The 115,343-nt window shown below is 39.0% G+C and carries 107 protein-coding genes (2 of these 107 running past the window's edge); 48 read left to right on the forward strand and 59 right to left on the reverse strand.

Annotated elements, in window-relative coordinates:
* From AC04Q1_RS08670 to AC04Q1_RS08690, 5 genes are all read right to left on the reverse strand, one after another.
* Positions 1-897: the 5' portion of a tetratricopeptide repeat protein gene (locus AC04Q1_RS08670; protein ID WP_478363721.1), read on the reverse strand. Its footprint begins 591 nt before the window's first position; only the first 897 of its 1,488 coding nucleotides appear in the window; the start codon lies at positions 895-897; its stop codon lies off the left edge, out of view.
* A gap of 172 nt (positions 898-1,069) precedes the next feature.
* Positions 1,070-1,813, reverse strand: coding sequence for a zinc ribbon domain-containing protein (locus AC04Q1_RS08675; RefSeq protein ID WP_478363723.1), 744 nt, complete (start codon positions 1,811-1,813; stop codon positions 1,070-1,072).
* On the reverse strand, positions 1,813-2,910 hold the full coding sequence (locus tag AC04Q1_RS08680; RefSeq protein WP_478363725.1) for a Nif3-like dinuclear metal center hexameric protein: 1,098 nt from the start codon (positions 2,908-2,910) through the stop codon (positions 1,813-1,815). The genes AC04Q1_RS08675 and AC04Q1_RS08680 overlap by 1 nt, the downstream gene beginning before the upstream one ends.
* A 346-nt stretch (positions 2,911-3,256) precedes the next feature.
* Positions 3,257-3,625: a TM2 domain-containing protein gene (locus AC04Q1_RS08685; protein WP_055914323.1), complete on the reverse strand. Its 369-nt coding sequence runs from the start codon at positions 3,623-3,625 to the stop codon at positions 3,257-3,259.
* 5 nt (positions 3,626-3,630) lie between these two features.
* Positions 3,631-3,933, reverse strand: coding sequence for a DUF2752 domain-containing protein (locus AC04Q1_RS08690; RefSeq protein WP_478363727.1), 303 nt, complete (start codon positions 3,931-3,933; stop codon positions 3,631-3,633).
* 230 nt (positions 3,934-4,163) lie between these two features.
* Here AC04Q1_RS08690 and mfd point away from each other — a divergent pair, with 230 nt between their 5' ends.
* Positions 4,164-7,502, forward strand: a complete 3,339-nt coding sequence (gene mfd, locus AC04Q1_RS08695; RefSeq protein WP_478363729.1) for a transcription-repair coupling factor — start codon at positions 4,164-4,166, stop codon at positions 7,500-7,502.
* Between the two features lie 71 nt (positions 7,503-7,573).
* Positions 7,574-7,792 (forward strand): DUF3820 family protein, encoded by a 219-nt coding sequence (locus AC04Q1_RS08700; protein WP_478363731.1) that lies wholly within the window; start codon positions 7,574-7,576, stop codon positions 7,790-7,792.
* A gap of 127 nt (positions 7,793-7,919) precedes the next feature.
* Here AC04Q1_RS08700 and AC04Q1_RS08705 read toward each other — a convergent pair whose 3' ends face one another.
* Together AC04Q1_RS08705 and AC04Q1_RS08710 are read right to left on the reverse strand one after the other, a co-directional pair.
* On the reverse strand, positions 7,920-8,636 hold the full coding sequence (locus AC04Q1_RS08705; RefSeq protein ID WP_478363733.1) for a DsbA family oxidoreductase: 717 nt from the start codon (positions 8,634-8,636) through the stop codon (positions 7,920-7,922).
* Between the two features lie 93 nt (positions 8,637-8,729).
* Positions 8,730-11,426, reverse strand: coding sequence for a M14 family metallopeptidase (locus AC04Q1_RS08710; RefSeq protein ID WP_478363735.1), 2,697 nt, complete (start codon positions 11,424-11,426; stop codon positions 8,730-8,732).
* A 163-nt stretch (positions 11,427-11,589) separates the two neighbouring features.
* On the opposite strand from AC04Q1_RS08710, the gene AC04Q1_RS08715 reads away from it, so the two are divergent.
* Together AC04Q1_RS08715 and AC04Q1_RS08720 are read left to right on the forward strand one after the other, a co-directional pair.
* Positions 11,590-11,976, forward strand: coding sequence for an acyl-CoA thioesterase (locus AC04Q1_RS08715; RefSeq protein ID WP_025141655.1), 387 nt, complete (start codon positions 11,590-11,592; stop codon positions 11,974-11,976).
* 61 nt (positions 11,977-12,037) lie between these two features.
* Positions 12,038-12,706, forward strand: coding sequence for a class I SAM-dependent methyltransferase (locus tag AC04Q1_RS08720; protein ID WP_478363737.1), 669 nt, complete (start codon positions 12,038-12,040; stop codon positions 12,704-12,706).
* Between the two features lie 92 nt (positions 12,707-12,798).
* Here the strand turns inward: AC04Q1_RS08720 and AC04Q1_RS08725 are convergent, their stop codons facing one another.
* Genes AC04Q1_RS08725 through AC04Q1_RS08735 form a run of 3 tightly spaced genes read right to left on the reverse strand, consistent with a single transcriptional unit; the run spans position 12,799 to position 14,769 of the window.
* Positions 12,799-13,608: a phosphatidate cytidylyltransferase gene (locus AC04Q1_RS08725; RefSeq protein ID WP_478363739.1), complete on the reverse strand. Its 810-nt coding sequence runs from the start codon at positions 13,606-13,608 to the stop codon at positions 12,799-12,801.
* A 47-nt stretch (positions 13,609-13,655) separates the two neighbouring features.
* Positions 13,656-13,862: a putative signal transducing protein gene (locus AC04Q1_RS08730; protein WP_316845330.1), complete on the reverse strand. Its 207-nt coding sequence runs from the start codon at positions 13,860-13,862 to the stop codon at positions 13,656-13,658.
* Positions 13,843-14,769, reverse strand: a complete 927-nt coding sequence (locus tag AC04Q1_RS08735; RefSeq protein WP_478363741.1) for a lysostaphin resistance A-like protein — start codon at positions 14,767-14,769, stop codon at positions 13,843-13,845. Before AC04Q1_RS08735 ends, AC04Q1_RS08730 begins: the two co-directional genes overlap by 20 nt.
* Before the next feature lie 43 nt (positions 14,770-14,812).
* On the opposite strand from AC04Q1_RS08735, the gene dusB reads away from it, so the two are divergent.
* Both dusB and apaG read left to right on the forward strand, forming a co-directional pair.
* Positions 14,813-15,820, forward strand: a complete 1,008-nt coding sequence (dusB, locus tag AC04Q1_RS08740) for a tRNA dihydrouridine synthase DusB (protein ID WP_478363743.1) — start codon at positions 14,813-14,815, stop codon at positions 15,818-15,820.
* Between the two features lie 36 nt (positions 15,821-15,856).
* Positions 15,857-16,243 carry a Co2+/Mg2+ efflux protein ApaG gene (gene apaG / locus AC04Q1_RS08745; protein WP_025141661.1) on the forward strand — a complete coding sequence of 129 codons (387 nt, stop codon included), beginning with the start codon at positions 15,857-15,859 and terminating at the stop codon, positions 16,241-16,243.
* A gap of 335 nt (positions 16,244-16,578) precedes the next feature.
* On the opposite strand, the gene AC04Q1_RS08750 is transcribed toward apaG, so the two are convergent.
* Positions 16,579-17,274 carry a zinc metallopeptidase gene (locus AC04Q1_RS08750; protein WP_478364093.1) on the reverse strand — a complete coding sequence of 232 codons (696 nt, stop codon included), beginning with the start codon at positions 17,272-17,274 and terminating at the stop codon, positions 16,579-16,581.
* 83 nt (positions 17,275-17,357) lie between these two features.
* On the opposite strand from AC04Q1_RS08750, the gene AC04Q1_RS08755 reads away from it, so the two are divergent.
* Positions 17,358-18,494 carry an NAD(P)/FAD-dependent oxidoreductase gene (locus AC04Q1_RS08755; protein WP_478363745.1) on the forward strand — a complete coding sequence of 379 codons (1,137 nt, stop codon included), beginning with the start codon at positions 17,358-17,360 and terminating at the stop codon, positions 18,492-18,494.
* Positions 18,495-18,512: 18 nt separating this feature from the next.
* Here the strand turns inward: AC04Q1_RS08755 and AC04Q1_RS08760 are convergent, their stop codons facing one another.
* Together AC04Q1_RS08760 and purU are read right to left on the reverse strand one after the other, a co-directional pair.
* The gene (locus AC04Q1_RS08760) at positions 18,513-19,322 is read right to left on the reverse strand and encodes a hypothetical protein (RefSeq protein ID WP_478363747.1); all 810 of its coding nucleotides are present in this window, start codon (positions 19,320-19,322) and stop codon (positions 18,513-18,515) included.
* Between the two features lie 166 nt (positions 19,323-19,488).
* Positions 19,489-20,328, reverse strand: a complete 840-nt coding sequence (purU, locus tag AC04Q1_RS08765; protein WP_478363749.1) for a formyltetrahydrofolate deformylase — start codon at positions 20,326-20,328, stop codon at positions 19,489-19,491.
* A 118-nt stretch (positions 20,329-20,446) separates the two neighbouring features.
* Here purU and AC04Q1_RS08770 point away from each other — a divergent pair, with 118 nt between their 5' ends.
* On the forward strand, positions 20,447-21,832 hold the full coding sequence (locus tag AC04Q1_RS08770; protein ID WP_478363750.1) for a DNA recombination protein RmuC: 1,386 nt from the start codon (positions 20,447-20,449) through the stop codon (positions 21,830-21,832).
* 303 nt (positions 21,833-22,135) lie between these two features.
* On the opposite strand, the gene AC04Q1_RS08775 is transcribed toward AC04Q1_RS08770, so the two are convergent.
* From AC04Q1_RS08775 to nadA, 4 genes are all read right to left on the reverse strand, one after another.
* Positions 22,136-22,588: a hypothetical protein gene (locus AC04Q1_RS08775; RefSeq protein ID WP_478363752.1), complete on the reverse strand. Its 453-nt coding sequence runs from the start codon at positions 22,586-22,588 to the stop codon at positions 22,136-22,138.
* Complete coding sequence (thiL, locus tag AC04Q1_RS08780; RefSeq protein ID WP_478363754.1) at positions 22,589-23,629, reverse strand: thiamine-phosphate kinase; 1,041 nt, start codon at positions 23,627-23,629, stop codon at positions 22,589-22,591.
* Between the two features lie 94 nt (positions 23,630-23,723).
* A complete protein-coding gene (locus tag AC04Q1_RS08785; RefSeq protein ID WP_478363756.1) occupies positions 23,724-24,950 on the reverse strand; it encodes a dicarboxylate/amino acid:cation symporter in 1,227 nt (408 codons plus the stop codon).
* A gap of 68 nt (positions 24,951-25,018) precedes the next feature.
* Entirely contained in the window at positions 25,019-26,071 is a 1,053-nt protein-coding gene (gene nadA, locus AC04Q1_RS08790; RefSeq protein ID WP_478363758.1) for a quinolinate synthase NadA, read from the reverse strand.
* Between the two features lie 395 nt (positions 26,072-26,466).
* Between nadA and nadB the strand changes: the two genes are divergently transcribed.
* Both nadB and AC04Q1_RS08800 read left to right on the forward strand, forming a co-directional pair.
* A complete protein-coding gene (gene nadB, locus AC04Q1_RS08795) occupies positions 26,467-28,053 on the forward strand; it encodes an L-aspartate oxidase (RefSeq protein ID WP_478363760.1) in 1,587 nt (528 codons plus the stop codon).
* Between the two features lie 68 nt (positions 28,054-28,121).
* Positions 28,122-28,634: a gamma carbonic anhydrase family protein gene (locus tag AC04Q1_RS08800; RefSeq protein ID WP_478363762.1), complete on the forward strand. Its 513-nt coding sequence runs from the start codon at positions 28,122-28,124 to the stop codon at positions 28,632-28,634.
* 30 nt (positions 28,635-28,664) lie between these two features.
* On the opposite strand, the gene AC04Q1_RS08805 is transcribed toward AC04Q1_RS08800, so the two are convergent.
* From AC04Q1_RS08805 to AC04Q1_RS08825, 5 genes are all read right to left on the reverse strand, one after another.
* Positions 28,665-30,311, reverse strand: coding sequence for an Ig-like domain-containing protein (locus tag AC04Q1_RS08805; RefSeq protein ID WP_478363764.1), 1,647 nt, complete (start codon positions 30,309-30,311; stop codon positions 28,665-28,667).
* Between the two features lie 121 nt (positions 30,312-30,432).
* Positions 30,433-32,295: a tRNA uridine-5-carboxymethylaminomethyl(34) synthesis enzyme MnmG gene (gene mnmG, locus AC04Q1_RS08810; protein WP_478363766.1), complete on the reverse strand. Its 1,863-nt coding sequence runs from the start codon at positions 32,293-32,295 to the stop codon at positions 30,433-30,435.
* Between the two features lie 214 nt (positions 32,296-32,509).
* Complete coding sequence (locus AC04Q1_RS08815) at positions 32,510-34,372, reverse strand: ABC-F family ATP-binding cassette domain-containing protein (protein ID WP_478363768.1); 1,863 nt, start codon at positions 34,370-34,372, stop codon at positions 32,510-32,512.
* A gap of 565 nt (positions 34,373-34,937) precedes the next feature.
* Positions 34,938-35,375, reverse strand: a complete 438-nt coding sequence (ybeY, locus tag AC04Q1_RS08820; RefSeq protein ID WP_478363770.1) for an rRNA maturation RNase YbeY — start codon at positions 35,373-35,375, stop codon at positions 34,938-34,940.
* Between the two features lie 150 nt (positions 35,376-35,525).
* On the reverse strand, positions 35,526-38,843 hold the full coding sequence (locus tag AC04Q1_RS08825; protein WP_478363772.1) for a DUF4175 family protein: 3,318 nt from the start codon (positions 38,841-38,843) through the stop codon (positions 35,526-35,528).
* A gap of 256 nt (positions 38,844-39,099) precedes the next feature.
* On the opposite strand from AC04Q1_RS08825, the gene AC04Q1_RS08830 reads away from it, so the two are divergent.
* The 7 genes from AC04Q1_RS08830 to AC04Q1_RS08860 all read left to right on the forward strand — a co-directional run bounded on the left by AC04Q1_RS08830 (position 39,100) and on the right by AC04Q1_RS08860 (position 48,828).
* Complete coding sequence (locus AC04Q1_RS08830) at positions 39,100-40,605, forward strand: glycerophosphodiester phosphodiesterase family protein (RefSeq protein ID WP_478363774.1); 1,506 nt, start codon at positions 39,100-39,102, stop codon at positions 40,603-40,605.
* 138 nt (positions 40,606-40,743) lie between these two features.
* On the forward strand, positions 40,744-43,113 hold the full coding sequence (locus AC04Q1_RS08835; RefSeq protein ID WP_478363776.1) for a phosphocholine-specific phospholipase C: 2,370 nt from the start codon (positions 40,744-40,746) through the stop codon (positions 43,111-43,113).
* Positions 43,114-43,171: 58 nt separating this feature from the next.
* Entirely contained in the window at positions 43,172-46,093 is a 2,922-nt protein-coding gene (locus tag AC04Q1_RS08840) for a ligand-binding sensor domain-containing protein (RefSeq protein WP_478363778.1), read from the forward strand.
* 34 nt (positions 46,094-46,127) lie between these two features.
* Positions 46,128-46,754, forward strand: a complete 627-nt coding sequence (locus tag AC04Q1_RS08845; protein ID WP_478363780.1) for a response regulator — start codon at positions 46,128-46,130, stop codon at positions 46,752-46,754.
* A 105-nt stretch (positions 46,755-46,859) separates the two neighbouring features.
* Entirely contained in the window at positions 46,860-47,225 is a 366-nt protein-coding gene (locus AC04Q1_RS08850; RefSeq protein WP_478363782.1) for a VOC family protein, read from the forward strand.
* A 4-nt stretch (positions 47,226-47,229) separates the two neighbouring features.
* A complete protein-coding gene (locus tag AC04Q1_RS08855; protein WP_478363784.1) occupies positions 47,230-48,096 on the forward strand; it encodes a helix-turn-helix domain-containing protein in 867 nt (288 codons plus the stop codon).
* A 261-nt stretch (positions 48,097-48,357) separates the two neighbouring features.
* Complete coding sequence (locus AC04Q1_RS08860) at positions 48,358-48,828, forward strand: Cif family virulence factor (RefSeq protein WP_478363785.1); 471 nt, start codon at positions 48,358-48,360, stop codon at positions 48,826-48,828.
* A 55-nt stretch (positions 48,829-48,883) separates the two neighbouring features.
* Here AC04Q1_RS08860 and AC04Q1_RS08865 read toward each other — a convergent pair whose 3' ends face one another.
* The 3 genes from AC04Q1_RS08865 to AC04Q1_RS08875 all read right to left on the reverse strand — a co-directional run bounded on the left by AC04Q1_RS08865 (position 48,884) and on the right by AC04Q1_RS08875 (position 52,343).
* Complete coding sequence (locus tag AC04Q1_RS08865) at positions 48,884-49,453, reverse strand: DUF2911 domain-containing protein (protein ID WP_478363787.1); 570 nt, start codon at positions 49,451-49,453, stop codon at positions 48,884-48,886.
* Between the two features lie 127 nt (positions 49,454-49,580).
* On the reverse strand, positions 49,581-49,766 hold the full coding sequence (locus AC04Q1_RS08870) for a hypothetical protein (protein WP_025141696.1): 186 nt from the start codon (positions 49,764-49,766) through the stop codon (positions 49,581-49,583).
* Between the two features lie 72 nt (positions 49,767-49,838).
* The gene (locus AC04Q1_RS08875; protein ID WP_478363789.1) at positions 49,839-52,343 is read right to left on the reverse strand and encodes a bifunctional glycoside hydrolase family 9 protein/polysaccharide deacetylase; all 2,505 of its coding nucleotides are present in this window, start codon (positions 52,341-52,343) and stop codon (positions 49,839-49,841) included.
* A 115-nt stretch (positions 52,344-52,458) separates the two neighbouring features.
* Between AC04Q1_RS08875 and AC04Q1_RS08880 the strand changes: the two genes are divergently transcribed.
* The 5 genes from AC04Q1_RS08880 to AC04Q1_RS08900 all read left to right on the forward strand — a co-directional run bounded on the left by AC04Q1_RS08880 (position 52,459) and on the right by AC04Q1_RS08900 (position 59,851).
* On the forward strand, positions 52,459-53,085 hold the full coding sequence (locus tag AC04Q1_RS08880) for a TetR/AcrR family transcriptional regulator (protein WP_478363790.1): 627 nt from the start codon (positions 52,459-52,461) through the stop codon (positions 53,083-53,085).
* Positions 53,082-54,401: a TolC family protein gene (locus AC04Q1_RS08885; RefSeq protein WP_478363792.1), complete on the forward strand. Its 1,320-nt coding sequence runs from the start codon at positions 53,082-53,084 to the stop codon at positions 54,399-54,401. The genes AC04Q1_RS08880 and AC04Q1_RS08885 overlap by 4 nt, the downstream gene beginning before the upstream one ends.
* An 8-nt stretch (positions 54,402-54,409) precedes the next feature.
* The gene (locus AC04Q1_RS08890) at positions 54,410-55,447 is read left to right on the forward strand and encodes an HlyD family secretion protein (protein WP_478363793.1); all 1,038 of its coding nucleotides are present in this window, start codon (positions 54,410-54,412) and stop codon (positions 55,445-55,447) included.
* A gap of 8 nt (positions 55,448-55,455) precedes the next feature.
* Positions 55,456-57,003, forward strand: coding sequence for a DHA2 family efflux MFS transporter permease subunit (locus AC04Q1_RS08895; RefSeq protein WP_478363795.1), 1,548 nt, complete (start codon positions 55,456-55,458; stop codon positions 57,001-57,003).
* 262 nt (positions 57,004-57,265) lie between these two features.
* On the forward strand, positions 57,266-59,851 hold the full coding sequence (locus AC04Q1_RS08900) for a phosphoenolpyruvate carboxylase (protein ID WP_478363797.1): 2,586 nt from the start codon (positions 57,266-57,268) through the stop codon (positions 59,849-59,851).
* A 569-nt stretch (positions 59,852-60,420) separates the two neighbouring features.
* Here the strand turns inward: AC04Q1_RS08900 and AC04Q1_RS08905 are convergent.
* The 5 genes from AC04Q1_RS08905 to AC04Q1_RS08925 form a co-directional block, all read right to left on the reverse strand.
* The gene (locus AC04Q1_RS08905) at positions 60,421-60,669 is read right to left on the reverse strand and encodes a DUF6952 family protein (RefSeq protein ID WP_010599336.1); all 249 of its coding nucleotides are present in this window, start codon (positions 60,667-60,669) and stop codon (positions 60,421-60,423) included.
* Complete coding sequence (locus AC04Q1_RS08910) at positions 60,669-60,977, reverse strand: thioredoxin family protein (protein WP_109925589.1); 309 nt, start codon at positions 60,975-60,977, stop codon at positions 60,669-60,671. Before AC04Q1_RS08910 ends, AC04Q1_RS08905 begins: the two co-directional genes overlap by 1 nt.
* 14 nt (positions 60,978-60,991) lie before the next feature.
* Positions 60,992-61,624, reverse strand: coding sequence for a peroxiredoxin (locus tag AC04Q1_RS08915; RefSeq protein WP_025141704.1), 633 nt, complete (start codon positions 61,622-61,624; stop codon positions 60,992-60,994).
* Between the two features lie 303 nt (positions 61,625-61,927).
* Entirely contained in the window at positions 61,928-64,312 is a 2,385-nt protein-coding gene (locus AC04Q1_RS08920) for a S9 family peptidase (RefSeq protein WP_478363799.1), read from the reverse strand.
* Between the two features lie 173 nt (positions 64,313-64,485).
* The gene (locus AC04Q1_RS08925; RefSeq protein WP_478363800.1) at positions 64,486-65,670 is read right to left on the reverse strand and encodes a hypothetical protein; all 1,185 of its coding nucleotides are present in this window, start codon (positions 65,668-65,670) and stop codon (positions 64,486-64,488) included.
* A 183-nt stretch (positions 65,671-65,853) separates the two neighbouring features.
* Here AC04Q1_RS08925 and AC04Q1_RS08930 point away from each other — a divergent pair, with 183 nt between their 5' ends.
* Genes AC04Q1_RS08930 through AC04Q1_RS08940 form a run of 3 tightly spaced genes read left to right on the forward strand, consistent with a single transcriptional unit; the run spans position 65,854 to position 68,299 of the window.
* Positions 65,854-67,254, forward strand: coding sequence for an aldehyde dehydrogenase family protein (locus AC04Q1_RS08930; RefSeq protein ID WP_478363802.1), 1,401 nt, complete (start codon positions 65,854-65,856; stop codon positions 67,252-67,254).
* 47 nt (positions 67,255-67,301) lie between these two features.
* A complete protein-coding gene (locus AC04Q1_RS08935; RefSeq protein ID WP_478363804.1) occupies positions 67,302-67,826 on the forward strand; it encodes a YfiT family bacillithiol transferase in 525 nt (174 codons plus the stop codon).
* Positions 67,823-68,299, forward strand: a complete 477-nt coding sequence (locus AC04Q1_RS08940; RefSeq protein ID WP_478363806.1) for a DUF6265 family protein — start codon at positions 67,823-67,825, stop codon at positions 68,297-68,299. The genes AC04Q1_RS08935 and AC04Q1_RS08940 overlap by 4 nt, the downstream gene beginning before the upstream one ends.
* A gap of 1 nt (position 68,300) precedes the next feature.
* Here the strand turns inward: AC04Q1_RS08940 and AC04Q1_RS08945 are convergent, their stop codons facing one another.
* The 8 genes from AC04Q1_RS08945 to AC04Q1_RS08980 all read right to left on the reverse strand — a co-directional run bounded on the left by AC04Q1_RS08945 (position 68,301) and on the right by AC04Q1_RS08980 (position 74,056).
* Entirely contained in the window at positions 68,301-69,020 is a 720-nt protein-coding gene (locus AC04Q1_RS08945; RefSeq protein WP_478363808.1) for a heavy-metal-associated domain-containing protein, read from the reverse strand.
* A 298-nt stretch (positions 69,021-69,318) separates the two neighbouring features.
* Positions 69,319-70,086 carry a 4,5-DOPA-extradiol-dioxygenase gene (ygiD, locus tag AC04Q1_RS08950; protein ID WP_478363810.1) on the reverse strand — a complete coding sequence of 256 codons (768 nt, stop codon included), beginning with the start codon at positions 70,084-70,086 and terminating at the stop codon, positions 69,319-69,321.
* A 162-nt stretch (positions 70,087-70,248) separates the two neighbouring features.
* Complete coding sequence (locus AC04Q1_RS08955) at positions 70,249-70,821, reverse strand: YceI family protein (RefSeq protein WP_478363812.1); 573 nt, start codon at positions 70,819-70,821, stop codon at positions 70,249-70,251.
* 240 nt (positions 70,822-71,061) lie between these two features.
* The gene (locus AC04Q1_RS08960) at positions 71,062-71,622 is read right to left on the reverse strand and encodes a helix-turn-helix domain-containing protein (RefSeq protein ID WP_478363814.1); all 561 of its coding nucleotides are present in this window, start codon (positions 71,620-71,622) and stop codon (positions 71,062-71,064) included.
* Positions 71,622-72,125: a DUF3347 domain-containing protein gene (locus AC04Q1_RS08965; protein ID WP_478363816.1), complete on the reverse strand. Its 504-nt coding sequence runs from the start codon at positions 72,123-72,125 to the stop codon at positions 71,622-71,624. Before AC04Q1_RS08965 ends, AC04Q1_RS08960 begins: the two co-directional genes overlap by 1 nt.
* Positions 72,126-72,217: 92 nt before the next feature.
* Positions 72,218-73,030, reverse strand: coding sequence for a transporter family protein (locus tag AC04Q1_RS08970; protein ID WP_478363818.1), 813 nt, complete (start codon positions 73,028-73,030; stop codon positions 72,218-72,220).
* Position 73,031: 1 nt separating this feature from the next.
* Positions 73,032-73,568, reverse strand: coding sequence for a heavy-metal-associated domain-containing protein (locus tag AC04Q1_RS08975; protein ID WP_478363819.1), 537 nt, complete (start codon positions 73,566-73,568; stop codon positions 73,032-73,034).
* An 86-nt stretch (positions 73,569-73,654) separates the two neighbouring features.
* Entirely contained in the window at positions 73,655-74,056 is a 402-nt protein-coding gene (locus AC04Q1_RS08980; protein WP_478363820.1) for an HYC_CC_PP family protein, read from the reverse strand.
* Between the two features lie 94 nt (positions 74,057-74,150).
* Between AC04Q1_RS08980 and AC04Q1_RS08985 the strand changes: the two genes are divergently transcribed.
* The 4 genes from AC04Q1_RS08985 (at position 74,151) to AC04Q1_RS09000 (ending at position 78,120) form a co-directional block, all read left to right on the forward strand.
* Positions 74,151-74,849, forward strand: a complete 699-nt coding sequence (locus AC04Q1_RS08985) for a peptidylprolyl isomerase (protein ID WP_478363822.1) — start codon at positions 74,151-74,153, stop codon at positions 74,847-74,849.
* Positions 74,850-75,062: 213 nt separating this feature from the next.
* The gene (locus AC04Q1_RS08990; RefSeq protein WP_478363824.1) at positions 75,063-75,830 is read left to right on the forward strand and encodes an exodeoxyribonuclease III; all 768 of its coding nucleotides are present in this window, start codon (positions 75,063-75,065) and stop codon (positions 75,828-75,830) included.
* Between the two features lie 99 nt (positions 75,831-75,929).
* Positions 75,930-77,168 (forward strand): imidazolonepropionase, encoded by a 1,239-nt coding sequence (hutI, locus tag AC04Q1_RS08995; RefSeq protein ID WP_478363825.1) that lies wholly within the window; start codon positions 75,930-75,932, stop codon positions 77,166-77,168.
* Complete coding sequence (locus AC04Q1_RS09000) at positions 77,161-78,120, forward strand: formimidoylglutamase (RefSeq protein ID WP_478363827.1); 960 nt, start codon at positions 77,161-77,163, stop codon at positions 78,118-78,120. The genes hutI and AC04Q1_RS09000 overlap by 8 nt, the downstream gene beginning before the upstream one ends.
* Positions 78,121-78,309: 189 nt before the next feature.
* Here the strand turns inward: AC04Q1_RS09000 and AC04Q1_RS09005 are convergent, their stop codons facing one another.
* The 4 genes from AC04Q1_RS09005 to efp (AC04Q1_RS09020) all read right to left on the reverse strand — a co-directional run bounded on the left by AC04Q1_RS09005 (position 78,310) and on the right by efp (AC04Q1_RS09020) (position 80,411).
* Positions 78,310-78,468 carry a hypothetical protein gene (locus tag AC04Q1_RS09005; protein ID WP_440790984.1) on the reverse strand — a complete coding sequence of 53 codons (159 nt, stop codon included), beginning with the start codon at positions 78,466-78,468 and terminating at the stop codon, positions 78,310-78,312.
* A 10-nt stretch (positions 78,469-78,478) separates the two neighbouring features.
* Complete coding sequence (locus AC04Q1_RS09010) at positions 78,479-79,039, reverse strand: 5-formyltetrahydrofolate cyclo-ligase (protein WP_478363829.1); 561 nt, start codon at positions 79,037-79,039, stop codon at positions 78,479-78,481.
* Positions 79,040-79,156: 117 nt separating this feature from the next.
* A complete protein-coding gene (gene efp, locus AC04Q1_RS09015; protein ID WP_478363831.1) occupies positions 79,157-79,717 on the reverse strand; it encodes an elongation factor P in 561 nt (186 codons plus the stop codon).
* A 133-nt stretch (positions 79,718-79,850) separates the two neighbouring features.
* Positions 79,851-80,411 carry an elongation factor P gene (gene efp, locus AC04Q1_RS09020; RefSeq protein WP_316843352.1) on the reverse strand — a complete coding sequence of 187 codons (561 nt, stop codon included), beginning with the start codon at positions 80,409-80,411 and terminating at the stop codon, positions 79,851-79,853.
* Positions 80,412-80,611: 200 nt separating this feature from the next.
* Here efp (AC04Q1_RS09020) and AC04Q1_RS09025 point away from each other — a divergent pair, with 200 nt between their 5' ends.
* A complete protein-coding gene (locus AC04Q1_RS09025) occupies positions 80,612-80,743 on the forward strand; it encodes a hypothetical protein (RefSeq protein WP_478363833.1) in 132 nt (43 codons plus the stop codon).
* A gap of 86 nt (positions 80,744-80,829) precedes the next feature.
* On the opposite strand, the gene AC04Q1_RS09030 is transcribed toward AC04Q1_RS09025, so the two are convergent.
* From AC04Q1_RS09030 to AC04Q1_RS09055, 6 genes are all read right to left on the reverse strand, one after another.
* The gene (locus tag AC04Q1_RS09030) at positions 80,830-81,444 is read right to left on the reverse strand and encodes an ABC transporter ATP-binding protein (RefSeq protein WP_478363834.1); all 615 of its coding nucleotides are present in this window, start codon (positions 81,442-81,444) and stop codon (positions 80,830-80,832) included.
* A gap of 25 nt (positions 81,445-81,469) precedes the next feature.
* On the reverse strand, positions 81,470-81,934 hold the full coding sequence (locus AC04Q1_RS09035) for a GNAT family N-acetyltransferase (protein WP_478363836.1): 465 nt from the start codon (positions 81,932-81,934) through the stop codon (positions 81,470-81,472).
* 72 nt (positions 81,935-82,006) lie between these two features.
* On the reverse strand, positions 82,007-82,792 hold the full coding sequence (gene lpxA, locus AC04Q1_RS09040; protein ID WP_029274294.1) for an acyl-ACP--UDP-N-acetylglucosamine O-acyltransferase: 786 nt from the start codon (positions 82,790-82,792) through the stop codon (positions 82,007-82,009).
* Positions 82,792-84,204, reverse strand: coding sequence for a bifunctional UDP-3-O-[3-hydroxymyristoyl] N-acetylglucosamine deacetylase/3-hydroxyacyl-ACP dehydratase (locus AC04Q1_RS09045; RefSeq protein WP_478363839.1), 1,413 nt, complete (start codon positions 84,202-84,204; stop codon positions 82,792-82,794). The genes lpxA and AC04Q1_RS09045 overlap by 1 nt, the downstream gene beginning before the upstream one ends.
* A complete protein-coding gene (gene lpxD / locus AC04Q1_RS09050; RefSeq protein WP_478363841.1) occupies positions 84,194-85,270 on the reverse strand; it encodes a UDP-3-O-(3-hydroxymyristoyl)glucosamine N-acyltransferase in 1,077 nt (358 codons plus the stop codon). Before lpxD ends, AC04Q1_RS09045 begins: the two co-directional genes overlap by 11 nt.
* 122 nt (positions 85,271-85,392) lie before the next feature.
* Positions 85,393-86,616: an HD domain-containing protein gene (locus AC04Q1_RS09055; RefSeq protein WP_478363843.1), complete on the reverse strand. Its 1,224-nt coding sequence runs from the start codon at positions 86,614-86,616 to the stop codon at positions 85,393-85,395.
* 111 nt (positions 86,617-86,727) lie between these two features.
* Between AC04Q1_RS09055 and porX the strand changes: the two genes are divergently transcribed.
* The 4 genes from porX (at position 86,728) to AC04Q1_RS09075 (ending at position 90,858) form a co-directional block, all read left to right on the forward strand.
* Positions 86,728-88,281, forward strand: coding sequence for a T9SS response regulator signal transducer PorX (gene porX / locus AC04Q1_RS09060; RefSeq protein ID WP_478363845.1), 1,554 nt, complete (start codon positions 86,728-86,730; stop codon positions 88,279-88,281).
* Positions 88,282-88,352: 71 nt separating this feature from the next.
* Positions 88,353-88,769 carry a tRNA (adenosine(37)-N6)-threonylcarbamoyltransferase complex ATPase subunit type 1 TsaE gene (gene tsaE / locus AC04Q1_RS09065; RefSeq protein WP_478363847.1) on the forward strand — a complete coding sequence of 139 codons (417 nt, stop codon included), beginning with the start codon at positions 88,353-88,355 and terminating at the stop codon, positions 88,767-88,769.
* 73 nt (positions 88,770-88,842) lie between these two features.
* Positions 88,843-90,072 carry an alanine dehydrogenase gene (locus AC04Q1_RS09070; protein ID WP_478363849.1) on the forward strand — a complete coding sequence of 410 codons (1,230 nt, stop codon included), beginning with the start codon at positions 88,843-88,845 and terminating at the stop codon, positions 90,070-90,072.
* Positions 90,073-90,174: 102 nt separating this feature from the next.
* Complete coding sequence (locus tag AC04Q1_RS09075) at positions 90,175-90,858, forward strand: M15 family metallopeptidase (RefSeq protein WP_478363851.1); 684 nt, start codon at positions 90,175-90,177, stop codon at positions 90,856-90,858.
* A 227-nt stretch (positions 90,859-91,085) separates the two neighbouring features.
* Here the strand turns inward: AC04Q1_RS09075 and AC04Q1_RS09080 are convergent, their stop codons facing one another.
* Genes AC04Q1_RS09080 through AC04Q1_RS09090 form a run of 3 tightly spaced genes read right to left on the reverse strand, consistent with a single transcriptional unit; the run spans position 91,086 to position 93,911 of the window.
* Positions 91,086-91,586, reverse strand: coding sequence for a phosphoglycerate mutase family protein (locus tag AC04Q1_RS09080; protein WP_478363853.1), 501 nt, complete (start codon positions 91,584-91,586; stop codon positions 91,086-91,088).
* Positions 91,587-91,623: 37 nt separating this feature from the next.
* The gene (locus AC04Q1_RS09085; protein ID WP_478363855.1) at positions 91,624-92,667 is read right to left on the reverse strand and encodes an aminotransferase class I/II-fold pyridoxal phosphate-dependent enzyme; all 1,044 of its coding nucleotides are present in this window, start codon (positions 92,665-92,667) and stop codon (positions 91,624-91,626) included.
* On the reverse strand, positions 92,667-93,911 hold the full coding sequence (locus AC04Q1_RS09090) for a D-alanyl-D-alanine carboxypeptidase (protein ID WP_478363857.1): 1,245 nt from the start codon (positions 93,909-93,911) through the stop codon (positions 92,667-92,669). Before AC04Q1_RS09090 ends, AC04Q1_RS09085 begins: the two co-directional genes overlap by 1 nt.
* Positions 93,912-94,046: 135 nt before the next feature.
* Between AC04Q1_RS09090 and AC04Q1_RS09095 the strand changes: the two genes are divergently transcribed.
* The 6 genes from AC04Q1_RS09095 to AC04Q1_RS09120 all read left to right on the forward strand — a co-directional run bounded on the left by AC04Q1_RS09095 (position 94,047) and on the right by AC04Q1_RS09120 (position 100,860).
* A complete protein-coding gene (locus AC04Q1_RS09095; protein ID WP_478363859.1) occupies positions 94,047-95,294 on the forward strand; it encodes an aspartyl protease family protein in 1,248 nt (415 codons plus the stop codon).
* Between the two features lie 88 nt (positions 95,295-95,382).
* A complete protein-coding gene (locus AC04Q1_RS09100) occupies positions 95,383-97,899 on the forward strand; it encodes a zinc-dependent metalloprotease (protein ID WP_478363861.1) in 2,517 nt (838 codons plus the stop codon).
* 188 nt (positions 97,900-98,087) lie between these two features.
* Positions 98,088-98,963 (forward strand): phosphodiester glycosidase family protein, encoded by an 876-nt coding sequence (locus AC04Q1_RS09105; protein ID WP_478363863.1) that lies wholly within the window; start codon positions 98,088-98,090, stop codon positions 98,961-98,963.
* Positions 98,964-99,031: 68 nt separating this feature from the next.
* On the forward strand, positions 99,032-99,958 hold the full coding sequence (locus AC04Q1_RS09110) for a hypothetical protein (protein WP_478363865.1): 927 nt from the start codon (positions 99,032-99,034) through the stop codon (positions 99,956-99,958).
* Between the two features lie 104 nt (positions 99,959-100,062).
* Positions 100,063-100,254 carry a cold-shock protein gene (locus tag AC04Q1_RS09115; RefSeq protein ID WP_025141747.1) on the forward strand — a complete coding sequence of 64 codons (192 nt, stop codon included), beginning with the start codon at positions 100,063-100,065 and terminating at the stop codon, positions 100,252-100,254.
* Between the two features lie 78 nt (positions 100,255-100,332).
* Positions 100,333-100,860 (forward strand): RBBP9/YdeN family alpha/beta hydrolase, encoded by a 528-nt coding sequence (locus AC04Q1_RS09120; RefSeq protein ID WP_478363867.1) that lies wholly within the window; start codon positions 100,333-100,335, stop codon positions 100,858-100,860.
* Positions 100,861-100,946: 86 nt separating this feature from the next.
* Here the strand turns inward: AC04Q1_RS09120 and AC04Q1_RS09125 are convergent, their stop codons facing one another.
* The 5 genes from AC04Q1_RS09125 to AC04Q1_RS09145 form a co-directional block, all read right to left on the reverse strand.
* Positions 100,947-101,438, reverse strand: coding sequence for an anti-sigma factor (locus AC04Q1_RS09125; RefSeq protein ID WP_478363869.1), 492 nt, complete (start codon positions 101,436-101,438; stop codon positions 100,947-100,949).
* Positions 101,435-102,016 carry an RNA polymerase sigma factor gene (locus tag AC04Q1_RS09130; RefSeq protein ID WP_478363871.1) on the reverse strand — a complete coding sequence of 194 codons (582 nt, stop codon included), beginning with the start codon at positions 102,014-102,016 and terminating at the stop codon, positions 101,435-101,437. The genes AC04Q1_RS09125 and AC04Q1_RS09130 overlap by 4 nt, the downstream gene beginning before the upstream one ends.
* Positions 102,017-102,030: 14 nt before the next feature.
* Complete coding sequence (locus AC04Q1_RS09135; protein ID WP_478363873.1) at positions 102,031-102,216, reverse strand: hypothetical protein; 186 nt, start codon at positions 102,214-102,216, stop codon at positions 102,031-102,033.
* 230 nt (positions 102,217-102,446) lie between these two features.
* On the reverse strand, positions 102,447-102,767 hold the full coding sequence (locus tag AC04Q1_RS09140) for a DMT family transporter (protein WP_478363875.1): 321 nt from the start codon (positions 102,765-102,767) through the stop codon (positions 102,447-102,449).
* A gap of 69 nt (positions 102,768-102,836) precedes the next feature.
* Complete coding sequence (locus AC04Q1_RS09145) at positions 102,837-103,328, reverse strand: Crp/Fnr family transcriptional regulator (protein ID WP_478363877.1); 492 nt, start codon at positions 103,326-103,328, stop codon at positions 102,837-102,839.
* Between the two features lie 288 nt (positions 103,329-103,616).
* On the opposite strand from AC04Q1_RS09145, the gene AC04Q1_RS09150 reads away from it, so the two are divergent.
* Positions 103,617-103,979: a DUF6249 domain-containing protein gene (locus AC04Q1_RS09150; protein ID WP_478363879.1), complete on the forward strand. Its 363-nt coding sequence runs from the start codon at positions 103,617-103,619 to the stop codon at positions 103,977-103,979.
* 222 nt (positions 103,980-104,201) lie between these two features.
* Here the strand turns inward: AC04Q1_RS09150 and AC04Q1_RS09155 are convergent, their stop codons facing one another.
* The 3 genes from AC04Q1_RS09155 to AC04Q1_RS09165 are packed head-to-tail and all read right to left on the reverse strand — an operon-like array spanning position 104,202 to position 106,312.
* A complete protein-coding gene (locus AC04Q1_RS09155; RefSeq protein WP_478363881.1) occupies positions 104,202-104,624 on the reverse strand; it encodes a hotdog fold thioesterase in 423 nt (140 codons plus the stop codon).
* Entirely contained in the window at positions 104,614-105,123 is a 510-nt protein-coding gene (locus AC04Q1_RS09160) for a DinB family protein (RefSeq protein ID WP_478363882.1), read from the reverse strand. Before AC04Q1_RS09160 ends, AC04Q1_RS09155 begins: the two co-directional genes overlap by 11 nt.
* Positions 105,104-106,312, reverse strand: a complete 1,209-nt coding sequence (locus tag AC04Q1_RS09165; RefSeq protein ID WP_478363884.1) for a sensor histidine kinase — start codon at positions 106,310-106,312, stop codon at positions 105,104-105,106. The genes AC04Q1_RS09160 and AC04Q1_RS09165 overlap by 20 nt, the downstream gene beginning before the upstream one ends.
* Before the next feature lie 222 nt (positions 106,313-106,534).
* On the opposite strand from AC04Q1_RS09165, the gene gltX reads away from it, so the two are divergent.
* From gltX to AC04Q1_RS09200, 7 genes are all read left to right on the forward strand, one after another.
* On the forward strand, positions 106,535-108,043 hold the full coding sequence (gltX, locus tag AC04Q1_RS09170; protein WP_478363886.1) for a glutamate--tRNA ligase: 1,509 nt from the start codon (positions 106,535-106,537) through the stop codon (positions 108,041-108,043).
* 172 nt (positions 108,044-108,215) lie between these two features.
* A complete protein-coding gene (ypfJ, locus tag AC04Q1_RS09175; protein ID WP_478363888.1) occupies positions 108,216-109,058 on the forward strand; it encodes a KPN_02809 family neutral zinc metallopeptidase in 843 nt (280 codons plus the stop codon).
* A 104-nt stretch (positions 109,059-109,162) separates the two neighbouring features.
* The gene (locus AC04Q1_RS09180) at positions 109,163-110,296 is read left to right on the forward strand and encodes a sensor histidine kinase (protein WP_478363890.1); all 1,134 of its coding nucleotides are present in this window, start codon (positions 109,163-109,165) and stop codon (positions 110,294-110,296) included.
* 18 nt (positions 110,297-110,314) lie between these two features.
* Positions 110,315-113,902: a response regulator gene (locus tag AC04Q1_RS09185; protein ID WP_478363892.1), complete on the forward strand. Its 3,588-nt coding sequence runs from the start codon at positions 110,315-110,317 to the stop codon at positions 113,900-113,902.
* A 17-nt stretch (positions 113,903-113,919) separates the two neighbouring features.
* Complete coding sequence (locus AC04Q1_RS09190) at positions 113,920-114,291, forward strand: response regulator (RefSeq protein WP_478363894.1); 372 nt, start codon at positions 113,920-113,922, stop codon at positions 114,289-114,291.
* 3 nt (positions 114,292-114,294) lie between these two features.
* The gene (locus AC04Q1_RS09195) at positions 114,295-115,113 is read left to right on the forward strand and encodes a CheR family methyltransferase (protein ID WP_478363896.1); all 819 of its coding nucleotides are present in this window, start codon (positions 114,295-114,297) and stop codon (positions 115,111-115,113) included.
* Positions 115,098-115,343, forward strand: the 5' portion of a protein-coding gene (locus tag AC04Q1_RS09200; protein WP_478363898.1) for a chemotaxis protein CheB. 339 nt of this gene lie beyond the right edge of the window; the window shows 246 of its 585 coding nt (coding positions 1-246); its start codon is at positions 115,098-115,100; its stop codon lies off the right edge, out of view. Before AC04Q1_RS09195 ends, AC04Q1_RS09200 begins: the two co-directional genes overlap by 16 nt.

Raw genomic sequence — 115,343 nt, forward strand, 5'->3', positions numbered from 1 at the left:
ATTGAGATCAAGCTTATTCAGGTGTGCAATACCCTCCAGGTAATCCAAATAGGGAAATGGTTGATAAACGCCACCTTCCGGTCGCCTGGCTAAAATTGCAATGGCTTCATCGCTGTGGCCATTTTTAATGCATACGTAACTTTGAAGGTAACTCTTTAACAAACTTGTATCGGCAATTCTTTCCGTATATTTTATCGTTTTGGCATAAGCCTGCGGACTATGCGCCACATCGGTTAACACATAGGCATAATAAAATACCACTTCTTCATAAAATGGCTCGTAAGATGATTTTGGCAGGTTATCGGCAAGTTTTTCGAACATATTCAACCCGTTTTGCAGATTGCCCTTAATGCCAAAGGTGGAAAGTGCCGTTTTTAGTGCTCCATCAGGAAGATTTCCCAAAACCGCATTGATCAAACCCAGGCCTTTCAGGTTAAGATGAAAGTTTGGAAATTTTTTATTGTTTTCCTGTAAAAGACTGTTTGCTTTTTTTACTTCCATTGCCGCATTAAAATACTCGCCGAAACGGCCACGGATCAATGCCCACTGCAGATTGATCTCTGCCTGCGCATACAGATAGTAAGGAGAGCTTTTATCGTCATCGCTGATCTGGTCCAAGCGGGCAGATTTATTTCCTTTTAACCGGTCGAAATCCGCTTTGCTCTCAGAAGTAAGCACCGTAAAATAATCTACATAATTTTCTAAAAGCGGAATGATGGAGTTATTGGGATGCTGTTTTTTTTCGGTAGAAATATATGCCTTTGCATTACCCAGTTTTAGTTCAAAGATACTTTTATAGGCATTTAGGCAATTATTATTAAAATCGAAGTTTGCAAATGAAAACAAAGGAGAAAGGAGCAGCGCATAGGTTATAAAAAAACGGAAGCTTTTATTCATTCGGTATTGTATTTCGGTTTGGTTCTGCGCCCGGAGCAACAGCGGTTCGTATTGATAACAAATATCTACATTAAACGCTAAAATCCTACTCTTGTTTTGTGTAAACAAAAAATGCGTATAAACAAAAAACGTCCCGAAAAATCGGGACGTTCTAATCATTTTAAGCAATTGGTTATGCTTCTGTTACTTCGTGAGTTAAAGCCTCATCAACCAAAATACGTCCACAGTGTTCGCAAACGATAATTTTTTTACGTTGACGGATATCCAACTGGCGTTGAGGCGGAATCTGGTTAAAACAACCTGAGCAAGAATCACGGTCGATCGTTACAACAGCCAAACCGTTGATTGCGTTTTTGCGTAAACGTTTGTAAGCAACCAATAAACGCTCATCAATTTGAGGTTCTGCTTTATCTGCCTTTTTTTGTAAATCCTGCTCTTCTTTTTCAGTTTCAGCAGTAATTACATCCAATTCACCTTTTTTCACTTCTAAATCCTTTTTTCTGCCATCCAATTCGCCTTTTGCAGCTTCATAGATTTCAGTTTTAGACGTGATTTCGAAACCGTGTTCTTTAATTTTCTTTTCAGAAACCTGGATATCTAAACCCTGAATCTCAATTTCTTTAGTTAAAGCATCGTATTCACGGTTGTTTTTAACTTCTTTTAATTGAGTATCGTATCTTTTGATGGCCGCTTGCGCATCCTTAATTGTATTTTTACGGGTTACGATTGAATCCTCAAGATCATCAAGTTCACCTTTGATTTTTGCAATTCTAGTTTCTAATCCTAAAACGTCATCCTCAAGATCGGCAACTTCCATTGGTAATTCGCCACGTACCTGACGGATCTTATCAATTTTTGTGTGGATATTTTGTAATTCGTATAAAGCCTTTAGCTTTTGTTCTACGGTTTGTTCCATTAAAACAAGTAATTTATGGGGTTTGTATTTTGCTCCGTTAAACGGATTGCAAAGTTAGTAAATTTTTTCTGAATAATTTCAAGCAATAAATTTGAGGTAAATTGTTCAGTTTCAAAGTGTCCGATGTCGGCAATGATCAGTTTTTCCTCTGCATCAAAAAACTCGTGGTATTTAAAATCTGCGGTTATAAAAGCATCTGCTCCGGCGGCTATCGCTTCTTTTAAAAGGAAGCTCCCTGAGCCTCCGCAAACGGCCACTTTTTTAATCCTTTTCCCAATTACCTCAGTATGCCTAACCACTTTAGCCTGCATCCTGTCTTTCACCAGATGTAAAAAATCATAGGCATCCATATCGTATTCCAGCCAGCCCACCATACCCGAGCCAACCAATTCGTGTTTATTTTCGAGTTTATAAATGTCATAGGCCACCTCCTCATAGGGATGATTTTCAAATAAGGCAACCAAAATTTTCCGTTCAGTCTGCGTTGGATAAACCATTTCAATGCGCACTTCTGCTTCGCGGTGACGAATACCTTTTTCGCCCACAAAAGGATCTGAATCTTCATTTCCTTTAAAGGTACCAAAACCGTCGGCATTGAAACTGCATTCGCTATAATTACCAATATTGCCCGCACCAGCATAAAATAATGCCGATCGCAATTGCTCGGCCTGCGCCTGTGGACAATATGTAACCAATTTTTTTAAAAGACCTGCTTTTGGCGAAAGTACTTTGGTTCCCGTTAAGCCCAGGCGCTCGCAAATCCTGGCATTCACACCAGTATGAATACTATCCAGGTTGGTATGAATGGCATATAGTGCAATATTATTCCGGATTGCCTTTAGCACCACGCGCTCCACATAATTTTTGCCATTAAGTTTTTTTAAGCCCTTGAAAACAATAGGGTGGTGGGTAATAATTAAATTGCAACCCGTCGAAATCGCTTCGTCCACAATTTTCTCTACGCAATCTAAAGCTACCAAAGCACCATGGATTTCCATATTCGGATCGCCCACTATCAAACCAGAATTATCATAATCTTCCTGATAATTTAACGGCGCTATGCTTTCTAGATAATTGGTAATTTCAGCTAATTTCATCCGATAAATATAAATAAAGCTCGCAGGTTTCGAAAATCTGCTCAGTTAAATTGATCCTAAACATTAATTATACTTCAACTTAGATGATCAATATATTTTGGAAAGCAGGTTTCTGTTCACTTCGGGGGCGACAGTCCTGCTACCGCTTCAAGTCCTCACTCGCTTCTCGCTCCAGGCTTTACGCTTTATCAGGTTTATTTGTCAAGAGCTGTAGTCCTTAACTAAAATAAAACAAAAAGCCCGTCCCAATATTAAATATGGACGGACTTTTAATATATAACTGGACGAACTTTAAAGATTGTTCTGTCCTGCTTTCCTAAAAAAGGATGCTATTAAGATGAAAGGTTTATTGGAACCCGCCCATTCTTACCATTTGCAAACTTTCAAAAACCATTTTCTGGTTGTGCTCAAAAGCAAGGGTTTTGTGGTTTACCACATCGATGATCGATCCGATAAAACATAAACCTGCGGTTACCAGGTATAAAATACCCATCCCGATCTGGCCGATGATGAACCTTTGTAAGCCAGGAACAGCAAATAAACCGATTAAACAGAAAATTAACATGTCTGATGGATTTTTCCTTTTGCTGCTGTAAACCATTAAGAAGTTACGCAACTGTTGCTCGGTTAATCCGGTTGTGGCCTGTTGTAAGTATGAAAATTCTTCTGGCGTTATGCCTGGTAACGACATTAGGGGTGATTGAAATATATCCATGGTTTCTATGTATTTGTGGTTGAAATTTTAAATCTTTTTTTATTTTTTATCAATGTGTAAATCCTATAAATTATAATCAAAAGCGCCGGAAACCCAAACCAATGTTCGGAAAAGCTTTCGGTAAACTCGCCATGTAAAATATGACTGATCGACCTGCCTATACCACATCCCGGACACCAGTCCTCAAAACCTAAATTGGCTAACGGACAAAGTGTGAAGTGATGCTCGTGGCTATTCGCTGTTGCCAGTAATACTAAAGCCGCTACCCAGAAAAAAAGTTCTAGTGGAAAGCTTTTAACGTACTTCATTGTTTCACTTTTTATATCATTTAGAGGCTACTGCGTTACCTTTGTTACATTGTTTTGCCCTTAATCGACGAATGGGGGATATATTTCGACCAAACGAGTAATGTAATCTAAGAATAAGATCTTATTTTCTTTCTTGTTTTGATTTTTACCTGCAACCTAGCCAAAAATAGTTAAAAAAACCTTTACACAAATTACGGGTTAATATTAAAAGATAAGCTTATTTTTGTGCCTTGAACATTCGCGATTTAATAAACAGATACAAAACCGACGATAGGGTAAGCCAGTTTACCAAAGCGTTGAACAGTACCAAAAACCCAAAGATACAATTAAAGGGATTGGTGGGTTCGGCCGATGCTATTGTTGCGCTTTCCTCTTATTTTCTATTACACAAACCCATCCTGTTCGTTTTGCCGGATCGGGAAGAGGCCGCTTATTTTCAATCCGATCTGGAAAGTGTGCTGGATAAACAGGTTTTATTGTTCCCCTCTTCGTACCGTAAATCTTTCGATTTCACACAGGTAGATACGGCCAATGTACTGGCCCGTGCTGAGGTTTTGAACGAGTTAAACCATGATTCGGAGTACGGTAAAATTGTGGTTTCCTACCCAGAAGCCATCGCCGAAAAGGTGATCGACCGGTCTGCCCTGGAAAAAAATACGCTGGAGATAAGCCTTGGGGTTAAACTAGGCATTGATTTTATTAATGAATTTTTAATTGATTACGATTTCGACAGAAGGGACTTTGTTTACGAACCGGGACAGTTTTCTATCCGCGGCGGTATTGTAGATATATTTTCGTTCTCTTCTGATCTTCCATACCGAATCGAATTCTTTGGCGATGAGGTAGAAAGCATACGCAGTTTTGAAATCGAAAGTCAGTTATCGGTTGAGGATGTTAAATCGTTAACCATTGTACCGAACGTTCAGGCGAAATTTTTAACCGAAAGCAATATCAGCATTCTCGATTATATCGATCAGGATACGCAGCTCTGGTTTAAGGATGTTGAGTTTACCCTCGATATCATTAAAGCAGGTTTTAAAAAAGCGGTTGAACTTTGGAAAGCTTTATCTGTGGCAGATAAAACACAAAACCCAGAATGGATCGACCCTAAGTTTGCCTTTACTGACGAAAAATTATTGGGCGACCATCTTCAGGATTTCCCGCTTATTGAGTTTGGCAAACAGTTTTTTTATAAAACGGATAACCGCTTCGAATTTGAGACCAAACCACAGCCTTCATTTAATAAAGATTTTAACCTCCTGATCCATAACTTAAAGGAGAATGAAAAAGCCGGAATCGTTAATTTTATTTTTACCGATTCGCCAAAGCAGATCGAACGCTTATATGCCATTTTAGAGGATATTGATAAAACGGCCAAATTTACACCGATCAACAGTATGCTGCGTGAGGGTTTTATAGACCCTCAGATCCAGACGGCATTTTATACCGATCACCAGATTTTCGACCGGTATTATAAATACAAACTGAAAAAAGGTTATCAGAAAAGCCAGGCCATTACCCTAAAAGATCTCAGGGAGCTAAAATCGGGCGATTATGTTACCCACATCGACCATGGGATCGGAAAATATGCCGGACTGGAAAAGGTAGAGGTAAATGGCAAGACCCAAGAGATGATCCGTTTAATTTACGCGGACAATGATCTTCTTTATGTAAACATCAACTCGTTAAACCGCATTGCGAAATATAGCGGCAAAGAAAGCGGTGTACCCAAGATGAATAAACTGGGTACTGATGCCTGGGACAAGCTCAAAAAAACGACCAAAAAAAAAGTTAAAGATATCGCCCGGGATTTGATCAAGCTCTATGCTTTACGCAAAACCCAGGCTGGAACCGCATTTTCGCCGGATAGCTATTTACAAACCGAATTAGAGGCTTCTTTTATTTACGAAGATACCCCCGATCAGTTAAAGGCTACCCAGGATGTGAAAAAGGATATGGAATCGCCACATCCAATGGACCGTTTGGTGTGCGGCGATGTAGGATTCGGAAAAACAGAGATCGCCGTACGTGCGGCATTTAAAGCGGTAGCTGAGGGCAAGCAGGCCGCCATATTGGTGCCTACTACCATTCTGGCCTTACAGCATTTTAAAACCTTCTCCTCGCGCTTAAAGGATTTTCCGGTTACGGTAGATTATATCAACCGTTTTAAAACCAGTAAACAGATTAAAGATACCCTGGCAGAAGCTGCAGCCGGTAAGGTTGATATTTTGATCGGTACACACCGTTTATTGAGCAAGGATGTAAAGTTTAAGGATCTGGGCATCATGATTATTGATGAAGAACAGAAATTTGGCGTTACTGCAAAAGAAAGGTTAAAAGCAGTACGTGTAAACGTTGATACTTTAACGCTTACCGCAACCCCAATCCCGAGAACGCTGCATTTTTCTTTAATGGGAGCACGGGATTTATCCATCATCAGCACACCTCCACCCAACCGGCAGCCGGTGAGTACAGAATTACATGTTTTTAATGATAAATTGATCCAGGAGGCCGTTCAGTTCGAATTAGACCGCGGCGGGCAGGTTTTCTTTATCCATAACCGTGTAAACGACCTGATGCAGCTGGGCGGCTTGATCCAGAAACTGGTTCCGAAAGCAAGGATTGGTATTGCTCACGGAAAATTAGACGGCGATCAACTGGAAGACGTCATGCTCGATTTCATCAATGGTGAAAAAGATGTTTTGGTTGCAACCACGATTATTGAGGCTGGTTTAGATATCCCCAATGCCAATACCATCATTATTAACCATGCACACATGTTTGGCTTGAGCGATCTGCACCAAATGCGTGGCCGGGTAGGCCGTAGCAATAAAAAGGCTTTCTGTTATCTGCTTTCACCTCCTTTATCTACCTTAACATCCGAAGCACGGAAACGCCTTAGCGCCATCGAAGAATTTTCTGACTTAGGCAGTGGTTTTAACGTGGCCATGCGCGATTTGGATATCCGTGGAAGTGGAAACTTATTGGGTGCCGAGCAGAGCGGTTTCATTGCCGAAATCGGTTTTGAGATGTATCACAAAATATTGGATGAAGCTATTCAGGAATTAAAAGAAGCGGAGTTTAAAGGATTATTCGAAAATGAACCGGCCCGTCCGTTTGTTGGCTTTACCCAGGTAGATACCGATCTCGAATTGTATATCCCTGATGCCTACATCACCAACATCACCGAGCGTTACAATTTATATACCGAGCTTTCTAAACTCGATAATGAAGCCGAGCTTGCTATTTTTGAAAAACATCTGGCTGACCGTTTCGGACCCGTTCCGCCACAGGTAAAAACCATGCTTAGCGTGGTACGTTTACAGTGGTTAGGTAAGAAATTGGGTTTTGAAAAAATAAGCTTCAAGAAAAACAGCTTGCGTGGGTATTTCTTAAGCGATAAACAATCTGCATATTTCGATTCAAATATCTTTACGAGAATTTTAACTTTTGCACAGAACCATCCACGTATGTGTAATTTAAAAGAGGTAAAAAACACATTAAGGATTGCTTTTGATAACGTAAGTACCGTTGAAGAAGCCATTCAAACTTTAGAACTTATCGACTAAAAAACATTAATTTGGTCAACGAACTGACTGAATTAACGTTTTTTATATTATCAGCACCTACCTAAAAACAAATGTTAGATCCCACCTTATTGCTCGATTTAGTCAAAATGCAAATGCCTTATGGAAAATATAAAGGTTATCTGATCTGCAATATCCCTGAAAGTTATTTGCTGTGGTATAAGGACAAAGGCTTTCCAAAGGGAAAACTAGGTGATTTGTTGGCGACTATGTTCGAAATACGGGTAAATGGCCTGGAGTATCTGTTAACGCCTTTGAAGAACCAGCGGTAATCCATCATTGCAGGAGATAACGTCATGTCGAGCGGAGGGAAACGAAGCCGAGAAATCTATGAAGGATTAGCTTCACAGATCTCTCCATTCCACTGAGTTGCAGTCGAGATGACGAAAAAGTACCAATCTATATCTCACAGCCGTTTTCATCACAAACCGCATCATTATTTTTATTTAATGGGGTCAGCGTTGTTTTGGGTTGCGTTTCTTTCCACTCGGTAAAACTTTGGGTAAGTGCATCAGTAAAGGCCTGAACAGGTTGAGCGCCAGAAACACCATATTTGCGGTCCATTACAAAATAAGGCACACCACGTATTCCCAAATTTTGACTTTCATAAATATCATAACGAACAGCCTCGGCAAATTCACTTCCATTTAAAACTCTTATGGCTTCCTCTTTATCCAAACCGATTTCTACAGCCAGATTAATCAAAACCTCGGTTTCGCCAATATTTTTACTGTTTACAAAATGGGCTTCAAATAATTTTTCTTCTGCCAAATCCTGAAGGTTATGTTTTGCAGCCAAATGGATCAAACGGTGTGCATTAAAGGTATTGGCGGGGATATTTGTATCAAAGTCTATGCTTAAACCTGCATTAGCAGCCATATCTACCACCTGTTTGGTCATTTGCTTGGCTTGCTCAACAGGCATTCCCTTGCTACGCGAAAGATAATCGTATATTGTTTCGTTATTCGTATTATGGTACTCTGGATTGAGCTGGTAGCTCTTCCAGTCTATTTCAATTTCATTTTTAAACGGCAATTTTTCTATCGCCTGTTCAAAATGTCTTTTTCCGATATAGCAAAACGGACACATTACGTCCGACCAGATTTCTACTTTCATAACACAAAATTAAGACGATTATAATTGGCTATAGTAAGCCCAAAGTAAAAAGCCACTATCGTTCAGGATAGTGGCTTCTCATTATAATGATCTTTATTGCTTATACAACTGATTAAATATCAGCTTAAAAGTACCATGGGTTTGTGCCCTGAAAGCGATTTCCGGTCCGAAAGCAAGCAACTTACCTTTACCCACCTTTGCCTCAAAAGCCGTAACGCCATCTTGTAAATAAGCCTGGCCCCAGGCCCAGCCACTACGCAATGGGGTCGCGTTTTCAAACCACATCAATGGTTTGATTTTGCCAGAGGCAATGGCGTCGCCGGTTAGTTTAAAAACAGGGCTATTGTCAAAATAGACATCAGCTTCTTTTTCCATCCCCCAGTTGGTTGGGAGCGTTGTATCTACACCCACATTTAAAACACTTCCCGGAACATAATATTTTTCGGCGGGTAATCTCTTTTCCTCTCCATTTACGATTTCGACCATCGCATTGCGAACCGGAAGGTTTAAGTGATAGGCCAGATTGGTACTGCTGCCAATGGTTACAATATTGCCACCTGCTTCTAAGAATTTTTTCAATTCAGGGATCGATTTGTCTGCAGTAATCCTGCCCAAACGATTTCTAAACTCTTGTGGAATTTCTTCTGCTTTTGGTCCGAAAGACCTGTTTCCAGCACCTCCCTGCACTGCCGGAATAGCCCCGCCTACAAAAACAATTACATCATACTTAGATTTTAAGTTGCCCGCATCGATATCCTGCGGATAAATTACAGTGGCATTATAATGGTATTGTTCCATTAAAAAACGCACCCATCCTGAGGCCATAGAACCTCCATAAGTATCCCATAGGGCAATTCTGGCTGTTGAGATTTTAATTTTACGCTTTGGAGCTGCTGCACTGTTTAATTTAATGTTGGCTTTTTCTAACACTGGTTTTCCCGCTGATGAAACATAAAAATCGCCATTCTCGGTGGAGCGGTAAACTTCTACTTTACTTTTCAACAGGTCGTTTACTGCAGTATAAGAATCATTTTGTGCTGCACTTAAAACATAAACCGAAGCACCTGGCAATTTATTTTCAACCTTCAATAAAGCACCATATGGGTTTTTCTCAAACGGACCCGAAAAATCGTCCAGAATCCGATCAAATTTAACATCCATCAAATAAGCGAGCGTCCATCCGGCGGCATCGTATGGCGGAATTGGAGCCCCTCCTTCGTATTTAAAATCGTTTGGGTGATCCTGAGGTTCGAACATATCTAAAACATGCGGCCGGAACGCCTGATCGGTTTTCACCACGTAACTTCCCTCCGGATAATTTTTACCTGCAACATTAAATGGCGCTGTCGCTTTTTGAACCACAATACCCGTTCTGATCAACGCATTTAAAAATTTAACGGCGGAATTAAAATCCGGCTGATCTGCCGATAAAATATACCCTCTTGGATCTCTGTTTAAGGGCGCTTTCATTACCGTATCAAAGGCTTTCATGCTAATCTGACGACGAGGCCCAAATTCGGCATCTCCACCTGCCATTGCGGTACTCTTTTCGCCTTGGGCGGCGTTATTAATGGCTTCTATTTTTTTAGGAGAGAAAGACCAGGTATCTTTTTTACCCCGCGCTATCGAATTTCGCCCCATCTGATAAATGTTATATAACAATTCATCACGATAACGTTGGGCATAACTTAAAACGGCATAATTTAAGGATACAGAATAGTCGATTGAGTTTTTAAAATACCATTTCCTTGGTGTAATCGGGTTTGGCGAATCTCCACTTGGCAGTAATCTCGCAGGAACAAGTGGGATTTCGGATGGCGTAGGGTTTCCGATAATTTCGGTCAAAAGGCCAATCATATTATGGAAATAGGTGGTGGTTCTTAAGCCTCCATTGTACCAGGTAGAATAAACGGATCCGCCACGCTGGGTATAACCAGGTTTATTTTCTACGTTCATTCTATTGTGCATAGCAGCACCAACTGCATCTAAACTGGTTAATATAGTCGGATCGAAAACATAATTAAATGGATCACGATAGGGAGGGCCTGCAACAACAGTTCCTGCAGGACCAGCCTGATGGTGGTTGTACATAATCTGGGGAATCCACTCTATAAAAAGCTGACGGCCAATATTCTGTGTTTCTTTGAGATTAAGCATAAAGAAATCTCGGTTATTATCATGTCCTGCATATTTTTCGTACAAAACAGGTAAACCAGATGTTGTTCTTTTTTTCTGATCTTTCTCACGCATATACCAATTGCTCACCAGCTCCTGTCCATCAGGATTGGCATGTGTAAACAAGATGATCACATTATCCAAAATGCGCAGGGTTTCAGGATCGGTTCTCGAGGCAAACTCATATATTGTTTGGATCAGCTGATGGGCACCAACAACTTCATTTGCATGCAAACCGCCATCTATCCATACCACCGCCTTACCTTCCTGCGCAAGCGCCTTCGCTTGCTCGGGGCTAATTTCGGCATGGGCCAGCTGTTGTGAAATTTCCTTATAACGTTCTAATTTCTTGAGGTTTTCGGGAGAAGAAACAATCAACATATATTGACTTCTGCCTTCTTCCGTTTTACCGATATCAACCAATTTAATCCGGTTAGAACTTGTGGCCAGTTTTTTAAAATAAGCTTCTGTTTGGGTATAATTGGCCAATTGATAGTCATCGCCGATATCAAAACCAAAATGAGATTTTGGAGAAGGCACCTCTTGTGCCCGCACAACAAAGCCATTTAATATTAAAAAAGCAAAGCAGAGCCCCTTAAAGTAGTTTTTTGTCATAAGAAGAAGTTTAGTTGGTAACCAAATATAATAGAGAATCGGTTTCAAAAACAGCCTGCTGTAAATTTGTTACAAGTGATTTAAGTTTGCATAGGAAAACGATGATATAATAATTCTTTAGTAGAAACTTGCCAAAGCTTTTTACAGCACCTATATTTAGCCCATGACCCTAGAAGAAAGAATAGAAAACTCTAAAACCAGCATTTTTAAAGCCGTTTTCCCAAATACAACTAACCATTACGATACCCTTTTTGGCGGAACCGCCATGCACTTAATGGATGAGGTTGCCTTTATTACCGCAACGCGCTTTAGCCGGCAGATTATGGTAACGGTAAGCAGCGACAGGATTGATTTTAAAAAACCGATCCCTGCAGGTACTATTGTTGAGCTGATTGGCAAAGTAAATCATGTGGGTAACACCAGTTTAAAGGTTAATGTAGAAATTTATATTGAGCAGATGTATGCTGAAGGGAGAGAACTGGCCGTTCATGGCGATTTTACCTTTGTAGCCATAGATGAAAATAAAAAGCCGGTACAAGTGATTAAATAATCTTGTAAACTTTGGCTAAAAAGTGATAAAAATCAACGATCCTAAATCTTTAAATTTGGTTATGGAACATCAGCACCCGGAAGAAGATTTAAAAAATATCGCTAGGCAATTAAGCTGCCCTGAAGGTGAACATGGCATTAAAACAGGCGAGATGATGCATGCCAATAATATTGGTATGACCAGTGCTGCTATTGATGCGCTAGATCTCCAAAATGACGAAATTATTTTAGAAATAGGCCATGGCAACGGCGGGCACATCGCTCAATTATTGGCAAAGGCTGAAAATATCAGCTACTTTGGTGCAGATATTTCAGAAACGATTATTGCTGAAGCGAAAAAGATCAATTCAGATTTCATTTCGAAAGGAAAAGTGCATTTTACACTGACAGACGGAAATCGTCTGCCTTTTGAAGATCAGCAATTCGATAAAATATTTACGGTTAACACCATTTATTTCTGGACCAATCCTGGTGAATACCTCAATGAGATTAAACGGACTTTGATACCAAACGGCATTCTGGCTTTATGTTTTGCCGACAAAAACTTTATGCAAAACCTTCCTTTTACCCCTTATGGCTTTACACTATACGAAGTAGAAAAAGTAATAGAATTATTGGAAGAAGCCGGTTTTACAATTAAAGATACCCTCAAAAAATTAGAGGTCGTTAAAAGTAAAACAGGAGAGCAGGTAGAGCGAGATTATTATGTTGTGATTGCGTCTGCCAATTAAATTTATAGTCCTCGTTTGTAACGAGGACTAGCGAGAATAGCGATTGTATCGCTTAACCACATTACGGATTTAAGGCTCGCACTAATCGCGAATTAATACAAAATCAGATATAAATAGGCATAAACCACAGGTGCGGCAAGCAAGAGCCCATCAAAACGGTCTAACAAACCCCCATGTCCGGGCAATAAACCCCCGCTGTCTTTGGTATCTAAACTGCGTTTAAGCATCGATTCTACTAAATCGCCCAGGGTACCAAAGCTTGCAATCAGCACGGCCATACCCGTCCAAACCCAGGCTGGATTTTCAGTGAATAGAAAAGATAAGCCAAAGGCAACCAAAACACTGGTGAACATGCCACCAAAAAACCCTTCCCAGCTTTTCTTTGGCGAATGGCGTTCAAACAATTTTCGCTTACCATATTTTACACCAAAAAGATAAGCTCCGGTATCGTTTGCCCAAAGCATTAACAAAAATGCCAACGGAAAATGAAAGTTATATTCACTCCAGTTTTTTAAGAAGCCAAGGGCATGAAAAAAACAAAAAGGGATAGTAACATATACAAAACCCACAAAGGTGTAGGAGATATTGGCAAATGGAATTTTATTCTTCTTATATAACTCAGTAATAAAAACCGAGAAAACCAGCGGGATACAGAGCAACAGGTATTTAACATCATATTTTAAATAATGTAACCCTGCGGCCATTAAAAAGATCAAAGATCCCGCTACCAAACCAATATTGCGGTGTGGCCTGATGCCAGAATTTTTGATTAGCTTGTAAAACTCGAATAAGGATAAAACACTTAAAACAAGATAGAAGATAGTAAAAGTATAGCTCCCCAAAAAGATAGAGCCAAGCATTATAATGGTAAAAAAGAAAGCGGTTATTGCCCTGGTTTTCATGTAAAAAATGTAAGATACGAGATATAAAATGGCTAAGGTTTAACTGCTTACTCAATTTCGTTTTCAACGATGTATTCTATGGCTTTATCGAAATCTACCTTATTTACCAAAACATTTATTTCACCAATATTATATGCGGAGAGCTGTTTATTCATCGTTACTGCCGGTATGCCGGCTTCTGTTAATCCCTGTTTTAATACCTCTGCCGCAAAGGCATCGCTGGTGGTATATACTTTAACCCAATTTTCGCTCACGTGTTGCGTTGTCTTTAAAAAATTTAAACAAAGCTATGGTAATTATTGCACTAATTAAATAGCCATACCAACGAAAACCGATAGGTTCATCAGCCTTGTCTAGTGGCATATGGTGCAATTGCATATAAAATGCCATGCAAACTGCGTAAGCGTTATTTAAAAAGTGTGCCAGCATGGCATACCAGATACTTCCACTATAATAATATAAATAACCAAAACCAGCTCCCAAAAGCATACGCGGAACAAAACCATAAAATTGAAAATGAATTGCGCTAAAAATAATTGCTGCGCTCCAAATGGCCACATGATGGTTACCCAGCATTTTTTGCAATGAACCCTGAAGCCCTGCTCTAAAAAACAATTCTTCACCAATGGCGGGCAATACCGCAATCATGATCAGATTAACTACAAAATCCCACTTGCTCCTTACAGTTATCAACTGAATGGTCATTTTCATCGCCTGCTGCTCCTTCGATTTCATCCAGCTTTCCAGGCCCTTTAAAAATTCGGGCAGTACCATTTTTTGATTAAACACAGCTGCCCACTCCATAATTGGCATACTCACAATCATGATCACAAAAACCAAAATAAAAGGAAGAAAGGTCGGTTTATTAAAACCATAAAAGGTATTAGGTTTTTGTCCTTCGGAGTAGGCTAAAACGATAGGAGGAAGAATAAACATCCCTATCGAACTAAAAATCTGGATGATCTTTAAGGCGGTTATAAACTTTGGATCCCCGCCCATAATTAGTCCAATCTCACCGAATATCGAAGTACCATATACAACCGCAATCACAATAAAGCCTAATAATGTGCAAATTACCGCTCCGGCAGCCCAGTAAACACAAAGTAAAAATATCTGTAAAAGTGGGTGGCTTTCTTTTCTGATGGGTGTTACAAAATTCATTATTTGTACCTTTGTATGTTTTATTAATCGTTGAAGATAGAAAATGTCTGTTAAGATAGGAAATATAGATTTAGGTGAGTTCCCGTTATTGCTGGCTCCAATGGAGGATGTAAGCGATCCGCCGTTCCGCTATGTGTGCAAAAAAAACGGGGCTGATATGATGTATACCGAATTTATTTCTTCGGAAGGTTTGATCCGCGATGCCGCAAAAAGTATCCAAAAACTCGATATTTTTGAATATGAAAGGCCAATTGGTATCCAGATTTTTGGTGGGGATATCGAACATATGCGCGAAGCTTCTGAAATTGCTTCTGCTGCCGGGCCAGATCTTGTCGATATTAATTATGGATGTCCGGTTAAAAACGTAGTCTGCAAAGGTGCAGGTTCAAGTTTGCTTCAAGACATTGATAAAATGGTAAAAATGACTGAAGCAGTTGTTAAAGCTTCGCATTTACCGGTTACTGTTAAAACACGCCTCGGTTGGGACGATAACACCAAGAACGTGTACGAAGTAGCAGAGCGCCTTCAGGATGTAGGTATCCAGGCCCTTACTATCCATGGCAGGACCAGGGCACAATTATATAAGGGCGTAGCCGATTGGTCGCTCATCCGCGAAATTAAACGCAATCCACGTATTAAAATTCCAATTTTTGGAAACGGCGATATCGATAGTCCCGAAAAAGCTGCAAACTGGCGCATGGAATATGAGGTAGACGGCATAATGATTGGACGTGCGGCTATTGGGTATCCATGGATTTTCCGTGAGGTAAAACATTTCTTTAACACCGGTGAACACCTTGCCGGACCAACTATTGAAGAGCGTATTGAAGTATGCCGTACGCATTTAGATAAATCGCTGGAATGGAAAGGCCCTAAAACCGGAATTTTCGAAATGCGCCGCCATTATGCAAACTATTTTAAAGGCTTACCCGATTTTAAACCATACCGCATGCGTTTAGTGGCAGAGCCAGATATCAACAACATTTACAGCATTTTAGAAGAAGTGGCAGAAAAATTTGCCGACTATGATGCCACCAGCGTAATGGCTTGATTTTTGAAAGGTTTTTTTATACATTCGTAAATCATCATGGTTACAGCTATTACAGACGGGGTTAAAGTTTCGGTAGAGACCGTTTACCAGCCGGAATACTCAAATCCGGCCAACGAACATTTTATGTTCGCTTATCGCGTAGAAATTTCTAACCTTTCTGATTATGCTGTACAGTTAATGCGCCGTCAATGGTTAATTTTCGATTCGAACAGCAGCCGCAGAGAGGTTGAAGGAGAAGGCGTAGTCGGCTTACAACCCATAATCCAGCCCGGCGAAACACATGTGTATGTTTCGGGATGTAACCTCAAAACCGATATGGGTAGCATGAAAGGCACCTATTTGATGAAACGTGATATTGACGGTTCAGAATTCGATGTCGATATTCCCGAATTTCAATTGGTAGCACCTTATAAATTGAATTAATTTTTAATTCATCTACAAATCGTCATTTCGACTGTAGCGCTCCAAAGGAGATCCTTTGGAGGAGAAATCTATTAAATTCCATTCGATTATTTACAATCCAAATCGTATAACTAACCCTGCCACCTAAAGCCGATCGAAGCGGTTCCGATTCTTTACCAATCAACCGGCACCGAAATAGCATCGGAAATAACAGAGAGCGGGGCTGGAGGTTGCCCGTTTACCACAAAAATTGCTTTCCAAAAACCTGTCAGTTATTATTTAAATTAAAGCCTTACATACCAAAAACGGCCAGGATTTAACTCCTGGCCGCCCTGTGTTTTCAAAATTAAATATCTTCAGTCTCTGCTTCTTCCAAAAAGCATCGACGCATAATAGAGTAAATTAGCTAAAGCACCTATAGCTGCAACTACATAAGTCATGGCTGCCCACCAAAGCGCATCCTTAGCCTGTGCATTTTCCTCTTGTGTTTGCATTACGCCATTATTATTCTTTAACCAGGCTAATGCGCGGTTACTGGCATCAAATTCAACAGGCAGGGTAATCACACTAAATATCGTTACCAATGCCAAACCTACCACACCTATGGCCAAAACAATCGGGTTACCGGTAAAACCGATTAACAATACGCCAATTAATAAAACCCACTGTAAAAGATTAGATGAAATACTCACTACCGGAACCATACTGCTTCTCAATTGCAGCCAGTTATAAGATTTGGCCTGTTGTACGGCGTGCCCACATTCGTGCGCTGCTACTGCCGCTGCAGCTACGCTCCGGCTGTAGTATACATCTGTACTTAAATTAACGGTTTTATCTGATGGATTGTAATGATCTGTTAATTGCCCTTCGGTACTCATCACCTTCACGTCGTATATCCCATTATCATGTAGCATTCTTTCTGCTACCTCTTTGCCCGATAAACCAGAGCTTAGCTGCATTTCGGCATACTTAGAAAACTTATTTCTAAATCGCCATTGTACAAACATGCTCAGCAATAATACCGGGATGATTAATATTAAATAAACTCCCATTTTCTTCTGTATGTTTTTCATGCAGTTTATATCAAAAAGCGTTCCCATATTATTTGAGTATTAAAAAACAGTACATTTATACTATGCCAAACGAGTTTTCATACTGGGAAAAAGAATCCTTTTTTAATTTCGATGTCATTATTATCGGTAGCGGCATTGTAGGTTTAAATGCCGCAATCCACCTCAAAAATTCTGCTCCATCTCTAAAAATAGCGATACTCGAAAGCGGCTTTTTACCAACAGGTGCAAGCACTAAAAACGCAGGTTTTGCATGTTTCGGTAGCATTTCAGAGCTTATCGAGCAAGAAGAAGCAGCCGGGTTAGACCGTCTGGTCCACATCATAGAAAGACGATGGAAAGGTTTGCTCAAACTGCGCAATTTATTGGGCGATAACACTATTGATTACCAATGTTTAGGCGGTTATGAATTATTTAAAAAGGATGACATATTTCTCGCAAGCACATGTGTATCCAAAATTGAACATTATAACTGTCTTGTTAACGATATTGTTGGTACGAAGGCTTTCAGACAGAACGATAAAAAAATCAATTCGTTTGGTTTAAAGGGTGTGTCAACCCTGATCGAAAACCGGTACGAAGCACAGATCGATAGTGGCAAAATGATGTTTGCCCTAATTCAATATGCACAACAACTGGGTATTTATATTTTTAATAGCGCTAAGGTAAATACAGTTCAGCAAGAAGCAGAAGATTTAGCGTTGACAACCGAACATGGAAATTTTAGGTGTAACCGTTTAATTGTAACCACCAATGCATTTATAAAGAATTTATTACCTGATGCCGACATTGTTCCCGGCCGTGGGCAGGTGTTGATTACCAAACCGATAAAAGACCTAAAAATTTCAGGCACTTTTCATTACGATAAAGGTTATTACTATTTCAGAAATATAAACAATAGAGTTTTATTGGGTGGGGGCCGGAATATCGATTTTAAAGCCGAAGAAACTACCGTTTTTGGTGAAACCGAAAAGGTTCAGACCGCACTCGAAAGCTTACTCAGCAATGTAATCCTACCTGAAGTGAATTATGAGATTGATTACCGCTGGAGTGGCATCATGGCCTTTGGAAAAATACTCGAACCACTTATTGAAGAAGTTAAGCCCAATATCTTCTGTGCTACAAGATGTAATGGGATGGGTATTGCAATCGGTTCGCAAACGGGTGAAGATGTGGCAAATCTTCTCCTAAATACATTATAAGTACAATTTAATGAATAATTACTTTTTAAGCATAGCCTGCATTTTTTCTATTTTCCCCATATAGTTATTATCCTTAACTATCCATCTTTTCACCTCATTGCTCCAAATGTTAAACTTTTTTATATCAGATCTGATGTAATATTGGTAAGCTATGTTATAAGCCATATCGGCTTTAGCGGGCTCATCCTCACAATACCTTATGGCATCAATATAGATAAGCTCAGCAGCCTTCATTTTATTGGCCTGTACCAGCCAAAAAATTTCCTGTTTATAACTATCGGTATAATTTCCATTAAAGGCTTTTATTCTGCGTATTTTTTGGGGGCTGGAGACCGTTTCAGTAATAAAATCTGATCCATCAAAACGAAAATGAGTATAAGTACCAGTTGCTAAGTCCTCATACTGTCCCGCCAATTTATTCATCTTCCATTTTTTATAAGTTTGTACCAGTTTAGTATAACGGTCTCTGCTATTCCTTTTTCCAATATATTCCAGTTCCTTTGGCGATTCTTCTACTTTAAGCTCAACCAATCTTTTAGCTGGAATAAGTGAAACTTTCATCTCAGTCGGTTCAATTCTACTTTTTACTTCAGTGATCAGTTTTGGTAGATAAACATCATTTTCGACCGTAAAAGAACCTTTCAAATTTAGGGTAAGTCCTGCAGAATTATCCAGGTATACATAACCAAAAGCGTATTGTTTACCATCATCGAGTGATATTGCGATCCATTTATTTTCACAATCAATAAAGCGTTTTTCGAAATTTAGCCCATTTTGGGCTTTAGCGATAAAGGCGCATAGCAATGGTAAGATGAGTAAATATTTCATTATCAATTCATTTGTGTGTATATAAATATAAAAATTTATTTAAATACAAAAAATACCTACGATAGAAAAGATGCCAAAAAAATCTGATCGTAATCAGATCAGCAGAACGTATAGCAACAATAAAATTTAGGGGTTTTTCGCCTAAGCCTACAAGCCTACCGCATATCTACTTAAACACAACCGTTTTATTCCCACTCACAAAAACGCGGTCTTCAAAAATAAGTTCCAGGGCTTCTAATAATACCTTTTTTTCAATTTCTTTCCCCGCCCGAACCATTTCCTTTACCCCAAAATTATGATCAACGTGATTGGTATGCTGGGTAATAATCGGACCTTCATCCAGGTTATCGGTTACAAAATGGGCAGTAGCCCCAATAATTTTTACGCCACGCTCAAAAGCTTGCCGATAAGGATTTGCACCGATAAAAGCAGGCAAAAAGGAGTGATGGATATTAATAATTTTCCCTCCATAATCTTTTACAAAATCAGCCGAAAGAATCCGCATAAATTTAGCCAGCACCAAATAATCTACCTCAAACCGATTGATAATCTCTTTTATCTCGGCTTCGAATTCGCTTTTATCTTTATTGCTATGATCGACATAAAAATAAGGAATACCCAATTTTTCGGTAAAATCCCTTAAAGTTTCATAATTGCCAATTACACATTTAACCTTGGCTCCTAAAGTTTTGAACTGGTTTTTGATCAGTATTTCTGCTAAACAATGATACTCTTTGGTGACCAGAACGGCAATCTGTTTCTCCTGTTCTGTAATTAAATTTACTTCTGCAGCATTTGGAAGGTTTTCTAAAAGTTTTTCCTTTAATTTTTCTGCATCCTCCAGGTTTCCCGTACAGGCAATCCGTGTAAAAAAGGCTCTATTGGCCTCGTCAACAAACTCGCGCATGGCAATAATATTAAGTTGATGTGCGGCAAGCACCCGCGTGATATTCGTCACTAAACCAACTTGATCGGTACAGGATATGAGGACTGTTAATGCGTTCATTTATAAAATGCTAATGACCAATTATAAAAAATATTTTCCGTTATACCTCCATTGAGTTTACTAAAATTTTTTGGTATATCTATTTTAATTTTCCATTTTTGCTAAAATTTTTATCATTATGGAGATTGCAGGCATAGCTTTACTAATTGTTATTTTAATTGTTTTGATCCTTTTATTTTTGAAGAAACCACAGGCTGCGCTTCCTATCATATCGGTAGAGGATTTCGAAAAAATAAAAAACGAAAATGAAACCTTGAAAATCAGTCTGGCCAAAGCTGATGAACGTGTTTCTAACCTCTCCATTGAAAAAGAACACATTACCGTCTTGCTAAAACAGGAACAACAACGTTTGATTGAAGAGCTACAGGCCGAACGCGACCGCCTTGCAGATGCAAACCGCGAATTGGAAAGCACCAGATCATTCTACATGGCCGAAAAAGAAAAACTGGCCGAACAAAAGTTAAGTTATGAGCAATCGCAACAAAAACTTAACAAAGATTTCGAATTGATCGCCAATAAAATCCTGGAAGAAAAATCCACTAAATTTATTGAGCAGAACCGGACTAACCTGGATATTATTTTAAATCCGCTGAAAGAAAATATCAAAGCTTTTGAAGAGAAGGTAGAAAAAGTTTATAAAGCAGAATCAGACGAAAGGAATATTTTAAAAGGGGTTATCTCAGAATTACAGATTCAAAGCAAACTCATTCAGGAGGATGCCAATAATTTAACCAAAGCTTTAAAGGGCGACAGTAAAAAACAGGGGAACTGGGGGGAGGTAATCCTGGAAAAAGTTTTGGAACGTTCAGGCCTCTTGCGCGATCAGGAATACCGCATTCAAGCCTCGCATACCTCCGCCGAAGGCGGTCGATACCAGCCCGATGTGGTGATCGACCTTCCGGATGATAAACATCTTATCGTTGATGCTAAGGTATCGCTGGTGGCTTACGAGCGTTCTGTGTCAGCCGACACTGAAGAAGAGCGTGAAGGCTATGTAAAACAGCACCTGGCCTCCATTAAGAATCATATCCAGGAATTATCTTCTAAAAACTATCAGGACCTATATAAAATAAATTCTCCTGATTTTGTCTTGCTGTTCGTTCCGATCGAATCTTCTTTCAGTATCGCGGTTCAAAAAGACGCCGAACTCTTCAATTTTGCCTGGGACAGAAGGGTAGTCATCGTAAGTCCATCTACCTTACTGGCTACTTTACGCACCATAGCCAGCATGTGGAAACAGGAGCGACAAAACCGTAATGTAATGGAAATTGCCCGTTTAAGTGGCAGTATGTATGATAAGTTTGTGGGTTTTGTTGCTGACATGGAAAATATCGGCAAACACATTAAAAACGGACAGGACGCTTATGATAAAGCAATCAATAAATTATCGGTAGGCTCAGGAAATTTAACCAATACTTCAGAAAAGATTAAAAAATTAGGTGCAAAGGCAACTAAACAGATTGACACGAAATATTTAGATGGAAATGAGCCTTTGGATTTATAATTACTAAATTAAAGAGCAAATCCCCGCGATTTTGATAAAAAAATAATATCTGAAATGGATTAGGAAAAACCTATAAAATTAGTGATTTTTTCTGACACACCTAGGACGATTTTTTTATTTTTATGCTTTTCAGTGAATAGAATAGTTATTTTGATGACTTTCGGATACTGATTTCTAAAAATGAAAAAGTCATTCTTACTAAAAAAAATTATATTTCTTAGCAAGAACAACAACAAACCTAAAATTGTCATCTCCTGAAAGGCAGTGGAATGAAGAGATCTAAATAGATTTCTCCATTTCGTTTTACTCCATCCGAAATGATAATGAATTCTTTATTAATTGATAAATAATTGCAAAAAGCAAAACAAACATGCTTGCAATCCATAAGTAATAACCGGAACAGAAAGAGATAATTTTTCCTGTCGAACCACTTTCAGAAATCAATATTTCTTTCCAACGGGAAAAAGAAATGGCTAATATATTTGCTATGATAATAAAGAAAATGGAGATTCTTTTATTCTTAAATGATAAAAACAATGCTATGAAATATAAAGGATTGGCTAGCCAAACTAAAAATTCCATTGTACCCCCACCAGCTATGGCTATCCCACCGATTATAAAATAAAGAAAGGATTGGTCAGATTGTAAAACGCTACCAGTTTCTAAAACTAAAGCCGGCCTCGTTAATGATAAAATAAAAAGACCAAGACTAAGGTAAATTATTGGTCTCTTTATTTTATAACTAAATATTTTCATCTACTTATTAAAAGCATTCCAGCCCTGGGCCTTCAGTTCGTGTACATTTTCAGATTTAGAAACCATTTTACAGCCTGAATTTTTATCGGTAACATGGCCGATCACCGTGATATCTACATCATGTTTCAGTTTTTTATAATCTTCCTGACTGATCGTAAACAACAGTTCATAATCTTCACCACCACTTAAAGCACAAACTGTTGGGTCTAAACCCAACTCACGCGCAGTTTCATAAGTCATTGGATCCAAAGGAATTTTCTCTTCATAAATGGTTATTCCTTTATCGGATTGTTCTGCCAAATGCAAAATTTCAGAAGCCAAACCATCCGAAACGTCAATCATTGAAGTGGGTTTTATACCGAGATCATCCAAAAGTGCCACAATATCCATTCGTGCCTCAGGTTTCAATTGCCTTTCGATGATATAATCCTTCCCTTCCAAATCTGGCTGGATCTGTGGATTTTCGAGATAGATTAATTTCTCTCTTTCCAATATCTGCAAGCCTAAATAAGCACCGCCCAAATCACCGGAAACACAGAGTAAATCGTGTTCCTGAGCACCATTTCTGTACACCACTTTATCGGCATCGGCATAACCTATACTGGTGATACTGATCACCAAACCTTGCTTACTCGATGAAGTATCGCCACCAATTAAATCAATGTTGTATTTATTGCAGGCCAGTTCAATCCCTTTATAAATTTCTTCAACAGCCTCTAATGGAAATTTACTCGACAAACCCAGCGAAACTGTAATCTGACTTGCCTTTCCATTCATGGCATAAATATCACTCAGGTTTACCTGTACCGCTTTGTAACCCAAGTGCATTAAAGGCACATAAGCCAAATCGAAATGGATCCCTTCCAACAATAAATCGGTAGAAATTAAGGTCTGTTTTCCTTTTGCGTCCAATACTGCAGCATCATCTCCAACACCTTTTACCGAATAATCGTTTTTAATTTTGAAATTAGTAGTCAGGTGTTTAATTAACCCAAATTCGCCTAATTCATTAATATCTGTGCGTTCTTTATTTTCAAACATAAATTATATTTACAATTATCGTCATGCTGAAATTGTTTCAGCATCTTAACATAAATAAGACCCTGAAGCAATTTTTCAGGGTGACGGATTTACTTTATTTATTATCTATCCAGTTTTTACCCTCGGTAAATCTGGCAATTAGCATGGCCGCAACATTATCCCCGGTAGCATTTAACAAAGTAGCCATCGGGTCTACAAGCGTACCGATAATCATGGCGGGAGGTAAAGCTTCGGGCGGTAACTGGTAAGCTGAAATCATTAATAACTCGCCAATATAACCGCCATTTGGTATTCCTCCTTCTACTATGCTTACCAAAACCGTAATACCCAACGCCAAAATAATGGTATCGACGTGAACTAAATCCTTACCAAAAATGGCAAAAACAACCGCAATTTTAATGATGGAACTAATGCTCGAACCGTCCTTATGCAAGGTTGAACCTAAAGGAATCGTTACGTTGGTAATATAAGCCGGTACACCCATTTTCGTGGCACCATCCAAATTTGCCGGAATAGTGGCAATACTGCTACAGGTTCCGATAGACGTTAAAGAGGGTACGATGTTATTTTTCCAAAATACTTTTATTGCTTTAAATCCACCTGCTATGAAAGCATATAACGTAAAAAAAACAATAAAATAAAATGCCCCGACGCCATAATACAAACCCAAAGCCTTAGCATAAGTACCAAAAAGCTGTGGACCAAAAACCCCAACCTGATAGGCAAAATAGGCGCCTAAACCAATCGGGCCCAGTTTCATAATCAAAATGATGAGTTTTTTCATCACCTCATTGCCCGAAATGAGGAATTTTTTAAAACCTTCACCCTCTTGTCCAGAATAAAGCGTTGAAAAGCCAACCAATACTGAAAAAATAATCAGTGCCAGCATATTTTTTCTGCTTCCGATTTCAAAAAATTCTCCTACGGTTAAAAGCTGGGTCATTTGCTCACCAAACGACTGTATTTTTTCGGGTTCGGTTGGCAAAGGTGTATTCCCCAATTGTTGATGGATCGGAAAAATCCAGGTAGCCACCAAGGTTAAAATAGCAGAAATTAATACAGTTGCCAGAAAAACCAAAACCATCACAGTCAATAATCTGCCCAGTTTTTTTGTCCGGTCGATATTGGCTATTGCGGATGAAACCGCAAAAAATACCAAGGGTATAACAGCTGTAAACAACAAATTTAAAAATATATCACCTAAGGGTTTTATACTTTCAACATTTTTCCCAAAAATTAAACCCACAATGCTCCCAACAGTTATACCTGCCAAAAGCCATAATAAGCCAGCGTAATTTTTAAGAATGTTGTTTTTTTCCATAATTTAAATTTAGACTTCCTAAGTTTTGCCAGCCTTGAGGCATTGTCAAACTTCGGAAGTGAGGCGGCTTACAAACCCAATTCTGCAGAAATATCCAGCATGCGCTGGATCGGTTTTCGGGCCAGCTCAATAATATGTTCAGGTACAGTTACTTCAGGCAAACCATTTTTAATACATAAATATAGTTTTTCTAAAGTATTTCTTTTCATATACGGACAGTCGTTACAGGCACAGCTGTTGTTTGGTGGCGCCGGAATAAATGTTTTGGTCGGGTTTGCCTTCTCCATCTGGTGGATTATGCCACTTTCGGTAGCCACAATAAATTCCGTAGCTGGATTGGTAATGGTATACTTTAGTAATCCAGTTGTAGAACCAATATAATCAGCCATTTTTAAAACCACTTCCTCACATTCGGGGTGCGCAATAAACTTAGCATTCGGATGGCGTTCTTTCAGTTTTGTAATTTTCTCCTGTGAAAAAATTTCGTGAACCATACAGGCACCATTCCACAGTACCAAATCCCGTCCGGTTTTTTTGGCCACATAAGCACCTAAATTGCGATCGGGGCCAAATATTATTTTTTGGTCTTTAGGTAAACTCTCTACAATTTGAACCGCATTGGTGCTCGTACAAACAATATCACTTAAAGCTTTTAATTCGGCCGTGCAGTTTACGTATGTGATGACCAGGTGATCTGGATATTTTTCCTTAAACTTTCTAAATAAATGCGGTGGGCAACTGTCTGCCAATGAGCAGCCTGCCTTTACATCTGGCAACAATACCGTTTTATTCGGCGATAAAATCTTTGCCGTTTCGGCCATAAAATGCACACCGGCAAACACAATTACATCAGCATCTGTTTTTGCAGCCTCCTGCGACAGGCCTAAACTATCGCCAATATAATCCGCAATATCCTGAATGTCAGGTTCTTGGTAATAATGTGCAAGGATAATGGCATTCTTTTCCTTTTTCAATTTCTCGATCTCAGCGAAAAGGTCGAGAGTCGGATCAATTTCCTCTTCTGCGAAACCTTTTTTGTTGATTTCTTCTAAGACATCTATGTTCATTTTTAAATTTTCCTTTTTTGAATTTTGACGTTGGTCAAAGATAAAGCTTTCCACGTCTCAATAATTAATAAGTTATTTTAAATAAATAAATCTTGTTTGTTTATTAGTGTGTTAATATTGTTGGCAAGTTTAGAAAATTCTTTCTTTTATATAAGTTGTTAATCGTTTACTAACATTTAGATTACATTTCTCTAATATCATAAGTTTGATTTTCAGCACTATCGAAAAACCGTTCAATTTTTATCAATACTGGAATGTTAATTGTTTATAAGTGGGTAAAAAGTTAATTACTTGTATAAAGCTGGTTATAAATTGCGCAAAAGATTGTGGCAAATTGTGTTTTTAGAGTAGCTTTAAACATTCAAATTTATTTGTTAGGATAATTTAGACACGGAGTTAACAATTATCAACTAGTTGTTAACATCGTGGATAATTAAATGTTTTTATTAATGAGAAAAGTAGATTTTCTGGTAATTGGTTCAGGTATAGCGGGTTTGAGTTTCGCTCTTAAAGCTGCAAAGTTTGGTAAGGTTTTAATTGTAACGAAGTCGAACGAAGATGAATCGAACACAAAATACGCCCAGGGCGGAGTTGCTGTAGTTGTGGATAAAGGTGATTCTTTCGAGAAACATATAGATGATACCTTGATTGCAGGTGATGGATTATGTGATGAAAAAATTGTGGAAATCGTTGTAAAAGAGGGACCTCAGCGCATTCAGGAGATCATCGACTATGGTATAAACTTCGATAAAGATAATTCTGGCTTCTATGATTTGGCCAAGGAGGGTGGACACTCCGAACATCGTGTTTTACACTATAAAGACATCACCGGATATGAGATAGAAAGGGTTTTGCTGAATGAAATACATGAGAATAACAACATAGAGATATTAACACATTACTTTGCACTGGAGTTAATTACCCAGCATCACCTTGGTGAGTTTGTGGATAAACGTACCGAAGATATTAACTGTTATGGTATATATGCCTTTAACACAGAGCTTAACGATGTGGAAAAGATTGTGGCAAATGTGACTGTAATGGCTTCGGGCGGTGCCGGACATGTGTATTCGGCTACAACAAATCCGGTTATTGCAACAGGTGATGGAATGGCAATGGTTTATCGTGCAAAGGGAAAAGTAAGAAATATGGAATTTATCCAGTTCCATCCAACGGCTTTATACCATCCCGGAGAGTATCCTTCTTTCTTAATATCGGAAGCTGTTAGGGGTTTTGGAGGGGTATTGCGGCGCAAAAATGGCGAAGAATTTATGCAGGAATACGATGAGCGTAAATCGCTTGCTCCCCGTGATATTGTGGCCCGGGCTGTAGATAATGAAATGAAGAAATCCGGCGATGATTTTGTTTATCTGGATATTACCATGCGTAAGAAAGCTGATATACTGAAACACTTTCCTAATATATATGCAAAGTGTTTATCCATAGGGATAGATATGACGAAAGATTACATTCCGGTTACACCTGCGTCGCACTATATGTGTGGTGGCATATTGGTTGATGAGTACGGCCGTTCTTCTATTAAAAATCTATATGCCTGTGGCGAGTGTTCTTCAACGGGTTTGCATGGTGCTAACAGATTGGCATCCAACTCTTTACTGGAAGCTACTGTATTTGCCCACCGCATTTATCAGGATGCGATAGAGAACTTTAAAAATAATGTTATCCCAGAACATATTCCAGAGTGGGATTCGAAGGGTGTTACCCAAAGCAATGAAGATGTGTTGGTAACACATAATCTGAGGGAATTGCAAAAAATTATGGGTGATTATGTAGGTATCGTTCGTTCCGATTTCCGATTGGAAAGAGCGCATAGACGTTTATTTTTAATTTATCAGGAAACGGAAGAATTTTATAAAAAGAATAAAGTTTCGGTTAAACTTTGCGAATTACGAAATGTGATACAAACCGCTTATCTCGTCATTAAATCTGCCATGCAAAGAAAAGAGAGCAGAGGCTTACATTTTACTACCGACTACCCCGAGCATGCTAAAGAATTAGTAGATACTGTTTTTTAACCCCTAAATCCCCTGAAAGGGACTTTAATGTATTAACCGTTATCCATCAACCACATTATATTTTAAAAATGCCTTTAATACTGCCCGTAAAAGATAAATATCCTCAAATTGGAGCTGATCCTTTTATTGCTGAAAATGCCACCATTGTTGGCGATGTTGTAATTGGTGACAGATGTTCGGTATGGTTTAATGCCGTCATTAGAGGTGATGTTAATGCCATTACGATAGGAAATGAGTCGAACATTCAAGATGGTGCTGTAATTCATGCTACCTACTTAAAAGCGTCAACCCACATTGGTAACCGCGTATCTGTAGGGCACAATGCTATCGTACACGGTTGTACCGTTCAGGATCATGTGTTAATCGGTATGGGGGCTATTGTAATGGATCATGCTGTGATAGAAGAATATTGTATTATAGCTGCTGGTTCAGTAGTATTGGAAAATACCATTTGCGAAACCGGCCATTTGTATGCTGGTACACCTGCTAAAAAAATAAAGCCCATTACTGACGAGCAAAGGGCTTTATTGAATAAATTACCTGATAATTATATCATGTATTCGGGCTGGTTTACGCCCTAGCCCTCTATTTGGGGAATTAGGTGCCATGTATTAATCCGTTTTAGGAGGGGGAGGTATCGCTAAAGGATCTTCCCTTTCCCAATTGGGTTTTAGATCCATTAAGGCTTTTAAATACCATACTTTTTCGGGTTGGTACCCACCTTTTACACTTCCTGTATCCCAGACTCCATTTTTATTGTCATCATAAACTACCCTGAGCATATATTTGCCTGCAGGGTATTTAGAAAACATAATTTTACCATTTTTACTGATGGGAAATGATTTTATAATATCCTTTTTTTCGCTCAGAAACTGTACCACATAACTTTTGGCTGTATCAGGCACAGTTACATTTAAAATCAGTGTAGTATAAGCATCCTGGTTCTCTAAAGTGAAGCGTTTGGGTATGTCTTTATTTTTTGCATTAAAAATAGCTGTAAATGCGCCTGCACCTAGTTTTATATCATAGTTTCTTTTGTTCTTCCAGGGATATTTGATATAATACTTAAGAAAATCTACACTATCCTTTACCAGTTCAAAGTTTGTACGCTTAACAGAATCTTCTAAAAATGTAATTTTAGTTGCATCTGCAGCTGTTATTGGGAAGGAGAAGGTTAAGGTGAGCTGTTGGAAAGGATTGAGTTTCCCTCCAGATAGGTTATCCGCAATGGTAACATCGCGTGTATAAGTATCTTTTTTACCACGGGTAAAGTTTAGGGTTTGCAAAAGTTTTCCCTCATCCTGAATGGCCACTTTAACCGAATCGAAACTTAAATCCTTCAGCCAAACTTTAGCAGTATCGTTGTTTTTGGTAAAATGCACATACTTACCTACATCAGCTGCCGGAGGATCTGTAATAGTTATTTTAGGGCTTTTAAGCTGCTGATTAACGAAAATAGATATACTACCATCATTGTTTAGTTTTCGGTCTAATACGCGGAATTCTGGTGCCACTTCCTTAAATATCTGAAGATTGATGTTCTCCAGGTTTTTATCAATAACAATAGGTTCCTTTATAAATCCAATTTCATCCGAAATCTGCTGATAGATTTTATCACCGCCACCACTGCTTTCCTTTATAGCATATACTTTGTAGGTTCCTTTTCTTAAGTTGTTCAGTTTATAGGTTCCGGCACTATCGGTGGTGGTATATATCGACGGGCGTTTCTTTCCAAAAATAGTATCCCTTTCCAGGGGTAGAATAAATACGGTAACTTCTTTTTCTGGTTCATCGCTTAAAGAGTTGATCACTTTACCACTTATGGATAAGGAATCAATTTCTGGTCCGGTAGAAAAAACGTATGATAAATTTTTAACTACATTTCCTTCATTTACATCGGCTATTGCTTTTCCAAAGTTTAAAGTATAAGTGGTATTTTTTTCCAAAGAATCCTGAAGTGCTATTTCTAATCTTTTTTGCCGCTTCTTTAAAACCGGAAGTTTTTCCTGGTCGGGTGAAATCGAAAATTCTTTGAACTCATCCTTAATATTAAAATATTCATCAAACTCGATGATGATTTTTTTCGCATTAAAATTCCTCGTCTGATCTTTTGGCGTCATGCTTAAAACTTTTGGTGGCTTGGTATCTTTTGGTCCACCTTGCGGTGTCTGAATACTGGCACACCCAAAAAATAGGAGTAAGGCTGTTATAGCTACTAAATTTTTAAGGTTAAAATACTGAGCTTTTAAATTTGGCATATTTTAAACGTTCTGACGAATTTTTATACTTTTTGGAACCATAACATTAAAAAATCTTTTCTTTAGCTTATATCGCTTTATTTTAAGTCTGATTTTAAAAAGTTAAAGTATTGATTATCAATTACTTATTAACGTAAACCATTAAAACCGATATATCTGATGGCGAAACACCCGAAATCCTTGATGCCTGACCTAAAGTACGCGGTTTTATCTTAAATAATTTTTCCCGCGCCTCTTTTGAAATGGAAACTATTTTATTGTAATCGAAATCTGGCTTAATTTCTTTGTCTTCCATTTTCAGCATCTTGGCTACAATTTCATTTTCCTTCTCAAAATAGCTTTCATATTTAATTTTAATTTCTGCCTGCTCTATAGTTTCGTTGTCTAAATCTTTAGTCGCTGCAGCAAGTGCTTTACTCACTTTAATTAAATCAGGTAAACCCACATGAGGCCTTCCAACCAAACTGTGGATTTTAACATTTTGATTTAGAGGGCTTGATCCTAAACTTTCGAGCATTGGATTGGCGTCGCTCATTTCGATCCCCTGGTTTTTGGTGAACTTTACCAAAGCATCAGCCTTTGCAATTTTTTGATTTACTTTTTCCAAACGTTCATCAGAAATTAAACCCAAGTCATGACCGATAGGAGAGAGGCGGATATCAGCATTATCTTGTCTCAATAACAAACGGTGCTCAGCTCTCGAAGTAAACATGCGGTAAGGTTCTTCCGTTCCTTTGGTAACCAGGTCATCAATTAAAACACCAATATAACTGTCAGATCTTTTCATGATCAGTTCGTGTTTATCTGCAATTTTTTGATGTGCATTTATACCGGCCATGAAACCCTGGCATGCTGCCTCCTCGTAACCTGTAGTTCCATTGATCTGTCCGGCAAGAAATAAATTGCTGATTAATTTGGTTTCTAGTGTTAGCGACAATTGGGTAGGTGGGAAGAAATCATACTCGATAGCATAACCTGGTCTGAACATTTTTGCCTGTTCGAAACCTGGGATTAATCTTAAGGCTTTAAATTGTACATCTTCGGGAAGAGAGGTTGAAAAACCATTTACATAAATTTCGCAGGTGTTCCAGCCTTCTGGTTCAACAAAAATCTGGTGTCTGTCGCGTTCGGCAAACCGGTTGATTTTATCTTCAATAGATGGGCAATACCTCGGGCCTAAACCTTTAATACGGCCGGTGAACATTGGTGATTTTTCAAAGCCTTCTTTTAAAGTTTCATGAACATCACCATTGGTATAGGTGATCCAGCAACAGCGCTGATCTTTTGAAACTTCAGTATCAGTATACGAGAATTTACCTGGATTTTCATCACCCCATTGCTCCTCCATTTTTGTATAATCTAAACTTCTTCCATCTACGCGTGGGGGAGTACCTGTTTTCATTCGGCCAGCTTCCATACCCAGTTCTACCAGTTGTTCGGTAATGCCTGTTGAAGCTCTTTCTGCTGTTCGGCCTCCACCAAATTTCTTTTCGCCGATATGCATTACGCCGTTAAGGAAAGTGCCATTGGTAAGGACTACCGCAGTACTTTCGATCTCTATACCTAGAGATGTTTTAACCCCATATACCGTATTGTCTTTTACCAATAAACCAACAACGCTATCTTGCCACATATCCAGATTAGGCGTTCTTTCCAAAGCTAATCTCCATTCCTCAGCAAAGCGCATCCTGTCTATTTGTGCCCTTGGACTCCACATGGCAGGACCTTTAGATTTGTTGAGCATTCTAAATTGGATGGTTGATTTATCTGATATAATACCAGAATATCCACCCATTGCATCAACTTCACGAACGATCTGGCCTTTAGCTACACCACCCATTGCAGGATTGCAACTCATCTGGGCAATGGTACCCATATTCATGGTTATTAATAAAACAGATGATCCTAAATTAGCGGCAGCAGCAGCAGCTTCACAGCCTGCATGACCAGCACCAACAACAATCAAATCGTATTTTGAAAACATCTTTAATGTATTATTTTTTTAATTGTTCCACGTGGAACAATTTGTTATTAATTATTTTAACTTAATGCTAAAATAAATTCAGCAGGTTATATTAATGCTTCACATGAAACATATATCAATATTTCATCTAACAAAATTGAAATAAATTCAGTATGATGATGGAGGATGTTCCACGTGAAACATAACGCGAAAAATCTTCTTCAATTGCATTCATTTACTCTGAAAGTTCTAACCAACGCATGGTGTATTTATCAAGCTTTGCTTGAAGTGTTTCAATTTCATTGGATATTTCCTGTATCTTCATATAGTCACTCGCATCCGTTTTAAGTAAACGCTCACCCAATGATGCAATTTTATCTTCTGTTTCTGCTATGCCTTTTTCGCTATCTTCTAATTCTTTTTGCTCTTTGAAACTTAACTTTTTGATTGTTTTAACCGGAGCTTGTTCAACTATGGGGGCAGGGGCTTTCTTGGTTTCAACTTTAGCCTTTGGTTGCTCTAAGCTTAAACGGTACTCGGAATAGTTACCATTGTAAATTTTGACAACACCTCCGCCCTCCATAATAAATAGCTGATCGCTCATTTTATCAAGTAGATATCTATCGTGAGATACCAACATTAATATACCGGGAAAATTTTCTAAAAATTCTTCCAATACATTTAAAGTATCGATATCCAGATCGTTTGTCGGCTCATCCAAAATCAAAAAGTTTGGATTTTGCATCAATACCTTCATCAGGTTTAATCGTTTCTTTTCACCGCCACTTAATTTCTCTACCATGCCGTGTTGTTTTTTTGGCGGGAAGAGAAATAAGGTTAATAGGGCAGAGGCAGTAATCACTGAGCCGTCTGCCATCTTAATATATTCGGCATCAGATTTTACAATATCAATTACTCTTTCCTTTGGATCGAAGGTTAAACCACCCTGTTTATAATAACCAAAAACAGTTGTATCACCGGTATCAACTTTACCACTATCGGGTTTCAACTGGCTGGTAATGATATTTAATAATGTTGATTTTCCCGTACCATTTTTACCAGCTAAACCAATCCGGTCTCCTTTCTTAAAGGTATAACTGAAATCATTAATGATTGCCCGGCCATCAAATGCTTTTGCAATGTGTTCTACTTCAATAATCTTCCCACCCTGGCGCGACATCTTCATTTGAAGGTTAATAGTCTGGTTATCAGCCTTTTTCTTCGATTTTTCTTCTAAATCGTAAAAAGCATTGATCCTGGCGTTAGATTTCGTTCCACGGGCCTGCGGCATGCGCCTCATCCACTCCAATTCTTTCTTTAATAGCTGTTGGTTCTTATGTAAAACGGTTGCGTCTAAAGCCTCTCTTTCGCTTTTCTTTTCTAAGAAATAAGCATAGTTTCCATTGTAATTAAATATTTTTCCTCGATCTAACTCTACAATAGTATTGCAAACATTATCTAAAAAGTACCTGTCGTGGGTAACCAGCAAGATTGTTTTTTGTCCGGTAGTTAATAACTTCTCCAGCCACTCAATGGTATCAATATCCAAATGGTTGGTTGGCTCATCAAGCACCAAAATCTCAGGATCCTCAATTAAAAGTTTAGCTAGCGCCAAACGTTTCTTTTGACCACCCGATAGAGTTGAAATTTTCTGTTGAAGATGCGTAATTCCCATTCTGTTTAAAATGGTTTTAATCTCATGCTCATATTCCCATGCGTTATGTTCACTCAATTCTTCGTATAAACGGTTAAGTGTTTTTTCATCAGGGTTAGGATCTTCAATTAATTCTTCATATTCCTTAATCAACTGCTGTTGTTTATTCTCCAGGGAGAATATATGGTCGCTAATCGAAAAACCTTCAGTAAACTGTGGTTCCTGATCGAGAAAACCAATTTTAACAGCTTTGTTTTTTACAATTTTACCTTCAAGCGGAGGGAACCTTTCTGCCAATAATTTTAAAAGTGTACTCTTACCTGCACCATTAATGCCAACCAACGCCACGCGCTGACCAGAGTTAATCCCTAAGGTTAAATTTTTAAATAGCCATTCGTCATGATAACCATGACCTAAGCCTTCTGCCGCAATTAGTGTGCTCAATTTTTTTGTATTTCGGATTTATAAAGGAAAATTAGTGCAAAAGTAAGTATAAAATATTTGGAACGGCATAATCAAATTGTAAAGGGCTTCTGTATCAGCTAAAAATGGCAGAATATTGATGTTTTGGTTCGTTTGTCAGTAGTTAATGAACCATTAGTTAAATTGTTCTAAAAAGAAAACAGCGGCTGGAATCGCTCCGCCGCTGTCTCAATCATTAACTAAAACTAAACTTTATCTTGAATGATGATAGGGTACGAGGTCCCGATCATCAGCTTTATGTCTTTTATTATTGTTTTTAATATAAGACTGCAATAGGCAAGAAATGTTGCATAGCTTTTTGGCTAATTATACGAGTGGAGATTAATTGTCGACGAACGCACTTAACTTTTAGACGAACGGGAGTAAAAGGTTATATCTTCATTTCAAGTAATAGCTTTGCGCCAATAGCGGGAAAAGCTGCTAAATCAGTAAATTTATTATTAAATAAATGAAGAAAAACTTATGGCTAGCATAAGAAGGTTAATCTATAACGTTGTATAAATGTGGTGGAAGGTTGGCGTAAGATTTAAATTAAGCCTAAATCTGCTCTGTAACTTAAATACTCATCTTCTTTTTGAGTCATAAGGGTTTTGGCCGCCTTTCCTTTATCTTTATAACCAAGTAGGTGTAAAGTGCCATGGATCATAATGCGGCAAACTTCATCAAACTCCAGCGTTTTGAAGGTTTTGGCATTTTCTTTTACCCGTTCAATGCTGATGAAAATATCACTGACGATCTGTTTTTCCTCATCAGAATTATCAAAAGTAATGATATCCGTATAGGTATCGTGGTTTAAGTACTGTTGGTTAATGCCCAACAGATACTCGTCGTTGCAGAAAATGAAATTGAGCTCCTGCAGTTGAAAACCTTCTTTTTCGATAGCCGCCTTAAGCCATTTTTTGACCTTAAGTTTTTGAGGAAGGTTATAGCTAACGGATTCAGTAAAAAAAGATATTGCAGGCATGTTATGGAGTTTATGGCTGCAAATTTAAGAAATATAATTTCTTCTTATTTATAAGTGTTGTCATTTCGAACGGAGTTGCAATGAAGTTGAGAAATCAATTTAGATAGATCTCTCCATTTCACTGCCTTTCAGTCGAGATGACGATTTGGTCTATTGGCTTATATTCAAAGATTTCAAATATTCCGCAATTTTGTTTTTATAGTAATAGTTTAAACTAGGGGGTAGCTTCTGCAACATATCATTGCCGTTTTGTTGCTGTTTTTTAAACTGATCGAGCATTTTTTGGTAGGATGGTGGAAATTCCTTAGCTGCTTTACTTTCGCGTTTAGCATCTTCTTCCTGATCGCGTTCTGCTTTTTCTGCTTCTAACAATTTGGTTAGCAGATCTTTTTGACGGTTTAAGGTTTCCTGTTGTAAACGTTTATTTACCAGATCACTTTCCGTCTGTTTCATTTCTTTAATAGCCTCGTTTAGGTTACCCATTTTGCTTGTGCCATCTTTATTTTCTTCCCGGTTAATCTTTTCTAAAGCCTGGCGGATCATTTGTTGCTGTTGCGCCATCTTACCGAACTCCTGGCTCATCTGGCCTTTACCAACTGTACCTTGGTTGCCCCCTTGCTTCTGCATCTGTTCGCGGGCCTTTTGCATACTCTTATTCAGCTGATCCTGCATTTGCGAAAGCTGTTTCATGCCCTGCTTTTGCTTTTTGCCGCTACCACCTTTGCCGTTTTTCTGCATGTTTTGCAACTGACTTAGGGCTTCGCTCAGCATCAGGGTGAGGTTGTTGATAGAGGTCATGGTAAATTGCTGGAAACGGTTGGCTTCGGGGGTTCTTCTGTCGCCCAAACTCTCTAAACTTTTATCGAGGTTGAAATTGATCTTATTCATTTCCTCGTTCACCGTTGATTCTATTTGTGGAACCCGTTTGCTTAAGCTATACAAGCTATCAGCAATGGTTTTCAGGTTATCTTTAATGCTACGCTGTTTCTGCACGTTACTGGTATAAGAAGGATCTGCTGCCGTCATTTTTTTTAAGGCAAGCATTACTTTTTCCTGATCGAAAGAGGTAGTCAGCAAGTTTTCCAACAGGCGGCGCAACTCTTTGGCATTGAGGTTATTTTCCATTTCTTCGCCCTGTTGTTGCATATCGCTCATTTTTTTTGACAGTTTTTCCATCTGCTCAGCTGCTTTCTGCTGTTTCTGGCTTGCGCTTTTCGAGTTTTTTTTATCTAAGGCATCTTTACTGTCCTGTTGCTCTTTTTGTATATCCTGAACATCTTTTTCAGGGTTTTCGAAAGGATTTGGCCTTTCCAGTGTTTTGTTTTTATCTTCCAGCTTTTTCAGATCGTCTTTCAGGTCTTTCATCTCCTTGTTCAAAGCATCCTGTTTTTGCTTTAACGATTCATTATCCTGTTTTTTATCTTTTGTTTGCTCAGCCAGTTCTTTTTGTTCTTTAGCGAGTTCATTCAGCCGATCGATATCGGTTTGAAGGTTTTGCTCAAATTCTAACTGTTTATAAAGTTCTAAAATCCTATCGAGTTCATTTTTAAGGGTTTTATTGTCCAATTGCATTTTAGAAAGCTCGTTCTGCGTTTGGTCCTTATTTTTCTCATTCATCAGGTTTTGCAATTTTTGCAAAAGTTCTTTGGTCTTTTCGTCGAGCACATTATCAAAAAGATCTTTGATCTGCTTCTGTTTTTCTAAGAGTTCTTCAGTTTGTTTTTGGTCTTCCTGTTGCTGAATATTTTTCTCGTTCTGCTCTTTAATTTCTTTTACGGCCTCATCAAGCTGCTTTTGTTTATCTAAGAGAGATTCAATCTGTTTTTTATCTTCGAAAGAGATCTGTTTTTTATCGATGAGGCTTTCGGCTACCTTTTTACTTTCTTTTTCGATGGTATTGGCTAAACGGATAGCCGATTGCATTTTCTGTTTCAAAGCCTGGTTGCTTGCATTTACCTGTTCAGCTGTTTCCTTTTTGGTAGGTTGTTTAAAGGTTTTAATTTCCGATCGGGTAACTTTTGCCCCGTTAACACCATCATTATCGGCCACTTCGAAATAATATTCAATTTCCTGACCGGGCTTAGCTGTAGCTGTTTTTAAATCCCAGAAGTAAAAGAAGGTATTTTCTGTCACATTGCTTTTAATGGGAATGTTTTTGGTAAATGCGCTAACTATCCGGTTATTTTCTTTAATGTTATATTTAAAACTTAAGCGGCTAAAGCCATAATCATCAGTCACCTGTCCGCTAAAATACAAAGCCTTATTACTTACCGAATCTGGTTTTTCTTCAACAGAAATACCCGGAGATTGATCTTTAACTACGGTAATCTGGTGCGACAAGGAATCTCTTAGCGTAACATATTCATTTTTAGGGGTAATGCTGTATTTCGAGTTGTTCTTAATAGTCGCATGGAAAGCCGATGCATTATCCTCCACTTTTAAAACGTTTTCGGTGCCGTTTAAAATAAATAAAAGCGAATTGCTCTGACCGGTTTTAAAGTTCCAGGTTACTTCGGTGCCTTCGGGTAGGAGCATATCGCCAACGTTGGCAACCAATTCCTGTTTTTTGCCTAAATAAGCCGGATAATTTAGTGTGGCGGTTGCATTTAGCAATTCGGGGCGGGGTTTAACGGTAAGCGTAAATACCGCTGAGCTGAAGCCACCGCCTTTGAAAACCAGCTTTTTGTCGCTCTGTATATTTTTGATATGGTATTTAAACTTACTAATGTTCTCTTTTTCGAGTTTGTACGTATTTTTTCCGTCTTCTACATAAATTTCGGCCGGGAGCGCATCTCCTGATAATTTGAGGTTCAGGGTTACATCATCACCCTGGGTAACCGTTAAACTTTTATTTAAAATGGCAAAGCTGAACGGCGCTTTGGGTGCAATATATTCGTCGTATTTAAAAAAACTGTTTGTGCCTTCGCGTAAAATGGCCGGCGCAATAATGGCAATGAGTAAAATGATCGAGAGCGGAACAAAAAGATACTTTAAATATTTGCGGTTATCATTAATGCTAACTGCGGTATAAAAGGGAACAGGTTTAAGCTCCAGTATTTTTTGATCGATGCTGGCAAGGATAAGGTGGTTGTTTTCGGGATGATTTTCGGATAAATGATGGAGTTGAAGTGTATTGAGCAATTTATCCTTAATATCTGAAAAGTGATTGCCGATGATAACTGATGCTTCGTCAAAGGTGAGGTGTTTGCCCAGTTTTAACATCGATAAAAGTGGCCTGATGATTAGAAAACCGACTAGTAATGCACCCACGAGTAAATAAGCAAAAAACAAAAAGGTTTTAAAAGCAGCACCCGGATTGAGATAATAGAGGCTTAAAAACACAAGGAGGTATAGCCCCAGAAGAATAGCGGCGGCATAAATACTGCCACGCAAAATTTTATTCAGGTAGAATTTGCGGATAAACTCATCTATCTTCCGAAGTAATTCACTGTAGTTATTGCTCACCATATCAACGTAAATGTAAAAATAGTTCTAATCAATTGAAAGAAACTATAGTAAGGTAACGTGTTTATTTCAGATAGTTTATTCTTCGCACGCCCTATTGTAAAAATAGAAATTATCAAATATGACTTAGTTACGGCTCATAAATGCATATTAATTTTAAAATCTATATCTTGTTTTTATTAATACAAAGGTTACATAGATTTTAAACGAGTATTCTGATAAAAATCTACTTTTGATTTTTTGTATAATCATGCCAAATATGAAACGATTACTTATTTCTACACTGATGTTGTTCATTTTTACCGCTTCATTTGCCCAAAAATTTAACTGGAACAAAAACCAGGTAATTGCACACCGTGGGGCCTGGAAGAAAAACAATTTTCCGCAAAACTCTATCGCTTCTTTAAATGAAGCCGTGAAACTTGGCTGTTATGGTTCAGAGTTCGATGTGTGGATGACGGCTGATGGTGTTTTGGTGATTAATCATGATCCTGAATTTCAGGGTTTGACTATTGAAAAAGTAAAGTATGCGGATCTGTTGACCAAAACCATGACCAATGGAGAGAAGATCCCAACATTAGAGGCCTATTTACTGGAAGGCAAAAAGCAGAAAACAACAAAGCTTATTTTAGAAATAAAACCGTCATTAATCAGTAAAGAACGCGGAATAGACGTAACCAATAAATGTGTCGAAATGGTTCAGAAACTAAAAGCCGTTGAATGGACAGAGTACATCAGTTTTGATTACGATTACTGTAAGCGTGTTTTGGAACTCCTGCCAAAGGCAAAAGTTGCGTATTTGAGGGGCGAGATCAGTGCCGAGCAAATGAAAGCAGATAAATTGACAGGAGCTGACTATCATTTTAGCGTGTATCAAAAAGACAACTGGATTGAAAATGCGCAAAAACTGGGCTTAACCGTAAATGCATGGACGGTAAATGCTGTGCCCGAAATGCAATGGCTTTTGGCACACAAGGTAGAATACATTACCACCAACGAGCCGGAATTGCTTTTTGAAGAAATCAAAAAAACACCTGTTGCACAGGGATGGAAGTTAAAGTGGGCTGATGAATTTGACGACAAGGGATTGCCGTTAACTAAAAACTGGGGCTATGATGTTGGCGGAAAAGGCTGGGGAAATAACGAACTGCAATATTATACCGATGCCGATAGCACAAATGCAGTTGTAAAAAAAGGAAATTTAAATATTATAGCTGTAAAAGCAGATAAAGAAAGTAACCATTACACATCTGCCAGACTGGTAACTAAAAACAAATTTGATTTTAAATATGGAAGGGTAGAAGTTCGTGCGATGTTGCCAAAAGGCAGGGGCTTATGGCCTGCCATTTGGGCCTTACCAACCGATTGGAAATATGGAGACTGGCCAAAAAGTGGTGAAATTGATATCATGGAGCATGTGGGTTACGACCCGGATAGTGTACATGGTACAGTGCATACCGAAAAATTTAACCATGTGATAAAAACACAGGTTGGGAAAGCTTTAAATGTTAATAATCCTTATAACGAATACCATGTGTATGCCATAGAATGGTTTGCCGATCGCATCGATTTCTTTATTGATGATCAAAAATACCTCAGCTTTAAAAATACCAAAAAAGGATTAGGCGACTGGCCGTTTGATCAGAACTTCCATATTATTCTAAATGTAGCCGTAGGCGGCAACTGGGGCGGAAAAAAAGGGGTGGATGATGCTATTTTCCCTGCAACAATGAAAGTTGATTATGTAAGGGTGTTTCAGAAGTAATGGTTTGTTCAATGGTTCAGGATTAAGGTTAATTTTTCAAATTGCTTAACTGAAAATCTATAATTACTGCAAACTGAAAATTGCTAATTGACAACTGAAAACTTTAACTTGCGGTATCTAAGCTATATTGTATAATTTATGGACTCACGTAGAGAATTTCTAAAAAAAGCGGCTTTGTTTGCCGGAGCCACTGGTATGGCCAATACCTTGCCCAGTTCGGTGCTGAAAGCCATGTCGATTAACCCCGAACCTGGAAGCACATTTTATGATGCAGAACATATTGTTTTCCTGATGCAGGAAAACAGGTCCTTCGACCATATGTTTGGTAAAATGAAGGGCGTTCGCGGGTTTAACGATCCACACCCACACATTCAGCCCGATGGGAACAAAGTTTGGCTGCAAAAGGATGGTCAGGGCTATACCTATGCCCCTTTTCATGTCGACATTAACAAAACAAAAATTACCTGGCAGGGTGGTTTGCCACACTCGTGGAACGATCAGGTTGCTGCCCGTAACGGTGGCAGATATGATAAATGGCTACCTGTTAAAAGCCCCATGACTTTGGCTTATTATGACCGGAATGATATTCCTTTCTATTATGCCATGGCAGATGCCTTTACCATTTGCGATCAGCATTTTTGCTCATCTTTAACGGGTACAACACCCAACCGACTGTTCTTTTTTACCGGAACGATACGGGGGGAGAAAAGTGCAAACCGCGTAGCCGTGGTAAATAACGATCAGGCCGAGTCGCAGAATAATGTATTTGTAGACTGGCCAACTTTTCAGGAAACTTTGGAAGATAACGGAATCGATTGGCGCATTTACCAAAACGAGCTTTGGACTTCAAAACTGCCGGAAGGTGAGATAGACGATTGGTTAGGGAATTATGGCGATAATCCTGTTGAATATATCAGCAGGCACAATGTTAAATTATCGGCTTATTTTAGAAAGAATGGCGACAATACTGTTAAACCTGCTTTAAGCGCTGAAGAAGTCCAGGAGAAATACGATAAATTATCACAAAAGGAAAAAAACTTAGTAGATAAAGCCTTTACCACCAATATTTCGCAGAAAGATTATCTGGATCTTGAACCATTTACCTTTAAGAATGATCAGGGTGAGTCTGAAACGATTAATATTCCAAAAGGGGATATTTTTCATCAGTTCAGAAAAGATGTTGACAGTGGAAAATTACCTACAGTTTCGTGGCTGGTTGCGCCTCAACGTTTTTCTGATCATACCAGTTCACCTCTGTACGGAACCTGGTATGTAAGTGAGGCCCTGGATATTTTAACTAAAAACCCAGAGGTTTGGAAAAAAACGATATTCGTTTTAACCTATGATGAAAATGACGGTTATTTCGATCATCAGCCTCCGTTTGTCGTTCCAAATCCGGAGGATCCAACCAGTGGAAAAGTATCTAAAGGAATAAACTATGCTACCGATTTCGAAGCACGGAAAGGAAGTCCGATTGGCTTGGGTTACCGCGTTCCGTTGGTGATTGCTTCACCCTGGAGTAAAGGAGGTTTTGTAAACTCTCAGGTTTTCGACCATACTTCTTCATTAATGTTTATGGAAAAATGGCTGGCCAAAAAAACAGGCAAGGCCATCAAAAGCAATAACATCAGCGATTGGCGCAGAAGTATCTGTGGAGATTTAACTTCGGTATTCAGGCCGTATAATGGAGAAGAGATTAAATCGCCAGAGCCATTAAAGCGGGAAGCTGTAGTCACCAATATCGGCAATGCGAAAAACAAACCTGCCCAGGTTGGACCAACTGCACTGAATAAAACTGAAGTAGCGAAAATTAATAAATTTGAAGCGTTTTCTCCTGAAACGTCAGGTCATTCTCCTAAGCAAGAAAACGGGACCAAACATGCCTGCGCACTGCCTTATCATTTGATGGTTGATGCGAGGTTAGTGAGTAACGAAATCGAACTCACTTTTCAGTCGGCAAAAACCTTATTCGGTAGTGAAACTGAAGCCATTGGCGCACCTTTTAATATGAATACGTTTGCTAAATTTAAAGGTGTGGCAGGCAAAACATGGGCTTACGCTGTAAAGGCCGGTGATGTGTTGACAGACAGCATCAAAATTGATGATTTCGACAACGAAATTTATGACCTGGCCATCAGTGGTCCGAATGGTTTTTACAGGCATTTTGCGGGCAGTAAAAAAAGCCCTTCAATTGCGGTAAAAGTATATCCGGAGCAGAGTGGTCTGGTAAGCAAAAAGCTTAGCGGAAACCTTGTTTTTGCGATTGAGAATAAGAGTGCGGGTTTAATTACACTTCAAATTATAGATAACAAGTATAAATCGGCCGGCAAAACCGTCAGTATAAAGCCAAAATCGAGTACGAATGTTTTGTTCAATCTGACTAAAAATGCAAACTGGTACGATTTCAGTATTGTACAAACTGGTAATAGCATTTTCAAACAACGGTATGCCGGGAAAGTAGAAACCGGAGCAATTACCCAAACCGATCCCTATATGGGCAATGCATAAAAATATCCCCCCAAAAGGGGGATAGCTTTTGGAAGAAATTATGCTTATTTTGTATGGTATGTGCAGTAACCTGTCTATAATTAAGATAAATTTCATCATTTTTTTCATCTTACTCTTTAGCTTAAAGCTATCTGCTCAAAGCTATAACTTCACCAATTACAGTTTAAAAGATGGCCTGCCGCAATCGCAGGTAATGGTCATTTATCAGGCTAAAGACAGGACCCTTTGGCTTGGTACTTATGGTGGGGTAAGTAATTTTGATGGAAAGGAATTTACCTCTTACAGCAAGGCTGATGGATTGGGATCTAATTCGATAAACTGTATTCTTGAAGATAATCAGAACCAGGTTTATTTGGGCACAGAAGCAGGGATCAATATCTTAAAAAAAGGGAAAATAAACACCTTGTTTTCCGGTAAATCAGTAAGCCACTTACTTAAAGATAAACAGGGTATAGTTTGGGGAATAACCGAACGTAAACTTTTTAAAATAGAAAAAGGCAAACTTGTTTATTACCCGATAATTGATAAAAGCATTAATACCATCAATACTGATAAATTTGGAAATCTTTATGCTGCGGTTGCCGAAAAAGGAATTTATCAGCTCAGAAACGGTAAATGGATCATTTATCAGGAACTGTCCCACGAACTGAGTTACCTATCCATCAATAGGATCTTATTTGATCGAAAAATTAACGATAAAATTTATCTCCTAACCTATCGTAACGGGATTTACGTATCAGAAGGAGGTGTTACAAAGTTATTTTTCAAAAACCCGAACATTGATACCTATTATTCATTGGCGCAGGATAATAAAGGAAATATGTGGGTCGGTTCAGAAAAAGGAGCCTACCTTATTCATAAAAATGGTTCAGTTATCAATTTCAACGGAGAAAATGGACTAAGCGATAACCAGGTTAACGAAATCTTCAGCGATGCAGAAAACAACATCTGGATATCCTGTTTCAGTGATGGAATCTATAAATATGAGGGAGATGCCTTCATCCGTTACAATAAGTTTAAAGGCCAAAATATTGCCTATCCCATAAGCGGCATTGCTGTAGATAAAAACGAAAACCTTTGGTTTGGGACGTACAACAAAGGACTTTTTAAATACGATGGAAAGAAGATAGAAAATATTGATAATCCCGTTTTTAAGGATAAAAAAATCTATTTCGTTTTTGCCGACAGGGCAAAAAATATCTGGGTTTCGACTTATGGAAACGGCGTTTGGAAATACGACGGACAAAAATTTTCTCAGATATTAAAGCCTGAACGTTTTGATAACAGTGCTATAGCCGAGGATAACGAAGGAGGAATCTGGATAAATGGGTTAAAATCATCCACTTATTTAAAGGATGGAAAAATTGAAAAAGTAATCGGTTTTGATGGCTATTCTTCTTGTATTTTCCCTTTCCCGCTAAGTAACGACAGTGTGCTTCTTGCCACATCAAATGGCATTACTTTGATCAGGAATAAAAAAATCGATCCAACATTCCACATCAAATTGCTGGCCAATATGCATGTATTAAGCATCATCAAACATGGCAATAATTTGGTTTTTGCTACGCTTGGTGATGGAATTGTAACCTGGAACATCAAAACAAAAGCTATTAAGCGTTATGTAGTGGCTGATGGATTGAATTCGAATGATATTTATAGTCTTGCAACAGACGATAAAAACAATTTGTGGGCCGGAACAGGTCGCGGCATCAATAAGTTAACGTTTAATAAACAGGAACAACATTACATCGTTTTTAGAGACCAGCCCTTAATTGTGGAGTGTAACCAAAACGCTATTATTAATTATAAAAACAGCATTTTGGTGGGTACCATTTCCGGATTAGTGAAGTGCAATACCGTTAGCCCGGATCAGAATAAAAACAGCCCTTTTATTCATATTCAACACGTGTGGGTTTACCATAAAAGTGATCGTTCGAAAGACCTGGGAATAGATCCAAACGGCAAGGGAAAAGGGTTTTATAAATTGAACTATAATCAGAACCACATTGCGATCAGCTTTAAAGGAGTGTACCTCACCAATCCGGAAAGTGTGCTATACCGTTACAAGTTGCTTGGCGTAGATAACGATTTTAGTAAGCCTGTACCCAATACTGAGATTGAATATACGGCTATCCGGCCCGGACGCTACACTTTTCAGGTTTATGCTATTGCAAATGGCCAGCGGTCTAATATCGAACAATTTAGTTTTACCATCGTACCACCGTATTACGATACTGTTTTATTTAAGGTTATCGCGTTTCTTGTGCTCATCTTTCTGATCTGGCTTATTTTTTACCTGATCTTTAAAACAAGAGAACAAAAAAAATACCAATTCGAAAAGCTAAGGCTAAAAGAACAGGAAAAAATCAGAAAGCAGACTGCAGAGGACTTTCATGATGATATTGGCAATAAATTAACACGTATTAATGTACTATCGGAGATTTTAGACAAAAAAGTTGATGAAACGGAGAAAGATCAGAAGGAACTGATCAGACTGATCAGAGAGAATGCAGGCATGCTTTATACAGGAACAAAAGATATCCTGTGGGCTTTGGATCCGCATAGCGATAATCTCTTTGAGATTTTGATACATATTAAGAATTTCGGGATAGATCTTTTCCAAAATACGGGCATTGATTTTAAAATGGAGGGCGTGCTCAGTAAATATCAAAAACTGCACTTATCCATGGAGTTCAACAGAAACCTAACGCTTATTTTTAAGGAAATGCTGAACAATGTGTTAAAACATGCAAAAGCAAAGCAGGTGCTGATTATGATTATCGAAACGGATTACAATACCATTAATATCCTCACCACAGATGATGGAGCAGGTTTCGATCTCGAATCGGTAGAACGGGGAAGAGGACTAAACAATATCCAAACCCGTTGTAAACGTATAAAATCTACCTTCCAAATTTCTTCTATTAAGGGAAAAGGTACAACTATCACGATTTCTACAAGAATTCCTGTTACAAAGTAGTATGAAAATCGTCTAAACAATAAAAACATCCCAAATGAGCCAGAATTTACGAATCGTTTTAATCGAAGACGACGATATTTTAAGAATGGGTTACCAATCGCTATTAACAGATGTAGAAGATTTTGTTGTGGTGAACGCCTATGCATCATACGATTTAGCCAAGAAACATTTAGAAGCAGATCAACCCGATGTGATTTTGCTGGATATCCAGATGCCTGGCACCAACGGTCTTCAGGCGCTGCCCCTTATTAAGAAAGCCTTACGCAATACCAGTATCATTATTTTAACCGTTTTTGACTCGCCAGAATTGGTTTTTGAAGCTTTAACTATGGGCGCTGGCGGTTACCTCACCAAAAACTCAGGTGCTGCCAAAATTATAGATGCAGTTAGAGAAGTAAGTACAGGTGGTGGGGCAATGAGTACAAACGTAGCCAGGATCGTCATGCATTCTTTTCAGAAGAACCTAAATTCTCCCTTAACCAAAAGAGAAACGGAGATTTTAGATCGGATTGCAAACGGGCAAACGAAATCTCAAATCGCGAACGATCTCTTTATTGATCAGGAAACTGTGCGAAGTCACGTAAAAAATATTTATATCAAACTTGATGTAAATTCTAAATCAGAAGCGATTAAAACAGCAAAAGAAAAGCGCTTTATCTAATCTATAGCAATCCTGTGCTAAAAAATAATGCTAAAATCACCCTTTTTGGGTGATCCTTTGGGTTCAATTTCAGTTTAATTTTACGTCATACAATTAAACGGGGTAATGAGCCAATCTGCAAAATTCTTTTATGTGCAAGTGAAGCAACTAAATGATGCAGATGCTTTCTATACCAATTGTTTAGGAATGTTTACAGAGGTGACAATGATCTGTGACGAAGAAAAAGCAATATTGGTTAAGGTAGATGGTGACACGAATATTTTTCTTTCTGAACATAAGCATCAAAACCAGACCAATAAAATTTTATTAACGAGCGATGATTGCTTAGAGGACTACTGCAGGCTAAAATCAAGGGGAGTCATTTTTAAAAAAGCACCCTCTTATTTAAGCGAGGGTTTAAGTATCGAATTTTCTGATCCTTATGGTAATGATTTTATCATTTTGGAACAACGTAACTATAATGAGGAGTAATGCCATGAGATACGTAAAAGAATTAAGCAACAGGAATAAGATAGTTAGCGAGAGTACTTGTGAGGCACTTTATGAGCAGCAGAACGATGCTTATACCATTAAATTTGTTTTTAGCGGAACAGAAAACTGCGAAATTAACAAGCGCAAGTTTAGTATTTACCCGGATACATTTGCGGTGGTAAATGCGGGAACAAATTTTTGCAGCAAAATAGATTCTATAAGCCCGGTAAATACCCTTTCGGTTTCATTTGGAGAAAATTTTGTTAAAGATTTTCATCATACCTTCTCTAATAGCAATGAAGGTTTACTTAATGGAAAAGAAGTAAAAGGAACACCGGCATTTATCGAATCATTGTATCCATTTAGCGGCGATATGCGTTTTAATGTGCTGCATTTAAAGAGCCAGCTGGATAAGGGTTTGAAAGATGAAATGCTGATCAATGAATATATGTACCACTGCCTTTTAAACTATTATAAAATTTACGATAAGGAAGTGCTTCAAAAACTCGATAAGCTCAGTTTTATCAAAACAAAAACCAGGGAGGAGGTTTTAAAAAGATTAACACTGGCCAAAGAGTACATTAGTAGTAATTACAACCAAAACATAACATTAGAAAATATTGCAGAACAAGCATGTTTGTCGGTTAATCACTTGCTAAGAACCTTTAAAGAAGCCTATGAAATTAGTCCTTACCAGTTTTTAATGCAATTAAGGTTAAACCGGGCAAAAAAACTTTTGCAAACCACCAGTTATACATTAAATGAAATAGTGGGTTTAGTAGGTTTTGAATGCCCAAGTTCATTCATCAGATTATTTAAACATACCTTCAACATTACGCCTTTAAAGTATAAGAAGAGTAGGTTGAATTAAAATATAAATAGTGATTTCTGCACATTTTGAATGTTGGGATGAAACTATTTTTGAAGCTCTTGCAGGACAATTTGTAGAAGTTTTTTCCTGTTTAGGTTAATAATGATTAAAAAAGCAAACTGCCAGGATTGGAGTTTGCTTTTTTGCTTTAGCACCTATCCTTTGATGTTTATCACATTTTAGTTACCTCATCATTAAGGTGTTATCGGCATATTATTATTCTCGGTTCCACCCGACCTTTAATAAAAAAACACAGATATTATGAAATTAAGAGCTTTAGTGATTTTATTATTAGGTATTACAATCACCAATACTATTTTGGCTGCAGAAAAACCAACTGCCAGCCATAAATCAGTTATCAATTATTATATGGACAGCTTTATCAACTCTGATTATAAAAAGTTAAAAGCTGTGCTGAGTGAGGATGCCGTTTTTACTTCAAATAGAGACGTGAGGATAATTAAGCATAAAGCGGTTGATGTGTTGAATCAGCTGAAGAAAAATGAGGGCGTTATTCAGCGCGATTGTAATATCAGCTCTACCATTGTTTCTGAAACTGATGCGTTGGTAATTGCCCGCGTGGATATCAATTACGAATTATTTGATGGCGCTCAACAAAACTTTGTGATTATCGAAAAGAATAAGGATGGTGAATGGAAAATCACGCAGGTGTACAAAGTATTTATTTCAAGCGAAGGCGAAGCTAAAAGACTGGCCACAACTTCCCGTTAAAAACAAGAAAGTCCCGGTTTTTTTGACCGGGACTTTCTTGTTTTTTTTATTTCTCTTAAAAACTGATCGGTAACTCTACCTGGGTTTTGTCCCAGCCGATCACCAGATTTGCGCCCTCATTAAGTGCTGTAAAGGTTAACGAGAAGTATTCGATCGGTTTTGCTAATGTTTTAACAGGAACATTTACGCGAACAATATCTTTAGATGGATTGTAAGTAAATGCACCCCATTTATCAGTCTCACTGTTTACAATTATAGTCCAGCTATCTTTGTTTGGAATGGCGAATAGGCTGTAAGTACCGGCTTTAATTTTCTTTCCACCAATCGTTACTTTTTTAAAGAAGCGCACTTCCGTACTTTCGTTGGCCCCGAAGCGCCAAACGGTTCCATACTGTTCTAAAACACCAAAGATATCACGTCCCTTTTTTTGTGGGCGCGAATAAACGATCTTTATAACCGGCTTGGTTAGCTCGCCTGCTTTTGCCTTTGGGGCATTAAGAGGAAAATAAACAATATCTGCCGGACTAGGATCTGCAACAGGGAATTTTATCTCAGCGTTAGCGGCTTGTTGGCCATTTGCGCTAAAACAAAAAAGAGCGAAAACAACAATGAAGATATTTTTCATTTGTAGGTTTTTGTTTTCTGTGGCGGTGAAACCATTATGGCTTTACACTTATTGGTAAATCATAAAAGTCTCATTTGCTGTGGAAATAAATTATTGTTCCTTGGTAGGATGTAATTGGTAAAAGAAACTAATATTTTCTTCCTTTAACGATTGCGTTTAAAAATAAGCCTGCTGTTAACAAACCTAAAACACCACCTAATAAAGCGAAAATATAGTTCTGCGTAATGATTGCCCCGGTTAAAACTCCGAAGAATAAGCCTAAAGCATAATATAACCAGTTGAAATTATTGCTGCTGTTCTCTTGTACACTCATGTTTTTTGTTATTTGGAGGCAAAGTTAATATTTATTTTAAATTTTAATTTGTCATTCTCTTCAATAATCCAATTAATTGTCGATCCTGGCTAATTTATAATCATACTTTTTTAGATAACCGAGCAATTCTGTTAATCGGGTATAAAATTTGTCGGTTCTCCGGGGGTCGGTACCAATATGTAACAGTAGGATAAAACCATTCAGACCGTTCATTTTTTTTTCGTTAAAAGCGGCAATGGATTGATATATTTCTTTGCTGGATTTATAAGCTTTTCCAATTTCAGGATAAGTATAATCTGCATTAGATCGTGTACCCGGGGTGAAATTAACCAGTTGTATGTTTTGCTCTTTAGTCCAGTTGGCAATGGTTTCGTTGTACCATTCGTAAGGAGGTAAAAAATACCTGGACTTTTCTTTGTCGATTCCAAAAACCGACATGGCTTGATAGTTATTGGTTAAATCTTGTTCGAATTCGGCTTTGGTGACCAGGAGACTATCACGTTTAACCCAATCGCAGTATAATAAATGCCGGTCGGAATGCGGACCGAGATAATGGCCATCATTTTTGAGTTTTTTAATCAGAGAATTGAATTTTGGGTTCCGGTAAAAATTTCCGGTTAGAAAAAAGGAAGCCTTAACCTTTTCCCTGGCCAATATTTCACTGATTTTTTCACCACCATCTGCAAACTCATCACCCGTAAACACCAGGTAGATTTTTTTCTGAGTAGAATCGCCACGGATGGTCGCGCCTAAATGATACGTTTTATGATCTGATGGAGTTATAGACTGCGCTTCTTTCGCGGCTAGTAAATAGATCAGCGATGCCGTTCCGTCCATGGTAGGTTCGTTGGTACTGTAATCGCCGTAATCGTCGTGGTAAACGGCCAGATCACTTTGAAAGTCGGCATATTCATCCGCTTCGTTTAATTTAATTCCGATCAGGCCTTTATAAATGTTGGTATAAACCGGACCATCAACCAGACCACCGCTAACAGGATAATTTTTTAAATGGGTAAAGGCCGAATGTGGATCCGTAGGTGTATCTCCCCATTGAGGCAAACCATAAACCATGCTGGTTCCCCAGGGGTTACAACCAAAAAGCCAGTCGAAATTGGCCTGTTCCAGCTCGGTATAGGTTTTATCACCGCTTTGGGCTGAATACCAGTTGCACTGCATGGCAAAGGCAACAGTTAAGTTATTGCTACACCAGATAAACGGAACACCCCGGTAAAAGGCATTGTTTTTTGCCCGGTTCCAAACCTGGGTTATACCTTCTTTATAATAGGCGAGGGCAGTTTTATCTTCTGGATCTTGTTTAACGATTTCGTAATGCCCCAGATTGATGAAGGGATAGTATTGATAATGCGCCGCGGTGTCTTTTTGCAACCAGGGCGTTATGGCTTCTTGTCTGGCATATTGCAATGCCTGATCTGTTTTTTTTTGATCAGGCTTTCTTTTTCCGAAATTGAACGATGTTTCGGCCAGCTCCATATCATCAACCCAGTTGTCTTCAGCATAAATATAGGGCGATTTTACAGATGCAGTTTGCGTTACCCCAGGTTTTTGAAGGGCAAATTTATAAGCGGTTTTAGCCTTTTTAAGGAGTAATTTCGAATAACTTTGATCAACCTCTTTAAACAGAACAGAACCTAAATTAAAAGCACTTGTAAACTTGGCCGCTGTAGAACTTGTTCCGGTGGTATTGTTCATGAATTTACCGCGCTGCTGTGGCTCGCCGGTAATCAAGTAAAGCGGGCGTTCAAATCCTTTTCCATACTGACTATCTTCCTTTGGAATGCGCATACTGATATGGTCGCGGTCGTCGGCCAATTGGTTAAACATCACATTCTTTCGCGGGTGCATTTTCAGTAACCAATCTAAACCCCATTTTGCTTCATCCAAAACATCAGCTCTTCCATTTTTTCCACTTAAACCATTTGCCTGTTGCTGATCGTCAAAAACCTGTGGAAAATCACGATAGGCCATTAATAAATGATAGGTTGCATTGGCTGAGGTGGTCGAGTATTGTAAATAATCACTCGCATCGTGCCAACCGCCCGAGGCATCAAAATGGGTACTGTCTTTAATGCCCGCTTTATCACCATACAAAACAAATCCATCGTGTGTATGGCAACTATCTTTTAAATATGGATTGAAGCCGCTCCGTTGCTGGCGCATATATTGTAAGCAGAAATCAGCCGCACCTTTATACACATTATTATTGATCAGCAATAGAGGAGAAAGGATGCCGTTAGCGCGGATGAAGAACTTTCCTTCACTTTTAAAATCACTGAAGTTTAATCTCGCCGTTTGGCTAAAAGGACCATATCCGCCAAAACTTTTAATATTGGTTGAGGTGTAAACAACCTGATTGCTTTCTTTTTCTATAATTTCGAATTGCCTGGGTATATCACTCAACCTGCTTGCCCAAACGGCAACTTTAGTGCTTTGGGTAGGGTAACCAAGCAAATTGATCCTGATCCAGCTCTGCTGGTGCTCTTGTTCAGCACCCACAAATGAACATAAGAATGATAAACCTAAGATGAAGATTGTGGCTAAGAGGGGCTTATTTTTCATTAGATGACTCATTATTTCAATTAAAATTAGGGTTTTATCAAGATAATGTAAAAGAAGTAGATAAACATTTGGAAATCAATCAATCGTTTGATTAATTTTGTGCTGTCAAAAAGAAATGAAAACAGAAAAAGTAGATAAAAGACAGGCCATACTCGACGCAGCTGAGAAGTTGTTTTGCGAAACAGGGTATGAGGGTACTTCTACCCGTCAGATTGCGAAGGAATCTGGTGCGAACATGGCGATGATAAATTATTATTTCGGTTCGAAAGAAGGTGTTTTTATGGAGATCATGAACGAGCGTATTGCTGGTTTCGCCTCTCAGTTAAAAATCATCAATGAAGATAAGATTTCGGCATTGGAAAAATTGCATAGGGTTATAGAGGGCTATGTAAACAGGATCATGAATAACACTGCGTTTCACAAAATGATGCACCGGGAACTGTCTTTAACCCAAAGGCCCGAAATGTACGATAAGATTAAAGATGCCATGAGTCATAACATGCAGCTTATCGATCGCATCATTACCGATGGAATAGAAGATGGCAGCTTTAACAAGGTAGATGTACGGATGGTAATTGCAACCATCATGGGCACCATAACCAATATTGTTATCGCTCCACATAAGGTGATCTCATGCTCGAACTTCGATCTCAATAACCCAAAAGACAAAAAAATTATTAAAGAGCGGGCGATAGCTCACTTACAAGATCTAACAACAGTTTATTTAACAACAAAAAGATGATACCCAAATCAATCAGATTAATGCTTGCGGCGTCATTAATTCCGGCGGCCTTGTTTGCGCAGAGCACAAAGGAATTAAATATTAACCAGGCAATAGAACTTGGCATAGCCAATAGTAAAAACTTAAAACTTTCACAGAACAAAATCGATCAGGCTGTTGCGCAGCTTGAGGTTGTTAAAGACAATGTTTTGCCTACCGCAAACGCAAGCTTTATATACAACCACGCTGAAATCCCAACCAATACTTTTACTTTACCCGGAGGTGGATCATCCTTACAGTTACCAAAAAGAGCCGATGCTTTTGTTGGTACTGCGGCAGTGCAGGAATTGGTATATGGCGGGGGTAAATTAAGATACGCAAAAGAATCGACTAAATTACTGGCAGATGTTGCACGTTTAGATGCCGATAAAAGCAAAGAAGAAATCACTTATGCCGTAATCAATACCTATTATTCTTTATACAAAGTATTGCAAAGCAGAAAAGTGGTCGATCAGAACTTAGAATCGATTGCGGCGCAGATTAAACAGGCACAGCGTTTCTTCGAACAAGGAATCGTAACCAAAAATGATGTATTGCGTTTCCAGTTGCAACAGGCAAATGTGACGTTAACGCAAATGGACATTGAGAGTAACCGTAAAGTGATCAACTACAACCTGGATATTCTTTTAGGCTTGCCTGAAGATACCGAAGTTAAAATTGTTGATCCAACAGCAGGCTTAAAAACACCAGGATCATTAAACGAATACATCGGCCAGGCAATGGCAAACCGCCAGGAGCTAAAACAACTTGATGTGCAAAACAAGGTTGCCGATTTTAACATTAAAACCATTAAGGCAAATACTTTGCCAACGGTTGGTGTTGGTGCAAACCTGTATTACATTAACCCAAGCGGTAATTTTATCCCACCAACAAACCAGTATTTAATGCCGGTTACCCTGGGCGCAACGGTTTCGTGGAATATTGGAAACCTTTGGACAAACAAAAATAAGGTAAGCGAAGCGAAAATCCAGCAAAGTGAAATTACCATTCAGAAAGATATATTATCTGATCAGGTAAAAACAGATATCAACAAAAACTTTCAGGGTTACCAGGTGGCAATGAATAAAATCCAGGTTCTGGAAACCTCAATTGCCCAGGCTACTGAAAACGACAAGTTACTGGCATCTAAATACAAAAACAATGTGGCGTCTGTTACCGATCGCATCGATGCAGAAACTTTATTATACCAGGCAAAAATAAACTTAGAGATAGCTAAGGCCGACGCAGGTTTGGCTTACTATACCCTATTAAAATCAACAGGAAAAATAACGCAATAAATACAGCAATGACAACTGAAAAGAAAAAAAAGAACATAGTAGTACCCATCATTTTAGGTGTTTTACTAGTAATAGGTATAATCTTCGGGATTACAGAATGGAGTTATTATAGTAAACACGTAGATACGGATGATGCCCAGATTGATGGAGATATCAGTCCTGTTGTTGCCCGTGTTGGTGGTTATGTGAAGGATATTAATTTTGAAGAAAATACACATGTAACCGAAAATCAGGTTTTAGTAAAACTTGATGACAACGATTACAAGGTTAAATTAGAACAGGCACAATCGGGCCAGAAAGGTGCAAGCGCAGGTGTTGGTGTGGCACAATCGCAAATTATCGCAACTGAAGCGAATACAAGTACCGCAAAAGCAAACGTAGCCGCGGCAAGAGTTAAATTAAACTTAGCCAATAAAGATTACGACCGTTATGCTAACCTGGTAAAAGACGGATCAATTACCCAACAGGCATTCGATCAGGCAAAAGCATCGAAAGAATCAGCGCAGGCTGCTTATCAGGCTGCAACAGATCAATATAATGCTGCAGTGAAGCAGGTTGGCACCACCCAGTCGCAATTGGCCGTGAGCAGCAATGTAATCAGCCAGCGTCAGAGTGATATCGACTTTGCAAAACTTCAGTTATCGTATACCGATATTAAAGCACCAGCTACCGGTATTGTTTCTAAAAAGAATGTGCAAAAGGGACAGTTGGTTCAGGCTGGTCAGTCTTTATTCTCGATCGTGAACGACGGAAGCCTTTATGTAACGGCAAACTTTAAAGAAACCCAGTTAGAGAAAATTAAAGAAGGTTCTAAGGTAGAAATCGAAGTTGATGCTTATCCTGACGAAAAAATCCAGGGAGAAGTATATAATTTCTCTCCAATTACCGGAGCAAAAGGATCTTTATTGCCTCCTGACAATGCTACCGGTAACTTCGTTAAAGTGGTTCAACGTATACCTGTAAAAATCAAAATTCATCCATCAAAAGAACTGTTGACCAAATTACGTCCAGGAATGAGCGTTAAAGCTTCAGTATCTACTAAATAACATTTAAAATGGCCGAAGTAGGTTTAAAAAAGTGGATCATTACATTTACGGTAATCACAGCTTCATTATTGGAGCTGATTGATACAACAATCGTAAACGTGGCGATCCCTCAAATACAGGGAAACCTGGGCGCAACCCTGGAGGATGTGGCCTGGTTATCCACTGGATACGCCGTTGCGAATGTAATCATCCTGCCAATGTCGGGATGGTTGGGCAGTCGTTTTGGGCGCAAAAATTATTTCTTAACCTCTATCATCGTTTTTACACTCGTTTCTTTTTTATGCGGAAACGCCACTTCATTGAATGAACTTATTTTATTTAGGGTTATTCAGGGTTTGGCAGGGGGCGGTTTAATATCAACAGCACAAGCTATTTTGATTGAAACCTGGCCACGTGAGGATGTGGGTATTGCAACAGCCCTGTTTGGTTTGGGTGCAGTAGTTGGACCAACTGTTGGACCAACCATTGGAGGTTATATTTTAGAAATAGCAGATTGGCCATGGATTTTCTATGTAAATATTCCCGTCGGGATACTCGCCGCATACTGTACCATTACCTTTATTCGAGAGACGCCCAAGGATGGGCAAGGGAAACCTGTTGACTGGTGGGGGATTGGTTTACTGGCTGTGGCGGTTGGAAGTTTGCAAACCTTATTGGAAAAAGGTGAAAGTGAAGATTGGTTTTCTACACCTTATATCATTGCATTAGCTGTAACATCTGTTTTTGGCTTACTGCTATTTATCTGGCGTGAAACGAGTGCTGAATATCCGATTGTTAATCTTCGGATTATGAAAAAGAGAAGCTTCTCAATCGGGATGTTTACCTCCTTTATTTTGGGTTTTGGATTGTACGGCTCTGTATTCGTTTTTCCGGTCTTTGCGCAAAATCTATTGGGTTTTACGCCTTTACAAACCGGAAAGCTGTTTATAGCCGGTGGTATTTGTACCATTTCCATGATGCCGTTTATCGGTATAATGCTTAAAAAAGGAGTTCCAGCGCAGTTTATGGCTACAGGAGGAATGTTTTTATTCTTCGTGTTCTGTTGGATGCTGAGTAAATCAACGCTGGCATCAGGAACGGGCGATTTCTTTTGGCCTTTAGTTATTAGAGGATTTGGAATGGCCTTGCTATTTGTACCATTAACCACCCTGGCGATGCAAGATTTATCAGGACCAGAAATCGGACAAGGCTCTGGATTGAATAATATGAGCAGACAATTGGGCGGTTCTTTTGGCATTGCGGCTTTAACCACATTGATCCATATACGTTCAAGTTTTCATAGAAGTAACCTGCTCACCAATATAAACGATTATAATCCCACATTTACGGCAAAACTGAATGGCTTAATCCATAATTTTATGGCTAAAGGCTCATCATTGATGGATGCAAAACTGATGGCAATGAAAGCGATAGAAGGGTCTGTAATTAAACAGACCATGTTGCTCACTTATAACGATGCTTATTGGGTTGCCGGATTGATTATGTTGTTCTCTATACCTTTGTTATATCTTCAAAAATTTAAGAAGAATGCAAACATTGTGACCGATGCGCACTAAAATTTGCAAAGAAATCGCCTAAATATTGGCAAAAAACAAAAACAGCCGGTGTATTTTATTACATCGGCTGTTTTAACCCAAAAAATTAACAATCAATGCAATGCCCTTAAACATTGCAAATGTTCTTACTTAACCACATAGTGGCCAAATAAGATTCTAAAATTAAAATTTATTCTACAATTTTCCAAATTGTAAGCCTTAGAATTTTAATACCTTATGCATTTTTTGTAGTATTACGGTATACAAAACTATTGCATAAGCTATGCCCAAACTTCGTTTAACTACGCAACGAGAATCTATTTTTAATAATGAGGTCATCTCAAAATTTGAACTATTTAACAGTTTATTTCTCACTTTGCCTTTCTACAAAATTAAAGATACCGGAACACTGCTTCCGCTATTTTTTAAGAGCTGTGAAGAAGGTATTGCAAACGGAGAAAAACCTGCACAGGTGATCGAAGAATTTTTTGCCAAGTATACCAGTTATACCGAGCGAAAGGATATTGTTGACCTGCTTTTCCGTTTTATCCAGTATATCGAGCGTCAGGTGGTGCTTTTTGATGCCGTAGAAGATGCCTCATTTACCAAATTAAACACTACTGATGAGCAAAGTACTTTAGCTTTCATCTTAAAAAAGAATGCCGATAATAAACCCATGTTGGCTAAAATAGAAAAACTGATCGACGAGCTTTCGCTCCGTTTGGTTTTAACTGCACACCCAACCCAATTTTATCCGGGCAGTGTATTGGCCATCATTACCGATTTAACCAAGGCCATTAGGGATAACGATCTTACGTCGATGAACTCGTTGTTACAGCAATTGGGTAAAACGCCGTTTTTTAATAAAAAATCGCCAACTCCGGTTGATGAGGCCTTAAACCTTGCCTGGTTTCTGGAAAATACGTTCTACTTTGCTGCGGCAAATATTCAGGAAGAGATTGATCAGAACCTGGATGAATATAACCTGGAAACCAAGAAAATCCTTGAACTGGGTTTCTGGCCGGGAGGAGATCGGGATGGAAATCCAAATATTCATGCCGATACCACTTTAGCAGTTTCTAAAATGTTGCGCCAGATCCTGTTCCGTTGTTACTACCGCGATTTCAGGGTGATTAAACGCCGCATTACCTTTAGAGGTGTTGAAGAAAATATTGCAAAACTGCATGATGTACTTTATCTGAATGCTTTTGATCAAACCTGCGAACTTCACGATATTTCGGAGGAGTTAAGAGATAACCTGAATAAAATCAAGGAAACGTTACTGGCTGAGCACGAAGGGCTGTTTGTTGATCTGGTTAACGATCTGATCCGCAAAATAGACCTTTATGGTAATTATTTCGCTTCACTGGATATCCGTCAGGATAGCCGTGTGCTGAGAAGCGTTCATGCCTACTGCCGTGAAAATAAACCGATTTCTTCCTTATATCCGGCCGATTATAATAAATTATCGGAAGCAGAGAAAGTAAGCCTCATTTCCTTTAAAGAAGCTACCATCGTTTACGCAAGTGAGCCAGATGCTTTAATTGAGGATACCATCCAGGTAATTAAAGAGATTAAAGGCATTCAAAAACGTAACGGGGAAAAAGCTTGTCACCGTTTTATTATCAGCAACTGCCAGCAGGCCAGCGATATTCTTCAGCTCATTGAACTTTTCCTTTGGAATGGCTGGAGTAAAGAATCACTCACCATTGATTTTGTGCCGCTTTTCGAAACGGTTAACGATTTAAAAGGTGCTGCGGCTATTATGGATACGCTTTACAGCAACCCTTTTTATAAGGCACACCTGGCCAGCCGCGGGAATAAACAGGATATTATGCTTGGTTATTCCGACAGTACCAAAGATGGCGGTTATTTAATGGCCAACTGGTCTATCTTTAACGGAAAGACATCGTTATCAGCTGTTTCTGCGAAACACAATATTCAGCTGGCATTTTTTGATGGCCGCGGTGGTCCGCCTGCACGTGGTGGAGGTAAAACACACCGTTTTTATGCCTCAATGGGTAAAGAAATTGCCAACAAAAATATGCAGCTGACTGTTCAGGGGCAAACCATCAGTTCGCAATATGGTTCGGTTGAAAGTGCTGAGTTTAATATCGAACAATTAATCAACGCCGGACTTACTTCCGGATTGAAAGAGAAACATAACATTCTTTTAGATCCTGATAATAAAGCGCTGCTTGACGAGATGGCCGAAGAAAGTTATAAAGCTTTTGTCGATTTAAGAGAGCACCCTCTATTTGTGAGTTATTTAGAGAAATTATCTCCTCTAAAATTATTGTCGCAGGCCAACATCAGTAGCCGACCGGTAAAGAGAAACGGCGGCGGCGAGATGAAACTCGAAGATTTAAGGGCCATTAGTTTTGTTACCGCCTGGAGCATGTTGAAACAGAATGTTCCGGGTTTCTATGGAATGGGAACGGCATTAAAAAGCCAGGAAAAAGCCGGGAACTGGGACAAGGTAGTAAAAGTGTACCAGGATTCTGATTACCTGAAAACCATTGTAGATAACTGTATGATGAGTATGAGCAAATCAGACTTCACCATTACAGCACATTTGGCCGCAGATAAGGAGTTTGGCGCTTTCTGGACGCAATTGCACAATGAATTCGAATTGGCGAAGGAGATGCTCTTAAAACTCTCCGGACAGCCAACTTTGATGGCCAATTATCCTGTAGATAAAAAATCAATCGCTACACGCGAGAAAATTATCCTGCCATTGGTATTGATCCAGCATTTTGCTTTAGAAAAACTACAGCATGATCAGAACGAGAAAGACCAGCATGCGCTGGAAAAGCTTGCGGTAAGGACCGTTTTCGGTATCGTAAATGCGGGTAGGAATTTAGCTTAATACTTTCTGCTAAACCATGTAGATTTTCCAAAGCTGTGTGCTTTAAAAATATAATCTAAGGTCTGTGTTTTCACAGACCTTTTTTAATTTCTCTGTTATTCAGGATTTGCAATCCCGAGCAACTTATAAAAACTGAACCGTTCAAGGCGTCGGGCAGGGTATGTAGAACTAAGGGTTGAGACGGATCCTCTTCGGAGCTGGTTCGGAGCTCAGACGGAGTTGTGACAATTGTACCCGAACAAAACCCGAAGTAGATTTGAAGATAGTGATATGTAATGGTTTGCCATTTTTATCTCATAGCTAAACAGAGGTCGCTCTTGTTTAGCAGGACTTTACTGCGTCCGGAACGAGAAAACGGGCCATTCCCATCAGGACAATAATAACCAATGGAAAACCAAACTTGCTTTCCAAAAAAAACAATAAATTAATTAAGGGATATTTGCTGAACAGGATAGATTGCTTCGTCATTCCTTCTCGCAATGACGAAAAATACCATAAAAAAATCCCCCGCTGATTTTTTATCAACGGGGGATTTTATATTATAAAAGCCAGATTAAGCTTTAAGACGATTATCGATCAATCGAACCCATTACTTTTTGGCCAAAAGCATTAAGTGCATCCTTTTCTGCAGCACCCTCACTTACCATCTGGTGCACTTCTAGGGCGCCGCAGATATTGGTAATCATTTCGCCTGCAACATCAACCTCGTGCTCGCTCACGCCTCTAAACTCACAAAAAGCCTCTAAAACCTCCAAAGTGGTCTCCAGTTGTGCCGGAGTGGTGTTTTGAAACAATTGTCTTATTACCGGAATCTTCATTACTTGATCTTGTTAAATAATTCTATTAAACCTTCTGCTTTGTTGGTTTGCACCTGATCTACCAAGTTACCACCTTCAAAAGCTGCGAAAGTTGGTAAATTATCCACATTGGCAAATTTGCGTGAGTTTGGAAGTTTCTCGGCATCAACAATCAGGAAAGCTACATCTTCATTTTCTGAAGCCAATTTTTTAAACTTCGGTTTCATGATCCGGCAGTTTCCGCACCATGATGCAGCATACTGAACCATAACCTTTGAGTTATCGGCCAAATATTGTTGAAGATTATCTTCTGTTAATTCTAAAAACATAACGTTTTGTTTAATTAGTTGGCAGCTAAATATTCAGCTACACCAGTTCTGTTTGCATTCATTGCTTCTTTTCCTTCTTCCCAGTTTGCAGGACAAACTTCGCCATGTTTCTGAACGTGAGCATAAGCATCAATTAAACGTAGATATTCTTTAACGTTTCTGCCTAATGGCATATCGTTAACACTTTCGTGGAAAACTTTACCTGTTTCGTCGATCAGATAAGTAGCCCTGAAAGAAACATTTGATCCTGAGAAAGATTCATTTCCTTCTTCGTCATAGTTCACTTCCTGATCTAAAATATCTAAAATACCAGATAATTGTCTGTGGGTATCCGCTAGAATCGGATAGGTAACACCTTCAATGCCACCGTTATCTTTTGGTGTGTTTAACCATGCGAAGTGAACTTCGTTGGTATCGCAAGATGCACCGATTACAATGGTATTTCTTTTTTCAAACTCAGGTAAAGCAGCCTGGAAAGCATGTAATTCTGTAGGGCAAACGAAAGTAAAATCTTTTGGATACCAGAACAATAACACTTTGCTATTTTTGTTTACAGCCTCTTCAAATACATTGATTTTCAAGTCATCACCCATGTCCGACATTGCATCAATACTAACACTCGGGAATTTTTTGCCTACTATTGCCATAATTTTTTGTCTTTAATTTTGTGCCACAAAGGTAAGGCTAAAACAGCTGTCAAGCAACCCCGTTTCACTTATTGTTAATTGTATTTATTGATAACGATATAGATGAAAACTATATTGTTTTGGTGAAATATAGCGGGTTTCTATTTATGTAAAATGGCTGTCATTTCGAGCGGACCCGATATCTATCGGGTGTAATGCAGTCGAGAAATCTATTGCAGATAGATAGTATCTATAATTAACAAGCTTGAATAGGAAAGTCGTCCTTTAGATCACAAATCTAAAGGACGACCGGACTAGGAAAAACTACTTCTTCAACGTATTCTCATACAGTTTAAATATTCTTTTATACTCATCGATCCAGCTGCTAGGCTCAATAAACCCGTGGTCTTCAACAGGGTAAACGGCAAGTTCCCAATTGTTTTTTCCAAGCTCAATAAACCGTTGGCTAATGCGTACGATATCCTGAAAATGAACATTTACATCAACCATCCCGTGGGCCATTAAAAGGTTACCCTTTAGCTTATCGGCGAAATAAATCGGCGAACTTCTTTTGTAGGCAATTGGATCGTTAAATGGTTCGTTTAAAATATTCGAAGTATAACCATGGTTGTAATGTGCCCAATCGGTAACCGAGCGTAAAGCTGCACCACTTGCAAAAACATCCGATTCGTTAAACATGGCCATCAAGGTGATAAAACCACCATAAGAGCCGCCGTATAAACCGACATGCTGCGGATTAACACCATATTTTTCTACCAGAAACTTAACGCCATCCGCCTGGTCGGTTAAATCCTTTCCACCCATATGGCGGTAAATACCCGTGCGGTGATCGCGGCCGTAACCCGAACTCCCGGTATAATCGATATCGATTACCGTATAACCATTATCGGCCAGTAAGTTATTGAACATAAACTCGCGGAAGTAAGTGCTCCAGCCAAAATGTACATTTTGGAGATAACCAGCACCATGCACAAAAACTACCGCTGGGTGGTTTGGATGTGGATTGTTCGATTTATACACCCGGGCATATACATCGGCACCATAACGGTTCTTAAAACTTACCATATCCGGCTGACGCCATTTGTAGGAATTAAATTCGGCTGAGGTAGACTGTGTAATTTTTTCAGCTTTGGCACCAACCTTATTCTGTTGAAGATATAGCTCCCCAGGTTTATCCATGTACGAATAGTTAATGGCAAGGTATTTCTCGTCAGGAGAGAGGGTAATGTCATTCAACCCTTTCATGTTGGTAATCTGAGCAAGCTCGCCACCGTTTACACTGATTTTAAAGAAATTCGTAATCCCTGGATGCTCCTTATTCGTTTTAAGGTAAAATGTGTTTCTATCTTTTGAGAGCTGAACAGACTGCACTTCCCATTTGCCAGAAGTAAGTTGTTTTTTGTCGCCTGTCGTAATATTAGCTACATAAAGGTGCGAATATCCTGTTGCTTCGCTTTGATAGTAAAAACGGTTATTATCGATCCATCCGGTACTGCCCTCATAAAAGCCGCTGATACCAGGTCCTCCGATCCAGGCTTCGTCACGCTGACGGTCTATCAGAGAAAATTTACCTGTTGAGGCATCTAGTTTTAAGATCCAGCGGTCTTTGTTGTCGGTAGAAGTGGCTACCACAACTGCAGTATTTCCCTTATCATTCCAAATTGGGCCAAAGAAATTTACAGGCCGATCGGCGTTTTTCTTTTTTAAAGTGTCCAGCTCCTTCGGATAATCTTTCAGAAAATCAGGAAGATCTTTAATGCCTGGTATGGTAGCAGTCTGAATGGCATAAACGGAATCTTTTTGGGTATCGTAGATAAAACCTTGCGAGGTATTTTCATTTTCTCCCACTTTTGTTCTGCCCGGAATATCTTCGGTATAGCCGGAAGAAGTAATATAATTTGGAACAATAGTATTGTGGTTGTTCTGTGCAGGGGTCGTGAGCTTGTAGGTGATGAAGTGCCCATCAGGACTAATACTTACCCCATTTAAAAATTTATCTTCTGTATAAAGCTCTTTTAATGGTTTGGTGTCTCCGGCGACTGCACCAGAGCGGCCCCTTCCTCCGCGGGCATTACTTCTGGTTTCTGTATTTCTCTTTTTGATAATGTCAAATAGTTCCGTCTGTTGGGCTTTTAGCCAATTATCCTGCTCGCTAACAGATTTGTTTTCCGGTCTTCCGGCTTTTTTACCTTTAACAAAATTGGTCAATTGTTTGGTTTCGGCAGATTTTAGGTTGACCTCGAAAAGGTTATCCCCCAATTGGTAAACAATATTTCCAGTCGTTAAAAACACCGGACTGCTTTCCCTTTCCTGTGTACTGGTTAAACGTGTTTCTTTGTTGCTCTTGAAATTTTGGAGATAGATATCGCCGCTTTTTTCGATTAAACCCAGGGAGCGGTCGGTATTGTAGGTATAGTTCAAACTCAGCAGCTTTTCATCTTCTTTTTCGGCAGCTTTAACAGGTTTTGAAGCAGAGGACGAAACTTTGAATAATTCTTCTTTGGTTTTATTTTCAGGATTCCAGTTAAAGTAGAGCGTTTTGCTGTCTGCGGTCCAACGGAAATTCGTTGGCGAAATGCCCATCCATTTGGGGTCGCGCATTATTTTTTCGACCGTTAAGGGCGCCAGTTGTTGCGCAAAAGTATATCCGCCCGAACAGAGCAATAGGAAAAGTAAATATTTCTTCATGAATTTTAGGTTTGGCTGCAATTTAGATAATGGCCGTGCTAATTTCAGAAGGAAATGGAAATGTTACAACAAGCCCCACTGTAAAAAGGAGATTTTGTCACGGAAGCACAGAATTCACAGAAACTCCTGCCATAACAATTCCTTATGGATCTATCTCTCCAGGGCAAAAAAAATTAACGGATTACCCTCCCGGTTTTATCCACATTCACATCATCAAAAGGCTTTAAATATTCATTGATGATTACTGCAAACTCTCGCCTGCTCAACACTTTTTTAAGGTCGTATTTAGAAGTGAACTTATAGGTTTTGTTCCATTTCTTCTGCAGTTCAGCTTTGGTTGCCTCAACTGATTTATTGCCCACGTAACAAACCATGGCAATGGTATTCTCTAAATTGATCGGAATGTTCTGATGATCGTCGAACCAGATCTGTGCTTTATAATAATAATCCTTAATCGGTTGTTTGATTTCGTCGTAGCTCACCTCTTTTTCTGGATTAAAATAGGCTTTACCCTGCCTGATTTCTGCCTTGATAATTCCAGTTATGCCTACTTTTTGGATCGCGAGCCAGTTGGAGTCGATAACTTTTATGTCTTCAAAAGGCATTAGCGGATGTTTGTAGCTTAACAATTCTCCCTGAATCCTTTTAAGATTTGATAAACTCGTTTTGGTATCGAAAAATGCGGCATAGGCTGCGGTTGCACCAGCTGCAGGACCAATCTCGAATTGATCGGCAGGGGTGTATAAGAGATTTTCCTGGTCTGGAATAAGCAAGTTATACAAAGAAAGAAAATTTGCTCCCTTTGAAGAAACACTGGCAACTGTCGTTCTGTATACATTTTCGCTATAATTTAGAGGGCTGGAGGCTGCGGGATTTAAGCTTGTAATTTTTAATGCGGCCATTAATTTTTCGGGATTATCGGCCATCACCAAAATTTTAGCTTTAATGCTTCTATCTTTGCTGAGTTTAACGTCCCAGCCACTTCCTGAGCGGTTGATTTCTATATACGGTGTATTGTTGATTACATTTAAAAGCTGTGTGCTGTCAACGGTTATTTTTATGGGCTTCTTCTTGTCTGGTTTTACTTTGGGAATATTTAAACTTTTTGCATTTTCAATTTCCCTTTTTAAAAAAGCATTATAAAAGTCTGATGTAGCTTTAGGCTGGCCTTCAAATTTCTTAAGGTCGGGCTGTTCTTTTTGTGTAAGCAGGATCGTTTTTACCCCAGATTTAAACGACTGATAGGCCGCCGAGTATGCAGCATCGCCATTGCCAATAACCAGTACATCTGTTTTTGAGGTTTGGGCATGGATAACCATAGGAATTATGAATGCGAAAACAAAAAACAATCTTTTCATCTTGAAATATTAAAATTTACCGCAATATGCTTTAAATGCATGAATTTTTAATGAAAAGGATGCCTTTTAACTAAATTTAACGCATAAATTGGTTAGCGGGATTAACCTTTTAATTTTCATACCACCTCAAAACCTTATATTTTCTTAAATTGCTGATATGGTAAAGATTATGAGTATTTGTTAATGATAGAAGAACAGATTAAATCAGTTTTTGGTTTACAGCAGAAACATAAAATTGAATTGCGAAAAACGGATGCTAAAACACGAATCAGGAAACTAAAGCTGCTTAAAGAAGCCCTGGAAAAAGCCGAAGCGGAAATATATGCCGCTTTGGAAAAGGATCTGCGTAAAAACAGTTTCGAAAGCGCGGTAACCGAGTTGTTTTTTACTTATGTGGAAATAGACCATGCTGTTAAAAAATTAAATTCATGGATGAAGCCAATAACAGCTGGTAGAACCATGAGCAACCTTTTTGCCAGCAACAAAATCTATTACGAACCAAAGGGAGTTTGTTTAATTGTTGCGCCGTGGAATTACCCTTTGCAGTTAATGATGAGCCCATTGGTTTCGGCTATAGCAGCGGGGAATTGTGTTATTCTGAAACCCTCTGAATTGAGTGGGGCAACTTCCAGTGTAATCAGTAAATTAATAGCAAACACTTTTGATCAAAATGAAATTGCCTGTTTCGAGGGCGGTGTGGATATTTCTACAGCACTATTAAAACTACCATTTAATCATATCTTTTTTACCGGAAGTACCGCAATTGGTAAAGTGGTGATGGAAGCCGCGGCGAAAAATCTTACATCTGTTACCTTGGAGCTTGGTGGGAAATCGCCTGCTATTGTAGATGAAACCTGTGATCTAAAAAAAGCCGCTGAAAAAATTGCCTGGGGCAAATTGGTTAATGCCGGACAGACCTGTATTGCGCCAGATTATGTACTGATTGAAGAAAGCAGGTTAAATGATTTCGTAGAACATTACAAAACGGCAGTTCAAAATATGTTCTTTGATGGGAACGAAATTAACAAAAGTGATTATGCCAAAATTATCAATGAAAAGCAGTTTAAGCGCTTAAACGGTTTAATTGAAGACGCGGTTAATGATGGGGCTGTATTGGCCTTGGGAGGACAATCACATGAAAAAGATTTAACCATCAGGCCAACGCTTTTAACTGCTGTAAAGGAAAACAGTGCCATTATGCAAGAGGAAATTTTCGGTCCGGTTTTACCTGTTGTTACTTATAAAAACATACAGGAAGCCATCGATTTTGTAAATGGTAAACCTAAACCCTTAGCACTTTATGTTTTCTCAGATCATAATCAAAGCCAAAATAAAATCATTAATGAAACCAGTGCCGGAGGAACCTGTGTCAATGATGTACTGGTCCACATCAGCAATCCAAATTTACCCTTTGGAGGGGTTAACAACAGTGGAATAGGGAGTTGCCATGGTGTTTTTGGTTTCAAGACCTTTTCGCACGAAAGAGCAGTGGTTTTTCAGTCTAAATTGGGTTTAACAAAAATGATTTATCCTCCTTATGCCAAAAAAATGGGCTTGCTGAAGTGGTTAAAGAAATTGATGTAAAATATTCCTTGGCAAAATAATTCACGTAAAAAGCTTATTTTGGTTTCATGAATTTAGAACAGCTTAAATACCCCATTGGTCAATTTTCAATGCCCGAAATTTTCGATCAGAAACAAATCGATATCTGGATTTCTGAAATCGAGGCTTTACCCGACCAGGTCAAAAAAGCGACTGAAAGCTTGACAGTTGAAGAATTAAACCAAGCCTATCGCCCCGGAGGCTGGACACTGAGGCAGGTTGTTCACCATATTCCGGATAGCCATCTTAACGCCTATATCCGTTTCAAACAGGCCGTTACCGAAGATATTCCCGTAATCAGACCATACTTTGAAGAACGTTGGGCTGAAACCGGAGAAGCAAAAGATGGAGACATTATACTGTCCGTTAATTTATTAGCGGCTTTACACCGGCGCTGGGTTGTTTTTTTGAAAACATTGAGGGTTGAGGATTACCAAAGAAAATATATTCATCCTGCGCAAGGGAAAGAACTTAGCTTGGCAAATATGCTGGGTATGTATGCCTGGCATGGCAAACACCATCTCGCACACATTACCAATACGATAGCAAAATGAAAAGAGGCATACAAAATTTCATCATCTTATTCCTGGTTGGCTTTTCAATGCATGTCCAGGCACAAAAAGATCCATCAAAAACTTTTGCTTTTGTTTTGGGCTCATGGGAAATGCAAACAGCCAAGGGTAAAATTGTAGAACAATGGGTGCAAAACTCAGATCAAACACTGAGCGGTAAGAGTTATAGAATAAATGCCAAGGGCGACAGCGTGCTTAGTGAAACATTACAGATTAGAAAAATAGGGAAAGAAATTTTCTATTGTTCAACTGTTGCCAATCAGAATGAAGGTAAAGAAGTTTGCTTTAAGCTGGTTTCTACAAAGGATAAGATTTACATTTTTGAAAATAAGGAGCACGATTTTCCACAAAGAATAGTGTATGAAAACCAGGGGAAAAAAGAAATGCTCGCCTGGATTGAAGGCGAGCTGAATGGTAAAAGCCGAAAATCGGAATTTAGGTATAAGCGGCAATAGCTTACATCAAAATCAGCATGGCTGCACTCATCGCAATCATGATCGCATCTTCAACAATGGTTACGGTGCTCATGGGCAGGTTAAACACAGCACCCAAACAGGCGCACTGAATCTTTTTTTTGTTTAAAACACTTTCCAAAACACCCAGGATGCTTATGGTCATGACGATCAGTGTAACCCAATTGACAAGGGTAGGAGATAAGTTTAAGGCGAAAGAAAGCCCTAATCCAAGTTCGATAAAAGCATAGATATAACCCCAGGGACTAAACTTTTTGGCAACAATATCGTACATGGCATAACTTTCGGCAAAGCCTTTCAGGTTGAGCATTTTAAAGAAGGAGAAGGTAAGGAAGAAACCCGCCATAAAAATGCGCATAAATACCATGAAGTTAATTCCATTTCCTTGCCACGAAACCACCAGTGCTATTGCGGTAACGTATCCGAAAATTAACAAAATGGGTTTATAGGTTTCGGCCCAGGATTTTGCTTCTTCGAGTGTTTCGTTGTGATGCGTTGCAGAAATTTGATATTTGCTGTCTGTGCCGCCTAATGCTTGTTGAAGCGTATCTAAACCAATGTGTTTATCCATGCTAATGGTGGCAGAATTGGTATCTTTCGAAACCTCTACAGAAGTTATATCTGGTAAAACGAGCAGGTTACTTTTAACTTTATTTTCGCAACCGCCACAGGTCATACCTGTAAGTTGATAAGTGTGTGTCATGATTAAATTCTTTATACAAATTTACCGCTTCACAAGCCGATAAGCGTTACAGAATAATCATAAAGTGTTATAGAATTTTTAGTGTACTGATATGCTGTGAATAATTGTCGTTTCGAGCAACCCCCAAAAGTCTATGTGTACTCTCTTTCCTATGTAGAGAGCGTTATTTCGTTTTTCATCATTAAGGAGTTAAGAAAATTAAGGTTTCAGATAAAAAACAAGTTCTTTAACGATCTGTTCCTTTCTAAACCCTAAACCCTAAACCCTAAACCCTAAACCCTAAACCCTAAACCCTAACTTATCCCACCAAAACCGAAGTCATCGTTAACGAACCACCTACCGCTTTATCATTAAAGAAAGAAACCTCTTCCTTATCGTTTTTCATGCCAAGGGTATAAATCAGCGGTAAATAATGCTCTGGGGTAGGGATGGCTAACATCGCATCGGTACCAAGGTTGCGGTAATTAATCAAAGGCTGATGATCGCCATTCGCAATTAAGTTTTTGAACGTATCATTCATTTCGATCGCCCAATCGTAACCACCTCCGTTAATCATTTCCCAGCTTAACATGCGTAGGTTGTGCACCATATTTCCGCTGCCTAAAACCAATATTCCTTTTTTACGGAGCGCATAAATTTCTCTGGCAATTTCATAATGTTGCTCAGGCGATTTGGTGTAATCTATACTTAACTGAAGAACCGGGATATCAGCATTCGGATACATGTGTTTTACCACAGTCCACGTGCCATGATCTAAACCCCAATCATGATCTAAGCCAACAGGAGTAGTGTGGATTAAGCCGGGTATTTCTGCCGCCAATTTTGGATCGCCAGGTGCAGGGTATTGCACGTCAAAAAGTGCCTGTGGAAAGCCACCAAAATCGTGTATGGTACTGGGGAAATCCATTGCGGTAACAAAAGTGCCATGTGTATACCAATGTGCCGATACCACCAACACGGCTTTTGGCACCGGAATATGCTTTGCCAATTCTGCCCAACTCTGACTAAACTCATTGTTTTCGATACCGTTCATAGGAGAACCATGGCCGATAAAGATTGCGGGCATTAGATCTGTTTGGGGTAAACGTTGAGTAAAGTTCCTGAATTGAGATATTGTGGACATAAGGAGTGGTTGGTCTATATAAATTTAAATAATCGTCCTCCTGAACTTGCTTCAGGATCTAATGAGAAAGATTCCGGGTCAAGCCCGGAATCACAATCTTATCAATTATTTCGCCTGAACAAACTCCAGGTTTAATTTAATGGCAACGTCTTTGGCAACGCCAGCACCTGTTGGATCATATTTAATGTTGTAATCCAAACGGTTAATGGTTGTTGTTGCGCCAAAACCAGCTTTAGTATTGCCCTGTTGGTCTTTAGCTGTACCACCATAAACAACAGCAAATTTTACGTCTTTGGTTACGTCGCGGATGGTTAATTTTCCACTTAACTCGTAGTTGTTACCACTTAATTTTTTGAATGAAGTACCTTCGAATTTCATTGTCGGATAAGTAGCCGCATTGAAGAAATCGTCAGTTTTTAAATGGCCATCCCTCATATCAACACCTGTAGTAACGCTATTTACATCAACTGTAAAGCTAATTTTAGCATCAGTTAAGTCTGGTTTCGATGCCGTAACTGTTCCGTCGAATTTTTTAAACGAGCCATCAACAAAAGAAATGCCCATGTGTTTAACTGAAAAATTAACAAACGAGTGCATCGGATCTATTTTCCAGCTTGTTTGTGCAAATGATGCCACACCGATTGAAGTAGCGATCAGAAATAAGAATAATTTTTTCATAACTAGTAATTTTATTTAGGTACAAATGTAGCTGAGAATCAGCTGATCAGTCTTGACGTATGGTAAGAAATTCGGTGGTTAACCGGTTAACTGTTTAAAACGGTTAACTGATGGATTATCCAAATTGTTAACTGAAAACTGCCAACTAGCTAACTGCTTATGCTTTAGGCTATGAACCATCTAACCATTAACTATGGTCTATTCTTTCACCCATCATCCACCTTTCCTCTTTCATTCTACCTACACTTCATCCAGGGTTTTCCTGCTATCTGTAAAAGCCGTTTTATAAACCGAGGGTGTAATGCCGGTTACTTTTTTAAATTGTGCCGATAGGTGTGCAACGCTACTATAATTTAATTGATAGGCAATCTCGCTGAGCGTAAGTTCGCCATAAGCAAGCATTTCTTTTGCTTTTTCTATTTTTTGGGCAATGAAATACTTCTCAATGGTTTGATTTTCGAGTTCTGAGAAAATGCTGCTTAAACTGGCATATTCTAGCCTGAGCTGCTCGTTTAAATAAGTGGAGAGATTGATTTTTAAGGGTTCTTTGGTATAATGGACCAGATTAATAATCGTGGTTTTAATCTGCTCTGCAATCTGGGTTTTCTTGTCCTCTAGTAATTCGAATCCAAAATGGGTGAGGTTTTCTGATATCCTGGTTTTATCCGCTGATGAAATATTTTCGGTCAGTGTAACTTCGCCAAGTTCAACCAATAATGGTTTAAAGCCAAGCTTTTCGAGCTCAGCTTTAACCACCATTTTACAACGGTTGCATACCATATTTTTGATATGCAGTTTCATCAGTTCGATTTTATGGTTTCTGAAACATCACCGCAATCAAACATCATGCTTCCATAATATGGATTCTCGATGTTTTCTTTTTCATTTAACCAGCTCGCTTTCGCCATTGGGCAGTGTTGAACATAAACCGTTTGACTGTTAAATTTCAGGCCTTTCAGGGTTTTGATCATCGCGTAAGAAATCCCTTCAAAAGCTTTTCTTTGTGTTTTGATATCATTCGAGCCGGCAAGTTGAGCGGCTTTACTTTTAATGATCGCCGCTTGTTCCATAAATATTTTATGCTGATCAGCAGGCAAGTCTGTATGGTTCACCGCATTTACTTTGGCAGACAAAATTTTTACCTTTTCGATGGCGAGGTCTTTTTTATCTGTCGCCAATGCATTTTTTACATCGTAATAAGCCGTTAATACCTGATTTAAGGCTACATCGGTTTTATCTTGTGCGTAAGTGAAAGCTGTTGTTGCGATTGTTATCATGGCAACTAATCCTAATATTTTTTTCATCTTTTTTATATTGTTTTTAATGGTGATAAAGCGATCATGGCTTAAGTGATTTATTTAAATTGGAGCACCATGATGGTTTCATCTTTTTTATATTATTTTAAAACGTTAAAGAAATTAAATTCTGCCCTGAGCAGGTACATGTTTTTGGTATATCGGTTATCCATATTTCCAGTGGCCTGAAAGCGGTAACCGAAATCGATCCGTGTTGTACTGTTCAAAACCATCTGTATAGCCGGGGCAATATCTAAATACGATTGACCACTCTCTGGATCGGTTTTGCCCAGTAACTCTAAATATACATTAAAGTTCGGCTGTTTATAATCTTTATAAACCACAGGCAAAACAAGGTAACCCGATGATAAACTGTAGGATAGCATATTTTTAGGCTGTGGCATTCCGGCAATTTGCCTGTCGCTGTTTTCGAAGGCATGTGCATAACCCAAAGTTGACGAAAGTGCCAGCTTGTGCAAAAGCTGCGTAAAAATCAATCCACCCTGAACACCGCTGTTGTCGCCTTCTAGGTTGATGTCTCTGGTGTATGTTGGCCGTTTGCTTGTACTTGCCCGTCCAAAGGCTGATACCCTAAAATGGCTGTGCGCCTCATCCATAGATAAAAAGCGGTACTTCGCATAAAGACTTCCACCTTCTAAACGGTATTTTCCATCCATATCGGATAAAAATCCTTGAGCATGCATCATCAGGTTTTTGTTAAAACCGATCATTACTTCCGGAATGGTCCTGCTTACATAACCTGGATAGTTAAACATTCCTTCGTTGGTAATACGGACACCGATTGATTTGGTGGGCATATTGCTGGCAGGCTCGGTAAATACATATAATTCTTGTGCAGCCGCAAGGTTATAAGCGCCAATAAATATCAGCGCCAATATGAATATGCGCTTCATCTTAAGAAAGAACTAGATGATAAATACGTGTTTTCTTACCGTTAACCACGCCTGATCCACTTGCATAAGCATCAGAGTTTGCGGTTGCCGCTTGTTTTTTAAAGGCTGATCCCGAAATAAAATCCTTATCCACCACGCTGGCTTTTATTGTACCGCTAAGCGTTTTACCTTTCACATTTACAAAGCGGTATACGTTTCCGTCAACTATAGCCTGGCCTTTGTCGTCTACCTTTACATCGTTAAAATTGAAATTTGCAGTTAAGGCCCCAACGGAAAAACCTGCATCCTGAACTTTTTTGCGAACCAGATCAAGACTAATATTCGCGTCCTTTTTAAAGGTGAGAACAAAAATATTTTTATTTAAATCTGGTTTTACACTGCTGATAAAATTTAGGGACTCTAAAGACTTTTGTGTTGCTTTTGAACACATCGAACAGGTTAAACCAGTTACCTGTAAATCTGCTGAAGATATTTGTTGCGCTGAAACATTAACAGCGAAGAATAGCATAATGATGCTGAAAATTTTTATTGCTTTCATGATTTTTTGAATTAGAATTTTAAAAAATGTCACATAGCGCCTGTCGAAATGCTGAATGATGCATTGACGAGGAGATGTATAAAATCCTAATTCCTAAAGATGCAATTGAAAACGTGAAGCGCGATCCGCGAGGATAATGGCGGTGCCTTGTTTGAGATTTTACTAAAAAACTTTGGAAAAATGTTGCTTTGAAATGCAGCAACCGGGTGGTGAAGAAAAAGCTGGATAGAAAATAGCTTTGGCATTTGTACCTGTGCCTCTGTTTGGTGACTATCTTTAACTTTTACCGTAACCTGGGTGTTTTTGCAACAACCGTCATCTTTCTTTTCGGCAGGAATATCCTTGCAAAATTTGCAGGAAACCTCGTTGCTAAAAAGTTTAACGTTTTCTAGTTTGCCCCCACAGAAATGGAGACTTAAAGCCAAACCCATAACACTAACTGCATAGAATACAGCCAAAGAAAGTGCTATTTTTTGTTTTAACTTCATTAGTACAAAGGTAAAGCAAAAAAAAACGAATAATGCCAGCATTTATTTATTGAATTTCATTTTTTAACTTAATTTAGCTTCAAACACCAATCAAATGAAGAAAATATTATTATTTCTCTGCGCTTTTTCAATGCTTTCTGCTTTTGCGGCAAAGCCTAAAAATCAATATGTCCGCATTAAAACCGAATTTGGAGAATGTATCGTGAAGCTGTATAACCAAACACCTTTGCACCGGGATAATTTTTTGAAACTAACCAAGGCAGGGTATTATAATGGTGTTTTGTTTCATCGGGTAATCAAGGATTTCATGATCCAGGGGGGTGATCCAGATTCTAAGAATGCCAGACCCGATTCTTTACTGGGTAATGGTGGGCCGAAATATACCATCCCTGCTGAATTTAATGATAGTTTGTTCCATAAGAAAGGTGTTTTAGCTGCAGCAAGAGAAGGTGATGATGTTAATCCGGCCAAAGCCTCAAGCGGAAGCCAGTTTTATCTGGTCCAGGGAAAAGTTTTTACAGACCAACAACTGGATAATGTAGAGGAAAAGCGCCTGAAATTCAAGATTCCCGGATGGCAGCGCGAAGTGTATAAAACAATTGGAGGTACGCCTCATCTGGATAGAAACTACACCGTTTACGGTGAAATAGTGGTGGGATTGGATATGGTTGATAAAATAGCAACCCTGGCAACTGATAAAAATAACCGCCCAAAACAGGATGTGAAAATGGAAATCACTGTTTTGAAAAGGAGGGAAGCGAAGAAGTTAGAGAAGCAGCTGTTGCTCGGTTGATCAAGGATATATCGTCATTCGATGTCACCTAATTGGTGTTGTCTCAAGCGGCCCTGATAGCTCTATCGCGTGCAACGTAGTCAGGAGATCTACTCCATTCCACTGCGATCCAGTCGAGATGACGGTTGCCAATACCTATCATTAATTGAATTGCTAAGCATTTAATCAATTAATTCCTAAATTTACCGCCCACAACAATTGAAATTTTACTGGATGAAGATTATCTCCTATAACGTTAACGGGATTAGGGCGGCAAGTACCAAAAACTTTTTTGGCTGGCTTCAGGCTACAGATGCTGATATGGTCTGTTTGCAGGAAGTAAAGGCTTTGCCATCGCAGATACCAGAAATTATTGCCCTGATCGAACAATTGGGCTACCATCATTACTGGTTCCCGGCCGAAAAAAAGGGCTATAGCGGTGTAGCCATTTTATCGAAAATTAAACCCAAGCATGTAGAATTTGGCTGTGGGGAAGAATGGATAGATAGAGAAGGCCGGATTTTAAGAGCTGATTTTGATGATTTCTCTCTAATGAGTCTGTATATGCCTTCGGGTTCGAGCGGTGATGATAGACAAGTAAAAAAGTACGAATTTATGCGGTTTTTTGATGTCTATATCGGAGAATTGAGAAAAGAAATCCCAAATTTAATTGTGAGCGGCGATTACAATATCTGTCATACTGCTATAGATATCCATAATCCTAAATCAAATGCCAATTCATCAGGATTCTTGCCAGAAGAAAGGGAATGGATGCAGTTATTTTTAGACAATGGTTTCATTGATACCTTCCGCTACTTTAACAAAGACCCGCATCATTATACCTGGTGGAGTTACCGTGCCGGTTCGAGAGGAAAGAACCTGGGGTGGCGTATCGATTACCATTTGGCAACTAAACCTATGGAACATCGTTTAAAAAACGTCAAAATTTTACCCGATGCGATACATTCTGATCATTGTCCTGTTCTTTTAGAGCTAGATTAAGGATTTGGTTAACTGGTTAATTGTTTAAATCGGTTAACTGTGGCCAAGACTCAATTAACCAATTTATACAGTTTAAACAATCAACCTTCACCTAACCAAATGCTAATCACAAACATAAAAGGCCTTGTAGGCCTGCATCCCAAAGATAAATTAGTGCTACGGGGCAGCGAATTAGATCATTTACCTACTCTTGAAAATGCCTGGCTTTTAATTAAAGACGGGCTAATCGAAGATTTCGGAGAGATGAAGGATCTTCCATCCTCCATTACACATTTTCCATCTTACAATGCCGAGGGCCGTTATGTGTTCCCTTCCTGGTGCGATAGCCACACGCATATTGTTTTTGCGGCCCCGCGTGAAGAAGAATTTGCCATGAAAATACAAGGCAAAAGTTATGAGGAAATTGCAGCAGCAGGGGGAGGGATCTTAAATTCAGCCAGAAAGCTCCAAAAAGCATCAGAAGATGAATTGTTTGAAAGTGCAGCTATGAGGTTAAAGCAAATGATCCTTCAGGGAACAGGAGCTGTCGAAATTAAAAGTGGTTATGGTTTAACTACAGAAAGCGAACTCAAAATGCTTAGGGTAATCCGAAGGTTGAAAGATCGCTTTCCGATTCCAATTAAGGCAACTTTTTTAGCCGCCCATGCTTACCCTGCTGAATTTAAAAACAATCATCAGGGTTATATCAATTTAATCGTCAATGAGATGCTGCCAAGAATTGCCGAAGAAAAGCTTGCCGATTATATTGATGTTTTTTGTGAAAAGGGTTTTTTTTCCTTAGAAGAAACCGATCAAATATTGAAAGCGGGAGCAAAATATGGATTAAAACCAAAAGTACATGTCAACCAGCTCTCTGTTTCGGGTGGAGTAGAGGTTTCAGTGCAAAACAAGGCCATTTCTGTTGATCACCTTGAAGAAAGCAATGCAGAAACCATCGAAACTTTGAGTAAAGCCGATACCATTGTAACATTATTGCCTTCCTGCTCGTTTTACCTGGGTATTCCATTTGCAGATGCTAAAAGCTTCATTAAAGCTGATTTGCCTGTTGCTTTGGCTACTGATTACAATCCGGGTTCAACACCCTCTGGAAATATGAATTTTGTGGTGTCGCTTGCTTGTATTAAAATGAAGATGTTTCCAGAGCAGGCCATAAACGCCGCAACATTAAATGGTGCAGCAGCAATGGAGGTTAGTGACCATTACGGAAGCATCACTATTGGTAAAAAAGCCAATCTATTTATTACGAAGCCAATACCCTCTATTGCTTATCTGCCCTATAGTTTTGGCGAAACGCAAATAGAAACTGCTATTTTAAACGGTGAAATTTATAATGGATAACCTTAGAATATATTCCCAAAGCGACATTGATCGTTTGATTATCCCCCGCGATGGAGAAACCAAACTTGGCGAAAGAGTGGCTGTTTTATCCTCCTGGGATGAACTGGAGAGTGCGAAGGCAAAGTTTGTGCTGTTGGGTATTCCCGAAGATATCGGGGTACGTGCCAACGCCGGTATTGCAGGTGCAGCATCTAGCTGGAAGCCAAGTTTAACTGCTTTCCTAAATATCCAAAGCAATCGGTTTTTAAGCGGAGCGGGAGTTTTGGTTCTGGGGCATTTGGAAATCAATGAGCCAGAAGATTCTTCTATAAAAGGTTTAAAGAATAAGGTGGCTGAGATTGACGACCTGGTTTATCCCATTATAGAAAAAATTGTAGCTGCGGGTAAAATCCCGATTGTAATCGGTGGGGGACATAATAATGCTTATCCGATCATCAAAGGACTTTCTTTAGCGAATAAAAAACCAATAGCTGTTTTGAATGTGGATGCCCATGCTGATTTACGGGAGCTTGAAGGAAGGCACAGTGGCAATGGATTTTCTTATGCCTTAAAGGAAAATTATCTGAACAATTATTTGATGTACGGCCTGCATCAAAACTATAATAATGAAGCCATTTTAAAACGGATAGATACTGATCCGAAGTTAAAGGCAGTATTTTTTGATGATATTTTAGCTGGAGTTGATTTTAATAATTTCGTTAATGAAATAGGACCAGTGGCAGGTCTGGAAATTGATCTGGATTGCATCCAGAATGTACTGTCGAGTGCAGAAACGCCGTCAGGTTTTGCCGTTAACGATATCCGTAAATTAATTTTGACTTCTGCAAAGAAATTTTCTTATTTGCACCTTAGCGAGGGTGCCACGCGCATGCTGGATGGCCGGGTAAGTAAACTAACTTCTAAATTGGTTGCTTATCTGGTGAGTGATTTTGTAAAGGCATATACTTCTTAAGGTTGTCCACGGAGGCCACAGAAACACGGAATATTCCCGGAGTGGCGTCTTCCTGGACTTGTTTCAGGATGCTTTATGTTTCAGAAAACATCTTATTATTAGCGCCAGATTTACAGGCTTGAAAAAGGTGACAGCTTTTATGAGGTACCCAGCCTAATGAACCAATGGCTGTTGAACTAATGAACGAAGTTACAAATGTTCGGCCTCGTATTTTTCTCCAGCCTTCAGCATCAGGTCGATCTGTTTCAGGTCTTCGGCTGTTAATTCTTCCTTTTCCTGTAATTCGAATACCGCAATCATGTTGTCTTCGTACTGTTTTTCGGTTTTGATAACGATTTCTTGTGGCATGCCGGTAAGCTTAAAATTTTATAATTTCTGTTGGTGTAATGCAAAAATCCAACCTGATGTCGTGTTGATTTACATCATCGATTTTTTCGATAGCAGAATACAAAGATAAGCCTATTTTCTGAGCATTTAAACCCTCAAGGAAGCGGTCGTAAAAACCTTTGCCATAACCTACACGGTAACCCTGTTTATCGAAAGCTAAAAGTGGAACAAGTACTAGATCTACATCCCCTTCGTGAAGGGCTCCCTTTTGTGGTTCCAGAATATTATACAGGTTTTTCTGTAGGTCATCAATACCCAGGTATTCATGATTCGTCATGAGTGCTGTTTCAAAATCGGCTTTAGGCACAATAATTTTAATTTCAGGATGATTTTTATTGAGCCATTCGATCAATAGAAAAGTATCGGGTTCCTTTTTCTCTGAAATAGGCAAAAAGATATGCAGCGTATTAATTTTGCTGAAATCAAGCCTTTTAAACTGTTTTAAGAGGGCTTTGTTTAATTCTGTGTAGGCAGCCTCGCTTATTAACAATCTATCGTTTAGCGCTTGCTTTCTGATTTCTGCTTTTAACATAATAGCTAAGGTAAATATTTTACAGCCCTACAAGGTTTCTTAAATTTTACAGATTTAGATAAAGCCAAAAAAGCCTCTGAAATTGTTTAATCAGAGGCTTTTTTATATAGGGTGGTATTATTTTACACGCTCAACGTAGTCACCTGTGCGTGTATCAATTTTAATTTTATCGCCCTGGTTCACAAACATTGGAACTTTAACTTCAACACCATTTTCTAATGTTGCGGCCTTTAATGCATTTGTAGAAGTATCACCTTTCACTGCTGGCTCCGAATAGGTTATCTCAAATTCCGCAAAGTTTGGTAATTGAGCCATAATTGCTTCTTCACTTTCCATAGAAACAATAATGTTCATGCCTTCTTTTAAAAATTTGATAGCTGAGCCAAATAAAGACTTCTCTACATTAAATTGCTCATAACTGTTGTTGTCCATTACAACCAGATAATCACCTTCTTCGTATAAATATTGGTAATCGTTGGTTTCAACGCGGCAGATTTCAACAGCTTCGTCGGTATTCATCCGTGCCTCAACAATTCTGCCCGATTTAATGTTACGGAATTTCCCTGTGTAAAATGCGCCACCTTTTCCTGGTGTACGGTGATTCCATTCGTCAACAGTAACCAATTCGTTATTGATACGAAGAATGTTGCCTGTTTTAATTTCTGATGCTTTTGCCATATTGTATGATCCTAAATTGGATTTATATTTCAGTTTTTCGTGACGGCAAAGGTAAAATTATTTTGATAAAAACCTATAAAGGTTTAGGGTATAAGGCTTAGGGTTTTAGGAAAAATTTAGCACCCTGGTTATACTATTTCACTCTTTCCATATATTCACCGGTTTTGGTGTCAACCTTAACCTTATCGCCCTGGTTAATAAATAAAGGAACCCTGATTTCTGCCCCGGTTTCTACAGTGGCATATTTTTGCGCACTGGTGGAGGTATCGCCTTTTACGGCGGGTTCTGAATAGGTGATTTCTAATTCTACACTATTTGGCAGTTGCGCAACTATGGGTTCGTCGCTCTCAAAAGCAATAGTTACATTCATGCCTTCTTTTAAAAACTTGATGGAATTCCCGAAAAGCAGTTTAGGGATGTTGTACTGCTCAAAAGTATTGTTGTCCATCACCACTAGATAGTCGCCATCTTCATAAAGATATTGATAGTCGTTGGTCTCTACCCGGCAAATGGTCACCTCTTCATCTGTACGGAAACGGTATTCGACAATTTTACCGGTTTTTACGTTACGCATACGCGATTGATAAAAAGCCCTTAAATTTCCGGGGGTACGGTGGATGTATTCTTCTACACTGACCAACTCTCCGTTAAAACGAAGCACATTTCCGCTCTTTACTTCTGATGCCTTTGCCATTTTATATTGAAATATTGTTTTGTTAATTTTTGAGCACCAAAGTTAAAAAAAGGAATGATGAATTGGAAAGGAAAAAATGTAGTTCATTGGTTCAATAGTCATGAGTTCATTGGCCTGGAAGCATACACAAATCCCGTATAAAAGAAATGCCTTTGGGAACCACTCCAAAGGCATAATCAACCTAAACCTCAAACTAAACTATGAAAAACTCTTTGCCTTCTACGGGCTATATATTTATTCCGGAATACGGAAAATCTGATCTTTTACTTGAAGAGATGAAATTAATAATTGTTTCTCTTTTTGGTGGTGCAAAGGTAAGTATAATTTGTTAATTACAAAATAATTTTTAAAAAATTTATTTATAATACAAATGTATGACAAAACAGACGTTTCGTAGTGGGTGAATTTTGTGGTTAACTTACTTATAATCTGATATTTGTATCTGATTTGTGCAGAAATCGTATTCTTGAGATTGATTGGAGCCAATTATCATAAGACGGTCTTTTCCAAAATTTTCGATCAATTCGCGGTACCAACTTATCCCCTGAACGTCTAAATTGCTTGTTGGCTCGTCTAAAAATAAAATTGGTGTATCCGTACAGCATGCCAAAGCTAGTTTGGTTCTTTGCTTCATTCCCGACGAAAAGTACTTGATCTGTTTGTGCGCAGCTTTTTCCAATCCCAATATGGTTATCAGCTTTTTTGCATCAATACCCGGGGCAAAATTTTTGAACTTAAAATGGAAATCGATACTCTCTTTTAAGGTAAAGGTTTCAACCAGCTCTAGGTATGGAGCGGCTAAACTGATGTATTTATAAATATTTTCTATAAGAATCTCTTTAGTGTCTGAGAATGAAATTTCACCCTCAGAAGGAGATAAACTACCTGTTAGCACACTTAATAATGTTGATTTACCAGAGCCATTGGGGCCGAGTATGGCATAACTATTTCCAGAGGAAAATTCAGCACTTAAATTTCTAAAAATCCACTCCTTGTTAAACCTTCTGCCAACATTATTTAAAGAGATATTCATTGTTTCAACTATCGAGAGGTGGATATCAGGATTTGTTAAGCAGTTTAATCATACAAACGCTATTGTCAACGCCAATGTATTGACCGTAGTTGGGCGTGATGTGATAACCCACCTTTTGATAAAGTGCAATGGCCTCCGGCTGTTTTTTGCCGGTTTCTAAAACACATGCAGAAAACCCCAGTTCAGCAGCCCAATGCTCTAACTCATTTAAAACTTTGGCCGCGATCCCTTTTTTTCTATGATCTGGATGAACGAACATCCTTTTCACTTCTGCTTCGGTTACGGAGAAAGGTTTTATCGCGCCACAGGCAACGGGAAGGTCATGTTGATAAGCTACAATAACCTCATTAATGGCATCAATTTTATTAAACTGAGCATAAAAAGCATGCTCATCACCATCTCTAAGCGCTAAATCCTGATCCAATAAAGTAACCAGTGCGCTAAAATCGGCATGGTCTGAATCGGTCCTGATTAGCGTTAAATCACTCATGATATTTTTTTGAATTTGGTTTAAGGCATAAGTTTAAACCTCAACCTTAAACCCTTCAGCTTTTCTCCTTAATTAACTGCCCATTCCGAAACCCTTCATTACCCCGCGGTTGGAATTACGGATAAAATCTACAATTTCATCACGGATTTCCGTCGGTTTAAATTCGGCCTCGATCATATCTAAAGCTTTGGTTACATTATTGTGTTTTACGAAAAGTACGCGGTAAATTTCCTGGATTTCATCAATCTGTTCGTTGGTGAAACCTCTTCTGCGCAAACCAACAGAGTTGATACCGGCATAAGAAAGTGGCTCGCGCGCAGCTTTTACATAAGGTGGAACATCTTTACGAACCAATGAACCACCGGTAACGAAAGCATAAGAACCTACTTTAACAAATTGATGTATCGCAACCAAACCAGCCAAAACTACATTGTTTCCAATGGTGATATGGCCGGCCAAAGTAGTACTGTTCGAGAAAATACAGTTGTTGCCAACTTCACAATCGTGTGCGATGTGTGAGTAAGCCTGAATTAAACAATTGCTGCCGATAGTGGTTTTCCATTTATCTTTGGTACCACGGTTGATGGTAACACACTCACGGATAGTCGTATTGTCGCCAATTTCCGCTGTGGTAACTTCACCAGCAAATTTTAAATCCTGCGGCTCGCCGGAAATTACGGCACCAGGAAAGATGCGGCAGTTTTTGCCGATCCGTGCACCATCCATAATGGTAACATTCGATCCGATCCAGGTTCCCTCTCCAATTACAACGTCTTTATGTATCACTACAAAGGGTTCGATTACCACGTTTTCGGCAATCTTTGCCTGGGGATGTATGTATGCTAAGGGTTGTATCATTATTGGATGGGTTCTGCTTGTTTAATTTTTGAAATTTGAGCCATCATTTCGGCTTCGACAACGATTTTTTCGCCAACCATACCTACGCCTTTCATCTGGGCAATGCCCCGTCTGATTGGTTCGAGTAAATCGCAACGGAAAACAATCGTATCTCCAGGAAGCACCTGCGCTCTAAAACGTACGTTATCAATCTTTAAGAAATAAGTTAAATAATTTCTAGGATCCGGAACGGTACTCAACACTAAGATACCACCAACCTGGGCCATAGCTTCAATTTGGATTACACCCGGAAAAACAGGTGCACCAGGAAAATGCCCTCTAAAAAACTCTTCGTTCATGGTTACGTTTTTAACGCCTACCACATGGTTTTTTGAAAGTTCTAATATTTTATCTACAAATAAAAATGGCTGACGGTGAGGCAAAATGTCCATAATCTGAACAACATCATATAATGGCTTTGCACTTGGATCGTATACCTTTTGTATTTTTTTGTTTTTTTCTTTTTTAATGGCCGCTTTAATTTTTTTAGCAAAAGCAACGTTTGCCGCATGACCAGGTCGTGCGGCCATAATGTGGCCTTTTAAGTGCATCCCAACCAAAGCTAAATCGCCGATCATATCCAATAGTTTATGACGGGCAGGCTCGTTTTGGTAACGCAGTTCCATGTTGTTCAAAATTCCTTGCGGAGCAACATCGATATCCTTACGGTTGAATAATTTTGCCAGGTGGCTTAATTCGTCCTTGGTCACCTCTTTATCCACAATTACAATGGCGTTATTTAAATCACCACCTTTAATTAAGTTGTGCGATAGCTGATACTCTAATTCGTGTAAGAAACAGAAAGTACGGCAAGAAGCAATTTCTTTCTTAAACTCTGCAATGGTATTAATGCCGGCATGCTGACTGCCCAAAACAGGAGAATTATAATCGATCATACACGTAAAACGATAGTCGTCAAGCGGCATGGCCACAATTTCTACTTTTCTATCTTCTTCCGTGTAGGTGATGTTATGAGGGATGGTGAAATACTCACGATCTGCATTTTGCTCTACGGTACCAACTTCTTCCAATAAATCAACAAATTGGATAGAGCTACCGTCCATAATCGGTGTTTCTGGTCCATCTAACTTAATCAGCACGTTATCTAAGTCCATACCCACTAAAGAAGCCATTACATGCTCTACGGTGCTTACGCTAGCGCCATTCTGAGTAAGGGTTGTTCCGCGTGAAGTATCGGTTACGTTATCTGCATCAGCTTCGATAATCGGATGCCCGTCTAAATCAATACGCTGAAATTTAAAGCCATGATTTTCGGGAGCGGGGCAAAATGTTAAAGTCACATTAGCGCCTGTGTGTAAACCAACACCAGATGCTGATATTTCTTGTTTAATCGTTTTTTGTCTAACGTTCATTGTGTATTGTATTCTTTTCCAGTTCAGCTGTAAGCTTTTTCAATTCGTCTTCGAGCGCGTTTATTCTTTTCTCTACATCTGGAAGATGTTTGAAAATTACGGAGGCACGCATCCAGTTGCGTAAGGGCTGCGCCGGACTGCCATGCCATTGTTTATTTTCTTCTGTAATATTAAAATTGATACCGGCCTGGGCGCCAATCTGAGTGCCCTTGGCCAGGGTTAAATGACCGGCAATACCTACTTGTCCGCCAACAACACTATTAGGGCCAATTTTTGTACTTCCTGATATGCCCGATTGTGCAGCTAAAACAGTGTTTTCACCAATTTCTACATTGTGTGCAATTTGGATCAGGTTATCAATCTTTGCGCCTTTTTTAACAATTGTTGATCCCATTGTTGCGCGATCGACCGTTGTATTTGCGCCAATTTCTACATCATCTTCAATAATAACGTTCCCTATTTGAGGGATTTTATTATAGGTGCCGTCTTTTTGTGGTGCGAAACCAAATCCGTCGCTTCCGATAACCGTATTAGAATGGATCGTAACTCTTTTGCCGATTACCGTGTTATGGTAAACTTTTACACCTGGAAAAAACGTGCTGTTTTCGCCAATTTTAGAGTTTGCACCAATAAATGTTTGAGCGTTTAGCTTGCATCCATCACCAATTTCTACATTTTCCGCTACATAAGCAAAAGCATCGATAAATACATTTTTGCCAATTTTTGCCGATGGATGTACAAAAGCCAGCTTGTCGATGCCCGATTGAGCAGCTTGTGCATTTATAGCTTCATTGTATTTATCCAGTAAAATGGTGAAGGAGCTATATGGGTTTTCAACACGGATTAGGGTGCTGGTATAAGGCTGTGTAGGGGCGAAGTCTTTTGAAACGATAACAACTGACGCCTGAGTAGAATACAAGAAGTTTTCGTACTTAGGGTTAGAAAGAAAAGACAAAGAACCTTCCTTCCCGTCTTCTATTTTGGAAAGTTCGGTAACGGCTACATCTGGGTTGCCATCAATGGAACCGTTCAAAAACTGACTTATCTGCGTGGCAGTAAATTGCATCGTACAAAGGTATATGTTAAATTGATATGAACAAAAAAACCTGCTAGAGTTAAGCTGTGTATATTTTACACAATAATAAGACTTAAAACGGCAGCAAAAGTTAAATATTTTGTTAAATAAACTTAAATCCCTCTGGGGTAACAGAGGATATATTTTTCTACAGTTTTTTGTAGCGACTCCAGGTTGGATAAATCGGAAGCCTTTGCAATATCTACAATATCGTTATTTTTCATCAGAATCTTGATATTTCCGACCCCTGCGTTATAAGCCCGGTTTTGGATCGAATCGGTAAAAACAAAATACCGCGCTTCTTCAGGTTTGATTTCTAATAGATTAACGGCTGCATCCTGCAAAAAATTTACCCGGTCATCACTTGCTTTTTCATTGCCCATTTCTACCTTATATAAATTTCTTGAGGTAAGCATTTTACACAGGGTAGACAAAATTTTATCGGGATGTTTGGTCCAAACTTTAACCGCTGCGTAAATATCCTGGTCATCAAGGTTGGTAAAGTGCTCCAGATTCTCGTGCTGAGCAAAGAAATTGCCCTCGTTGATATTGTTTTTTAAGAAATAATTTAATGATGGTGAAGCAAATAGGTCTTCTCCGGCAGCCGATAGTTCTTTTGCACGTTCCAGCAATTTCACCAGGATCATCTCTCCTGATATCACCGTCTTGTGCAGATAAACCTGCCAGTACATTAGTCTGCGCGCAATTAAAAATTTCTCGATCGAATAGATACCTTTCTCTTCAATTACGAGGTCATCATCATACACGTTAAACATCTTGATAATCCGGTCGAAACTGATTACGCCTTCGCTTACACCCGTAAAAAAACTATCGCGGTTTAAATAATCCATCCGGTCTAAATCCAGCTGACCGGAGATCAATTGATGAAGAAACTTTTTGTGGTAGGTACCATTAAAAATCTCAATGGCATGGGTTAGGCGTCCACCGAAATGCACATTCAGATCGCGCATCAGCTTTGCTGAAATATCTTCGTGTTTAATTCCGCTGACCAAAGAGTGCTCCAGAGCATGCGAAAAGGGGCCATGGCCAATGTCATGCAGCAAAATGGCCAAAATGGCGGCTTCTTCTTCGCCATCGGTAATGGTGTGTCCTTTGCTTTTTAAAAGATTAATGGCCAAACTCATTAAATGCATGGCACCTAAAGCATGGTGAAAACGCGTATGTAAAGCCCCCGGATAAACCAAATGCGTCATTCCGAGCTGTTTAATGTAGCGCAATCGCTGGAAATACGGATGTGAGATTACATCGTAAACCAATTCGGAAGGGATACTGATGAAACCGTAAACCGGATCATTTATTATTTTCTTCTTGTTCAATCGTTAAAAATAGTTAAATAGATAGATACGGTACAAAAATTGCTATTTTTATTTATAGTTTGATTTACCTGCCAGAATTAAAAGGCAATACTTACCTATTTTTACAAAAACATGCAAGAAACTAGAATATTATGGGCCGATGATGAAATCGACTTATTAAAACCTCATATATTATTGTTGAATGATAAAGGTTATCACGTAACTACATTTACCAATGGAAACGACGCTTTGGAGGCATTTGGAAAAGCGCATTTTGACCTGGTTTTTTTGGATGAGAATATGCCGGGAATGAGTGGCATCGAAACCCTGTCTGCCATTAAAAATTTAAATCCCGATGTTCCGGTTGTGCTGATTACGAAGAGTGAGGAAGAGAACCTGATGGAAGATGCGATCGGCAGTAAAATTGATGATTATCTGATTAAACCTGTAAACCCTAAGCAGGTTTTACTAACGATTAAAAAGCTAATCGATAACAAACGCCTGGTAAGCGAGAAAACTTCTATGGCTTATCAACAGGATTTCCGCCGCTTGGGCATGACACTGGGCGATAGGCTAAATTATGAAGAGTGGGTGGATGTGTATAAAAAGATTGTTTTCTGGGAACTTGAATTGGAAAAACTGGATGACCCGCAGATGCATGAAATTTTAACCATGCAAAAGCAGGAGGCCAACACGCAATTTACTAAGTTTATTGAAGAAAATTATCTTGACTGGATCAAGAATAAGGATACCGCTCCTTTGCTTTCGAATGAGTTGCTAAAGAAAAAAGCTTTTCCGCACATCAATGATAATACACCAGTATTTTTTATCCTGATTGATAATTTACGTTACGATCAGTGGAAAATTATCAATCCTTTGATATCAGAATATTTCAGGATTGATGAGGAAGATATGTATACGAGTATTTTACCTACTGCAACACAATATGCCCGTAACGCCATCTTCTCTGGCATGATGCCCTTGGACATGGAAAAGCGTTTCCCCCAGCTTTGGCAAAATGATGATGATGAAGGCGGTAAAAATATGCACGAAGAGGCTTTTCTTGCAGATAACATTAAACGCAGCTTAAGAAAAGATTGTAAATTCAGTTACAACAAAATTTTAACTTTCGAGCAGGGAAAAGATCTGGTTGATCAGACACATAATTTGTTGCAGAATGATTTCAACGCCATTGTATTCAACTTTGTGGATATGTTGAGCCATGCCCGTACCGATATGCAGATGATCCGTGAATTGGCCAATGATGATGCCGCTTACCGTTCGTTAACCTTATCGTGGTTTGAGCATTCCCCACTTTGGGACTTATTGAAAAAAATCTCCCAAAAACAGGTAAAAGTGGTGATCACCACCGACCATGGAACCATCCGTGTTAAAAAACCGGTTAAGGTTATCGGTGATAGAAGTACGAATACCAATTTAAGATATAAACAGGGCAGAAACCTTAACTTTAATGCAAAAGAAGTGTTTTTGATTAAAAACCCACATGATGCCTTGTTGCCTAAGATCAACATTAGCAGCAGTTATATTTTTGCAAGGGAGGATAGTTATTTTGTTTACCCGAACAATTACAACCAATTTGTAAATTATTATAACGAAACCTTTCAGCATGGAGGTATTTCATTAGAAGAAATGATCATTCCGGTGGTAACGTATTCGCCAAGATAAGGATTAAATGAAGACTATAAAAAAGGCAAAAGCAATGCAATTATGTATTACTTTTGCCTTTATTTTTTAAAATGGATATTGAAGTAAATAGTCTAGCCGATTTACCTGTTGTAGCCCAACAGCTCTCAAATTTTGCGGGCAACCAAAAGGTTTTCATTTTTGAAGGCGATATGGGCGCAGGAAAGACAACCTTTATTAAAGTTTTCTGTAAACATTTGGGGGTGGATGATGTGGTTTCGAGCCCTACCTATTCTATCGTTAACGAATACGAAAGTCCTGAAGGGGCGGTATTTCATTTTGATTTTTATAGGATAAAAGATATCCGGGAGGCCTATGATCTGGGCTATGAAGAATATTTTTATGGTGGGAGCACCTGTTTAATAGAATGGCCGGAAAGAATAACCGAATTATTGCCCGAAAACTATGTTAAGGTAGAGATAAATGTATCTGATGAAAACCAACGATTATTCAGGTTCTCGAATGTATAACAATTAGTTATCAATAAATTAACAGATTTTCCTTATCTTGAACAACCTAAAACTACCAAAATTTTAATTCAACATGGCTACAGGATTACGCGAAGGAATGGCCGATATAGCTCGTCAGGGTTTATTACAAACACAAGAGGCAAAGCTGGAAACCCGAAACAAAAAAAACAGCCTTTACATAGGAATACCGAAAGAAATTTCTTTTCAGGAAAATAGAATAGCATTAACGCCTTTATCTGTGGCTTTGTTGGTAAACAATGGCCATCGGGTTGTTTTGGAAACAGGGGCAGGTATAGCGGCCAATTTTTCAGATTCCGAATATGCTGAGCAGGGTGCCAAGATCGCCTACGATAAAAAAGAAGTTTTCGATGCTGATATTCTGGTGAAAATTGCACCTCCTATGCTCGAAGAAATTGAGATGATGCATAAAGGGCAAACGCTTATTTCTTCGTTACAGACCGGAACTTTAAAGCAGGACTACCTGAAAGCCTTGATGCATAAAAAAATCAATGCCTTATGTTTCGAAAATCTTCGTGATGAAGGTAATGTATTAAGTGTAGTCCGTGCCATGAGCGAAATTGTTGGCTCTACTTCCATTTTAATTGCTGCAGAATATCTGAGTAATGTAACCGGAGGTAAGGGATTAATGTTAGGTGGTTTTACCGGGGTTCCGCCAACGGAAATTGTTATTCTGGGCGCCGGAACAGTTGGCGAATATGCCGCGCGAACAGCTTTGGCACTGGGTGCCGAGGTTAAAGTTTTCGATAGTTCTATTTACCGTTTACGCCGATTGCAAAATAATTTGGGCAGTAGCAGGGTATTTACTTCGGTAATGCAACCCATTGTATTGAATAAAGCCATCGTTACTTGCGACGTAGTGATTGGTGCCATCCGTGCCACTCATGGCCGTAGCCCCTGCGTAGTGATGGAAGAAACCGTTGCGAGAATGAAACCGCATTCGGTCGTAATTGATGTGAGTATAGATCAGGGGGGATGTTTTGAAACTTCAGAGGTAACCAACCACACCAACCCGGTTTTCAGGAAATACGATGTAATTCACTATTGTGTACCCAATATTGCCTCCCGTGTACCAAGAACGGCATCTTATGCCTTGACTAATATTTTTGCACCTATTTTATTGGACATTGGTGAATTTGGAGGTTTAATGAATATGGTATGGAATACACCTGGTATCCGCGAAGCACTTTATATTTATCAGGGAAACTGTACCAATAAAGATCTGGCAGATATGTTTAACCTGCCATTTAAGGATCTGGAACTGCTGGTGGTCTCGAACCAGTAAAAAGTAAAATGAATGATGTGAGATGGATAATGTGAGAAGGGCGTATCTTGATACCTGTATTTAACATCTTGCTACCCGATGCTTTTTTATGCTACTAAAAATATGAAATTCAATCTCCTTACGTTATTTCTTTTCATCACTTTAGCTGCCTCCGCGCAGAACAAACCTCTACCAGAAAAGAAACTGGTTGTTGTAAATTCTTATAACCAATACCTGGCCTCCATAAAAACGAATCCGGATAACCAATTGATTGAAATCAAAAAAGCCATCCCCAATATTAATCTGGATATCCGTTACGCCACCAAAAATAACTTTATGCAACAGGTGATGTATAAACAGGCAAGAGCTTTTGCCCGGAAACCGGTGATAGAGGCGTTAAAAAAAATACAGAAGGAATTAAATAAAAAAGGTTACGGACTGAAAATATTTGATGGTTATCGTCCTTATGCCATTACGGTTGAGTTTTACAAAAAGGCAAGCGATAAAAATTTTGTGGCCAACCCGGCGAAAGGATCTAAACACAATAGGGGCTGTGCGGTAGATTTAACGCTGGTCAATCTGAAAACAGGCAAAGAATTGGTGATGCCGACCCCTTACGATAGCTTTTCGGCTGCGGCAGCTGCAAAATATCAAAACGTATCGCCAGAGGCGAGGAAAAACCGTGATTTCCTGATTGCGATAATGGGTAAATACCAAATGAATGTGCTTGAAAATGAATGGTGGCACTATGATTTTTCGGACTGGAAAAACTACAATTTAATGGATATTCCTTTCGAGAAATTATAGTTTACTGGTTCAGTAGTCATTAGTTCATTTGTTTGGATGCACAGCCCTGCATAATTCGTTAATCGCGAGCCGGAGAGCGTTTTGAAGCCATCTATATACCGATACTTAAAATCTTAATTTTCTTAACTCCTTAATGGTTATTGATCAACAGTGAATTTATCCTTCATTAGTTTCGGCATTATCTGCTTTGATAGATGCAGAAACAAGTTCAGGAGTACAATAAAGACTTATAAATGATGTGGCCTTCCATATTGATCCATCTTAACCTTCGCTTTATCTTCTTTTACCGATAATTCAAAAATATAGTCGTAATCATCATCCGTTAATTCTTCTTTTGGTCTTTTAGCACCAAGCGCTTCGATAATTTCGAGTACAGTATTGGAGTGACCTGCCACCATAATGGTTTTGCCGGCGTAAGTGGTTTTGATGCTATCCACGAGTGATTTTATGTCTTTATAATCAATCACTTTAGGAATCACCAATGAGTCTAATGTTTGATGGGTTCTTTTAGTCGGAGTGGCAAAAGCAACATCAAATTTTACCTTTTTTAAATACTTTGCTAAATCTGCTGTGCGGATTTTCCCTTCATCAGATAAATTAGGGTTTGTATCCTGTGGATTCGACTTATCTTTTTCAGCGTGTCTGACAATCCAAACGGTGGTAGTTTGTGCAGAAATTACATTAATAAAAAGTAGGCTTAACGACAGGAATACGAACAGTTTTTTCATGTCATAAATATTGAAAAATTAATTGGATAAGAAAAGGTTAAAAATTTATGGCAGCGATTAGCTTTTCAATATCTTCTTTTTCATGCCATGCAGAAAGCACTATACGGTCTAAAATTTCGTCGGTAGGGTTTGGATAGGGGAAAGACGAAATCAGGATCTGTTTTTGCAAAAGGCGTTCAGAAAAATTTACATCGCCCAGCAGATACACAGGGAAATCCCATTCATGTTTCCAGGTAAGATTTGATGCTTTTTCAAACATTACCATATTATCTTTTAGTTTATTTAAGGCCTTTCGATAGATTTCTTCCGCATGGATAAATGCATAAAGTGCGGCTGGACTAGGCGGAGAAGCACCAATAAATGTATTTGTACTTTTAAGTTTATCGATTATTTTATTTGAGGCCAAAACCAGACCTGCATCTACGCCGAGTGCCTTTGCCATTGATGCAACCACTACATTTTCGATGTTTTCTTGTTTCGGAAGGTTTACAATAACGCCCATTCCATTATTATTTACACCGATTCCATGCGAATCGTCAACCACAAGGATTATATTTTTATCCTTGCGAAGTTCTTTTGCAAAGTCGAAATCATAAATTTCAGGGATAAGATTATTCATCGAATTGCTGATCAAAATCCAGGTTTTTTCTTCCGAGGAATTTATTCTTTCAATCGTTTCAGCTACCCAATCTCTAAACAGCATCAGATTTTTGGTTTGATTTTCTACCAAAAAAAGTGCAGGATGTGCTGCGGGAGCGTAAATCACTTTTCCTAATCTACATAACGCCTTAACGGTAAGCTGTGCGGCTAAATATCCGCTCGAAGTAATCAGTGCCGCTTCTGCTCCATATCGCGCTGCAGCTATTTCTTCTGCTTGATCATAAATACCTTGTTGGATATTGTTGGTACGGCTTGTGCCGTTATTTAAACCAAACTTTTCGATTCCTTCCATATACAGATCAATGAAATCCTGGTTTTGTGGAATGCCCAAATACGCCGTTCCGCCAAAATATAAATAGGATGTACCATCAATGTTTATTTTGTTCGAAAAAGGCTGATCAACTGATTTAAAATCTGGCATTAGAAATTCTCATGTATATAAGTTACTATCCTTACCATTTCCGCCCGTACCTCTGCGGTAGGTTTTACAAAATTGTTGTTCATAAAGGAGTAGATATAGGTTTTACCTTTTTTGGTAAGCACATAGCCGCTTTGGTTGTGGACACCGCCAAGCGAACCTGTTTTGCCATACACAAAGGGTTTGTCGGTTTTTGGGTAAGCACTTTTTAAGGTGCCACTTTTGCCTCCGGCAGGCAACATGTCAAAAAGTTTCTCAGGGTTATTTACCAATTTGTAAATGGAATCGAGAAGATACACATTATCGCGTGGTGTAAATAAATTCTGACGGGATAGACCAGACCCATCTACCCATTTTACTTTATCGGGTAAAAAAGAGAGATAGTTTTTGGAAATGTGTTCTATGGCTTTTACCGTACTTAAAGTATCGCCAATCTGGTTGGCACAAACCAATAATAAATGTTCGGCTATAAAATTATCGCTGGGTAACATCAAGTGTTTTAAAACCGAATCGCGTTTTGCGCCCGATAAGGTCTTAGCATCAGATGGTATTTTTAAGTTTATAATGCCGACAGGTTTGTGTAAAGTATCTGATAATACTTCAACGGTAACCTGTGCACTGGTTTTATATGGGTTTTGCTGGTTATAACCGGGCTTTACCGCAACCGCTGGATAGTGAAAGCTATTGATCAGAAAATCTCTGGTGACCTGAAAATTGCCTGTGGTTTTGGCCGAATCTATTTTAAAACATGGGGCAAAAACCTTTGGCTCAATATTGATTTTATTTGGCGTGGCATAGGTAGAAGTTACCATATTATCCATAATAGGCATCTCCGTAATTTCGGGCTGGTAGTAATAGTCGTAATCATCCCATGCCCAGCCATCGCCAAAGAAAGTACCCGAATACCGGCCTGGTGCAAAAAACAGTTTTTTGTTCGAGGCGAGAAGAAAATTATAAGCTGATTTATCCTTTACCGCAAACTGTAAAAACGACGGGTCGCCGGTTCCCCAAAAAATTAACGAATCGTTCCGTTCAACATATTTTAAGGCAGGCATTAAATCAGGGATCATTTTTAGGCTTGCAAAAAAAGTATATAGTTTTGTATTAGAGGCTGGAGTAAAATACTTGTCGGCATCTTTCTCAAAAATCATTTTTTTATCTTCAGGGTTAAAAAGCGCAAACCCAACCTGATACTGTTTAATTACCTGCGAATTTTTGAATTCTTTTGCTACCCTATTCGAAATCATTTTATTGGTTGAGCAAGCTGTTAACATACCAATAGATAAGATAGACGCAAGAAAAATGAAATTTTGATTTTTTAACCGAAACATGTTCTGAAATTAGTGGGTATAATTAGCAACTAATTTATTAAATTTAGTTCAATGTTAACCAAATATAGCCCCGGTGTAATAATCTGTTTACGTAAACTAACCGTTTGCCTGGGTTTTGTATTTCTTGCATTTTCTGGATTTTCCCAAGAGTTTTTGTTTAAACGAAACCGACAGAAGCAATCCATCCCTTTTAAATGTATCAAAAACCTGATGGTCATTCCGGTTTATGTAAATGGCAAAGGCCCTTTTGATTTTGTTTTGGATACCGGCGTGGGGCCGATGATTATCACAGATCCTTCCATCATTGATTCGCTGAACTTTAGCATGCTCCGTAAAATAAAGGTTTCTGGTTTGGGTATCGAAACCGTTGAAGCTTATGTTTCTCAAAGCCTTGATGTTAAAGTGGGCAATGCAACTATAGAACGAATACCTACCGCAATTTTAAAGGAAGATCTCTTTAATTTGTCGGGGCACCTGGGTTTAAAAATTTATGGGTTACTGGGTTACAGCTTTTTTAACAGTTTTATTGTTGATGTGCGGTACAGCGAAAACAGGCTGATTATTTATGATCACGATGCGAAGATCAAATACCGTGGAAAAAAGATACCGATCCAGATAGACAATCAGAAACCCTACATTTCGGCAAATATCGAACTTCCTGCTATCGGAACCGTTGCAACCAGGTTTTTAATGGATACAGGCGCTAGCCATGCTTTATCGCTCGAAATGTTCAATGGAGGAGAGTTCCCGCTACCTGAAAAAAATATTAAAGCCAATTTAGGCATGAGCCTCAGTGGCCAGATTAAAGGTTCCATTGGACGGTTAAGCAGGCTTAGTATAGGTGGTTATATTTTTAAAGATGTGGTTGCAGGTTTTCCTGATTTTAAAACAATTGCCGAGAAGATCGACTTATCAAAAAGGAATGGAAATTTAGGCGCTGATCTGCTGCGGAAATTCAATATACAGTTTAACTATCAAGAGGGCTTTATTTATGTTAAACCCAACAGCTTAAGCAAAGCACCTTTTGAATATGACATGGTGGGAATGGTTATTTATCTCGATCAGAATGATTATAAGCGATTGATCATCGGTGAAATAGATGAAAATAGCCCTGCCGAAAAAGCGGGTTTGTGCCCTTATGATGAAATTATTGGTGTTAATTTTAAGGGCGTAGAAACGTATTCGTTGAACGATCTTAGCGAGCTGTTTAAATCAAAGGCCGACCGAAGTGTAATCTTCGAAATCTACAGGGATAAACAAGTGTTTTTTAAAGTGGTACGGCTCGAGAAGAGGATATAATGTAATTTTCCGGTTACAAAAGAATTGTCGTGTAACAAGGTTCTAACTTTAACCTCTTATTATCAAGCAAACTAACTTTTATATACACATGAAGAAAAACTTTAAGGTACTTGCCTTAGCAGGTATCGTAGCCCTTGGTGTAGCCGGATCGGATTCCGTATATGCTCAGAAAAAGCAAAAAACCACCAAAGGCGCAACTCCAACAGCTCCCTCGGCCACTCCGGCAGCTGCGCCCAAAAAAGAGGGCATTAAACCATTTTCAGAAGTAATTACGGCAAAAGCCAGAACAACCAATGGTTTGTTCAAAACACATAAAGTAGATGATAAATGGTATTTCGAAATACCAGATTCGATGATTAACCGCGAGATGCTTGTGGTTACCCGTTTAGCAAAAGTGCCGGCAGGTGTTAAAGTAGGTAATCAACAATATGGTGGTGAAGAATTAAACGAGCAGGTTTGGAAATGGGAGCGCAGAGGAAAACAGGTTTTCATCCGCGTGCCAAGTTATGCTACCAAAGCAGATCCAAACAGCGATATGTACGAATCGGTACAGAACTCTAACCTTGCTCAGATTCTGGCCAGTTTCGAAATTAAAGCCTACAATAAAGATACTACGGGCGTGGTAATTGATGTTACCGATTTTTATAATGGTGATGTAATGGCCATCGGTGCTACCGATCAGATCCGTAAAGCTTATAAAGTTACGATGTACGATGCCACACGCTCTTATATCGATACGGTAAAAACTTTTCCCATCAATCTGGAGGTAAAAACGGCTAAAACCTATCGTGCAGCAGAATCGCCAACCGATAATAGCAATGCTGCGGTAACTTTTGAGTTTAATACCTCAATGCTCTTATTGCCTAAAACGCCTGTAAAAGCCAGAATAATGGACAGCAGAGTTGGTTTCTTTGGTCAATCTCAGATCGATTATGGAAGCAATGCACAGAAGGCAGAGCGTACAGCCTACATCCACCGCTGGAATTTGGTTCCTAAAGATACCAACGCCTACAAACGTGGCGAATTGGTAGAACCGGTAAAACCGATTGTGATTTATATCGATCCGGCAACACCAAAAAAATGGGTGCCGTTTTTAATTCAGGGGATTAACGACTGGCAGGTAGCATTCGAGGCAGCTGGTTTTAAAAACGCTATTTTAGGTAAAGAAGCACCAACGGCTCAACAAGATCCTCAGTTCAGTGTAGAAGATTCAAGATATTCGGTTGTTCGTTATTTTGCATCAGATATTGCCAATGCTTACGGACCACATATCAGCGATCCGCGTACCGGACAGATTTTAGAAACACATATCGGTTGGTACCACAATGTAATGAACCTGTTGCGTAACTGGTATTTTGTACAAACAGCAGCCATTAATCCAGAGGTGCGTAAGGCACAGTTTACTGATGCACAAATGGGCGAATTGATCCGTTTTGTTTCTTCTCACGAAATCGGTCATACCTTGGGTTTACCACATAACTTTGGTTCGAGCTACGCTTATCCGGTTGATTCATTGCGTTCTAAAACCTTTACCGATAAACATGGCACAGCACCATCGATTATGGATTATGCCCGTTTTAATTACATCGCTCAACCAGGTGATGGCGTTACCAAACTTCACCCTCAAATTGGCGAATACGATAAATGGGTAGTGAAATGGGGATATTCATGGATCCCGGGAAATAAAACTGCAGAGCAGGAAAAAGAAGTTTTAGATCAGTGGACTTTAAAAAACGCGGGTAATCCTTTATACTTCTATGGCCGTCAGGGAACTTCTTTAGATCCACGTTTACAGAGTGAAGATTTAGGTGATAATGCCATGAAAGCCAGTACTTACGGTATTGCCAATTTAAAACGTATTTTACCTAACGTAGAAAAATGGACTTATCAAAAAGGCAAAGATTATAGCGATTTAAAAGAAATCTATACGGAAATTGTTGGTCAGTTTAACCGTTACATGGGCCATGTAGCAACCAATGTTGGTGGCTTAAGTGAAAACTTTAAAACCTACGAACAAAAAGGACCTGTTTATGCTTATTTGCCAAAAGCAAAACAAAAAGAAGCTATCGCTTTTTTCAATCAACAATTATTTACTACTCCGCTTTGGTTAATCAGTAACGATCAGTTAAGTAAATTTGATAACGGGGTATTGTTAAACCGCATTAAAGGTGTTCAAACTAATACTTTGGGTAATCTTTTATCTGCATCGCGTATTGCGCGTTTATTAGATAATGAAACCAAAAACGGTGCAGCAAAGGCATACACTTTACCTGAATTATTTACTGATTTAAGATCGTCGGTTTTTGTAGCTGGAAGAGCAGATGCCTTTAAACGTAACTTACAACGTGCTTATGTAGACCGTTTGCAGGATTTAATGACAAAAGAGTCAGAGCTTCCGGTTGGATTTCCGGTAGATTATGCAGCGAGTTTTGGTTTAACGCCAATCAATGTGGGTTTATCAGATATCAGACCATTGGTTAGAGCTGAGCTGAAAACTTTATTGGCCACAACAAAAGCCAGAGCAGCAGCAGGCGATGCCATTACAAAAGCACATTACGAAGATTTGAGCATCAGAATCAAGGATATTTTGGATCCTAAGAAATAAAAGATAAAACGAGTGCATGATTGAATGAAACGCAATATGCCATTCAATCAAAATTCACTCATTCAAAATTAAAACGGGGCAGATCATTAAATTGATCGCTCCGTTTTTTTGTGGTTGCATTTGTATAATTCTTGATGCTTTAAGCTAAACGATAAATCGTTTTTTAATTTTATGGCAAAACAAATTTTATGCTTAAACGATTATTATTTGCAGTTACATTGTTTATTTACGGTTTATCTGCTTTCGGCCAAAATGCTGATTCTTTAACTGTAGTGAAAACCAAATGGCAGAAAAACCGTATTGCCAAACAGGTGCTTTTATTCAGACATCATTTTGATCAGAAAAATCTTTTTGCAGCAAACGAAAATATTTCGTTTTTAGAAATAAAAAATACGGGACGAAAAGCAGTATTTGCAATTGGCGCGGAAGAGAAGGAGCTGATTACAACCAGTAATTTTGGTTTACGGGATACGGCCATCGCTGCGGTAAACGGCAATTTCTTTGATGTAAAAAATGGAGGATCGGTAGATTTTGTACGGGTTAACGGAAAAACCATTAATACCAACCGTTTAGATAAAAACGGAAACCGGGCGAGACACCAGGAGGCCGCACTTGTTATTGAAAATGGAAAACTTTCCATTAAAAAAAGGGATGGATCGGCCGATTGGGAAAGTAAATTGACGGCTGAGAATGTTTTGTTAAATGGCCCTCTATTGACTTTGAACGATATTGACGAAACATTGGATACCGCTGGTTTTAACCGTCTGCGCCATCCACGCACTTGCCTGGGCTTAAAACCAAATGGAAGGGTGGTTTTGTTAACGGTTGATGGAAGAAATGAGAATTCGGCCGGAATGAGTTTGTTCGAACTTGCCAAATTGATGCGTTGGTTGGGCTGCACCAGTGCCATAAACTTTGATGGTGGCGGCTCTACAACATTGTGGGTAAACGGAATGCCCGATAATGGTGTGGTAAACTATCCAACAGACAATAAAAAATGGGACCACGAAGGGCAGCGAAAAGTAGCCAACGTAATTTTGGTGAAGAAGCAGACACGGAGATAAAACGCATCCGGAACAACAATGTTTAGCTCTAATTAAAAAAACTTATTTTAGCCGAAGATTTTGTTGAAATGATTAAAAATACGATATACTTTTTCTTTTTTGTGCTGATGCTTTCTGCCTGTAAATTTGGCTCTAAAACCAGCGATCCAACTTTAAGGGATTTTACTTTCGAGCCTGTAAAAGGCATCCGATATCAGGAAGTAAAGCGGCGTTTTAAAAATGGACTCTCTTTTAATGCCGAAGGATTTATGCAAAAACCATCCTGGATCATTGAGGTGGTTAAAGAAGATACGATGTCGGCCTGGAGCCCTCAAAAACAAAGAATGCAAAAGTTTTATATGCAATACGACCACGGAAACGTGTATAACTTCGCGGCCGAGTTTTTTAAGGTAAAACACATCAGCAAGGACAGTTTGGTTTTTCAGCGTGTGCAGGTGAATGGAAAAGTAATCGCATCGGATGTCCGCTCGGATGTGAACATGACCTTTTATGCCCAAGATTACATTAAAAACAAATTGAAAGCTAAAGCTTCCGACCTGCAAAGACCAACCAAGGCGGATACCGCGTTTATAGAGAAACGCACGGCTAAGGTGAATTTAAATAGTGATAGTGCTTTTGCCGCGACAGATCCGGTTCAATTTATCCCCAAAAGCAAAATCGCGAGGGTTGAAAAAATCAGTACGGTAGACCGTGCAAATAACAGGACCGAGGCTTACGATTATATGTTTCCGCAATATATTATCAGGATCGATCGTGCCTATAAGGATTTTGCTTACCAGGTAGCTGCGGTGGTAGATTTTCAGGGTGGGATACACGTAAAAACCATTTATAATGTGCTTCCCGAAAATGCTGAAGCGAAGAAAAAAGTAGCCCAGGGAATAGCCGATATTTATGTTAGAAACCTTTTTAATGTTGCTCCTGGAACCACGCTGGGAATTCCGCACAATAGCGAAATTACTTTAACAATAATTGGGAAGGCAATTAAAAAGCCTTAGTAATCTGATATTTACAAAATTTTAACGTTAAAAAAATGTTAAAATTTATTTTGATTTTAAAAATTAAAACTTACCTTGCAGACTTAATTTTAATATTTAATACAATGCAAGAAGGCACAGTAAAATTCTTCAATGTAACTAAAGGTTTTGGCTTTATCGTTCCTGCGAATGGCGACAGCGAAATCTTTGTTCATTCAACAGGTCTTATCGACGAAATCCGTGAAAACGACAAAGTACAGTACGAAGTTGCTAACGGTAAAAAAGGCTTAAACGCCGTTAATGTGAAAGTAATTTAATTTATTTATCATATTTACAGAGAAGGCTGCTTTCTTGCGATGGCGGCCTTTTTTTATTTTCTTTTTTTCACTCAGCTCATGACTTATTACTTCATTATTCCTGGTTTGGGCAATTCAGGCCCGGATCATTGGCAAACCTATTTCGAAAAATCCGGAGATCATTTTATCCGCATTAATCAACTGGAGTGGGATGAGCCCGCCAGTAAAGATTGGATCGAAACCATTGATAAGGCCCTTACTGGATATGATTTAACTGATGTGGTTTTAATCGGCCATAGTTTAGGCTGTACTGCAATTGCGAACTGGGCAAAAGAATATCAAAAGAAGGTTAAGGGCGCTTTATTGGTTGCACCCAGCGATTTGGAAGCACCACATTATACTTTTAATACGGTTGGTTTTGATCATGTGCCTTTAAATAAAATAAACTTTAAAACCATTGTAGTGGCCAGTTCAAATGATGAGTGGGTAAAACTGCAAAGAGCTGCCTTTTTTGCTGAGCACTGGGGAAGCGAATTTATTAATATCGGCAATGCCGGACATATTAATACCGATGCCGGATTTGGGGAATGGCCAGAAGGATTGAAGATTTTAAAAACTCTGGATTAAAATTTCCCTATCTGAGTTCCCGCAGATTTCGCAAAAAGAGCAGATGAACATAATTCTGCGAAATTATTTTGATCTGCGGGAGCTATTTAAGCTTTCTTAATCTGAGCCATTTTCTTCCTCAAAAACTGATCTAGAAAAATCAATCCGATCACCAGATCTGCAAATAAGAAGCTATAAACCGTAGTCGGTGTGATGTATTGGTCTAAATTAAAGTCGAAATTAACATTCATATCGAACTGGGGCATACTTAGATTTGAGTTATACAATACATAGCCAAATAAGGCGAGCAGGGAGAACACAAAAAAACTACCGATGCTATAAATAATCTTTTTATCAACTTTTGTTTTCATCGCCACAGGTGCAGGCACCAGGGCAACGCTTTCCATTACATTTCTGGTAAACGACATGGAAGGTTCATCAAGATCTATTCCCTCAAAAGAGAGATTAAATTTTAAAAGATCGTCATATTGAGATTTAATTTCAGCATCTGATGCAATTTTTTCTTCGATGGCTTTTTTTGAGGGTTCATCTAAATTTCCATCTATATAATCCCAAAGCTGTTGTTCTATTGTGTTCATAGTAACTCCTTTACTTCATCTTTTAACAAATATTGTAATTTTTCTTTAAGCCTTTGCCTGGCCCGGTGCAATTTTACTTTTATGGTATTGGACTCCATGTGCAAAGCCTCACCAATTTCTTCTAAACTTTGCTCGCCTTTATAAAATAGGGTAATAATGGCTGCATCGTCTGGCATCAACTGGGCAATGGCCAGGTTTAAAAATGCATGACTATCCTGTTTTTCGTAACCGTTGGCACTAAAGCCTGAGGTATGATTTTCGAGCTGTATGATGGTGCCTTCGTCATGGATTGATGAGGTATCTAAGCGTTTTTTTCTCAAAAATGTCATGGCGGTAGTATAGGTAATGGTATACAGCCATGTACTAAATTTAGCCGTTTGTTTAAAGGTACCTAATGCCCTGTATGCTTTCACAAAGCAATCCTGGGCAATTTCTTCGGCATCTTCCCTGTTTTTGGAAAACCTTAAAGCAAGCGTAAATACAAACCGCTGATGGCGTTTTACCAGCAAAGCATACTGAGCGGTTTCGCCGTTCAATACATTTTGGATCAGCGCTAAGTCTGTAAGTTTTTGCTCCATGTTTAGCTGTAAGACTACATTAAAGATAAGTAGGTTACACGTGAAACATCATTTTTATTATCATGCTGCGTTTGTAAAGCATCTGCAGATAAAGGTGTAATATTTCTTTTTGGTTTTTGGAAATAAAAGGGCTGTATTCTTGGCCGATTGAAGTCCTGCTGTCCGCTGTAGCCCTCATCCTTTGGGGCTGCCGCTGCCATCAGGTTTGTGAACAGGGGCTTGTGCGGCCTTTCTAGCCCTAAGTAAGGGTGCTGTTTTGGCCATCTAGCCCCGGGTGAAGCGGTACCCTGCATGGTGGAGGAACGAAACCCAAAGTGTATAAGCGCAACACGGGAAAACCGTTATTTTCTTGCACAGACATTGCGCTCCAAAAAATTGAACTTTTCTTTTAGGCCTGGTACGTCCTGATAAACTTTGGAAGTTATCCGCGCTAGTGTGATGCGAAAAATTTTAATCCTGCAATTGAACCAATCAGCGTACAGATAAAAAAGATCCGCCAAAAGGTTGCCGGTTCGTTAAAATACACGATGCCAATAATTACGGTTCCTACGGCCCCGATACCTGTCCAAACGGCATAAGCTGTCCCCATTGGCAAGGTTTGAGTGGCTTTGTTTAATAATATAAAGCTTAAGGTAATGCAGACAAAAAATGCTGCAGTCCATTTTATATTCGAGAAATTATTCGATAATTTAAGACAGGTGGTAAAGCCAACTTCAAAAAGGCCGGCGATAATTAAGATAATCCAGTTCATGATAAATGTGTTTCTGCAAATTTACCGGACATTTGTGGGGTTACATTTTACAAATGTTAAAAAATGTGCCTATTTACAAGCGGCCCTGATGCGGCTCAATGTAACCTGTGTTACGCCTAAATAGGAGGCAATGTGTTTTAAGGCCACGCGTTTAATCAGCTCTGGTGATTGATCTACAAATTCCTGATAACGCTCTGCAGCACCTTTAAAGGCTCTGTCGATTAATCTTCTTTCGGTGGCAATGAGTTCCTGTTCGGCAATTTTTCTGCCCCAGTTGGCTATTTCCAGGTTGTCTGCATAAAGCGAAAACAGATCATTTAACCTGATCCTCATTAAAGTACAGGTTTCTAAAAGCTCCACATTTTCGTAACCCGGGCGGTTGTTGATATAGCTGTTAAAAGAAAAAAGCACATTGCCACTTTGCCCGAACCAAAAAGTAATCTGCTGGTTTTCGCCATCACAGTATGCCCGGGCTATGCCTTTTTCTAAAACATAGAAATAAGGTTCTATTTTTTCAGCATGAATAATTATAGTGCCTTTTTTATGTTTAACATACTCCATATGCTTAGCAAGCTGATGTAATGAATCATCACTCAATGTGCTAAAAACTACTATATTTTTAAGTTGTTCAATCAAAATGCATGGCTATAAAACAAAAATAGGAATGTTTTGGCTGGCTAGCACTCGGCGATCGACATTTATTGTTTTTTCTCTAAGGTTTGGTGATTGATCATTGGTATTTGAATATTTTTAATATAGGGTGTAACCTGATTCAAAAGCGTGTAGTCATAATACACAGAACACGGTTCAACAGACAGATAAAATATTTACAAATTAAAAATTATAATCATGGAAGGTATATTAGTTCCCATCTCACTTTTTTTAGGCGCATTCGCAATGGTATTCGGGATACGCTATTTATCAAATAAGGAGAAAATGGCAATGATCGAAAGGGGGATCGATCCGGGTATTCACAAGGCAACACCAAAGCCGTTTTTAAGCTTAAAGTTCGGTTTATTACTGGTTGGTTTGGGAATAGGATTATTGGTGGCACTCTTTACGGTTAGAGGCGTATTTGGCAGTGACATGACACATAGTGAAGAAGGGCAGTCGGTGGCCATTTATTTTGGCTGCATCGGTATCTTTGGCGGCCTGGGTTTGATTGTTTCTTACCTGGTAGAAAAGAAATGGCTGGATAACAACAAATTTTAACCAGCAGATAAGTCAAGTTTTATAGCTTGGTGGCTATTAAGCTTGGCTTATCTTGATTTTTGTGTTGTCAGATGTTTCCATCTGACAATTAATATTTTCAGTAATAGAAATTTGCTTTTAGATTTAAAGGACAGTCAGATGGTAACATCAGACAGCACCATTTGATAATATGGAGAGAAGTCAAATTTCATAGCAAGGTGCCGTGAAACCTGACTTCTCTTTTTATTGCGGTTTATTGATAATCGCAACGGTTAAGCGGCTAATGCAATTCATTTTTCCGCGTTCATCATAAATTTTGATTTCCCATACCTGGGTTTTGGCGCCAACGTGCAAAGGTTTGCAAATGCCTTTAACCAAACCGTTTTTTACGGGGCGTAAATGGTTGGCATTCACTTCCAAGCCAACTGCAACATACTTTTCGGGATCAATACACATATATGAAGCAATGCTGCCCAGTGTTTCGGCCAAAACAACCGAGGCACCTCCATGAAGTATGCCAGCAGGTTGGTGTGTGCGTTCGTCGACAGGCATTGTTCCGGCAATGAAATCTTCGCCTATTTCGGTAAATCGGATATCGAGCAAGCCGCCGAGATGGTTTTTCGGACGGTTATTTAAATCCTCAACTGTAAAATTTTTAAACCACATTGTAACGTTCTTTTAAAATCGAAACATGGTGAATGATGTGTCCGCCCACAATAAAAAGAATGGATTTTACATTGATTTCTCTTCCCGAGGCTATTCCTTTTCGGTTTAGTTCATCTTCATTTAAAGATTTAAAAAGGTATAAGTTGGCTTTACGTAATGCGATAAATTCTTCAATCAGATCTTCCAGGCCACGCTCATCAAAGCGGGCATTTACGACATAGTCATCCTCTTCGAAACCGGGCAAGGGTTGCTGTTCTTTTCGTGCAAAACAGGTAATTCGGTAAGCAAAAACACGTTCGGTATCGATAATATGGCCCAGCATTTCTTTAAGCGTCCATTTACCTTCTGCATAGGCATAATCTGCTTTATCTGCATTGGCCCTAAATAAAGCCGGAAGACTTTGAATCTGATCGTTTAAAATCTCAAAAATATCTCGGTCAACTTTACTGATATACGTTTCACCCCAAATTGGATACTCGTTAGGCTGTGGTCGGTTCATATCTTAAACTGCTTTTTAAAATTATTCTAAAAGTTGTGCCTTTACCCAGCTCGGAGTCTTTTACAAAAATTTCGCCGCTGTGGTAATTCTCTACAATACGTTTGGTAAGCGATAAGCCCAGGCCCCAGCCGCGTTTACGCGTGGTATAGCCCGGTTGAAAAACCGCATCAAATTTAGATCTCGGAATTCCCTTTCCGGTATCGCTCACATCAATAAATACCTGCTCTTTGGCTAGGTTTTCGATAATGTTGATGGAAATTGATCCTTCGTTTTCAATCGCATTGGCTGCATTTTTTAAAAGGTTTTCAATTACCCAGTCAAACAAAGGCACATTTAACATGGCCCTTACCTGTTCATCGCCGGTAATGCTAAATTTAACCTTATCTGATGTGCGTACCTTAAAATATCTTATAAAATCGCTGATTACGATGTATACTGTGTGGTCTTCGAGTATAGGTTTAGATCCGATTTTCGAAAAACGGTCGGTAATAATTTCTAAGCGTTTAATATCATTTTCCATTTCAGCAATCAGCGGGTCATCTTCTGCATCGAATTTAGATTTCATGAGCTCCGTCCAGGCCATGAGTGATGATATCGGAGTGCCCAACTGGTGTGCTGTTTCTTTGGCCAAGCCCACCCAAACGTGGTCCTGTTCATCCCGCCGTGCCGAACTGAATGCCGCATACGCCGTTAAAAGGAAAAGAAATATCACCGCCATCTGGATATAGGGGAAATACCTTAGCTGTGTTAAAATGAAAGAATCGCGATAATATGCCTTAAATTTTTTGCCAAAGATATTCATCACATCTGGTGAGTGCTGGGCCTTCATCTGCCTCAGTTGGCGTACAAAATATAAGCTATCGTAAGTGAGTTTAGTATCTGCAATCGGATAGTTGGTTTTTGTACTGTCCAAACCGAAAAAAGAGCTGATCATACCTGCCGAATCGATCATGATAACAGGCGTTTTGGTATTTGCACGCACCGTTTCAACGATTACCCTGTAATCGTCATTATCATAAAGAAACATCGCCCGTTCCTGGATTTTAACCCAAAGATGAAATTGGTCAGCCTCTTCGCGCTCCATTTTTTTTACAAAAGAATCGGTGTAAAATACTGAGGCAATGCCAATTAAGATGGCAAAAATGAGGAGGAAAAACTTCCAGCGGCGTTTCTTTTGATAAGGGTTCATGCTTTAGCTAGCCAAATTACAATAACAAAACGAAAAAATCATAAAACCATTATGCTTTTTCAAAAACCTAAGGCAATCATTTTGAAAGCATAAGCGCTTCATCACGGTTGAAAATGATAAAACGGATGAAAAGCATATCTTTGCAGCGTCTTGCGTTTTGCGCAAAGCGATAAGCGTTCTGAACGCCTAACGCCTAACGCCAATCGCTCAACATACCAATTTATGGATAAGAAAGTTAGAGTTAGATTTGCCCCAAGCCCAACCGGAGGTTTGCATTTAGGCGGTGTACGTACCGCTTTGTTCAATTATTTGTTCGCCAAAAAAAATAATGGAACTTTTGTACTTCGTGTAGAAGATACCGATCAGAACCGCTTTGTGGAAGGCGCCGAAGAATATATTGTAAACTGTTTAAACTGGTGTGGCATTACACCTGATGAAAGTCCGGGTAATCCGGCTGCATATGGCCCTTACCGCCAGAGCGAACGTAAACCGGGTTACCGTAAATTTGCCGAACAGTTGATCAGCGATGGGTATGCATATTATGCTTTCGATACCCCCGAAGATCTGGATGCAAAACGTAAAGAAATTCCGAATTTTCAGTACGGACAAGCTACGCGCATGCAGATGCGTAATTCTTTAACCCTTACCATTAGTGAGGTTGAAGACTTACTGGCGGCAAAAATACCACATGTGATCCGCATAAAAGTGCCAGCTGATGAAATTGTACATTTTAACGATCTGATCCGTGGCGACGTAAGTTTTGAAACCTCCCTGGTTGATGATAAGGTATTATTAAAAGCAGATGGTATGCCAACCTATCATCTGGCCGTTGTGGTTGATGATAAGGCGATGGAAATCAGTCATGCCTTTAGGGGTGAAGAATGGTTGCCATCTGCACCGGTCCATATTTTACTCTGGAAGTATTTAGGTTGGGAAGCCGATATGCCTGCATGGGCACATCTACCTTTAATTTTAAAACCTGATGGGCACGGGAAATTAAGCAAACGCGATGGCGATCGCTTAGGTTTTCCGGTTTATGCCATGAACTGGACTGATCCTAAAACTGGCGATATAACCAAAGGTTTTAAAGAACTGGGTTTTATGCCAGAAGCTTTTGTCAATATGTTAGCTCTTCTAGGCTGGAATGATGGTACTGATCAGGAATTATTTTCGTTAAAAGAACTGGAAGAGAAATTCTCGGTAGAACGGATCAGTAAAGCAGGGGCTAAATTCGATTTCGAAAAGGCCAAATGGTACAACCATGAATGGATTAAATCGCAAAGCGCAGAGCGCTTGATGCCAAGTGTTAAAACAGAGCTGGAAAAAGCGGGTATTGATGCAGGCGGAGATGCTTTTTTAAATACTGTTATCAACTTAATAAAAGACCGCTGTACTTTATTGCCCGATTTTGTGGCACAGAGCAGTTACTTTTTCGCTTTGCCTGCTGAATATGATATAAATGCAGTAAAACCAAAATGGACACCGGAAAAAGCGGATTTTTTTAATGCTTTTGCTGATGGTTTAACACTAACCGATGCCGGTACTGCAGAAACTGCCTTTAAAGCTTTAGCCGAAGAAAAAGGATTTAAACCGGGTGAATTGATGTTACCTTTCCGCATCATGTTGGTTGGTGGCAAATTCGGGCCCGGTGTTTTTGATATTGCCGTATTGTTAGGCGTAGCGGAAACCAGATCAAGAATTGGAAAAGCAATCACGGTTTTTAATAGTTAGTATATTTTAATTAGAGAAATTAAGATAATTGATGCCAGGAAGTCAAGTTTTTTATAAACTTGACTTCTTTTTTGTCGCAACGTAAAAGAATAAATCAATAAAAATAATTTCTACTTTAGTATAACAATTGTCCTGTAATTAAGGTTATTCATTAAACTAAAAAATATAGACTATGCAATGGTTTGGTAAAGGCAGTAATAATGTAGAAGATGGTAGAAGCGGTGGCGGCGGAAAAACCATCCTGGGCGGTGGAATCGGTATAATTATCGTTGTGCTTGGATTAATTTTCGGGAAAGATTTAACAGGCGTGGTGAGTCAGATCCCGGCTACTGCGGGTACCGAAGAAGTAAAACAGGGCGTTCCTGCCAACGATGCACAGGCACAGTTTGTTTCTGGGGTTTTGGAATCAACCGAACAGGTTTGGGATAAAGAATTTCAGGCCATGGGCAAACAATATGAATACCCAAAATTAAGGTTGTTTAGAGAGGCTGTACAAACCGCATGCGGAAATGCAAGCGCTAATGTAGGGCCATTTTATTGCCCTGGCGACCATAAGGTTTATATCGACTTATCATTTTATGATGAACTGAAAAACCGTTTCGGTGCGGCGGGTGATTTTGCGCAAGCTTATGTAATTGCACATGAAGTTGGCCATCACGTTCAAAATTTACTGGGCATTTCAGAAAAGCTGGATCAGGCACGTGGCCAGGTTAGCGAAAAAGAATACAACCGTTTATCAGTTAAACTAGAGTTACAGGCTGATTTTTTTGCCGGACTTTGGGCGCATAACGCACAAAACCTTAAAGATTTTAAGTTAGACGAAGGTGATATAGAGGAAGCTTTAACTGCTGCCAACGCCATTGGAGATGATAAGCTGCAAAAACAGGCTACAGGCGAGGTTCAGCCAGATTCTTTTACCCATGGCACCTCTGCTCAGCGGATGTACTGGTTTAAAAAAGGCTTCGAAACAGGTGATATTAAACAAGGCGATACCTTTAATTCAAATAATTTATAAAAATGTAAAACTTTTTCAAAACACTTTTGTTTGTTTACAGTTAATGAGATTTTTATCTCCAAACCAAACATAATTATCCCGGCTTCTTATTTGTTTTAATAAAGATGATCCTTATAGTTGATGACAGGCCAGAAAACCTGATCTCGTTACAGAAAGTACTCCAGGCACACAATTTTGAGGTTGATACTGCATCATCCGGTGAAGAAGCGCTAAAAAAAGTTTTAAAAAATAATTATGTCCTGATTATTCTGGACGTACAAATGCCCGATATGGATGGCTTTGAGGTGGCTGAAGCCATTTCGGGTTTCAGTAAGGCAAAGGATACAGCCATTATATTTCTATCGGCCGTAAATACCGAACTTAAATTTATTACAAAAGGCTACCTAAGCGGTGGTTTGGATTACATCACCAAGCCCGTTGATATCAATGTACTCCTGTTAAAGATAAAAACATTCTATCGTATTTATGAGCAGAACAGAAAACTTAACGAAGTACAGGAGAAGCTGCTAGAAGAAATCGAATTCCGAAAGCAGGCAGAGCATAAAAAGGACGAATTTATCAGTATTGCCAGCCATGAATTAAAAACACCTTTAACCAGTGTAAAGGGATATATTCAATTATTGCAACGCAGCTTAAACAGAGATGATAAAACCATGGCGCAGAACCATCTCGAAAAAGCCGCCATTCAGCTCGAAAAACTAAATGAATTAATTGTCGATCTGCTCGATATTTCTAAAATTGAAAGCGGCAAGATGAAGTTTAACATGAAAAGCTTCTGTGCCGATAATATGGTGAGCAATGCTATTGAGATGTTGCAACACTCAAATCCCGATTTTAAAATTACTAAACTGGGCAAAACCGATGAAATGATTTTTGGTGATGAAATGCGCCTCGAGCAGGTGGTTATCAACTTTATTACCAATGCAATAAAATATGCACCTGGCACCAATCAGGTTAATGTTACCATCAATATCAAAGATGAAAAGCTGTATTTAGCCGTAAAAGATTTCGGTATTGGCATTTCCAAAGAACAGCAAGATAAAATATTTGATAAATTTTACCGGGTAGAAGAAAACAGCAACCGTTTTAACGGATTGGGCATTGGGCTTTACATCTGCTCAGAGATCATCAATCGTCATGGAGGAACCATCGGGGTAAACAGCGTTCCAGATGAAGGATCGGAATTTTATTTCATTATCCCCATAACCGAAGAAGAAATCCTTAAAAACCAGATCTAATTATCCTTAACACATATAATGAAAACAACTCTTAAAAATAATTTACGTCTGGGCCTTGGCTTGTCGCTAATTATTCTGTTCATAAGTTCACTGGCTTCTTACGTGAGCATCAGTAACCTGATTAAAAGTACCGACCTGGTAAAACACAGCGATGAAGTGATTTTAAATACCGAAGGTGTAATTTCTACCTTAAAGGACGCCGAAACCGGACAACGGGGCTATCTTTTAACAGGAAATAAGATTTTTTTGCAACCATATTACGGCTCTACCGATACTGCGATGGCGACTTTACGCCGGATAGAGGCACAAACCAGGGATAATGCCGTTCAGCAGAAAAATGTTGCCGAATTAAGAAATATCCTGGCCCGTAGACTCAATATTATTACTTCAACGATTGAAATTAAATCATTAGGCGGGCAGATTGACCCAACGGTACTTTTAGAGGGTAAAACTTACATGGACCAGGCACGTGGCGTGGTGAACAGAATGGTGAAGGAAGAAAGGAGATTGCTCGAAAGCCGCACGGCTGAGTTAAACAAACTTACGGCTTATACCCCAATCCTGATTTTAATTGCTGCAGTTCTTGCCATATTGATCACCCTGTTTTTTTACAGAAAAGTATCTGTCGATTTTGATGAACGTGTTAAGCTTCAAAAAGAGATTGAGGATAAAAAATATGAAATGGAGAAACGCATTGCGGCCATTAAGGAAATTGCCTACCAGATTTCTAACGGTAATTATGGCGTAAAACTCGATAGCCAGAGTCAGGATGATATCGGTGAGCTTTCGGATTCGCTGAACACGATGTCTTCTTCATTAAAAAAATCTTTTGATACATTGGAAGAAAACGAGTGGATACAAACAGGGGTGGCCAACTTAAATGTAAACATGGTTGGCGAAAAGGATGTTTTCCATTTGGCAGAAGATATTATAGAATTTTTGGCCAGCTATACCAAAAGCCAGATTGGTGCGCTATACTTGTTTAAGGATGATGGTTACCTACATTTGAAGGGACAATATGCTTTGCAAGGGCAAAATTTAGTTGAAACCATCGAACTTGGACAAGGATTAATTGGCCAGGCAGTGAAAACCGGTAAACCTATTTTGTTGGATGATGTACCACAGAATGAACTGACGGTTACCCATGCCACAGGCCATATAAAGCCGGCGCAACTGATTGTATTGCCGATTATTAGAAACGAGATTTCAATAGGAGGTTTGGAATTAGGCACCATTGGAAAATACAGCGATCTGCAACTGCACTTTTTAAACCTGGTATTATCTGATATCGGTACGGCCCTGTTGGGTGCACAGAACCGTCAAAAGCTTCAGCAGCTATTGGAAGAAACACAGGCTCAATCAGAAGAGTTACAAGTTCAGCACAATGAACTTGAAGGACTGAACGCAGAACTGGAGGCGCAGGCGCAAAAACTTCAGGCCAGTGAAGAAGAATTGCGTGTACAACAGGAAGAACTGTTGCAAAGCAACCAGGAACTCGAAGAAAGAAGCAGTTTATTAGAAGAGAAAAATGAGCTAATAGAAGAGCGGAATATTGAAATTCAGCAAAAGGCGGAGGCTTTGGAGCTGAGTACGAGATACAAATCTGAATTCCTGGCCAACATGTCGCACGAGCTAAGAACTCCACTCAACTCAATCTTGTTATTATCGAGATTAATGGCCGAAAACGAAGCGATGGACCGTGAGCACCAGGAATATGCAGAGGTCATCCAAAGTTCGGGCCAGGGTTTATTGAGTTTGATTGATGAGATTTTAGATCTTTCAAAAATTGAGGCAGGTAAAATGGAACTTGATAGAATGAACATCAAGGTTGATGATATTATCCTCAACATGCGTTCATTGTTTAATCCTTTGGCAAAGGAGCGGAACCTCAGCCTGGTGATTGATAAATCGGCAGAAGTACCTGAGTTTTTTCATACCGATAAAATGCGCTTAGAACAAATCATTAAAAATCTGCTATCTAATGCCATCAAATTTACAACAGTAGGCTCGGTAACATTAAACATTAGTAAAAATGATAAACTGGGTGCGCTGGTATTTAAGGTTACCGACACAGGCGTTGGGATTGCTCCCGAGAAACAGGCCATGGTTTTCGAGGCTTTCCAACAGGCAGATGGTTCTACACGCCGTAAATTCGGAGGTACAGGCTTAGGTCTTTCTATCAGTAGAGAACTGGCAAAGCTATTGGGCGGTTACATTGATTTAAAGAGTGCAGAAGGTGAGGGAAGTATTTTCACCTTAACTTTGCCAATCGATAAAAATAAGGGCTTTGAAGGAGTTGTTAGTTTCGATGAACCTAATGTTGTCGCAGCGGCAGAACCTATTACCAAAAAAGCAAATCACTTAACGGTTGATAACATTCCACAGGAAATAGACGATGACCGTGATAACATCCAGCCCGATGATAAGGTAATTTTAATTGTGGAGGATGATACCCCTTTTGCAAAAACACTTTTAGATTTTACCAGAAAAAGAAATTATAAAGGTTTGGTTGCCGTTCGTGGGGATGTGGGCATTGAAATGGCAAAAACGTTTAAGCCGCTCGCTATTTTACTTGATATTCAGTTGCCAATTAAAGATGGCTGGCAGGTAATGGAAGAGTTGAAATCAGATCCTTCCACACGTCCGATTCCGGTGCACATCATGTCATCTCTACAGGTGAAGAAAGAAAGTTTACTAAAAGGAGCGGTAGATTTTATCAACAAACCTTTTGCTTTCGAACACATGCAGGAGATCTTTTCAAAACTGGAGCATGCGCTTAGCCGTCATCCCAAAAAGGTGCTTATTGTTGAAGAAAACGAACAACATGCCAAAGCCTTGAGTTATTTTTTAAGCAATTTTAATATCCAGACGGAGATTGTAAACCAGGTAAATGAAAGTGTTTCTGCACTACATAAACCCGAGGTGAACTGCGTAATTCTGGATATGGGCATTCCTGATAAACATGCTTACGAAACCCTGGAAGTGGTAAAGAAAACACCAGGACTGGAAAATCTTCCGATCATTATCTTTACGGGTAAAAACCTTTCGAAGGGAGAAGAAAACCGCATTAAACAATACGCAGATTCTATTGTAGTAAAAACTGCACATTCTTATCAGCGTATTCTGGATGAGGCAGGTCTGTTCCTTCATTTGGTAGAAGAAAAGAGTAAGGAGAAAACAAAAGCGCCTAAAAAATTCTCCGAGCTGCAAGACGTGCTGATCGGTAAAACGGTACTGGTTGCCGATGATGATGTCCGTAATATTTTCTCATTAACGAAGATGTTAGAGCAGCACCAGATGAAAGTTGTAGCCGCTACTGATGGTAAAGAAGCGCTTAAACTTTTAAATGAAACCCCCGAGATTGACGTGGTTTTAATGGATATGATGATGCCTGAGCTTGATGGTTATGAAACCACAACCGCCATTAGGCAGGATATCAAATACCGAAACCTCCCAATTTTGGCGGTAACGGCTAAAGCCATGATGGGCGACAGGGAAAAATGCATTGCGGCGGGTGCTTCCGATTACATCAGTAAACCCGTAGATATGGATCAATTGATATCGCTTTTGCGTGTTTGGCTTTACGAAAATCATCATAAATCATAAACCATTTTTATTAAACTATGCCTCAAAAATTAATTCTCATTATTGATGATGATAACCGAAACATTTTTGCCCTAAAAGCTGTTTTAAAGGCCAAAGGTTTTGATTGTGTATCTGCTATAAGTGCTCAGGAAGGCTTTTCTATTATAGAAAAACACGACAATGTTGCGATCGTATTAATGGATATGATGATGCCTGATATGGATGGTTATCAGGCCATTGCCGCAATGAAGAAATCTGCCAAAATGCAGAACATACCCGTCTTGGCCGTAACAGCTCAAGCTATGGTTGGCGATAAAGAGCGCTGCTTAAGTGCGGGAGCGTCGGGCTATGTTTCAAAACCGATAAATGTTGACGAATTATTAGTACAGATAGAAAACTTTACAAAATAGCCGGTGATAAGTGATGCAATAGATAATGATCAGGTGGAAATCCTGCTGAACGATGTTTTGGAAAGCCATGGTTACGATTTTCTGGAATATTCTCATGCATCAATAAAAAGAAGGATTAGCCGCCTTTATGCATTGGATAACTTTGTAAGCTTTGCAGAATTCCGTTATACGGTTAGAACCGATAAGCAATATTTTAAGCGCTTTTTAGAAGAGATTACCGTTAATGTGACCGAAATGTTCCGCGATCCTTCTTTTTATAAAGCGCTGCGGAATGATGTTCTTCCTGTTTTAGGCACTTATCCTTTCATCAGGATTTGGGTGGCAGGCTGTTCTACCGGAGAGGAAGCTTATTCGCTTGCCATTGTTTTAAAAGAACTTAACTTGCTCAATAAATCGCTTATTTACGCTACGGATATTAATCCATCTGTTTTGGAAAAGGCGAAAAAAGGCATGTTTCCGCTTAATTATTTAAAGCAGTACTCAGAAAATTATCTCCGGTCGGGTGGGACGAAAGATTTTTCGACCTACTATACCGCAAACTATTCATTGGCGAAATTTGATGAAAGCTTGAACAGCAAAATGATTTTTTCGACACATAATTTAGTTTCTGACCATTCTTTTAATGAATTTCAACTAATTTTATGCAGAAATGTATTAATCTATTTCGACAAGGATTTACAGCACAAAGTATTTAACCTGTTTGACGGAAGCATTGAAAAATTAGGGTACCTTGCTTTAGGAAGTAAAGAAAGCTTGGAGTTTTGGCCCAAAGCCAAAGAATATAAAAGGGTACAAATGGAGAAAATATGGCGGAAACTGTAATTTCTAACTCCTGTAGTGCATTAATTATCGGTGGTTCGGCCGGTAGTCTGGATGTTTTGCTCGAAATTTTTCCTGCTTTAAGGAACGATATCAGTTTTCCAATTATATTAGTGGTTCACCGTAAGGCCAGTAACGAGTCGCTTTTAACCGATTTATTGCAAAGCCGAACCAAATTGCAGGTTAACGAAGCAGAAGAAAAGGAATTTTTAACATCAGGAAAAGTTTTTATC

The organism is Pedobacter humicola, from assembly GCF_056490705.1.

Excerpts from the sequence above, each read along its gene's own strand:
- AC04Q1_RS08675 (WP_478363723.1), bottom strand. The coding sequence starts at position 1,813 with ATGGAACAAACCGTAGAACAAAAGCTAAAGGCTTTATACGAATTACAA.
- AC04Q1_RS08680 (WP_478363725.1), bottom strand. The coding sequence starts at position 2,910 with ATGAAATTAGCTGAAATTACCAATTATCTAGAAAGCATAGCGCCGTTA.
- AC04Q1_RS08685 (WP_055914323.1), bottom strand. The coding sequence starts at position 3,625 with ATGGATATATTTCAATCACCCCTAATGTCGTTACCAGGCATAACGCCA.
- AC04Q1_RS08690 (WP_478363727.1), bottom strand. The coding sequence starts at position 3,933 with ATGAAGTACGTTAAAAGCTTTCCACTAGAACTTTTTTTCTGGGTAGCG.
- AC04Q1_RS08700 (WP_478363731.1), top strand. The coding sequence starts at position 7,574 with ATGTTAGATCCCACCTTATTGCTCGATTTAGTCAAAATGCAAATGCCT.
- AC04Q1_RS08705 (WP_478363733.1), bottom strand. The coding sequence starts at position 8,636 with ATGAAAGTAGAAATCTGGTCGGACGTAATGTGTCCGTTTTGCTATATC.
- AC04Q1_RS08710 (WP_478363735.1), bottom strand. The coding sequence starts at position 11,426 with ATGACAAAAAACTACTTTAAGGGGCTCTGCTTTGCTTTTTTAATATTA.
- AC04Q1_RS08715 (WP_025141655.1), top strand. The coding sequence starts at position 11,590 with ATGACCCTAGAAGAAAGAATAGAAAACTCTAAAACCAGCATTTTTAAA.
- AC04Q1_RS08720 (WP_478363737.1), top strand. The coding sequence starts at position 12,038 with ATGGAACATCAGCACCCGGAAGAAGATTTAAAAAATATCGCTAGGCAA.
- AC04Q1_RS08725 (WP_478363739.1), bottom strand. The coding sequence starts at position 13,608 with ATGAAAACCAGGGCAATAACCGCTTTCTTTTTTACCATTATAATGCTT.
- AC04Q1_RS08735 (WP_478363741.1), bottom strand. The coding sequence starts at position 14,769 with ATGAATTTTGTAACACCCATCAGAAAAGAAAGCCACCCACTTTTACAG.
- dusB (WP_478363743.1), top strand. The coding sequence starts at position 14,813 with ATGTCTGTTAAGATAGGAAATATAGATTTAGGTGAGTTCCCGTTATTG.
- apaG (WP_025141661.1), top strand. The coding sequence starts at position 15,857 with ATGGTTACAGCTATTACAGACGGGGTTAAAGTTTCGGTAGAGACCGTT.
- AC04Q1_RS08750 (WP_478364093.1), bottom strand. The coding sequence starts at position 17,274 with ATGGGAGTTTATTTAATATTAATCATCCCGGTATTATTGCTGAGCATG.
- AC04Q1_RS08755 (WP_478363745.1), top strand. The coding sequence starts at position 17,358 with ATGCCAAACGAGTTTTCATACTGGGAAAAAGAATCCTTTTTTAATTTC.
- AC04Q1_RS08760 (WP_478363747.1), bottom strand. The coding sequence starts at position 19,322 with ATGAAATATTTACTCATCTTACCATTGCTATGCGCCTTTATCGCTAAA.
- purU (WP_478363749.1), bottom strand. The coding sequence starts at position 20,328 with ATGAACGCATTAACAGTCCTCATATCCTGTACCGATCAAGTTGGTTTA.
- AC04Q1_RS08770 (WP_478363750.1), top strand. The coding sequence starts at position 20,447 with ATGGAGATTGCAGGCATAGCTTTACTAATTGTTATTTTAATTGTTTTG.
- AC04Q1_RS08775 (WP_478363752.1), bottom strand. The coding sequence starts at position 22,588 with ATGAAAATATTTAGTTATAAAATAAAGAGACCAATAATTTACCTTAGT.
- thiL (WP_478363754.1), bottom strand. The coding sequence starts at position 23,629 with ATGTTTGAAAATAAAGAACGCACAGATATTAATGAATTAGGCGAATTT.
- AC04Q1_RS08785 (WP_478363756.1), bottom strand. The coding sequence starts at position 24,950 with ATGGAAAAAAACAACATTCTTAAAAATTACGCTGGCTTATTATGGCTT.
- nadB (WP_478363760.1), top strand. The coding sequence starts at position 26,467 with ATGAGAAAAGTAGATTTTCTGGTAATTGGTTCAGGTATAGCGGGTTTG.
- AC04Q1_RS08800 (WP_478363762.1), top strand. The coding sequence starts at position 28,122 with ATGCCTTTAATACTGCCCGTAAAAGATAAATATCCTCAAATTGGAGCT.
- AC04Q1_RS08805 (WP_478363764.1), bottom strand. The coding sequence starts at position 30,311 with ATGCCAAATTTAAAAGCTCAGTATTTTAACCTTAAAAATTTAGTAGCT.
- mnmG (WP_478363766.1), bottom strand. The coding sequence starts at position 32,295 with ATGTTTTCAAAATACGATTTGATTGTTGTTGGTGCTGGTCATGCAGGC.
- ybeY (WP_478363770.1), bottom strand. The coding sequence starts at position 35,375 with ATGCCTGCAATATCTTTTTTTACTGAATCCGTTAGCTATAACCTTCCT.
- AC04Q1_RS08825 (WP_478363772.1), bottom strand. The coding sequence starts at position 38,843 with ATGGTGAGCAATAACTACAGTGAATTACTTCGGAAGATAGATGAGTTT.
- AC04Q1_RS08830 (WP_478363774.1), top strand. The coding sequence starts at position 39,100 with ATGAAACGATTACTTATTTCTACACTGATGTTGTTCATTTTTACCGCT.
- AC04Q1_RS08835 (WP_478363776.1), top strand. The coding sequence starts at position 40,744 with ATGGACTCACGTAGAGAATTTCTAAAAAAAGCGGCTTTGTTTGCCGGA.
- AC04Q1_RS08840 (WP_478363778.1), top strand. The coding sequence starts at position 43,172 with ATGTGCAGTAACCTGTCTATAATTAAGATAAATTTCATCATTTTTTTC.
- AC04Q1_RS08845 (WP_478363780.1), top strand. The coding sequence starts at position 46,128 with ATGAGCCAGAATTTACGAATCGTTTTAATCGAAGACGACGATATTTTA.
- AC04Q1_RS08850 (WP_478363782.1), top strand. The coding sequence starts at position 46,860 with ATGAGCCAATCTGCAAAATTCTTTTATGTGCAAGTGAAGCAACTAAAT.
- AC04Q1_RS08855 (WP_478363784.1), top strand. The coding sequence starts at position 47,230 with ATGAGATACGTAAAAGAATTAAGCAACAGGAATAAGATAGTTAGCGAG.
- AC04Q1_RS08860 (WP_478363785.1), top strand. The coding sequence starts at position 48,358 with ATGAAATTAAGAGCTTTAGTGATTTTATTATTAGGTATTACAATCACC.
- AC04Q1_RS08865 (WP_478363787.1), bottom strand. The coding sequence starts at position 49,453 with ATGAAAAATATCTTCATTGTTGTTTTCGCTCTTTTTTGTTTTAGCGCA.
- AC04Q1_RS08870 (WP_025141696.1), bottom strand. The coding sequence starts at position 49,766 with ATGAGTGTACAAGAGAACAGCAGCAATAATTTCAACTGGTTATATTAT.
- AC04Q1_RS08875 (WP_478363789.1), bottom strand. The coding sequence starts at position 52,343 with ATGAAAAATAAGCCCCTCTTAGCCACAATCTTCATCTTAGGTTTATCA.
- AC04Q1_RS08880 (WP_478363790.1), top strand. The coding sequence starts at position 52,459 with ATGAAAACAGAAAAAGTAGATAAAAGACAGGCCATACTCGACGCAGCT.
- AC04Q1_RS08885 (WP_478363792.1), top strand. The coding sequence starts at position 53,082 with ATGATACCCAAATCAATCAGATTAATGCTTGCGGCGTCATTAATTCCG.
- AC04Q1_RS08890 (WP_478363793.1), top strand. The coding sequence starts at position 54,410 with ATGACAACTGAAAAGAAAAAAAAGAACATAGTAGTACCCATCATTTTA.
- AC04Q1_RS08895 (WP_478363795.1), top strand. The coding sequence starts at position 55,456 with ATGGCCGAAGTAGGTTTAAAAAAGTGGATCATTACATTTACGGTAATC.
- AC04Q1_RS08900 (WP_478363797.1), top strand. The coding sequence starts at position 57,266 with ATGCCCAAACTTCGTTTAACTACGCAACGAGAATCTATTTTTAATAAT.
- AC04Q1_RS08905 (WP_010599336.1), bottom strand. The coding sequence starts at position 60,669 with ATGAAGATTCCGGTAATAAGACAATTGTTTCAAAACACCACTCCGGCA.
- AC04Q1_RS08910 (WP_109925589.1), bottom strand. The coding sequence starts at position 60,977 with ATGTTTTTAGAATTAACAGAAGATAATCTTCAACAATATTTGGCCGAT.
- AC04Q1_RS08915 (WP_025141704.1), bottom strand. The coding sequence starts at position 61,624 with ATGGCAATAGTAGGCAAAAAATTCCCGAGTGTTAGTATTGATGCAATG.
- AC04Q1_RS08920 (WP_478363799.1), bottom strand. The coding sequence starts at position 64,312 with ATGAAGAAATATTTACTTTTCCTATTGCTCTGTTCGGGCGGATATACT.
- AC04Q1_RS08925 (WP_478363800.1), bottom strand. The coding sequence starts at position 65,670 with ATGAAAAGATTGTTTTTTGTTTTCGCATTCATAATTCCTATGGTTATC.
- AC04Q1_RS08930 (WP_478363802.1), top strand. The coding sequence starts at position 65,854 with ATGATAGAAGAACAGATTAAATCAGTTTTTGGTTTACAGCAGAAACAT.
- AC04Q1_RS08935 (WP_478363804.1), top strand. The coding sequence starts at position 67,302 with ATGAATTTAGAACAGCTTAAATACCCCATTGGTCAATTTTCAATGCCC.
- AC04Q1_RS08940 (WP_478363806.1), top strand. The coding sequence starts at position 67,823 with ATGAAAAGAGGCATACAAAATTTCATCATCTTATTCCTGGTTGGCTTT.
- AC04Q1_RS08945 (WP_478363808.1), bottom strand. The coding sequence starts at position 69,020 with ATGACACACACTTATCAACTTACAGGTATGACCTGTGGCGGTTGCGAA.
- ygiD (WP_478363810.1), bottom strand. The coding sequence starts at position 70,086 with ATGCCCGCAATCTTTATCGGCCATGGTTCTCCTATGAACGGTATCGAA.
- AC04Q1_RS08955 (WP_478363812.1), bottom strand. The coding sequence starts at position 70,821 with ATGAAAAAATTATTCTTATTTCTGATCGCTACTTCAATCGGTGTGGCA.
- AC04Q1_RS08960 (WP_478363814.1), bottom strand. The coding sequence starts at position 71,622 with ATGAAACTGCATATCAAAAATATGGTATGCAACCGTTGTAAAATGGTG.
- AC04Q1_RS08965 (WP_478363816.1), bottom strand. The coding sequence starts at position 72,125 with ATGAAAAAAATATTAGGATTAGTTGCCATGATAACAATCGCAACAACA.
- AC04Q1_RS08970 (WP_478363818.1), bottom strand. The coding sequence starts at position 73,030 with ATGAAGCGCATATTCATATTGGCGCTGATATTTATTGGCGCTTATAAC.
- AC04Q1_RS08975 (WP_478363819.1), bottom strand. The coding sequence starts at position 73,568 with ATGAAAGCAATAAAAATTTTCAGCATCATTATGCTATTCTTCGCTGTT.
- AC04Q1_RS08980 (WP_478363820.1), bottom strand. The coding sequence starts at position 74,056 with ATGAAGTTAAAACAAAAAATAGCACTTTCTTTGGCTGTATTCTATGCA.
- AC04Q1_RS08985 (WP_478363822.1), top strand. The coding sequence starts at position 74,151 with ATGAAGAAAATATTATTATTTCTCTGCGCTTTTTCAATGCTTTCTGCT.
- AC04Q1_RS08990 (WP_478363824.1), top strand. The coding sequence starts at position 75,063 with ATGAAGATTATCTCCTATAACGTTAACGGGATTAGGGCGGCAAGTACC.
- hutI (WP_478363825.1), top strand. The coding sequence starts at position 75,930 with ATGCTAATCACAAACATAAAAGGCCTTGTAGGCCTGCATCCCAAAGAT.
- AC04Q1_RS09000 (WP_478363827.1), top strand. The coding sequence starts at position 77,161 with ATGGATAACCTTAGAATATATTCCCAAAGCGACATTGATCGTTTGATT.
- AC04Q1_RS09005 (WP_440790984.1), bottom strand. The coding sequence starts at position 78,468 with ATGCCACAAGAAATCGTTATCAAAACCGAAAAACAGTACGAAGACAAC.
- AC04Q1_RS09010 (WP_478363829.1), bottom strand. The coding sequence starts at position 79,039 with ATGTTAAAAGCAGAAATCAGAAAGCAAGCGCTAAACGATAGATTGTTA.
- efp (WP_478363831.1), bottom strand. The coding sequence starts at position 79,717 with ATGGCAAAAGCATCAGAAATTAAAACAGGCAACATTCTTCGTATCAAT.
- efp (WP_316843352.1), bottom strand. The coding sequence starts at position 80,411 with ATGGCAAAGGCATCAGAAGTAAAGAGCGGAAATGTGCTTCGTTTTAAC.
- AC04Q1_RS09025 (WP_478363833.1), top strand. The coding sequence starts at position 80,612 with ATGAAAAACTCTTTGCCTTCTACGGGCTATATATTTATTCCGGAATAC.
- AC04Q1_RS09030 (WP_478363834.1), bottom strand. The coding sequence starts at position 81,444 with ATGAATATCTCTTTAAATAATGTTGGCAGAAGGTTTAACAAGGAGTGG.
- AC04Q1_RS09035 (WP_478363836.1), bottom strand. The coding sequence starts at position 81,934 with ATGAGTGATTTAACGCTAATCAGGACCGATTCAGACCATGCCGATTTT.
- lpxA (WP_029274294.1), bottom strand. The coding sequence starts at position 82,792 with ATGATACAACCCTTAGCATACATACATCCCCAGGCAAAGATTGCCGAA.
- AC04Q1_RS09045 (WP_478363839.1), bottom strand. The coding sequence starts at position 84,204 with ATGAACGTTAGACAAAAAACGATTAAACAAGAAATATCAGCATCTGGT.
- lpxD (WP_478363841.1), bottom strand. The coding sequence starts at position 85,270 with ATGCAATTTACTGCCACGCAGATAAGTCAGTTTTTGAACGGTTCCATT.
- porX (WP_478363845.1), top strand. The coding sequence starts at position 86,728 with ATGCAAGAAACTAGAATATTATGGGCCGATGATGAAATCGACTTATTA.
- tsaE (WP_478363847.1), top strand. The coding sequence starts at position 88,353 with ATGGATATTGAAGTAAATAGTCTAGCCGATTTACCTGTTGTAGCCCAA.
- AC04Q1_RS09070 (WP_478363849.1), top strand. The coding sequence starts at position 88,843 with ATGGCTACAGGATTACGCGAAGGAATGGCCGATATAGCTCGTCAGGGT.
- AC04Q1_RS09075 (WP_478363851.1), top strand. The coding sequence starts at position 90,175 with ATGAAATTCAATCTCCTTACGTTATTTCTTTTCATCACTTTAGCTGCC.
- AC04Q1_RS09080 (WP_478363853.1), bottom strand. The coding sequence starts at position 91,586 with ATGAAAAAACTGTTCGTATTCCTGTCGTTAAGCCTACTTTTTATTAAT.
- AC04Q1_RS09085 (WP_478363855.1), bottom strand. The coding sequence starts at position 92,667 with ATGCCAGATTTTAAATCAGTTGATCAGCCTTTTTCGAACAAAATAAAC.
- AC04Q1_RS09090 (WP_478363857.1), bottom strand. The coding sequence starts at position 93,911 with ATGATTTCGAATAGGGTAGCAAAAGAATTCAAAAATTCGCAGGTAATT.
- AC04Q1_RS09095 (WP_478363859.1), top strand. The coding sequence starts at position 94,047 with ATGTTAACCAAATATAGCCCCGGTGTAATAATCTGTTTACGTAAACTA.
- AC04Q1_RS09100 (WP_478363861.1), top strand. The coding sequence starts at position 95,383 with ATGAAGAAAAACTTTAAGGTACTTGCCTTAGCAGGTATCGTAGCCCTT.
- AC04Q1_RS09105 (WP_478363863.1), top strand. The coding sequence starts at position 98,088 with ATGCTTAAACGATTATTATTTGCAGTTACATTGTTTATTTACGGTTTA.
- AC04Q1_RS09110 (WP_478363865.1), top strand. The coding sequence starts at position 99,032 with ATGATTAAAAATACGATATACTTTTTCTTTTTTGTGCTGATGCTTTCT.
- AC04Q1_RS09115 (WP_025141747.1), top strand. The coding sequence starts at position 100,063 with ATGCAAGAAGGCACAGTAAAATTCTTCAATGTAACTAAAGGTTTTGGC.
- AC04Q1_RS09120 (WP_478363867.1), top strand. The coding sequence starts at position 100,333 with ATGACTTATTACTTCATTATTCCTGGTTTGGGCAATTCAGGCCCGGAT.
- AC04Q1_RS09125 (WP_478363869.1), bottom strand. The coding sequence starts at position 101,438 with ATGAACACAATAGAACAACAGCTTTGGGATTATATAGATGGAAATTTA.
- AC04Q1_RS09130 (WP_478363871.1), bottom strand. The coding sequence starts at position 102,016 with ATGGAGCAAAAACTTACAGACTTAGCGCTGATCCAAAATGTATTGAAC.
- AC04Q1_RS09135 (WP_478363873.1), bottom strand. The coding sequence starts at position 102,216 with ATGGCAGCGGCAGCCCCAAAGGATGAGGGCTACAGCGGACAGCAGGAC.
- AC04Q1_RS09140 (WP_478363875.1), bottom strand. The coding sequence starts at position 102,767 with ATGAACTGGATTATCTTAATTATCGCCGGCCTTTTTGAAGTTGGCTTT.
- AC04Q1_RS09145 (WP_478363877.1), bottom strand. The coding sequence starts at position 103,328 with ATGGAGTATGTTAAACATAAAAAAGGCACTATAATTATTCATGCTGAA.
- AC04Q1_RS09150 (WP_478363879.1), top strand. The coding sequence starts at position 103,617 with ATGGAAGGTATATTAGTTCCCATCTCACTTTTTTTAGGCGCATTCGCA.
- AC04Q1_RS09155 (WP_478363881.1), bottom strand. The coding sequence starts at position 104,624 with ATGTGGTTTAAAAATTTTACAGTTGAGGATTTAAATAACCGTCCGAAA.
- AC04Q1_RS09160 (WP_478363882.1), bottom strand. The coding sequence starts at position 105,123 with ATGAACCGACCACAGCCTAACGAGTATCCAATTTGGGGTGAAACGTAT.
- AC04Q1_RS09165 (WP_478363884.1), bottom strand. The coding sequence starts at position 106,312 with ATGAACCCTTATCAAAAGAAACGCCGCTGGAAGTTTTTCCTCCTCATT.
- gltX (WP_478363886.1), top strand. The coding sequence starts at position 106,535 with ATGGATAAGAAAGTTAGAGTTAGATTTGCCCCAAGCCCAACCGGAGGT.
- ypfJ (WP_478363888.1), top strand. The coding sequence starts at position 108,216 with ATGCAATGGTTTGGTAAAGGCAGTAATAATGTAGAAGATGGTAGAAGC.
- AC04Q1_RS09180 (WP_478363890.1), top strand. The coding sequence starts at position 109,163 with ATGATCCTTATAGTTGATGACAGGCCAGAAAACCTGATCTCGTTACAG.
- AC04Q1_RS09185 (WP_478363892.1), top strand. The coding sequence starts at position 110,315 with ATGAAAACAACTCTTAAAAATAATTTACGTCTGGGCCTTGGCTTGTCG.
- AC04Q1_RS09190 (WP_478363894.1), top strand. The coding sequence starts at position 113,920 with ATGCCTCAAAAATTAATTCTCATTATTGATGATGATAACCGAAACATT.